Source organism: Alphaproteobacteria bacterium PA2 (assembly GCA_002256425.1).
Classification (GTDB): Bacteria; Pseudomonadota; Alphaproteobacteria; order Caulobacterales; family Caulobacteraceae; genus Phenylobacterium.
Window position 1 is genome coordinate 170,589 of record NKIZ01000001.1, and the last position, 111,330, is coordinate 281,918.

The 111,330-nt window shown below is 66.0% G+C and carries 116 protein-coding genes and 3 tRNA genes (1 of these 119 cut by a window edge); 62 read left to right on the forward strand and 57 right to left on the reverse strand.

Annotation, left to right across the window (positions count from 1 at the left end; translation table 11 throughout):
• Window positions 1-27: 27 nt before the first annotated feature.
• The 9 genes from lnt to CFE28_00825 are packed head-to-tail and all read right to left on the reverse strand — an operon-like array spanning window position 28 to window position 7,481.
• Complete coding sequence (lnt, locus tag CFE28_00785; GenBank protein ID OYU71480.1) at window positions 28-1,647, reverse strand: apolipoprotein N-acyltransferase; 1,620 nt, start codon at window positions 1,645-1,647, stop codon at window positions 28-30.
• A 2-nt stretch (window positions 1,648-1,649) separates the two neighbouring features.
• The gene (locus CFE28_00790) at window positions 1,650-2,531 is read right to left on the reverse strand and encodes a magnesium/cobalt efflux protein (GenBank protein ID OYU71481.1); all 882 of its coding nucleotides are present in this window, start codon (window positions 2,529-2,531) and stop codon (window positions 1,650-1,652) included.
• Between the two features lie 7 nt (window positions 2,532-2,538).
• The gene (ybeY, locus tag CFE28_00795; protein OYU68665.1) at window positions 2,539-2,991 is read right to left on the reverse strand and encodes an rRNA maturation RNase YbeY; all 453 of its coding nucleotides are present in this window, start codon (window positions 2,989-2,991) and stop codon (window positions 2,539-2,541) included.
• Entirely contained in the window at window positions 2,988-3,941 is a 954-nt protein-coding gene (locus CFE28_00800; protein OYU68666.1) for a phosphate starvation-inducible protein PhoH, read from the reverse strand. Before CFE28_00800 ends, ybeY begins: the two co-directional genes overlap by 4 nt.
• Window positions 3,938-5,284 carry a tRNA (N6-isopentenyl adenosine(37)-C2)-methylthiotransferase MiaB gene (locus tag CFE28_00805; GenBank protein OYU68667.1) on the reverse strand — a complete coding sequence of 449 codons (1,347 nt, stop codon included), beginning with the start codon at window positions 5,282-5,284 and terminating at the stop codon, window positions 3,938-3,940. Before CFE28_00805 ends, CFE28_00800 begins: the two co-directional genes overlap by 4 nt.
• A 42-nt stretch (window positions 5,285-5,326) precedes the next feature.
• Entirely contained in the window at window positions 5,327-5,734 is a 408-nt protein-coding gene (locus CFE28_00810) for a transcriptional repressor (protein OYU71482.1), read from the reverse strand.
• 38 nt (window positions 5,735-5,772) lie between these two features.
• Entirely contained in the window at window positions 5,773-6,228 is a 456-nt protein-coding gene (locus tag CFE28_00815) for a ribosomal-protein-alanine acetyltransferase (GenBank protein OYU68668.1), read from the reverse strand.
• The gene (gene tsaB, locus CFE28_00820; GenBank protein ID OYU71483.1) at window positions 6,225-6,872 is read right to left on the reverse strand and encodes a tRNA (adenosine(37)-N6)-threonylcarbamoyltransferase complex dimerization subunit type 1 TsaB; all 648 of its coding nucleotides are present in this window, start codon (window positions 6,870-6,872) and stop codon (window positions 6,225-6,227) included. Before tsaB ends, CFE28_00815 begins: the two co-directional genes overlap by 4 nt.
• A 36-nt stretch (window positions 6,873-6,908) precedes the next feature.
• Complete coding sequence (locus CFE28_00825) at window positions 6,909-7,481, reverse strand: NifU family protein (GenBank protein OYU68669.1); 573 nt, start codon at window positions 7,479-7,481, stop codon at window positions 6,909-6,911.
• Window positions 7,482-7,628: 147 nt separating this feature from the next.
• On the opposite strand from CFE28_00825, the gene trkD reads away from it, so the two are divergent.
• The 5 genes from trkD (at window position 7,629) to CFE28_00850 (ending at window position 12,715) form a co-directional block, all read left to right on the forward strand.
• Window positions 7,629-9,548 (forward strand): potassium transporter Kup, encoded by a 1,920-nt coding sequence (gene trkD / locus CFE28_00830; protein OYU68670.1) that lies wholly within the window; start codon window positions 7,629-7,631, stop codon window positions 9,546-9,548.
• 128 nt (window positions 9,549-9,676) lie between these two features.
• A complete protein-coding gene (locus CFE28_00835) occupies window positions 9,677-10,900 on the forward strand; it encodes an argininosuccinate synthase (protein OYU68671.1) in 1,224 nt (407 codons plus the stop codon).
• A gap of 98 nt (window positions 10,901-10,998) precedes the next feature.
• The gene (locus CFE28_00840) at window positions 10,999-11,406 is read left to right on the forward strand and encodes a hypothetical protein (protein OYU68672.1); all 408 of its coding nucleotides are present in this window, start codon (window positions 10,999-11,001) and stop codon (window positions 11,404-11,406) included.
• 71 nt (window positions 11,407-11,477) lie between these two features.
• Window positions 11,478-12,110 (forward strand): lysine transporter LysE, encoded by a 633-nt coding sequence (locus CFE28_00845; protein ID OYU68673.1) that lies wholly within the window; start codon window positions 11,478-11,480, stop codon window positions 12,108-12,110.
• A 53-nt stretch (window positions 12,111-12,163) separates the two neighbouring features.
• Window positions 12,164-12,715, forward strand: coding sequence for a hypothetical protein (locus tag CFE28_00850; GenBank protein ID OYU68674.1), 552 nt, complete (start codon window positions 12,164-12,166; stop codon window positions 12,713-12,715).
• Window positions 12,716-12,737: 22 nt separating this feature from the next.
• Here CFE28_00850 and CFE28_00855 read toward each other — a convergent pair whose 3' ends face one another.
• Window positions 12,738-13,895, reverse strand: a complete 1,158-nt coding sequence (locus tag CFE28_00855; protein OYU68675.1) for a saccharopine dehydrogenase — start codon at window positions 13,893-13,895, stop codon at window positions 12,738-12,740.
• A gap of 91 nt (window positions 13,896-13,986) precedes the next feature.
• On the opposite strand from CFE28_00855, the gene CFE28_00860 reads away from it, so the two are divergent.
• Together CFE28_00860 and CFE28_00865 are read left to right on the forward strand one after the other, a co-directional pair.
• Window positions 13,987-15,420, forward strand: a complete 1,434-nt coding sequence (locus CFE28_00860) for a hypothetical protein (GenBank protein OYU68676.1) — start codon at window positions 13,987-13,989, stop codon at window positions 15,418-15,420.
• A gap of 106 nt (window positions 15,421-15,526) precedes the next feature.
• Window positions 15,527-16,798: a (p)ppGpp synthetase gene (locus CFE28_00865; GenBank protein OYU68677.1), complete on the forward strand. Its 1,272-nt coding sequence runs from the start codon at window positions 15,527-15,529 to the stop codon at window positions 16,796-16,798.
• A gap of 186 nt (window positions 16,799-16,984) precedes the next feature.
• Here the strand turns inward: CFE28_00865 and CFE28_00870 are convergent.
• A tRNA-Gly gene (locus CFE28_00870) sits at window positions 16,985-17,059 on the reverse strand.
• 113 nt (window positions 17,060-17,172) lie between these two features.
• A complete protein-coding gene (locus CFE28_00875; GenBank protein OYU68678.1) occupies window positions 17,173-17,916 on the reverse strand; it encodes a hypothetical protein in 744 nt (247 codons plus the stop codon).
• A gap of 255 nt (window positions 17,917-18,171) precedes the next feature.
• Between CFE28_00875 and CFE28_00880 the strand changes: the two genes are divergently transcribed.
• The gene (locus CFE28_00880) at window positions 18,172-19,872 is read left to right on the forward strand and encodes a hypothetical protein (protein OYU68679.1); all 1,701 of its coding nucleotides are present in this window, start codon (window positions 18,172-18,174) and stop codon (window positions 19,870-19,872) included.
• Here CFE28_00880 and CFE28_00885 read toward each other — a convergent pair.
• Both CFE28_00885 and CFE28_00890 read right to left on the reverse strand, forming a co-directional pair.
• Entirely contained in the window at window positions 19,869-20,432 is a 564-nt protein-coding gene (locus CFE28_00885; protein OYU68680.1) for a hypothetical protein, read from the reverse strand. The genes CFE28_00880 and CFE28_00885 overlap by 4 nt on opposite strands.
• A gap of 5 nt (window positions 20,433-20,437) precedes the next feature.
• Window positions 20,438-21,271, reverse strand: a complete 834-nt coding sequence (locus CFE28_00890; protein ID OYU68681.1) for a fatty acid hydroxylase — start codon at window positions 21,269-21,271, stop codon at window positions 20,438-20,440.
• 87 nt (window positions 21,272-21,358) lie between these two features.
• Between CFE28_00890 and CFE28_00895 the strand changes: the two genes are divergently transcribed.
• Entirely contained in the window at window positions 21,359-22,846 is a 1,488-nt protein-coding gene (locus CFE28_00895; protein ID OYU68682.1) for a hypothetical protein, read from the forward strand.
• A gap of 12 nt (window positions 22,847-22,858) precedes the next feature.
• On the opposite strand, the gene CFE28_00900 is transcribed toward CFE28_00895, so the two are convergent.
• On the reverse strand, window positions 22,859-24,859 hold the full coding sequence (locus CFE28_00900) for a hypothetical protein (GenBank protein ID OYU68683.1): 2,001 nt from the start codon (window positions 24,857-24,859) through the stop codon (window positions 22,859-22,861).
• A 35-nt stretch (window positions 24,860-24,894) separates the two neighbouring features.
• Here CFE28_00900 and CFE28_00905 point away from each other — a divergent pair, with 35 nt between their 5' ends.
• A complete protein-coding gene (locus CFE28_00905; protein ID OYU68684.1) occupies window positions 24,895-25,647 on the forward strand; it encodes an alpha/beta hydrolase in 753 nt (250 codons plus the stop codon).
• A 129-nt stretch (window positions 25,648-25,776) separates the two neighbouring features.
• Entirely contained in the window at window positions 25,777-26,004 is a 228-nt protein-coding gene (locus tag CFE28_00910) for a hypothetical protein (protein ID OYU68685.1), read from the forward strand.
• A 706-nt stretch (window positions 26,005-26,710) separates the two neighbouring features.
• On the opposite strand, the gene CFE28_00915 is transcribed toward CFE28_00910, so the two are convergent.
• From CFE28_00915 to CFE28_00925, 3 genes are all read right to left on the reverse strand, one after another.
• A tRNA-Arg gene (locus tag CFE28_00915) sits at window positions 26,711-26,787 on the reverse strand.
• A gap of 115 nt (window positions 26,788-26,902) precedes the next feature.
• Window positions 26,903-28,222, reverse strand: a complete 1,320-nt coding sequence (locus tag CFE28_00920) for a guanine permease (protein ID OYU68686.1) — start codon at window positions 28,220-28,222, stop codon at window positions 26,903-26,905.
• Between the two features lie 8 nt (window positions 28,223-28,230).
• Entirely contained in the window at window positions 28,231-29,259 is a 1,029-nt protein-coding gene (locus tag CFE28_00925; protein OYU68687.1) for a purine nucleoside permease, read from the reverse strand.
• A 99-nt stretch (window positions 29,260-29,358) separates the two neighbouring features.
• On the opposite strand from CFE28_00925, the gene CFE28_00930 reads away from it, so the two are divergent.
• Entirely contained in the window at window positions 29,359-30,294 is a 936-nt protein-coding gene (locus CFE28_00930; protein OYU68688.1) for a phosphorylase, read from the forward strand.
• Here CFE28_00930 and CFE28_00935 read toward each other — a convergent pair.
• On the reverse strand, window positions 30,255-31,217 hold the full coding sequence (locus CFE28_00935; protein OYU68689.1) for a multidrug ABC transporter ATP-binding protein: 963 nt from the start codon (window positions 31,215-31,217) through the stop codon (window positions 30,255-30,257). The two genes, CFE28_00930 and CFE28_00935, sit on opposite strands and share 40 nt — an antisense overlap.
• Before the next feature lie 116 nt (window positions 31,218-31,333).
• Here CFE28_00935 and CFE28_00940 point away from each other — a divergent pair, with 116 nt between their 5' ends.
• From CFE28_00940 to CFE28_00950, 3 genes are all read left to right on the forward strand, one after another.
• Window positions 31,334-31,591, forward strand: a complete 258-nt coding sequence (locus CFE28_00940; protein OYU68690.1) for a hypothetical protein — start codon at window positions 31,334-31,336, stop codon at window positions 31,589-31,591.
• Between the two features lie 171 nt (window positions 31,592-31,762).
• Window positions 31,763-33,106, forward strand: coding sequence for a cytochrome P450 (locus CFE28_00945; protein ID OYU68691.1), 1,344 nt, complete (start codon window positions 31,763-31,765; stop codon window positions 33,104-33,106).
• Window positions 33,107-33,155: 49 nt separating this feature from the next.
• Complete coding sequence (locus CFE28_00950; GenBank protein ID OYU68692.1) at window positions 33,156-35,990, forward strand: DNA polymerase I; 2,835 nt, start codon at window positions 33,156-33,158, stop codon at window positions 35,988-35,990.
• Window positions 35,991-35,993: 3 nt separating this feature from the next.
• Here CFE28_00950 and CFE28_00955 read toward each other — a convergent pair whose 3' ends face one another.
• Entirely contained in the window at window positions 35,994-37,037 is a 1,044-nt protein-coding gene (locus CFE28_00955; GenBank protein OYU68693.1) for a hypothetical protein, read from the reverse strand.
• 149 nt (window positions 37,038-37,186) lie between these two features.
• Here CFE28_00955 and CFE28_00960 point away from each other — a divergent pair, with 149 nt between their 5' ends.
• From CFE28_00960 to CFE28_00985, 6 genes are read left to right on the forward strand one after another with little or no spacing between them, the layout of a single operon-like run.
• Window positions 37,187-38,200, forward strand: coding sequence for a MerR family transcriptional regulator (locus tag CFE28_00960; GenBank protein OYU68694.1), 1,014 nt, complete (start codon window positions 37,187-37,189; stop codon window positions 38,198-38,200).
• 48 nt (window positions 38,201-38,248) lie between these two features.
• The gene (locus CFE28_00965; protein OYU71484.1) at window positions 38,249-38,770 is read left to right on the forward strand and encodes a DNA-binding protein; all 522 of its coding nucleotides are present in this window, start codon (window positions 38,249-38,251) and stop codon (window positions 38,768-38,770) included.
• 54 nt (window positions 38,771-38,824) lie between these two features.
• Complete coding sequence (locus tag CFE28_00970; protein ID OYU68695.1) at window positions 38,825-39,721, forward strand: co-chaperone YbbN; 897 nt, start codon at window positions 38,825-38,827, stop codon at window positions 39,719-39,721.
• A 1-nt stretch (window position 39,722) separates the two neighbouring features.
• Window positions 39,723-40,373: a peptidase S16 gene (locus CFE28_00975; protein ID OYU68696.1), complete on the forward strand. Its 651-nt coding sequence runs from the start codon at window positions 39,723-39,725 to the stop codon at window positions 40,371-40,373.
• Between the two features lie 10 nt (window positions 40,374-40,383).
• Window positions 40,384-40,587, forward strand: a complete 204-nt coding sequence (locus CFE28_00980) for a hypothetical protein (protein OYU68697.1) — start codon at window positions 40,384-40,386, stop codon at window positions 40,585-40,587.
• 12 nt (window positions 40,588-40,599) lie between these two features.
• Complete coding sequence (locus CFE28_00985) at window positions 40,600-41,373, forward strand: SAM-dependent methyltransferase (GenBank protein OYU68698.1); 774 nt, start codon at window positions 40,600-40,602, stop codon at window positions 41,371-41,373.
• A gap of 43 nt (window positions 41,374-41,416) precedes the next feature.
• Here CFE28_00985 and CFE28_00990 read toward each other — a convergent pair whose 3' ends face one another.
• The 5 genes from CFE28_00990 to CFE28_01010 are packed head-to-tail and all read right to left on the reverse strand — an operon-like array spanning window position 41,417 to window position 45,895.
• Window positions 41,417-42,697, reverse strand: coding sequence for a 2-octaprenyl-6-methoxyphenyl hydroxylase (locus tag CFE28_00990; protein ID OYU68699.1), 1,281 nt, complete (start codon window positions 42,695-42,697; stop codon window positions 41,417-41,419).
• Entirely contained in the window at window positions 42,681-43,493 is an 813-nt protein-coding gene (locus CFE28_00995; GenBank protein OYU68700.1) for an enoyl-ACP reductase, read from the reverse strand. Before CFE28_00995 ends, CFE28_00990 begins: the two co-directional genes overlap by 17 nt.
• Before the next feature lie 38 nt (window positions 43,494-43,531).
• Entirely contained in the window at window positions 43,532-44,743 is a 1,212-nt protein-coding gene (locus CFE28_01000; GenBank protein ID OYU68701.1) for a beta-ketoacyl-[acyl-carrier-protein] synthase I, read from the reverse strand.
• A gap of 38 nt (window positions 44,744-44,781) precedes the next feature.
• A complete protein-coding gene (fabA, locus tag CFE28_01005; protein ID OYU68702.1) occupies window positions 44,782-45,315 on the reverse strand; it encodes a 3-hydroxyacyl-[acyl-carrier-protein] dehydratase FabA in 534 nt (177 codons plus the stop codon).
• A 52-nt stretch (window positions 45,316-45,367) separates the two neighbouring features.
• Window positions 45,368-45,895, reverse strand: a complete 528-nt coding sequence (locus CFE28_01010) for a hypothetical protein (GenBank protein ID OYU68703.1) — start codon at window positions 45,893-45,895, stop codon at window positions 45,368-45,370.
• Between the two features lie 173 nt (window positions 45,896-46,068).
• On the opposite strand from CFE28_01010, the gene CFE28_01015 reads away from it, so the two are divergent.
• Window positions 46,069-47,055: a D-glycerate dehydrogenase gene (locus CFE28_01015; protein OYU68704.1), complete on the forward strand. Its 987-nt coding sequence runs from the start codon at window positions 46,069-46,071 to the stop codon at window positions 47,053-47,055.
• 55 nt (window positions 47,056-47,110) lie between these two features.
• Here the strand turns inward: CFE28_01015 and CFE28_01020 are convergent, their stop codons facing one another.
• Complete coding sequence (locus CFE28_01020; GenBank protein OYU68705.1) at window positions 47,111-47,848, reverse strand: molybdopterin biosynthesis protein MoeB; 738 nt, start codon at window positions 47,846-47,848, stop codon at window positions 47,111-47,113.
• Between the two features lie 2 nt (window positions 47,849-47,850).
• The gene (locus tag CFE28_01025) at window positions 47,851-48,330 is read right to left on the reverse strand and encodes a hypothetical protein (GenBank protein OYU68706.1); all 480 of its coding nucleotides are present in this window, start codon (window positions 48,328-48,330) and stop codon (window positions 47,851-47,853) included.
• Between the two features lie 91 nt (window positions 48,331-48,421).
• Here CFE28_01025 and nth point away from each other — a divergent pair, with 91 nt between their 5' ends.
• The gene (gene nth / locus CFE28_01030; GenBank protein OYU68707.1) at window positions 48,422-49,096 is read left to right on the forward strand and encodes an endonuclease III; all 675 of its coding nucleotides are present in this window, start codon (window positions 48,422-48,424) and stop codon (window positions 49,094-49,096) included.
• On the opposite strand, the gene CFE28_01035 is transcribed toward nth, so the two are convergent.
• Window positions 49,093-49,923 (reverse strand): peptidylprolyl isomerase, encoded by an 831-nt coding sequence (locus CFE28_01035; protein OYU68708.1) that lies wholly within the window; start codon window positions 49,921-49,923, stop codon window positions 49,093-49,095. The genes nth and CFE28_01035 overlap by 4 nt on opposite strands.
• Window positions 49,924-50,048: 125 nt before the next feature.
• Here CFE28_01035 and CFE28_01040 point away from each other — a divergent pair, with 125 nt between their 5' ends.
• Genes CFE28_01040 through CFE28_01065 form a run of 6 tightly spaced genes read left to right on the forward strand, consistent with a single transcriptional unit; the run spans window position 50,049 to window position 54,100 of the window.
• A complete protein-coding gene (locus CFE28_01040; GenBank protein ID OYU68709.1) occupies window positions 50,049-51,038 on the forward strand; it encodes an adenosine kinase in 990 nt (329 codons plus the stop codon).
• 2 nt (window positions 51,039-51,040) lie between these two features.
• Window positions 51,041-51,631 carry an imidazoleglycerol-phosphate dehydratase gene (locus CFE28_01045; GenBank protein OYU68710.1) on the forward strand — a complete coding sequence of 197 codons (591 nt, stop codon included), beginning with the start codon at window positions 51,041-51,043 and terminating at the stop codon, window positions 51,629-51,631.
• Window positions 51,632-51,637: 6 nt separating this feature from the next.
• Window positions 51,638-52,270 carry an imidazole glycerol phosphate synthase subunit HisH gene (gene hisH, locus CFE28_01050; protein OYU68711.1) on the forward strand — a complete coding sequence of 211 codons (633 nt, stop codon included), beginning with the start codon at window positions 51,638-51,640 and terminating at the stop codon, window positions 52,268-52,270.
• Window positions 52,258-52,989 carry a 1-(5-phosphoribosyl)-5-[(5-phosphoribosylamino)methylideneamino]imidazole-4-carboxamide isomerase gene (gene hisA, locus CFE28_01055; protein OYU68712.1) on the forward strand — a complete coding sequence of 244 codons (732 nt, stop codon included), beginning with the start codon at window positions 52,258-52,260 and terminating at the stop codon, window positions 52,987-52,989. The genes hisH and hisA overlap by 13 nt, the downstream gene beginning before the upstream one ends.
• Window positions 52,989-53,777, forward strand: coding sequence for an imidazole glycerol phosphate synthase subunit HisF (locus tag CFE28_01060; protein OYU68713.1), 789 nt, complete (start codon window positions 52,989-52,991; stop codon window positions 53,775-53,777). Before hisA ends, CFE28_01060 begins: the two co-directional genes overlap by 1 nt.
• Window positions 53,774-54,100 carry a phosphoribosyl-ATP diphosphatase gene (locus tag CFE28_01065; GenBank protein ID OYU68714.1) on the forward strand — a complete coding sequence of 109 codons (327 nt, stop codon included), beginning with the start codon at window positions 53,774-53,776 and terminating at the stop codon, window positions 54,098-54,100. Before CFE28_01060 ends, CFE28_01065 begins: the two co-directional genes overlap by 4 nt.
• A 2-nt stretch (window positions 54,101-54,102) precedes the next feature.
• Here CFE28_01065 and CFE28_01070 read toward each other — a convergent pair whose 3' ends face one another.
• On the reverse strand, window positions 54,103-54,714 hold the full coding sequence (locus CFE28_01070; GenBank protein ID OYU68715.1) for a hypothetical protein: 612 nt from the start codon (window positions 54,712-54,714) through the stop codon (window positions 54,103-54,105).
• A gap of 114 nt (window positions 54,715-54,828) precedes the next feature.
• On the opposite strand from CFE28_01070, the gene CFE28_01075 reads away from it, so the two are divergent.
• On the forward strand, window positions 54,829-56,079 hold the full coding sequence (locus tag CFE28_01075) for a dicarboxylate/amino acid:cation symporter (GenBank protein ID OYU68716.1): 1,251 nt from the start codon (window positions 54,829-54,831) through the stop codon (window positions 56,077-56,079).
• Here the strand turns inward: CFE28_01075 and CFE28_01080 are convergent.
• The 3 genes from CFE28_01080 to CFE28_01090 are packed head-to-tail and all read right to left on the reverse strand — an operon-like array spanning window position 56,076 to window position 58,361.
• Window positions 56,076-56,576: a DNA mismatch repair protein MutS gene (locus CFE28_01080; protein ID OYU68717.1), complete on the reverse strand. Its 501-nt coding sequence runs from the start codon at window positions 56,574-56,576 to the stop codon at window positions 56,076-56,078. The genes CFE28_01075 and CFE28_01080 overlap by 4 nt on opposite strands.
• Window positions 56,577-56,614: 38 nt before the next feature.
• Window positions 56,615-57,763, reverse strand: coding sequence for a transglycosylase (locus tag CFE28_01085; protein ID OYU71485.1), 1,149 nt, complete (start codon window positions 57,761-57,763; stop codon window positions 56,615-56,617).
• Window positions 57,750-58,361: a preprotein translocase subunit Tim44 gene (locus CFE28_01090; protein OYU68718.1), complete on the reverse strand. Its 612-nt coding sequence runs from the start codon at window positions 58,359-58,361 to the stop codon at window positions 57,750-57,752. Before CFE28_01090 ends, CFE28_01085 begins: the two co-directional genes overlap by 14 nt.
• A 156-nt stretch (window positions 58,362-58,517) precedes the next feature.
• Here CFE28_01090 and CFE28_01095 point away from each other — a divergent pair, with 156 nt between their 5' ends.
• Window positions 58,518-59,015 carry a protein-export chaperone SecB gene (locus tag CFE28_01095; GenBank protein OYU68719.1) on the forward strand — a complete coding sequence of 166 codons (498 nt, stop codon included), beginning with the start codon at window positions 58,518-58,520 and terminating at the stop codon, window positions 59,013-59,015.
• 34 nt (window positions 59,016-59,049) lie between these two features.
• Here the strand turns inward: CFE28_01095 and dnaQ are convergent, their stop codons facing one another.
• The 9 genes from dnaQ to CFE28_01140 form a co-directional block, all read right to left on the reverse strand.
• Window positions 59,050-59,751 carry a DNA polymerase III subunit epsilon gene (gene dnaQ, locus CFE28_01100; protein ID OYU68720.1) on the reverse strand — a complete coding sequence of 234 codons (702 nt, stop codon included), beginning with the start codon at window positions 59,749-59,751 and terminating at the stop codon, window positions 59,050-59,052.
• A gap of 80 nt (window positions 59,752-59,831) precedes the next feature.
• Window positions 59,832-60,458: a dephospho-CoA kinase gene (locus CFE28_01105; GenBank protein ID OYU68721.1), complete on the reverse strand. Its 627-nt coding sequence runs from the start codon at window positions 60,456-60,458 to the stop codon at window positions 59,832-59,834.
• Complete coding sequence (gene aroE / locus CFE28_01110) at window positions 60,455-61,306, reverse strand: shikimate dehydrogenase (GenBank protein ID OYU68722.1); 852 nt, start codon at window positions 61,304-61,306, stop codon at window positions 60,455-60,457. Before aroE ends, CFE28_01105 begins: the two co-directional genes overlap by 4 nt.
• Window positions 61,303-61,899 (reverse strand): septum formation protein Maf, encoded by a 597-nt coding sequence (locus CFE28_01115; protein ID OYU68723.1) that lies wholly within the window; start codon window positions 61,897-61,899, stop codon window positions 61,303-61,305. The genes aroE and CFE28_01115 overlap by 4 nt, the downstream gene beginning before the upstream one ends.
• On the reverse strand, window positions 61,900-62,742 hold the full coding sequence (locus CFE28_01120; protein ID OYU68724.1) for a phosphoenolpyruvate synthase regulatory protein: 843 nt from the start codon (window positions 62,740-62,742) through the stop codon (window positions 61,900-61,902). It abuts the gene before it with no gap.
• A gap of 90 nt (window positions 62,743-62,832) precedes the next feature.
• Entirely contained in the window at window positions 62,833-64,299 is a 1,467-nt protein-coding gene (locus tag CFE28_01125; protein ID OYU68725.1) for a monooxygenase, read from the reverse strand.
• Window positions 64,300-64,302: 3 nt separating this feature from the next.
• Window positions 64,303-65,142: a 5-carboxymethyl-2-hydroxymuconate isomerase gene (locus CFE28_01130; GenBank protein OYU68726.1), complete on the reverse strand. Its 840-nt coding sequence runs from the start codon at window positions 65,140-65,142 to the stop codon at window positions 64,303-64,305.
• 2 nt (window positions 65,143-65,144) lie between these two features.
• On the reverse strand, window positions 65,145-66,092 hold the full coding sequence (locus CFE28_01135) for a glyoxalase (GenBank protein ID OYU68727.1): 948 nt from the start codon (window positions 66,090-66,092) through the stop codon (window positions 65,145-65,147).
• Window positions 66,093-66,154: 62 nt separating this feature from the next.
• Entirely contained in the window at window positions 66,155-66,967 is an 813-nt protein-coding gene (locus CFE28_01140) for a hypothetical protein (protein OYU68728.1), read from the reverse strand.
• Between the two features lie 455 nt (window positions 66,968-67,422).
• Here CFE28_01140 and CFE28_01145 point away from each other — a divergent pair, with 455 nt between their 5' ends.
• The 3 genes from CFE28_01145 to CFE28_01155 are packed head-to-tail and all read left to right on the forward strand — an operon-like array spanning window position 67,423 to window position 69,961.
• Window positions 67,423-68,469: a uroporphyrinogen decarboxylase gene (locus tag CFE28_01145; GenBank protein OYU71486.1), complete on the forward strand. Its 1,047-nt coding sequence runs from the start codon at window positions 67,423-67,425 to the stop codon at window positions 68,467-68,469.
• Window positions 68,466-69,506 (forward strand): ferrochelatase, encoded by a 1,041-nt coding sequence (gene hemH, locus CFE28_01150; GenBank protein OYU68729.1) that lies wholly within the window; start codon window positions 68,466-68,468, stop codon window positions 69,504-69,506. The genes CFE28_01145 and hemH overlap by 4 nt, the downstream gene beginning before the upstream one ends.
• Before the next feature lie 2 nt (window positions 69,507-69,508).
• Window positions 69,509-69,961: a hypothetical protein gene (locus CFE28_01155; GenBank protein OYU71487.1), complete on the forward strand. Its 453-nt coding sequence runs from the start codon at window positions 69,509-69,511 to the stop codon at window positions 69,959-69,961.
• Between the two features lie 119 nt (window positions 69,962-70,080).
• Here the strand turns inward: CFE28_01155 and CFE28_01160 are convergent, their stop codons facing one another.
• Window positions 70,081-70,275 (reverse strand): hypothetical protein, encoded by a 195-nt coding sequence (locus CFE28_01160; protein OYU68730.1) that lies wholly within the window; start codon window positions 70,273-70,275, stop codon window positions 70,081-70,083.
• 332 nt (window positions 70,276-70,607) lie between these two features.
• On the opposite strand from CFE28_01160, the gene CFE28_01165 reads away from it, so the two are divergent.
• Window positions 70,608-72,008 (forward strand): transcription termination factor Rho, encoded by a 1,401-nt coding sequence (locus CFE28_01165; GenBank protein ID OYU71488.1) that lies wholly within the window; start codon window positions 70,608-70,610, stop codon window positions 72,006-72,008.
• A gap of 43 nt (window positions 72,009-72,051) precedes the next feature.
• Here CFE28_01165 and CFE28_01170 read toward each other — a convergent pair whose 3' ends face one another.
• The gene (locus CFE28_01170) at window positions 72,052-73,023 is read right to left on the reverse strand and encodes a quinone oxidoreductase (GenBank protein ID OYU68731.1); all 972 of its coding nucleotides are present in this window, start codon (window positions 73,021-73,023) and stop codon (window positions 72,052-72,054) included.
• Window positions 73,024-73,122: 99 nt separating this feature from the next.
• On the opposite strand from CFE28_01170, the gene CFE28_01175 reads away from it, so the two are divergent.
• The 9 genes from CFE28_01175 (at window position 73,123) to CFE28_01215 (ending at window position 81,830) form a co-directional block, all read left to right on the forward strand.
• A complete protein-coding gene (locus tag CFE28_01175) occupies window positions 73,123-73,374 on the forward strand; it encodes a hypothetical protein (GenBank protein ID OYU68732.1) in 252 nt (83 codons plus the stop codon).
• Window positions 73,371-74,708, forward strand: a complete 1,338-nt coding sequence (locus CFE28_01180) for a tRNA uridine-5-carboxymethylaminomethyl(34) synthesis GTPase MnmE (protein OYU68733.1) — start codon at window positions 73,371-73,373, stop codon at window positions 74,706-74,708. Before CFE28_01175 ends, CFE28_01180 begins: the two co-directional genes overlap by 4 nt.
• Before the next feature lie 50 nt (window positions 74,709-74,758).
• The gene (locus tag CFE28_01185) at window positions 74,759-76,651 is read left to right on the forward strand and encodes a tRNA uridine-5-carboxymethylaminomethyl(34) synthesis enzyme MnmG (protein OYU68734.1); all 1,893 of its coding nucleotides are present in this window, start codon (window positions 74,759-74,761) and stop codon (window positions 76,649-76,651) included.
• 1 nt (window position 76,652) lies between these two features.
• Window positions 76,653-77,306: a 16S rRNA (guanine(527)-N(7))-methyltransferase RsmG gene (rsmG, locus tag CFE28_01190; protein ID OYU71490.1), complete on the forward strand. Its 654-nt coding sequence runs from the start codon at window positions 76,653-76,655 to the stop codon at window positions 77,304-77,306.
• A gap of 16 nt (window positions 77,307-77,322) precedes the next feature.
• Window positions 77,323-78,114, forward strand: a complete 792-nt coding sequence (locus CFE28_01195; GenBank protein OYU71489.1) for a chromosome partitioning protein ParA — start codon at window positions 77,323-77,325, stop codon at window positions 78,112-78,114.
• 14 nt (window positions 78,115-78,128) lie between these two features.
• Window positions 78,129-79,025 (forward strand): chromosome partitioning protein ParB, encoded by an 897-nt coding sequence (locus CFE28_01200; protein OYU68735.1) that lies wholly within the window; start codon window positions 78,129-78,131, stop codon window positions 79,023-79,025.
• A 95-nt stretch (window positions 79,026-79,120) separates the two neighbouring features.
• Window positions 79,121-79,393, forward strand: coding sequence for a hypothetical protein (locus CFE28_01205; protein OYU68736.1), 273 nt, complete (start codon window positions 79,121-79,123; stop codon window positions 79,391-79,393).
• A gap of 81 nt (window positions 79,394-79,474) precedes the next feature.
• Complete coding sequence (locus CFE28_01210) at window positions 79,475-80,113, forward strand: hypothetical protein (protein ID OYU68737.1); 639 nt, start codon at window positions 79,475-79,477, stop codon at window positions 80,111-80,113.
• Window positions 80,114-80,585: 472 nt separating this feature from the next.
• Window positions 80,586-81,830 carry an aspartate aminotransferase family protein gene (locus CFE28_01215; GenBank protein OYU68738.1) on the forward strand — a complete coding sequence of 415 codons (1,245 nt, stop codon included), beginning with the start codon at window positions 80,586-80,588 and terminating at the stop codon, window positions 81,828-81,830.
• Here the strand turns inward: CFE28_01215 and CFE28_01220 are convergent.
• Window positions 81,827-82,489: an alpha/beta hydrolase gene (locus CFE28_01220; GenBank protein ID OYU71491.1), complete on the reverse strand. Its 663-nt coding sequence runs from the start codon at window positions 82,487-82,489 to the stop codon at window positions 81,827-81,829. The two genes, CFE28_01215 and CFE28_01220, sit on opposite strands and share 4 nt — an antisense overlap.
• 168 nt (window positions 82,490-82,657) lie before the next feature.
• Here CFE28_01220 and CFE28_01225 point away from each other — a divergent pair, with 168 nt between their 5' ends.
• The 3 genes from CFE28_01225 to CFE28_01235 are packed head-to-tail and all read left to right on the forward strand — an operon-like array spanning window position 82,658 to window position 84,372.
• Window positions 82,658-83,143 (forward strand): GNAT family N-acetyltransferase, encoded by a 486-nt coding sequence (locus CFE28_01225; protein OYU68739.1) that lies wholly within the window; start codon window positions 82,658-82,660, stop codon window positions 83,141-83,143.
• Window positions 83,144-83,190: 47 nt separating this feature from the next.
• A complete protein-coding gene (gene xth, locus CFE28_01230; protein ID OYU68740.1) occupies window positions 83,191-83,997 on the forward strand; it encodes an exodeoxyribonuclease III in 807 nt (268 codons plus the stop codon).
• Window positions 83,998-84,009: 12 nt separating this feature from the next.
• Window positions 84,010-84,372 (forward strand): hypothetical protein, encoded by a 363-nt coding sequence (locus CFE28_01235; protein OYU68741.1) that lies wholly within the window; start codon window positions 84,010-84,012, stop codon window positions 84,370-84,372.
• A 153-nt stretch (window positions 84,373-84,525) separates the two neighbouring features.
• Here CFE28_01235 and CFE28_01240 read toward each other — a convergent pair whose 3' ends face one another.
• Window positions 84,526-85,212 (reverse strand): DNA-binding response regulator, encoded by a 687-nt coding sequence (locus CFE28_01240; protein ID OYU71492.1) that lies wholly within the window; start codon window positions 85,210-85,212, stop codon window positions 84,526-84,528.
• Window positions 85,213-85,324: 112 nt separating this feature from the next.
• On the opposite strand from CFE28_01240, the gene CFE28_01245 reads away from it, so the two are divergent.
• On the forward strand, window positions 85,325-85,834 hold the full coding sequence (locus CFE28_01245) for a hypothetical protein (protein ID OYU68742.1): 510 nt from the start codon (window positions 85,325-85,327) through the stop codon (window positions 85,832-85,834).
• A 59-nt stretch (window positions 85,835-85,893) separates the two neighbouring features.
• On the opposite strand, the gene CFE28_01250 is transcribed toward CFE28_01245, so the two are convergent.
• Window positions 85,894-86,541 carry a YggS family pyridoxal phosphate-dependent enzyme gene (locus CFE28_01250; protein OYU68743.1) on the reverse strand — a complete coding sequence of 216 codons (648 nt, stop codon included), beginning with the start codon at window positions 86,539-86,541 and terminating at the stop codon, window positions 85,894-85,896.
• Between the two features lie 10 nt (window positions 86,542-86,551).
• Here CFE28_01250 and CFE28_01255 point away from each other — a divergent pair, with 10 nt between their 5' ends.
• Entirely contained in the window at window positions 86,552-87,130 is a 579-nt protein-coding gene (locus tag CFE28_01255; protein OYU68744.1) for a thiamine monophosphate synthase, read from the forward strand.
• Here CFE28_01255 and CFE28_01260 read toward each other — a convergent pair.
• Entirely contained in the window at window positions 87,120-87,461 is a 342-nt protein-coding gene (locus CFE28_01260) for a hypothetical protein (GenBank protein ID OYU71493.1), read from the reverse strand. The two genes, CFE28_01255 and CFE28_01260, sit on opposite strands and share 11 nt — an antisense overlap.
• 300 nt (window positions 87,462-87,761) lie before the next feature.
• Here CFE28_01260 and CFE28_01265 point away from each other — a divergent pair, with 300 nt between their 5' ends.
• From CFE28_01265 to CFE28_01280, 4 genes are all read left to right on the forward strand, one after another.
• The gene (locus CFE28_01265; protein OYU71494.1) at window positions 87,762-88,268 is read left to right on the forward strand and encodes a hypothetical protein; all 507 of its coding nucleotides are present in this window, start codon (window positions 87,762-87,764) and stop codon (window positions 88,266-88,268) included.
• Between the two features lie 121 nt (window positions 88,269-88,389).
• Entirely contained in the window at window positions 88,390-90,975 is a 2,586-nt protein-coding gene (locus CFE28_01270; protein ID OYU68745.1) for a leucine--tRNA ligase, read from the forward strand.
• On the forward strand, window positions 90,975-91,463 hold the full coding sequence (locus tag CFE28_01275) for a hypothetical protein (protein ID OYU68746.1): 489 nt from the start codon (window positions 90,975-90,977) through the stop codon (window positions 91,461-91,463). The genes CFE28_01270 and CFE28_01275 overlap by 1 nt, the downstream gene beginning before the upstream one ends.
• Before the next feature lie 4 nt (window positions 91,464-91,467).
• Entirely contained in the window at window positions 91,468-92,520 is a 1,053-nt protein-coding gene (locus tag CFE28_01280) for a DNA polymerase III subunit delta (GenBank protein OYU68747.1), read from the forward strand.
• Here CFE28_01280 and CFE28_01285 read toward each other — a convergent pair.
• Together CFE28_01285 and CFE28_01290 are read right to left on the reverse strand one after the other, a co-directional pair.
• Window positions 92,517-94,655, reverse strand: a complete 2,139-nt coding sequence (locus tag CFE28_01285) for a hybrid sensor histidine kinase/response regulator (GenBank protein ID OYU68748.1) — start codon at window positions 94,653-94,655, stop codon at window positions 92,517-92,519. The two genes, CFE28_01280 and CFE28_01285, sit on opposite strands and share 4 nt — an antisense overlap.
• 65 nt (window positions 94,656-94,720) lie before the next feature.
• On the reverse strand, window positions 94,721-97,099 hold the full coding sequence (locus CFE28_01290; protein ID OYU68749.1) for a cell division protein FtsK: 2,379 nt from the start codon (window positions 97,097-97,099) through the stop codon (window positions 94,721-94,723).
• Between the two features lie 151 nt (window positions 97,100-97,250).
• On the opposite strand from CFE28_01290, the gene CFE28_01295 reads away from it, so the two are divergent.
• Window positions 97,251-97,646, forward strand: coding sequence for a hypothetical protein (locus CFE28_01295; protein OYU68750.1), 396 nt, complete (start codon window positions 97,251-97,253; stop codon window positions 97,644-97,646).
• A 6-nt stretch (window positions 97,647-97,652) separates the two neighbouring features.
• Here CFE28_01295 and CFE28_01300 read toward each other — a convergent pair whose 3' ends face one another.
• The gene (locus CFE28_01300; GenBank protein ID OYU68751.1) at window positions 97,653-98,654 is read right to left on the reverse strand and encodes an SAM-dependent methyltransferase; all 1,002 of its coding nucleotides are present in this window, start codon (window positions 98,652-98,654) and stop codon (window positions 97,653-97,655) included.
• Window positions 98,655-98,665: 11 nt separating this feature from the next.
• Window positions 98,666-100,603, reverse strand: a complete 1,938-nt coding sequence (gene acs / locus CFE28_01305; GenBank protein ID OYU71495.1) for an acetate--CoA ligase — start codon at window positions 100,601-100,603, stop codon at window positions 98,666-98,668.
• A 164-nt stretch (window positions 100,604-100,767) separates the two neighbouring features.
• On the opposite strand from acs, the gene CFE28_01310 reads away from it, so the two are divergent.
• On the forward strand, window positions 100,768-101,520 hold the full coding sequence (locus tag CFE28_01310) for an amidase (protein OYU68752.1): 753 nt from the start codon (window positions 100,768-100,770) through the stop codon (window positions 101,518-101,520).
• Here CFE28_01310 and CFE28_01315 read toward each other — a convergent pair.
• Genes CFE28_01315 through tsaD form a run of 4 tightly spaced genes read right to left on the reverse strand, consistent with a single transcriptional unit; the run spans window position 101,517 to window position 104,260 of the window.
• A complete protein-coding gene (locus tag CFE28_01315) occupies window positions 101,517-101,885 on the reverse strand; it encodes a 2Fe-2S ferredoxin (protein ID OYU68753.1) in 369 nt (122 codons plus the stop codon). The genes CFE28_01310 and CFE28_01315 overlap by 4 nt on opposite strands.
• On the reverse strand, window positions 101,882-102,169 hold the full coding sequence (locus CFE28_01320; GenBank protein OYU68754.1) for a hypothetical protein: 288 nt from the start codon (window positions 102,167-102,169) through the stop codon (window positions 101,882-101,884). Before CFE28_01320 ends, CFE28_01315 begins: the two co-directional genes overlap by 4 nt.
• Window positions 102,170-102,179: 10 nt before the next feature.
• Window positions 102,180-103,175, reverse strand: coding sequence for a glycerol-3-phosphate dehydrogenase (locus CFE28_01325; GenBank protein ID OYU68755.1), 996 nt, complete (start codon window positions 103,173-103,175; stop codon window positions 102,180-102,182).
• Window positions 103,172-104,260: a tRNA (adenosine(37)-N6)-threonylcarbamoyltransferase complex transferase subunit TsaD gene (gene tsaD / locus CFE28_01330; GenBank protein ID OYU68756.1), complete on the reverse strand. Its 1,089-nt coding sequence runs from the start codon at window positions 104,258-104,260 to the stop codon at window positions 103,172-103,174. Before tsaD ends, CFE28_01325 begins: the two co-directional genes overlap by 4 nt.
• Window positions 104,261-104,329: 69 nt before the next feature.
• On the opposite strand from tsaD, the gene CFE28_01335 reads away from it, so the two are divergent.
• From CFE28_01335 to CFE28_01355, 5 genes are all read left to right on the forward strand, one after another.
• On the forward strand, window positions 104,330-105,283 hold the full coding sequence (locus tag CFE28_01335; protein ID OYU68757.1) for a hydroxymethylbilane synthase: 954 nt from the start codon (window positions 104,330-104,332) through the stop codon (window positions 105,281-105,283).
• A gap of 156 nt (window positions 105,284-105,439) precedes the next feature.
• Window positions 105,440-106,144 carry a uroporphyrinogen III synthase gene (locus CFE28_01340; GenBank protein OYU68758.1) on the forward strand — a complete coding sequence of 235 codons (705 nt, stop codon included), beginning with the start codon at window positions 105,440-105,442 and terminating at the stop codon, window positions 106,142-106,144.
• A gap of 95 nt (window positions 106,145-106,239) precedes the next feature.
• Window positions 106,240-106,974 carry a hypothetical protein gene (locus CFE28_01345; protein ID OYU68759.1) on the forward strand — a complete coding sequence of 245 codons (735 nt, stop codon included), beginning with the start codon at window positions 106,240-106,242 and terminating at the stop codon, window positions 106,972-106,974.
• A complete protein-coding gene (locus CFE28_01350) occupies window positions 106,971-108,497 on the forward strand; it encodes a heme biosynthesis protein HemY (protein ID OYU68760.1) in 1,527 nt (508 codons plus the stop codon). Before CFE28_01345 ends, CFE28_01350 begins: the two co-directional genes overlap by 4 nt.
• 34 nt (window positions 108,498-108,531) lie before the next feature.
• Window positions 108,532-108,607 (forward strand) — tRNA-Thr (locus CFE28_01355).
• Between the two features lie 55 nt (window positions 108,608-108,662).
• Here the strand turns inward: CFE28_01355 and CFE28_01360 are convergent.
• Together CFE28_01360 and CFE28_01365 are read right to left on the reverse strand one after the other, a co-directional pair.
• Window positions 108,663-108,992, reverse strand: coding sequence for a hypothetical protein (locus CFE28_01360; protein ID OYU68761.1), 330 nt, complete (start codon window positions 108,990-108,992; stop codon window positions 108,663-108,665).
• Window positions 108,993-109,055: 63 nt separating this feature from the next.
• A complete protein-coding gene (locus tag CFE28_01365; protein ID OYU68762.1) occupies window positions 109,056-109,796 on the reverse strand; it encodes an NAD-dependent deacetylase in 741 nt (246 codons plus the stop codon).
• A gap of 157 nt (window positions 109,797-109,953) precedes the next feature.
• On the opposite strand from CFE28_01365, the gene CFE28_01370 reads away from it, so the two are divergent.
• Window positions 109,954-110,409 (forward strand): chemotaxis protein CheW, encoded by a 456-nt coding sequence (locus CFE28_01370; GenBank protein OYU71496.1) that lies wholly within the window; start codon window positions 109,954-109,956, stop codon window positions 110,407-110,409.
• 156 nt (window positions 110,410-110,565) lie between these two features.
• A protein-coding gene (locus CFE28_01375) for an ammonia channel protein (protein ID OYU68763.1) crosses the window boundary here: on the forward strand, window positions 110,566-111,330 show its 5' portion. Its footprint extends 528 nt past the window's final position; the window shows 765 of its 1,293 coding nt (coding positions 1-765); the start codon lies at window positions 110,566-110,568; its stop codon lies beyond the right edge, outside the window.

Below are 111,330 nucleotides of genomic sequence, written 5' to 3' on the forward strand. Positions count from 1 at the left end.
GCGATCCCGTTTGTGCTAGGGGTAAACCTATAAAGAAGTCCTTATATCCGATCCGGCGGCGGGGGAAATCGGCTTTTCGCTATCGGTGGGCCCAGATTTTCCCCGCAGACGGGCTACAATCTCTGCAAGGGCGCTGGCCAGGATCATGAGGGCCAGGAAGAGATCGCCCCACTTCGCATAGGGAGTCTTTGGCAGGGCGGGCGGCAGGACAGCATCAATCACCCCCATGCGGCCAAGGCCCAGGCTGGGTCCCGGACGGCCAAAGGCGTCGATCATGGTGGTGACCCCGGTGGGTGTGGACCGGGCGATGGGCAGGCCGGCCTCGATGGCCCTATAGCCGGCAATATTCAGGTGCTGCCAGGGGCCGCTTGTGGCGCCGAACCAGGCGTCATTGGAAATGTTCAGCAACCAGGCGGGCCGGGATCCGACCTTGCCGGACAGGCCAGGGAACAGGGCTTCATAACAGATCAGTGGCTGGACCGGCGGCACGCCGAGGGGCGTTATCGGCGCGGGAGTCGGGCCCGGCGTGAAATCCTCGGGCATGTGGACCAGAATGCGCAGGCCAAGGCGGGTGGCCAGGGGCGACAGGGGCAGGAACTCACCGAAGGGGACGAGACGGTTCTTGTCATAGACCCCGGTCAGCCTGAAGCCGTCCATGGGGGCGGACGGGTCCCGTCGCAGGGCGATCAGGCTGTTGTAATAGATATAGCCGCCCTCGAGTTTGGGGCTGACCCGGTTGGTCCCCATCATCAGGGTCTGGCCGGGCCTGAGGGCCTTGCCCAGGCCCTCGAGAAAGGGACTGTCGGGATAGATCAGATCGTCAATGACCGCCGGCAGGGCGCCCTCCGGCCAGACAATGACATCGGGGCGGCGGGCGCCCGGACTGGCTGACAGGGTCAGATAGGTTTTGAGGATGGCCTGCAGGTTTTCCGGCCGCCACTTTTCCTTCTGGTCGATATCGGCCTGGACCAGACGGATCATGGGCGCGTCGGCGCCGGCCTTGGGCGCAGCGGCCAGCCGGGCCTCGCCCCAGCCATAGAGCCCGGCCAGGACAAGGCAGCAGGCGGCCACAAGAGCGCCCCTGGCCTTCACGCCCTTCAGATCGGGCCAGAGACCGGGGGCGGCGCCCAGGGCTATGGTGACATAGGACAGACCATAGGCGCCGATGACCGAGGCCAGCTGGGATGGGGCCGAACCTGTCGCCCAGGTCTCGCCCGGCAGGTTCCAGGGAAACCCGGACAGGACGTGACCCCTCAGCCATTCGCAGCCTGACAGCAGGGCGGCGAAGATGAAGATCCGGGACCATCCGCCACGGGACACCACCGCAAATCCGGCCGCAGCCAGTCCCCAGAACAGGGCCAGCCCACCCGCCAGAAACACCAGGGCGAAGGGCGCCATCCATCCGTGGATTTCGGCTTCCACCAGGAAGGCTTCGGTCACCCACCAGACGCCGACGGCGAAATAGCCGAGCCCGGCCAGCCAGCCATAGAGAAACGCACGGCGCGGACGGAGGTCAGGCTCGCGGCCCAGAAGCCAGAGCAGCAGGCCATAGCCGGCGATACCCGGCAGAATCCCGAAGGGCGGAAAGGCCAGCGCCGCAAGCAGGCCGGCCGCCAGGGCCAGGCCACGGATCTGCCAGGGGGTCAGGCTCACGGCTGGGCGGCGCGCTCGGGCGTCTTGCGCCAGCGGACCCGCTTCACCCGCCGGGGATCGGCGTCGAGGATCTGGATTTCAAAGCCGTCGGGATGGGGAATGACCTCGCCGCGCTGGGGGACGCGTCCGGCAAGGGCAGTGACGAGGCCTCCGACCGTATCGATGTCCTCTTCAAGATCGGCAGGCGCCAGATCGCGGCCCACGGCGGCTTCAAGCTCTTCCAGGGGCGCCCGGGCGTCGGCCTCGAAGATTTCCCCGGGCCTGGCGACAACCCCCGCCACCTGGGCCTCGTCATGCTCGTCGTCAATCTCGCCGACCACGGCTTCCACGAGGTCTTCAAGGGTCACCAGACCATCGGTTCCGCCGAACTCGTCAATGACCAGGGCCATGTGGGTGCGGGATCCCTGCATGCGCAGCATGAGGTCGGCGGCGCGCATTGAGGCGGGAACATAGAGGGCGTCCCGCCTCAGCTTCTGCAGGATCTGGTCCTCTGGTTCCGGCTTCTTGGACTTGCCCTTGGCCGGGCCGGCCATCAGCTTGAAGACGTCCTTGACGTGGACCACCCCCACCGGATCATCCAGGGTGTCCCGGTAGATCGGCATGCGGGAATGCTCGGCCTCGATGAACCTCTGGACCAGGCCGGAAAACGGCGTGTCCAGCTCGACCGCGACAATGTCAGCCCTCGGCGTCATCACGTCCTCGACCCGGAGGGTCTGGAAAGCCTGGGCCTGGTCCACCAGACGCCCGCCGATGGATTCCGCCAGGGCCTCAGCCTCGGTGGCGGGTTCCGGTTCCGGCGCGCCCATCCACCGCCGGATCAGGCCTACGAGGCCTTTCCGTGCGGGACCGGGACGCTCTGACTCGTCGTGACTGGCCATCGTCTCCTCAATCGGCCTCATAGGGGTCTGGAACCCCCAGGTCGGCCAGGATCATACGTTCGAGGCCTTCCATCTCGCGGGCCTCGTCTTCCTGCTCGTGATCATACCCCACAAGGTGCAGGACGCCATGGGCCACAAGGTGCTGCAGGTGGTGGGCCAGGGGCTTGCCCTGGGCATGGGCTTCCCGCGCACAGACGCCGAAGGCCAGGGCCACATCACCAAGATGGGTTTCCGGGTTCAGCGGGGCGGGAAAGGACAGGACATTGGTCGGCTTGGCCTGCTGGCGGAACCTCAGATTGAGGTCGAAGATTTCCTCGTCATTGGTCAGCAGAACCACGACCTTGCCGTCAAAGTCGGCATGGGAGAGGGCCATCTGGGCTGCAGCCCGGCTGAGGGGCTCGGCGTCCGGCAGGGCGCTGAGCCAGGCTTCGTCCTCGACCTCTATGTCGATGTCGTTCAATCGGGCCGCCCGCGTTTGGCGGCGTCGGCCTCATAGGCCCGGACGATCCGCTCGACCATGGGGTGACGCACCACATCGCCGGCTGTGAACCTGCTGACCCCGACCCCTTCAACTCCGTCCAGCAGACCCACGGCGTGGGCCAGGCCGGAGTCGTCAATCCGGGGCAGGTCGACCTGGCTGGGATCGCCGGTCACCACCATGCGGGCGCCTTCGCCCAGACGGGTCAGGACCATCTTCATCTGCAGGCGGGAACAGTTCTGGGCCTCGTCGACAATGACAAAGGCGTGGGCCAGGGTGCGGCCGCGCATGAAGGCGATGGGCGCCAGCTCGATCTCGCCCTTCTCCCGGCGGCGGCGGAACTGGTCCACCCCAAGAATGTCGGTCAGGGCCTCCCAGACGGGCGCCATATAGGGATCGACCTTTTCCGACAGGTCGCCGGGCAGGAAGCCCAGACGCTCGCCCGCCTCCACCGCCGGACGACTGACGATCAGGCGGTCGACCTCGCCCCGCAGCAGCATGCCGGCGCCATGGGCCACGGCCAGAAAGGTCTTGCCCGTACCCGCAGGGCCAAGGCCGAAGACCAGTTCACACCGGCTCATGGAGTCCAGATAGCGCGCCTGGGCCGTGGTCTTGGGGGCCACCTGGCCGCGGCGGCTGGACGGCAGGGCGCCAGGCGCCGAGCCCCGTCCGACCCTGACCTGACCAATGGCGACCCGCACATCGGCCTCGGTGACCTCATGGCCCTTGTCAGCCCGCTCGGCCAGGGACTGGACCACCCGCTTGGCTGACCCACGACCCTTGGAGTCGCCGTCAATGGACACGCCGCCGCCGGGGGTTTCGATCAGGACGTCAAAGGCGTCTTCCATCAAGGCGGCGTGGCGGTTGGCGGTTCCCGCCACAGCCCGCGCGGCGGCGTCCGAGAGCGGGATGAATTCCGAGGACTTGCTCATGCCGACGCCGTGACGGCGGCCAGGGATCCTGCCAGGGCGCCCGAAAGGCTCATCTTGGCTGCGCCGGTAATGCTGACCGGGGCGATCTGGCCGATCAGCTCGGCCGGGCCGTCGCAGTGGACAGCCTGCAGATAGGGACTGCGGCCTGAAAGCTGGCCGGAATGGCGGCCGGGCTTTTCGAACAGTACGGGCAGGACCTTGCCGACCTGGGCGGCGTTGAAGGCCTTCTGCTGTTCGTCCAGCAGGGCGTTGAGCCGCGCCAGACGCTCGTCCTTGACCGCCTCGGCCACCTGGCCGGGCATGGCGGCGGCGGGGGTTCCGGGGCGCGGCGAATACTTGAAACTGAAGGCCGAGGCGTGACCGACCGTCCGCACCAGATCCAGTGTGGCTTCGAAATCCGACTCCCGCTCGCCGGGGAAGCCGACAATGAAGTCGCCGGAAATGGCGATGTCGGGCCGGGCCGCGCGGACCCTCTCCAGGGTCTTGAGGTAGCTGTCGGCGGTATGGGCCCGGTTCATGGCCCGCAGGATCTTGTCCGACCCCGACTGCACGGGCAGGTGCAGATAGGGCATGAGCTCGGCCACCTCGCCGTGGGCGGCGATCAGGTCCTCATCCATGTCCTTGGGGTGACTGGTGGTGTAGCGGATCCTGTCCAGGCCCTCGATCTTCGCCAGGGCGCGGACCAGATTGGCGAGGCCGCCGGTATAGGCGTTGACGTTCTGCCCCAGCAGGGTGACTTCCCGCACGCCCTGGGCGGCCAGGGACCGGGCCTCGGCCAGGACGGTGTCCATGGGCCGGGACCATTCAGCGCCGCGGGTATAGGGCACGACGCAGAAGGTGCAGAACTTGTCGCAGCCCTCCTGCACGGTCAGGAAGGCCGTGACGCCGGTGGGGTTCCGGTCCGGGGACAGGGCGTCGAACTTTTCGTCGGCGGCGAAGTCGGCGGCCAGGCTTTCGCCCCGTGACCGGTGGGTGCGGGCGATCAGTTCGGGCAGCTGATGATAGGCCTGGGGCCCGACCACCAGGTCGACGGCAGGCTGGCGGCGCATGATTTCAGCGCCCTCGGCCTGGGCGACGCAGCCGGCCACCACCACGGTCATGGCATCGCCGGTCAGGGCCTTTTCCTGCTTCATTTCCTTGATCAGGCCGAGCTCGGAATAGACCTTTTCCGTGGCCTTTTCCCGGATATGGCAGGTGTTCAGCACCACCAGATCAGCGCCGATCGGACTGTTGGTCATGCCATAGCCAAGGGGCGTCAGGACGTCGGCCATACGCTCGCTGTCATAGACATTCATCTGACAGCCGTAGGTCTTGATGTAGAGGCGCTTCAAAGGGGCGGACATTTTTCAGGTTATGCGGCGCGCAGGCCCGGGGCGCAACCGCCCTTACTCTTCAACGGGAACCCCGTAGAGCTCGAGCCTGTGATCTACCAGCCGGTAGCCCAGCTTGCGGGCAATGGCCTCCTGCAGGGCCTCGATCTCGGCGTCGACAAACTCGATGACCTTGCCGGTCTTCAGGTCGATCAGGTGGTCGTGATGGCTTTCCCGGGCCTCTTCATAACGCGAACGGCCATCGCGGAAGTCATGCCGGGCGACAATGCCGGCTTCCTCGAACAGGCGGACGGTCCGGTAGACTGTCGCGATCGAGATATGGGGGTCCACGGCATGGGACCGGCGGAACAGCTCTTCCACATCGGGATGGTCTGCAGCCTCCGACAGCACACGGGCGATCACCCGGCGCTGCTCGGTCATGCGCATGCCCTTTTCGATGCAGAGGTTCTCGATACGGTCCACCCGGGCCCCCAACCTTGAAGTCTGGAGCTAGAATAGGGTCAGTTGGCCCCGGTGTTAAGATCGCGTCGCATAATCACGGCGTCGACGGGGGTTTCGTAGCCGACTGTGTAATAGCCGCGGCGGAGACCGACCCGCTCAAACCCTGTGGCGGCATAGAGCGCCAGGGCCGCCAGGTTCTCGACGGACACCTCCAGGAACATTTCCCGGGCCCCATCCCGGGCGGCCTGAACCATGGCCGCCTCCACCAGACCACGGCCGACGCCCCGCTGGCGGGCCGCAGGATCGACGGCGATGGTATAGATCTCGGCCTCGCCCACGGCGGTCCGGCAAAGGATCATGCCGCAGGGGTCCGGGCCCTCGGCGATCAGGGCGAAGCCGCCCGGACCTGATCCCAGGTCGGCGATTTCCTCGGCGTCCCAGCTGGGGGTGAAGGCCAGGGCGTGCAGACGCGCCAGGGTCTCCAGATCCGCCTCGGTGGCAGACCGCACGATCACGGGTCGATCCCGCCCGGCAGCTTGGCGTCAGGCGCCCGCAGATAGAGCGGTCTGGGCGGGGTCGGCGCGCGGGCCGCCGCCAGCCTGGCCACGCAGCCCGGGTCGACCTGGTCAGACTTCACGACGCGGGCCGAGGGTGTCAGGGCCGACAGGTGATCGGTTCCCGATCCGACCAGGGTGACCGCCCCTGTCCGCGAGAGCTCCACCAGCAGGGCGCCGGCGGCGTCGATATTGAGTCCGGCCGGCGCCGTCAGGGCCTGGCCCTTCTCGAAGGCCTGGAAATAGACCTGGCCGCGCTTGGCCTCCAGAACGACGGCGACGAGGCCCGGCTCGCCCGCCAGAGGGGCGCCCATGGCCTCAAGGGTTCCGATGCCGATGACGGGAAGGCCCAGGGCCGCACCCAGGCCCTTGGCGAAGGCCAGGCCAACCCTAAGCCCGGTAAAGGAGCCCGGCCCCACTGTCACGGCGATGCGACCAAGATCACTGAAGGCGACGCCGGCCTCAGCCAGGACCTCGGAAACCAGACCTGCGAGCCGTTCCTGATGGCCCCGCATCATGACCTCGACACGGCTGGACAGCAGGTCCCCGTCCCGCAGCACTGCAGCGGAACAGGCGGAAAGACAGGTGTCGAGGGCCAAGGTGATCATGACGGACCGCCCCTAGCCCATTCTCAGCCCCGCTTAAAGCGCCTGCTCCACCCGGGTCACTTCGGGGACATAGTGTTTGAGCATGTTTTCGACCCCGGACTTGAGTGTGGCCGAAGACGAAGGACAGCCTGAACAGGCGCCGCGCATGTGAAGCCAGACCACGCCGGTGTCCGGCTCGAAGCGGTTGAACAGGATGTCGCCGCCATCCTGGGCCACGGCGGGCCGGATGCGGGTGTCGAGCAGGTCCTTGATCTCGGCGACAACCTGGGCCGTTTCGCCCTCATAGACGTCGTCGTCGTGACCGCCACTGTCCTGACCATTGTCATCGAACAGGGCCTTGCCTGAGGTGAAGTGATCCATGATGGCCGCCAGGATCGGGGCCTTCACATGGGACCAGTCGACCTCGGGGTCCTTGCCGACCGTGACAAAGTCTCCGCCAAAGAAAACGCGAACGACGCCATCGACCTGGAAAAGCTCGGCCGCAAGGGGCGAAACCGAGGCGTCTTCGGCCGACCGGAAATCCCGGCTGCCTTCAGCGAGAACCTCGCGTCCGGGCAGGAATTTCAGAACTTCGGGATTGGGTGTGGCTTCTGTCTGGATGAACATGGACAAGATGTGGCGCGGCTGCGACGCAAGTGCAAGTCGCGCGATGAAGGCAGAAGATTGAACAGGCCTCAGAAAGGGTGTAACGCGCCGCGCTCATGACGGCATTGGGCCGCCTGTGGGAACCCCATCCGTTCCCGGAGACGTTAGATGACCGGTCCGGCAAGCGACGCCCACGAGGTCGGCGAGGATTCGCCTCATCACCCCAAGTCGGAAAGCTTCGCCGCCCTCGCCCTGGGCGCCATGGGCGTGGTGTTCGGCGACATCGGCACCAGCCCGCTCTATGCCATGCGCGAGGCTCTGGCCCACACCAGCCACAATGTCAGCACCGAGATCGCGGTCCTGGGCGTCGTCTCCCTGGTCACCTGGGCTCTGATCCTGATCGTCACCGTCAAGTACGTCTTCTTCCTGATGCGGGCGGACAACAAGGGCGAGGGCGGCACCCTGGCCCTCATGGCCCTGGCCCAGCGCTCCCTGGGAAAGCGGTCGACCTCGGTCTTCTTCCTGGGGGTGATCGGCGCCGCCCTCTTTTACGGCGATGGCATCATCACCCCGGCCGTTTCCGTTCTGGGCGCCCTTGAGGGCATGCGCGACGCTCCGGGCCTGGGTCAGGCCCTGGCGCCCTATGTCCTGCCCGCCTCGGCGGTCATCCTGGTGGTCCTGTTCCTGGTCCAGTCCCGGGGCACAGCCAGCATGGCGCGCTATTTCGGGCCGATCACCCTGGCCTGGTTCGTGGTCCTGGGCTTCCTGGGCGCCATCCACATTTCAGACGACCCCTCCATCCTGCGGGGCCTGTCCCCCCACTATGGCGTCATGTTCCTGATCAACAGCGGCTGGGTCGGCTTTGTCATTCTCGGCAGTGTCTTCCTGGCGGTGACCGGCGCGGAGGCCCTCTATGCCGACATGGGCCACTTCGGAAAGCGTCCCATCCAGGCGGCGTGGCTGTTCTTTGTCCTGCCCGCCCTGCTGCTGAACTATTTCGGCCAGGGCGCCCTGGTCCTCGCCCATCCCGAGGCGCGGGCCAATCCCTTCTTCCAGATGATCCCGCACGCCATGTACTGGCCCGTCCTCCTGCTGGCCACGGCCGCTACGGTCATCGCCAGCCAGGCAGTGATCACCGGCGCCTTTTCAATGACCCAGCAGGCGGTGCAGCTTGGCCTCTTCCCGCGGATCGATATCCGCCGGACCTCCGAGACCCAGGCCGGCCAGATCTATGTGCCGCAGATCAACACCTTCCTGATGATCGGCGTTCTGATCCTGCTCTTCACCTTCAAGTCCTCGCACAACCTGTCTGCGGCCTATGGCATCGCCGTCACCGGTTCCATGTTCGTCGACACCCTGCTGTTCTTCGTCATCATCAAGTCCATGTGGAAACGGCCCACCTGGCAGGCGGCCCTGGCGGTCGTCGGATTCGGCCTGCTGGACCTGGTCTTCATCTCGTCCAACCTGATGAAGATCCCCCAGGGGGCCTGGCTGCCCCTGGTCCTTGGAGGCGTCATGGTGGTGGTCATGTGGACCTGGACCCGCGGGGCCCAGATCCTGTCGGACAAGACCCGGCGGGACAGCCTGCCCCTTTCGGAACTCTCCGGTATCCTCAAGGCGCGGCCGCCTCACAGGGCGCCGGGCACGGCCATCTTCCTGACCTCCGACCCGGACATGGCGCCCGTCGCCCTCATGCACAACCTCAAGCACAACAAGGTCCTGCACGAGAAGAACATCATACTGACCGTCATCACCGCCGAGACGCCGCGGGTGAAGGAGGACGACCGGGTCCGGATCGAGCCCATCAATGACGACTTCAAGAAGGTGGTCATTTCCTACGGCTTCATGGAAAGCCCGAACCTGCCCAAGGCCCTTGGCCTCTGCCGCAAGCTGGGTCTGAAGTTCGACATCATGGCCACCAGCTTCTTCCTCGGGCGACGATCCGTGGTGGCCTCGGCCCAGTCGGGCATGCCGCTCTGGCAGGACAAGCTCTTCATCTTCCTGATGCGCAACGCCGCCAACCCCACGGACTTCTTCAAGATCCCGCCGGGACGCGTTGTGGAGCTGGGCACCCAGGTCACCGTCTAAGCCAAGCAACCTCAAAGGGGGTTCGCCCCCGCCAAATGGCTTGAAGCCTGAGGCCCTTGCCTCCTATAGGCCCCAGCCGAGTCACCATCGCGCCCACGCGGCGCCATTGATTTGAAGGACGTGCGCCCATGGCCGCCCCCATCAAGAAAGTCGTCCTCGCCTATTCCGGCGGTCTGGACACCTCCATCATCCTGAAATGGCTCCAGACCGAGTATGGCGCGGAAGTGGTCACCTTCACCGCCGACCTTGGTCAGGGCGAGGAAATCGAGCCGGCCCGGGCCAAGGCCCTGGCGGCAGGCGTCAAGCCCGAGAACATCTTCATCGAGGATGTCCGCGAGGAATTCGTCCGCGACTTCGTCTTCCCGATGTTCCGCGCGAATACGGTCTATGAGGGCCAGTACCTGCTGGGCACCTCCATCGCCCGGCCGCTGATCGCCAAGCGCCAGATCGAGATCGCCCGCATGACCGGCGCCGACGCCGTCAGCCATGGCGCCACCGGCAAGGGCAATGACCAGGTACGGTTCGAGCTGGGCTACTACGCCCTGGAGCCCGACATCCACGTCATCGCCCCCTGGCGGGAATGGGACTTCAAGAGCCGCGAGGCCCTGCTGGACTTCGCCGAAAAGCACCAGATCCAGATCACCAAGGACAAGCGCGGCGAGGCGCCCTTCAGCGTCGACGCCAACCTCCTGCACTCATCCTCCGAGGGTAAGGTGCTGGAAGATCCGGCGGTGGAGGCCCCCGAGTTCGTGCACATGCGGACGATCGCTCCCGAGGACGCCCCGGACAAGCCCACCGTCTTCACCATGGACTTCGAAAAGGGCGATCCCGTCGCCATTGACGGGGTCAGGATGTCGCCGGCCACCCTGCTGACCAAGCTGAACCAGCTGGGCCATGACAATGGCGTCGGACGTCTGGACCTGGTGGAAAACCGCTTCGTCGGCATGAAGTCCCGGGGGGTCTATGAGACCCCCGGCGGAACCATCCTGCTGGCCGCCCACAGGGGCATTGAGAGCATCACCCTCGACCGGGGCTCCATGCACCTGAAGGACGAGCTGATGCCCCGCTATGCGTCCCTGATCTATAACGGCTTCTGGTTCGCGCCGGAGCGGGAAATGCTGCAGACCGCCATCGACTACAGCCAGGCCCATGTGACCGGCCAGGTCCGGGTTAAGCTCTACAAGGGCAATGTCTCGGTCATCGGCCGCACCAGCCCCTATTCGCTCTACGATCAGGACCTGGTGACCTTTGAAGAGGGCAAGGTGGCCTATGACCACCGGGACGCCGCGGGCTTCATCAAGCTCAATGCGCTTCGCCTGCGGGTCGCCGCCAAGCGCGATCGTCGAGGCTGATCGGTTCCCCTGTCGGCTGCAGGCCGTTGCGCTTGCAGCCGATTGCCCCAATATCGGCGTCAGGGCGTTCCTGAAGCGCCGATCATTGGGGTATTCGCATGCAATCTCATTCACTGGTGGCCATTGTCACCCTCCTGGCGGTTCTGACCTATCTCTGGATGGGCCTTGCGGTCGGCGGCGCCCGCCGCAAATCCGGCATTTCCGCCCCGGCCATGACCGGCGATCCCCTGCTGGAGCGCACCATCCGGGCCCACTACAACACCCTGGAAGCCATGCCGATCTTCCTGCCAGCCCTGTGGATCTTCGCCTTTGTCTGGAGCGACATGGTTGCGGCGGGTCTGGGTCTGGTCTGGATCGTCGGCCGGGTGCTCTATGCCCGCGGCTATGCAGAGGCGGCTGAAAAGCGCGAACTGGGCTTCATGATCCAGATCCTGGCCACGGCCGTTCTGGTGTTCGGCGCCCTTGGAAAGCTCGTCTGGGGCCTGGTTCAGGGCGGCGCAGCCTGATTTACGGGAAAATCGGGCGCGGCGCTGTTTCGACCTTCGCCGCGCCCTGATCCTTCGCCTATAGGGGGGCGATGAGCGTTCTCCCCGTCGACCCCGCCCGTTATGTGACCTTTCTTGGCGTCATGGGCGTCATGGCCATTGCGCCGGGTCCCGCCAATGTCTTCGCCATCGCCACCGGCGCCCAGAGGGGCAAGGCGGCCGCCCTGATGGGCATGGTGGGCATGAACACCGCCTCCCTGGTCTGGTTCGCCGGCGCAGCCCTCGGCCTCGGCGCCCTGGTCATGGCCTTTCCCCACACCTTCCACCTGATCGCCCTGGCGGGCGCGGCCTATGTGGCCTGGCTTGGAATCAAGTCCATCATCTCCAGCTTCAAGCCGGCGGACCCGCAGGCCCTCGTCCGCGCACCGACCGGACGCTCGGCCTTCGCCGACGGTTTCGCGGTGCAGATCTCCAATCCCAAGGCGGTGCTCTTTTTCACCGCCGTCCTGCCGCCCTTCCTCGACCCGAACCGACCCCTGCCCGGCCAGCTGATCGCCTTCGCCATAGCCACCATAGCCTTCGACGCCATTTCCATGAGCGCCTATGGCTTGGGCGGCGCAGCCCTGGCGGCGCGAATGAACGAGCCGAGGTTCCGCAAGGGGTTCCAGATCGCCGTTGGCCTGCTGCTGATCGGGGCTGCAGCCCTCATGGCGCTTCGCCATTGACGCCGCAACTTCGCCAAGGTCTCGTGTGTTTGATCAGGATGAGGAGATCCATCATGAAGCTCACCACACCCGTCGCAGCCCTCGTCCTTGCCGCCGCCCTCGCCGGGTGCGCCACCACGACGGCCTATCAGCCCCGGACGCCCCAATCGGCCCAGGGCTTTGCTGACACCCGACTGGAGGACAACCGGTTCCGGGTGAGCTTCGCCGGCAATACCGTCACCTCCCGGGACACTGTCGAGACCTATCTGCTCTATCGCGCCGCCGAACTGACCCTGGCCCAGGGCTTCGACACCTTCCTGGTGGTGGACCGGCGCACGGACACCAAGACGCGCACCCTGGAAACCGACCCCTGGCGCGGCCCCTATGGCGGCTGGCGCCCGGACTGGAACTTCTATTACGGGTTCGGCTTCGGCTGGGACCCCTACTGGCCGCAGTCGCCCTTCGGCTTCAACCGCCACCGGGACACCATGACGGTGGAGAAATTCAAGGCCGAGGCGGAAATCCTGCTGCTCAAGGGCCCCAAGGACGCCAGTGACCCCAAGGCCTTCGACGCCCGCAGCGTCCTGGCCAATCTGGGGCCGAAGGTCGTGCGGCCCAAGCCTTAGGCCGCACGACAGACTTCGGACGTCAGACCGTCTCTTCGGTAAAGGTCAGGCCGGCCCGGGCGTTGAGCCGGTCGATCAGCCTCTGGCCCATGGCCGCGCCGGGCACCCAGATGCCGCCGGCCACTTCGGGGCAGTCCTTGACCAGGCAGATGGCCGACTCGGCGATGATCTTCGAGGTCGAGCCGTATCCCGGGTCCTTGTCCCCATAGACCGCCCCGCGCACCTGGCCGCCGTCAGCGTCCACGCCGATGAAGATCAGGTCATAGAAGCCGTTCTCGCGCTCTTCCTTGCTGGGGCCCTCGCCCGGCTGGGGGCCGCCGGCCCCGCCCAGATCGGTGAATTCGGTCGAGGAGCCGGGAGCCGTGACGCTCATCTCGTCATAGACAAAGTCCGTCCCGTAGGCGTGACCCTGCAGCAGGTTGGAGCGATGGACGTTCTTGGTGTTGATCACCGCCATCATGAAGGGGCCGACCTCGAGGCCCAGATCCGGATCGACCTCCTTCTGGGTTCCCGTGGGCTGGGCGGGCCCCTGGAAGCCGGGGGTCAGGGCGAAGGGGCTCATCATCACCCCCATCAGGCTGGGATCCTTCTGCATGGCCGCCATGGTGGCCTTGCCGCTGGCCGCCGTGCCGCCCGACAGACCGCCGCGCATATTGCGGACCCGGCCCTTCACCCGCGACACCGGATGGCCGAACTTCGCCTTCGCCAGACCCTGCGTATAGAGGACGCCCAGTTCGAAGGGGATGGAGTCAAAGCCGCAGGAGAAGACGATCCGCGCCCCGCTGGCCCTGGCCGCCGCCTCATGGGCGCCGATCATGGCGTGCATCCAGGTGGGCTCGCCCGACAGGTCCAGATAGTCGGTCCCCGCCGCCGCGCAGGCCGCCACCAGGTCCGAGCCATAAAGCTGATAGGGGCCGACTGTGGTCAGGACCGCCTTGGTGCGTTCCACCATCGACTTGACCGAAGCGGCGTCGCCCGCGTCGGCGACGATCAGCGGCGTGTTGGCAGGGGCGCCGATCTCGTCGCGCACCGCGGCCAGCTTGTCAGCCGAGCGGCCGGCCATGGCCCACTTGATCTCGCCATCGACCCCATAGGTCGCCGCCAGATATTCCGCCACCAGCCGGCCGGTAAAGCCGGTCGCGCCGTAAACGATGATGTCGAATTCCGCCTTGGGGTTCATGGGGGAGCCTCTGATGATGTCGAGCGTGTTCCGATAAGTGGATAGCGGCTATCGGATAGAGACACGCTCAGGTTTTGAACTGGCCTCCGTTTTGGCAGAGGCCCGCGCCTCTGACCAGAGGCGCCGCGCCCACTGCAGGGTGGCGCTGGAGCCCGATTCAGAGCCCAATGGGCCCATGCCCCTCACCGCCCGATTGCAGACAGGCCTGAACCTTCACCGGGAAGGCCGGCTGGATGAGGCCCAGGCGGTCTATGAGGCCATACTCACCCAGAACCCGGCCCATGTGGACGCCCTGCACCTGATCGGCGTCATCGCCCTGCAGAGGGGCTGGCATCCCATAGCCCTGGCCTTCATCGACCAGGCCCTGATCCACGACCCCGACTTCGCCGACGCCCACCTGAACCGGGCCAATGTGCTCAAGGCCCTGAACCAGCCGCGCGACGCCCTGACCGCCCTCGAGCGGGTGGTGGAGCTTGAGCCCGCCTATGCGGAGGCCTGGTCCAACCGGGGCAATCTGCTGAAGGACATGGGCCGGCTGGACGAGGCCCTGGCCAGCTATGACCGGGCCCTGGCCCTCGACCCCGTCCATCCCGACGCCAGCTGGAACAAGGCCTGGGCCCTGCTGCTCACCGGCGATCTGGCGGCCGGCTGGCCCCTGCACGAATTCCGCTGGCAGGCGTCGGGCCGCGCACGCCCGGTCCACGACCAGCCCCAGTGGCGGGGCGAGACCGACCTCGCGGGCAAGACCCTCCTGCTGGAGAGCGAGCAGGGGTTTGGCGATGTCCTGCAGTTCTGCCGCTATGTTCCCCTGCTGGCGGCCCGGGGCGCCCGGGTGCTGCTGGAGGTCGAAACCCCCTTGCGTGACCTGATGGCCAGCCTTGAGGGCGTGGGCGCCCTGATCACAAAGGGCGAGCCCCGGCCGGACTATGACCTCCATTGCCCCCTGCTCAGCCTGCCCCTGGCCTTCGGCACGACCCTGGAGACCCTTCCGGGTCAGACCCCCTATCTCGCCGCCGACCCTGCCCGGGTAGAGGCCCTCGCCGCCCGCCATCCCCGGCGGGAGGGACGAGCGCGGATCGGCTTGGTCTGGAGCGGCGGCTTCACCCATCTGGGCGATGAACGTCAGGACCCCCGCAGCCTGCCCCTGGCCGACCTGCTGGCCGTCCTGCCCGGGGACGCCGACCTCTTCTGCCTGAACACCAACTTCCGCCCCGCCGACCTCGCCCTGCTGGCGACCCGGCCGGACATCACCATCCCGACCCTGAACGACTTCGCCGACACGGCCGCCCTGATCGGGACCCTGGACCAGGTCATCACCATAGACACCGCCGTCGCCCACCTGGCCGGCGCAATGGCCAGGCCCACAACCCTCCTCCTCCACGCCAACGCCGACTGGCGCTGGCTGCAGGGGCGCAACGACAGCCCCTGGTACCCGACGGTGCGGATTTTCCGGCAGGAGGTGGCGGGGGATTGGATTGGGGTGTTGGGGGCTGTAACTTGGGAATTGTCAGATGTGCCTCGCTGACGCACGTTGTCAATGAAAACACTCACCTCAAAGAGCCTCTCGCTACTGCTGTATATGAATTGACGACTTCGCCGACTTTCGACTCAGTTATGATTGGGGTCTAGACTTGCCACCACTATCCAAGTCCAAAATTGACCGAGCCGGCCGGCTAATTGCAGCTAATGGAGAGCTCACAGAGGAGCTAATCGAGCTCGAAGAAGCGTTTGATCAATACAGAGCAGCGCACTTAGATCCGCTTTCGAGAACAACACTGGAGCTCCAAGCGTGGCTTCAGGATTATGGTGGAAAATATTATATAGCTCAGAGACTAAAGAGAAAGCCTCAAATAGTCCGAAAATTACGCCGACTCAGTGGAAGGCTTACTCAACTTCAGGACATTGGTGGAAATAGAATAATTGTTGATAGAAACGCTGATGTGGATCGTCTGATTGATTTTATCTCATCACATATACAAAATGGATCTACAATTTCACTAAAGAGAGTCACTGACTATCGTGAACGCGGACGAGATGAAACTGGCTATCGGGGAGCTCACTTAATACTATCGAGGGATGGATATACGATTGAACTACAGCTCAGAAGTCGAATTCAGCACTATTGGGCAGAATCTATTGAAAGAAGCTCGGTTATATATGGCTATCATCTGAAAGAACAAGAAGGCGATATTCGAGTAATATCTTACTTTAAATCCCTTTCAGACATATTTTACGAAATAGAAAGCGGGAGAAATCCAGATGAGCGCCGAAAGATTAATCTGGATATGGAGCGAGAGGAAGCTCAAGAGATAATATATGCTTCAGACAGACATCGCATTTTTGATAGTTATGTAAATGAAGATGTAGTTCGTACATTGAAATCTGTGAAGTCTGGTGGCGGTGGGTTGGAAAATTGGATTATTGTATTCAATTGGAACACGGGCGCCTTCGTTACATGGGATGCGGTTGGACGAAATGCCGACGAAGCCAATAGAAAATATGTTGAGTATGAAAGGCAATTTCCAGCCGAACAAAATTTTGAAGTCGTTATGATCGGCTCATCGGATATAGCAACAGTTCGTCAAACACATAGTCACTATTTTGGAATTGAGAAATTCGAAAATATACTTGAAAATTTTGATCAATCGATTGCGGGACTTAAGTCAAGAATGGATATAGACGTAGGATCTAGACAAATTCTTTCTCTCTTGAAGAGAAAAAAATACTGGGGAACCAAGTCCATTTCGATCGATACGCTTAGAAATCACTTCGCAAGAGGCGTGGTAACTTTTGATTCTTCGCTGCAAACTCTGCGTGAGTTGGAACTGATCTCAGTAGAAGGGGCTCAAGGCCCGGTTTCCCTTAGCCTGAAACGAAAGGCAGAGATTGAGGCGTATCTTTAAATCCCAGGGATCTCCTACGGAGATAAACCCGGGCGGGGCGTCATCTTGAGACAGACGCCCAATGGGGCCTAGACTTTGTATTTGTGTGGATGGCGCCTATGTCGGCGCGGAAGAGAACCATTCACGGCCGGTACGCTAGGGAGCCGACCAGCTCCCCAATTGTCTAGGTTTTCCGCTTCCAGAATCTGGAGCGGGCGAAGAGATTCGAACTCTCGACCCCAACCTTGGCAAGGTTGTGCTCTACCACTGAGCTACGCCCGCGCTCCTCAAGGCAATCCGGAAGGACCGGCGGCCTCGAAATTCGAGAGCGGGCTTATGGCAGAGGGCTTCAAGCTTGGCAAGGCTTCCTCTGACGCCTTGTTGCAAGTTTCGGCTCAGCCCCGGAAACGGGGGACTTTCAGGCGGCGTTTGTTGACGTGGTCCTTGGGGGCCTCGCCGGCGCCTTCGGGGATTTCGCCCTTGAAGTAATAGCGCTGCCAGGCGGCCTTGGTGGCCTCTGGGTCCAGGCGGAATATGGCCTTGTTGAACTCGGTGCGGTGCTTTTCCCAGACGTCGTACTGGTCGCGCAGGTCGGGATTGGAATCCATCCGCTTGATCACCGGCTGGACGGTCTCGAGCGCCTTGTCCTGCATCAGGGTGATGAAACAGAAGGGCTCGCCCTTCTCAAAGCGCACCCGGCCCGGGCGGGTGAAGATCCAGTTCATGGTGAAGGTGAAGGGCAGCCAGTCGGTCTCCACCAGGCCGGCCAGGGGCTGGATGCCGTCCTTCACATGGTTGGGCGGGCCCTGGGTCAGGATCGACCAGCCGGGGGGCGTGCGGAACAGATAGCCCGGATGCATGGTGATCACCCCGTGGGTGAAGTGGCTTTTGACGAACTCGTGGAAGTCCGAATGGGGCCGGTCGGGGGTCAGCTTGATGTCGTGGGCCTCGGGCCCGCCATTCCACTCGGCCGTGAAGGACATGGGGCAGAGCATTTCCCAGCCGCTGGTATTGGCCATGGTCAGGGGCAGGCAGCGATAGGGATGGCGGGAGGGGAAGGCGTCCATCCAGGCGCGCTCGGGCCGGCCAGGGACGAGCTCGGGCGGCCGGGCCGCTGTGGGATAGCACTCGAGCTCCATGGGTTTCTCCTCCGTCTGGCGCTGTTGATTACCCGGCGGGGGTCGGGGCTGTCGACTCCCCTCCGGTCACTCCGGCGAAGGCCGGAGTCCAGTTCATAGGTCACGGCCTCTCGGGAAAAGCTGCTCTTCGGATCCTGGCCACAGTCACAACCCTACGAACTGGATCCCGGCCTCCGCCGGGATGACCGGGAAGGTCTGGCGCGAGGGGGAAGTCTGGCGTCTAATCGGGGCCAAGGGAATTTCGGGGGAAACATCATGACCAGGTTCAAGTCGGCCCTTCTGGCGGCCAGCCTATTTCTGACGCCCGTCGTCATGGGCGGCGGCCAGGCTCTGGCCCAGACCCAGACCGGCGCCCCGGCTTCGGCCAGCTATCAGCCGCCCCCCGGTTCGGTGGAGGAATACGCCACCTTGAGGGACGGAACCCGGCTGGCGGCCAATGTCTTCAAGCCTGCGGGAACGGGCCCCTGGCCGGTGGTGGTCTCGCGGACCCCTTACCTCAAGGACGGTCGCGGCAGCCCCGAAGCCCTGGCCGCCCAGGGCAGACACTATACCGAGGCCGGCTTTGTCTTCGTCCTGCAGGATGTGCGGGGCAAGGGCCGCAGCCAGGGCTTCTACGCCGCCTATGTCAACGACATCGAGGACGGCTACGACACGGTGGAGTGGGCCGCCAGACAGCCCTGGTCCAATGGCAAGGTGGGCGTAACCGGCGCCTCGGCCCTGGGAGTGACCTCCAACGCTGCGGGTATGGCGGCGCCGCCGCACCTGAAGGCCGCCTATGTGGTGGTGGCCCCCTTTGACCGGTCCCGGTCCAGCTTCATGGGCGGGGTGATCAAGGAGAAGGACACCATAGGCTGGCTGAAGGGCCAGGGGGTGTCCCAGGCTGAGATCGACGACCTGCGGGCCCGGGCGGCGGACGACGTGGTCTGGAACCGCTTCGCCATGAGCACCAACCGGAAGTACATCAAGGTTCCGACCTATAATGTCGGCGGCTGGTACGACATCTTCAACGAGGGCAATACCTCGAACTTCACCTACCTGCAGAACCAAGGGGCGAAGGGGGCAAAGGGAAACCAGAAGCTGATGATGGGACCCTTTGGCCATGGCCCCCTGTCCGGGGATCTGGCCTATCCCGGGGAAGACACCCTGCCCGGCGCCTTCCGCCACGAGATCCGCTGGTTCGATTACTGGCTGAAGGGCATCGACAACGGGATCATGGATGAGCCGCCGGTCAGCTTCTACATGATGGCCGGAGCCCGGAAGGGCGCCCTGTCGCCGAAGAACCGCTGGATGACCTCGGCCAACTGGCCCCCGGCCAATCGCGAGGTCCGTTATTACCTGACCCCCGACAGGACCCTGACGCAGGTCCCGCCCTCCGCGGAGGGGGCGAAGCTCAGCTATAAATTCGACCCGGCCAGACCCGTGGCGACCTTCGGCGGCGCCAACCTGACCTTTGAACGGGGGCCTGAGGACCAGAGGCAGGTGGGGACCCGGGAGGACTATCTGCGCTTCCAGACTCCGGTCCTGACGAAGGATGTTTCGATCGCCGGACCGGTCAAGGTCGAGCTCTATGGCGCCACGGACGGCCCGGACACCGACTTCATGGCCAAGCTGGTGGACGTCTATCCTGACGGCTATGAGGCCCTGGTCCTGGATGCGCCCGTCCGCACCCGCTACCGCAATGGCCGCATGCCCGACGATGTGAAGATGATGACCCCCAATGCGCCGGAGGCCCTGACCATCGAGCTGTGGTCGACGGCCATCACCTTTGAAAAGGGGCACAGGATCGCCCTGCACGTCACCTCGTCCAACAGCCCGCGGTTCGAGGTCAATCCCAATACCGGCGATCCGGACGGCGTGCGGCTGCAGAAGCCCCGGGTGGCGGTGAACTCGGTCCACATGGACGCCAGCCATCCCTCGGCCGTGGTCCTGCCGGTGATCTATCCCGACGCGCCTTAGGCGGCTTTGCGCACCTTCAGCGTGATCTGGATTTCCTTGACCACGTTGAGGCGCGATCCGACATATTCGACGATCTGGTCCACGGTCAGGGCGCCGGACTGGTACTGCTCGAGATAGGTTTCCTCGATGACGTTCTGGACATTGACCGTCTCGAAATCGACGCCGGTATAGTGGGCCAGGGGGGAGTTGGCGGCGCCGATCTCCTTCCACTTGTCGTTCAGGGACCGGTCGAACAGGGCCATCATTTCCGCCGTCACCGGCCGGACATGGGTGGGGTCGTTCATGAAGTCGTCGTGGCGGGGATGCGGCACATTGATCTGCACCACGCCATCAGGCTTCGAGACCCGGTAGATCTCCTTCATGATCCCCAGAAAGATCTTGGGATCACCGCCCATGTGCTCGAGGGAATGGTTGAAAACCATCTCATCGGCGGTGTTGTCCGCCCAGGGCCAGGGCAGGGATTCCAGGTCAACCACCTGATCGGGACCGCCCTCGGAAAAGGCGTCGACATTCACATAGCCGGGCTTCTTGTTGTGGCCGCAGCCCATGTTGAACTTCATCGGGGTCAGGCGACTTTCTGTTGGGATTCAACCGGGCGGGCGCGGGGGCCGAACCAGGCCTGAAGGGGATAGAGGTACTGGCCAAGGGCCCCGGGGGCCATGGTCGCCTCGACCCCCAGGGGCACATTGCAGGGGCCCGGGCAGTAGAAGGTGCCGAAAGCGCGGTCAAAGACCGAGAAGACCGTGGCGAAGTTCTTGCCCGAGATTTTCTCATCCCGGGCGTGGTGCCAGCGGTGCATGGCCGGAGCGTTGAAGACCCAGTTCAGCCGCCCAAGGGTCCAGGGCAGGTCGGCGTGGATGAAGGCGCCATAATAGTGCCGGACCATGACCGCCAGGGCGACGGCCCAGATCGGAAAACCAAGGAGGCTCAGGCCGACCAGGTCCAGCATGGTGCCCAGTCGGTCGACCGGATGCATGCGCATCAGGCTGAACCAGGTCAGCTGGGTATCGCTGTGATGGACCGCGTGGCCGGGCCAGAGCAGGGAAGTGTGCTGCAGGCGATGGCGCCAGTAGCCCAGGAAGTCCGCAAGGAAGATGGCGATCACCGCAGTCGCCGGTCCGCCCAGACTTGCCCACAGGGCGGCGCCAGGGGCGTCCCAGCCCAGGGCATGGATGGCCTGGCCAATGGCGCCGGCGATCAGCACGATGACCGGGGCTACCAGGAAGTGGTCGACCACAAACAGTATGCCGTTGATCCGCGTTTCCTCGGCGGCGGCCCGGGCGTCGGACCAGGCCTTGGCGCCCTTCACCAGCAGGGCCAGGGCGGCGAAGAAGATCGCCATGAGGCCAAGGTCAATCGCCTGGTCAAAGGCGTCTTTTGCAAATGCGGGCAGGGTCATGACCCACCATCCTCTGAAGCTTGAGGCGGGAAACCTGCGCCCTTGACCCTAAGCCTTGTTTAACCATCGTCGGGGGAAGGGTATTTTATGTCGGAATCATTGCCCAAATCCCCGCAAGAGAGCCTTCTGCTGGATCGCCGCCTGGCGGCCCTGGCCCTTTGCCTGTGCCTTGTCATGGGGGCCGCCCGGCTCTTCTATGCCTGGACCGAACCCCTCTGGTTTGATGAGGCTTTCACCCTGGCGGTGATTTCGCCGACGGGCTTTGCGACCTTCTGGCGGGAGGTCTGGCTGGATTCCAACGCCCCCGGTTTCTACCTGCTCAGCCGCCTCTGGACCGACATTGCCGGTCGGTCGGATTTCGCCCTCCGGATCCCGGGACTGACGGCGGTGGCGATCGCAGCCGTCCTGCCCCTGCTCTATCGCCCGTCGGGCCTGTCGCGGAATGCGGCCCTGACCTGGGGCGGCCTGATCTTCCTCTGGTGGGGGGTCGGCATGTATCTGGACGGCCGCTGCTATCCGGTGCTGCTGGCGCTCTCGACCCTGCAGGTCCTGGCCTTTGTCCGCGTCCTGCAGAAGCCCGGGCGAGCTGCGGCCTGGCTCTGGACCACCGTGTCGGCCCTGGCCATACTTACCCACTATTACGCAGGCTTCGTCGTCCTGGCCCAGGGCCTGACCTATCTGGCGTCAGCCAGGATGGCGGCGGTGAAAACCTGGCCTGCAGCCCTGGCCTTCGTCCCTGTCGCCGGGTGGATCGTCTACCACGCCCCGCGCCTGGCCGCCTATTCCCAACCCGACGTGGCCTGGCATCCCCGCCTGACCCTGGACAGCGCCCTGGACCAGGTGATCGCCCTGGTGACCAATGGCCCGGCGGCGGGGCTTGTCTGCATCGCCGTCCTCCTGGCGATCAGCCTGCTGCTCAGCCGGCGGGAGGAGCCGGCCCCGGGGCCTGACCGCGCCCTGGTGCTGGCGGCGATTGCCGGCCTGGCAGGTCTCGCGATCATACTGGCCACCGGCCTGCTCAAGCCCACCCTGACAAGCCGCTATCTGATCCCCACCGTTCCATCGGTTCTGCTGTGCCTGATCCTGGCCATCCGCGGCGGCAAATGGCGCAACCACCTCTATGGGGCCCTGCTGATCCTCTATGCCCTGATCCAGGTCCCCCACGCCCTTGAAAGGCTGGCCAGAACCCCGGACCGGCCCAGCTATGAGTTCGAGACCGTGTCAGAGGCCCTGGCCGGCGCCGGCGTCACCGATCTGGTCTTTGTCTGGGATCACGAGCTGGCGCCGATGATGGACCGGGGCTCCCTGGCCCGGGTCGGCGGCGTCTTTGTTGAACGGCTGCGCAAGGGCGTCCACGTGACGCCCCTGGTGGTGGACCGCGAGCATGATCCGAACCTGGCCATACTGGCGGCGGCAAAGGGCGAGAAGCCCGGGATCATCTGGCTCTACAACCGGGAGGGCCGTACGGCCTCGGCGGTGTTCGCCCCCGCCATCCCCGCGAAGGACAGCCGCTGGACCTGTGTGAGGTCTGGCGATGGGGTGGTCGGCTCTGTCGGATGCCACCTCAAGCCCTGACATGTCACACCGTCAGAATAGCCCGGGCTCCGCCGCCTTTAGCCTGGCGCCCAGACGTCTTGACCCCTCCAGGGTCAGATGGCCCGCGTCGAAATAGAGATAGCGGCCATCCCCCGTCAGGATATCGCACCTCTGGGGCTGGCCGCACTGAAGGTCAATCAGGCTGACATAGCGCACCCCGGGAACGCCGCCGGCCGCGAAGTGGCGCTTCAGGGCCTGATCCCTGGCCACCTTCCGGGGATCATAATAGGCGCGGGCGAAGGTGTTGATGTCCCGGGCCGTCACATAGCGCCGTGACTGGGCGAGTTTGGAAATGGCCAGCACGTCTTCGGTCAGGGTCATTTTCGGGCCGAAGACCACGATCGGCGCGGCGGTTCTGGCGCGAAGCTCCGTCAGGGCCCGATCCAGCTGGTCGTCGTCAAAGGCGCCCCAGTTGTCGTGCAGATAGACCGCCGTGGCGGCCTGGAGCGGCGCTCCATTCACCAGCTCCCGCCAGCGGAGGGCGCATTCGACCTCGGCCGCCGGCAGGATCGGGTCATGGCCGAAATTGAAGCAGCGGTTGGAGGTCTCATGCAGCTTGATCTTGCCCCCATAGTCGGCCTCGGTCAGGGCCCAGGCCAGGTCATAGGCATGGGAATCCCCGGCCAGCAGCAGGCGCTTTCCCTTGTCTTCCAGGGTGAGTGAGGCGCTGCTGGCGGGCAGTTCGCTCCAGTAGCGGGACCGCTCGGCCATCAGCTGGTCCTGGGTCAGCAGGGCGAAGGGGAACCGCCCGGGCAGACCGGCCAGCAGCAGGATCAGGGCGGCCAATCCGGTCAGGCCCAGGGTCCAGACCGCTCCGAGGATCAGGGCCGGGCGGGATCCGGCCTCCAGCCTGGCGCGGTAATCCCTCTCCAGCAGACGCCAGCTGGCCGCCCCCAGAGCCAGGGACAGGATCAGGACCCCCAGACCAATGAGGGGCGTGATGGTCACCCGCGACAGGTGCAGGAAGCTGACCAGGGGCCAGTGCCAGAGATAGACGGAATATGAAATGCGGCCGATCTCCACCAGTACGGGGGTGGAGAGGATCTGCCCTGCGATCCCGGGGCCAAGGCGCGGGGCGGCCAGGATCATGGCGGCGCCCAGGCAGGGCGCCAGGGCCCAGAGGCCGGGAAACACCGAGGTCTCGTCCAGCAGGACCGCGCTGGCCAGGATCACCCCCAGACCGGCCAGGCCGAGGATGGAAGCGGCGAGGGCGTTAGGTCGGGTCGCAGGCGCCCCGGGCTTGAGGACCAGCAGGGCGCCGATCAGGAATTCCCCGGCCCGGGCCGGCAGCAGGAAATAGGCGCCATGGGAGCCCCGCACCGCCCCGTACTGGGCCCAAGCGAAGGACAGCACTGTCAGGACCAGGGCGATGATCAGCCCCCGCCTGCCCCGGCCAAGGGCCAGGGCCAGGACCGGCCAGACCAGATAGAACTGCTCTTCCAGGGACAGGGACCAGACGTGCAGCAGGGGAAAGGCGCTGGCCCCCGCCGAGAAGTACCCGCCCGTGGTCTTCCAGAAGAAGATGTTCGAGGACAGGCCCAGCCCCGACAGGACCGACCCCCCCAGCTGGCTGTAGTCGCTGGGGATCAGCAGGACATAGCCGGCGCCGAGGGTCACAGCCATCATCACAAAGAGGGCCGGCAGCAGGCGCCGGGCCCGGCGGGCATAGAAGTCGCCAAACCGGAAGCCCTGCCCCGCCTCCCGGTCCAGGATCAGGCCGGTGATCAGAAAGCCCGAGATCACGAAGAAGACGTCGACGCCGACAAAGCCCCCCGGCATCCAGGCCATGCCCACATGATTGAGCACCACCATCAGGACCGCCAGGGCCCGCAAGCCATCAATGTCGGGGCGATAGGTCCGGACGCCCGAGGCCGGGATCGTCTGCGACATGGTCAAATCCCCCCTCCTCAGCCTGCCCGGATTGTCCGTCCTGAGATTAGCACGGGGCGTGTCGGGCGAAAGCCGCCGGTTGCCGATCCGGCCCGGGGGCATGCTAGGCTGCAGACCAGACCCCGCAAGGAGCCCCCATGATCCTCTTCGTTCACGGCGTGCCTGACACCCCGGCCCTCTGGACCCCCCTGATCGCGGCCCTGGACCTCAAGCCCGGCGACCATGCCGCCCCGGCCCTGCCGGGGTTTGGCTGCCCGGTCCCCAGGGGCTTTGACCGGACCAAGGACGGATACGCCAACTGGCTGGTCGGCCAGATGGAGACAGCGGGCAAGCCGGTGCATCTGGTGGGCCATGACTGGGGCGCTCTCCTGGTCCTGAGGGCTGCATCCCTGAGGCCCGATCTGGTCGCCAGCTGGTGCGTCACCAACGCCGTCATTGACGGTCAGTATCAGGGCCACCAGACCGCCCGGGCCTGGGCGACCCCGGTTCTGGGCGAACTGGTCATGATGGGCATGCGGGATACCGGACGGCTGAAGACCGGCCTGATCTCCGGCGGCATGCCCCCAGAACTGGCCGAAGAAGAAGCGCCCAAGGTCGACCTGACCATGCGCCAGTCCATCCTTGGTCTCTACCGCTCCGCCAACGGCCTGAGGTTCAAGGGCCCCTGGGTGGACGACCTGAAGACCCTGCCCAAGCGGGGCCAGCTCTTCTGGGGCGAAAACGACCCCTATGTCGACCTCACCGTCGCCCAGCGCTTCGCCAGCGAGCGGGGGTGTCCCCTGCATGTGGAGGCTGGGGCGGGGCATTGGGCTTGCAATGAGCGGGCGGAGGCGTTTGCGGGGGTTCTTAGGGGGCTTTGGGGGGAGGTAGGTGGAGTGCCTATCGGATAGGCCGATCAGTCTATTTCAGGCCCCGCTACCGTATTTCCGTCACTACCTACGGCCCTTGAAAATACGGGCGAAGCATGTGTACTTCATTTCTCCCACGTCGCGATGACGTCGGCTTTCTGGAGACAGACAATGATGAGCTATAGAGAAAATTTGCGAGCATATTTCTTGTATCGCATTGAAAAGTTGCAGCGACAAATCGAGATGATTGACGCTGGAGTCATCAAGACTTTTGAGCAGAAAACGTCCCAGCCCAGGCGGACAGATACTACGGAACAGTCGCGTCTGATCGCAGTTGATGGCGTCACAAAGTATTCAGCGCTGGTCAAGCTCAACAGTTTAACGGCTAAGATCTTCTAAAGACAAATTCTCTCGAATATTATGTCGGCGGACTCCCACGGGCGTTCGTCGTCATGGTATGTATATATTGAGCCTAAGTAAGGGCCTATCGATGATGAACGCTCTTTGAGATCTCTGCCTGCATCCCAGTAGATCGCACCGCATGTCCCGCCTGGTCTAGAAACCGCCTTAAGGTAGGCGCGCGCTATCGCACTATCCTCCCCCACGCTTCTGGCCCACTCGCGAACAATCGGCCATGCAGCTGCTCCCTCTACGAGGGTAAATCCTTTCGCGACACTTGTTGAAATCTTGTCGTAGGCTCCATTTCTGACAACTAACTCTCCCCAAGGAAGGTCAGGCGTTTGATCAGATTTTGGAAGAAGCTCATCCAACTCGATGGTTAAACCTGTGAACCGCCGCCGTATCTGACCGAGAATGGTAGACTTCCCGGCTCCTGGTAGACCCTCAATGACAGCGATGTTTGCGCCGCTATCTTGAACTTCAATCAGCCACTTGAGTACTTCATCAGCAATTTCAATGCCATAAGCGGTGACTAGAGGAATCATGCTGATGCCGATTGGGCTTGATTGGGAGTGATGTGGAAACTCAGCGCTTCATAGAATTGGGGCTGCCTGGTGTGGCGCACCTACTTGACAACTTTGTGGTGTAGATAAACTGCGGTGGCGGCCTAGCCTTAACAAGGACCGCGAAATTCATCTCAAGAGATTGGCGCACCCGACACGATTCGAACGTGTGACCTTTGCCTTCGGAGGGCAACGCTCTATCCAGCTGAGCTACGGGTGCTCGCTAAAGCGGAACGCGCTTCTAGCTTAAAGGTCCGCCCGGCGCAAACGTCCTTGCACTTGGCGCGCCCTTTGATCCGATAACCGGCGCCCACTTATCGGAGCGGGCGCCCGCCTTAAGCCGCCGCCGCCCAGGCAAACCTTGCGATGAACAGGGCCGCCAGGACGTAGAGGGCGATGTCGGCGCGCCTGAAGCCGCTCTTCATCACCTTCAGCGCCGCATAGCTGACAATGCCGAAGGCCAGGCCGTTGGCGATTGAGAAGGTCAGCGGGATGATGGTCAGGGTGAGGAAGGCCGGGATGGCCACAACCGGGTCGCCCCAGTCGGTCTCGGCCAGGGGCGCCATCATCATGCCGCCCACCAGGATCAGGGCGGGCGCCGTGGCCGCGGCCGGGATCAGCTGGACATAGGGCGCCACGAAGAGGGTGATCAGGAAGAGGACGCCGGTGACCACGGCGGTCAGGCCTGTGCGGCCCCCGGCGGCGACCCCGGTGGCGCTCTCGATATAGCTGACCGTGGTGCTGGTGCCGGCCGTGGCGCCGACGATTGTGGCCACGGAGTCTGCCAGGAGGATGCGGTTCAGGCGGGGGATGTTTCCGTCCGGCCCCTGCAGGCCAGCCCGCTTGGTCACGGCCACCAGGGTGCCCAGATTGTCGAAGAAGTCGACGAACAGGAAGACGAAGATGATTTCCAGAATGGCGGTCGACAGGCCGCCGGCGCCCAGACCCAGGGCCGCCGGCAGGTCCGCCTTGAAGGCCGTGGTGGTCAGGGCCGAGAGGTCATAGGCGCCCGGCTTGAACGGGGCCAGGTGCAGGACAAAGGCCGTCAGGGTGACGCCCAGCACGCCGATCAGGACAGCGGCCCGCACCCGCCAGGCCATGAGGACGCCGGTCAGGACCAGCCCCCCCAGGGACAACAGGGTCATGGGGGACTTCAGGTCGCCCAGGGTCACCGTGGTGGCGGGATTGGCCACGACAATGCCGGCGCCCTTGAGGCCGATGAAGGCGATGAACAGGCCGATGCCGGCGGCTATGGCGGCGAACAGGGGCCGGGGCACGGCCTCGACAATGATCTTGCGCACCCCCGCCAGGGTCAGGGCCAGGAAGACCAGTCCGGAAATCAGCACGCAGCCCAGGGCGGTTTCCCAGGGAACACCCATGCCCTTGACCACCGTATAGGTGAAATAGGCGTTGAGCCCCATGCCGGGCGCAAGGGCTATGGGATAATTGGCTACCAGGCCCATGAGGATGGAGCCAATGCCGGCGGCGACGCAGGTGGCGGCGGCCACCCCGGCTATGGGCAGGCCCGCCTCTGACAGGATCAGCGGATTGACCAGGACGATATAGGCCATGGTCATGAAGGTGGTGACGCCGGCCAGGACCTCGGTCCGGACATTGGTCCCCTGGGCGGAGAGGCCGAAATACTTCTCGAGCATGGTGTGTCTCAGCTTCCTGGCAGGGTTGTCTTGTATCTGGGCCAGCCGGCGACGATGGCGCGGACCACCGGGGCGCCGGCGTCAAAGGCGGCCTGGAAGGCTGCGGCTGCGCCGCCGGGGGTGAACTCCTTCAGCACCGGTTGGGCGCCGTCGGGCTGGCGGGTATAGTTGCTGGCGGTGCGCAGGACGAGGACCCGGCGAGGGTCGACCCTGCCCTGCTTGCCATAGATGGTCAGCACATCGAGGACGCCCTGGTCCTCGCAGTCGCTCATGACGAAGAGGCCATCGCCATCGGACCACAGGGAGACCCAGTTGCGAGCCCACTGGGTGCGCAGGTCTCCGTGCCAGAAGCGCACAGCGCCCAGGGCGTCGCCCAGCATGACGTGGGGCGACTTCTGGGCCTCGGGCTCAGAGGGATAGAGGCCGCGGGCAGTCTTCAGATTGTCATTGTCCGCCAGGAGCACGTCTTTCGTCAGGCCATAGGCCCAGTTCACCAGACCGGGATCCAGTTTCCAGGCCATGCCGCTGGAACCCTCGGCCGAGCCCTTGATCCGGGGGGCCTGGGTTCCCAGGGAATAGAGGCCCCATGCCCAGTCGGCGGGGATTTCCCGCTCATCCATTTCATAGAGGGGGTCGCCATCCACCACCCAGCGGGCCCAGGCCGCCGAGCCTATGGCGCCGGACCGGGGATCGACCCCGGCGATTCCGGCGACAATCCAGTAGGCGTGGGAAACGTCGAACTGATCGCCCGAGATCAGGGCCGCCACCGCCTCGCGCGGTCGGGCGCGCATGCCGGTGACCACCCCCAGGACGCCATCGTCGGTATAGCGGACCGGCCGTTCAATGCCCGGAACCACCACGGACTTTTTCAGGGGATAGTTCTCGGCCCAGTGCTGGAATTCACCGGGGGCGTCGCCGGTATCGGCCCCGCGCTCGAAGGTGGTCAGGATCACCACCTTGATCGGGATCTTGGCCGCAAGGGCCGGGGCGGAGGAAACCGCCCAGATCAGGATCACCGCCGCCCAAAATCGTCTCATGAATCGCCCCATGGCCTATGGACACGTACAGGGGCCCAAAGCGCAAGGGCCCGGCGCATGGCCGCGGGCGGAAACCTTGTCTAGGGTGCGATTCTGCCCATGGAGATTACCTTGCGCCCGAAATTCCTGCTGCCCCTGCTGACCGCCCTGAGCCTGTCATTCAACGCCAGCGCCGAGCCGGCCCGGCTGGCGGTGATGTCGGCCTTCGGACCCGAGCTGGAGGCCCTCAAGGCGGCTTCGACCGACACGACCACCCAGCGCATCAACGGAACCGACTTCACCCTGGGAAATCTGGACGGCAAGCCGGTCATACTGGTCCTGTCAGGAGTCTCCATGGTCAATGCGGCCATGACCACCCAGCTCATGCTGGACCGTTTCAAGGTGGACCGGATCGTGTTTTCCGGGGTCGGCGGCGGGGTGGATCCGGGGCTGGACGTGGGCGATGTGATCGTCGCCGAGCGCTGGGGCGAGTATCAGGAAAACCGCTTTGGCCGGCAAACGCCCGAGGGCTTCCAGGGCGCCGGGGACAGCAGTGGCCTTCAGGCCTTCGGCATGATGATCCCCCGGGGGGTCACTGTGCCCGGACCAAAGGGCGGGGTGGAACGCAAGACCTGGTTCGAGGTGGATCCCGCCATGCTGGCCGTGGCCAGGGCCAAGGCCGATCAGACCGCGCTGGCCCGCTGCGCCGGAACGGCCTGCCTCGACAAGACCCCCAAGGTGGTGGTCGGCGGCAATGGGGTGTCAGGCCCGACCTTTGTGGATAATGCGGCCTATCGGGAATATGTCTTCCGCGCCTTCCAGGCCCGGGTTCTGGACATGGAAACCGCCGCCGTCGCCCATGTGGCCTATGTGAACCGCACGCCCTTCATCGCCTTCCGCGCCCTGTCGGACCTGGCCGGGGGCGATCCGGCCGGCAACCAGTTCCCGATCTTCATCCGGCTGGCGGCGGACAATTCGGCCCGGGTGGTGCGCGACTTCCTGAAGGCCCTGCCGGCTCAGGTCCCCGTGGGCGACTCGGCATTGGGATCCCCATAGGTCAGGGACAGGAAGACGTCCTCCAGGGACGGGTCCTCGGTGGCCAGGTCCTTGATGCCGACGCCGGCGGCCCGGACAGCGGCCAGAACCTGCTCCACCCCGGTCTCGCCGGTCTTGAAGGCCACAGCCAGACTGCCGTCCTTGCGAAGCCTGCCCTCAAAGCCCTTGAGCTTGGGAACCTCGGTCAGGGGCGCCTGTGAGGTGATGACCACGGTGCGGGTGTCCAGGCGCTTGAGGAGGTCGCCGGTGGGCTCGCAGGCCACCACCTGACCGCGGTTGACGATGGCGATGGTGTCGCAGAGCTCCTGGGCCTCTTCGAGATAGTGGGTGGTGAGCACAATGGTCACCCCCTTCTGGTTCAGGTCGAGCACGAAGTTCCACAGCTGGCGGCGCAGCTCCACATCCACCCCGGCGGTGGGTTCATCCAGGATCAGGACCGGCGGATTGTGGGTCATGGCCTTGGCCACCATCAGGCGGCGCTTCATGCCCCCTGACAGCTGGCGGACATAGGCCTGGGCCTTGTCACCGAGACCGAGCGCGTTGAGCAGCTCCATGGTCCGGCGCTCCTTGGGCGGCACGCCATACATGCCGGCCTGGACCTCAAGGGACTCATAGGGGGTGAAGAAGGGATCGGCGGAAATCTCCTGGGGCACCACGCCAATGGCGGCCCGGGCGTCCCGGGGCCGCAGGTCGATATCGCGATCCCAGATGGTCACGGTTCCGGAGGTCTTCTTGGTCAGCCCGGCCAGAATGTTGATGAAGGTCGACTTGCCCGCGCCATTGGGTCCCAGCAGGCCGAAGATCGAGCCCCGGGGGATCTGCAGGTCTATACCCTTCAGAGCCTGCATCTCGGCGGTGGTCTTGGTGGCCGGATAGGTCTTGACCAGGTTTTTGGCTTCGATGGCGAAATCGGGCAGGGACATGGGACTCTTTAACCGAAACGGGCAGGAATGAAGGCGGCGCGATTGACGCGGAAAGCTATGGTCGCATACCTAAGCCTGCGCGGGCGCGTCGCCAAGCTCCCCGCAGGAGAGAATGCATGGCCCGTAAAGCCCCAGCCAAGTCCAGCCCCGCTTCCGCCACCACCGCCCCTGTCGGTCCGGCGCCCGAGATCGTCAATGTGACTTCCCATCGGGTAGCCTGCGACGGCGTCGGCGGCGCCCTTGGTCATCCCAAGGTCTTTCTGGAACTGGGAACCGACGGCCAGGTGGACTGCCCCTATTGCGACCGCCGCTTTGTCCTGACGGCGAAATCCTCCCACGCCCCCGGCGTCTATGAGGACTCCCACGGGCACTAGGGTCTGAGGGCGCGGAACAGGGCCCGAACAAAATACCAGACCTTGTAGAAGGCCTCTCCCCCGGCGCCATTTCCAGCGGTTGGCGATTCGTTCGCCCCGATCGACGCACGGGGCTTGCCTTGCCTTGGGTCAGCCCCATTATCCCTGAGCAAAGCACCGGGAGAAGACGCCATGAAACTGATCAGTGATACTGTCGAAGTCGGGGGAGCCAAGGGCCCGGCCAACAAGCCCATCTATCCGGTATCCACCGTCGAGCTCTGGAACCCGGCGGCCTTCATCAAGGGTCCGCCCATGGAGGAATTCGCCCGGCTGCGCGCCACCTCGCCCGTGGCCTGGAATGACGAGCCCGAAGATCGCCCCGGCTTCTGGTCGGTGACCGGCTATGACGACGTCATGAAGGTCAATGCCGACTACGAGACCTTCTCCTCCCAGAGGGGCGGCATTCTCATGGGGACCCAGCGCTCGGAAATGCAGCTGGCCAGGGCCTCCATGGACGCCATGATCAATATGGACGCCCCTTTCCACATGCAGCTCCGCATGGAGCACATGCCCTATTTCACCCCGTCCTATCTGCGGGCCCTGACCCAGAAGGTCGAGGTTGAAACCACCCGCCTGCTGGACGCCATGGCCGCCCAGGGTCGCTGTGATCTGGTGGCTGCCCTGTCTTCCCAGCTGCCCCTCTTCACCCTGTGTGAAATCCTCGGCGTGCCCGTGGAGGACCGTCCGAAGTTCCTCACCTGGATGCACTTCCTGGAAATGGCCAATTCCTTCGCCGCTGAGCGCAGCGGGTCCTCAGGGGGCATGGAGGGCGCCGCGGCAGACCTGCCGCCTGAAGCCAAAATGTTCCTCGACGCCTTCCAGGCCGCCATTTCCGAAATGTTCGAATACGGCCGCCACATGCTGCACAAGCGCCGGCTGGATCCGCAACAGGACCTGATGAGCGCCATCGCCCGGGCCCAGGTGGACGGGGCCCTGCTGGCCGATGAATACCTTGACGGCTCCTGGCTGCTGATCGTTTTCGCTGGCAATGACACCACCCGCAACACCATTTCCGGCGCCATGGAGCTGCTGACCCAGTTCCCGGACCAGAAGGCCAGGCTGATCGAGAGGCCCGAGCTCATGCCCGGCGCGGTCAATGAGATCATCCGCATGGTCAGCCCGGTGATCTACATGCGCCGCACCGCCACCCGCGACACCGAGGTCGGCGGCCAGAAGATCGCCCAGGGCGAAAAGGTCATCATGTATTACGGCGCCGCCAACCGGGACCCGGCGGTCTTCGCCAATCCCGACCAGTTCGACATCGAGCGGGCCAATGCCGACAAGCACATCGCCTTCGGCTATGGCCCCCACACCTGCATCGGCAAACAGGTGGCCAAGCTGCAGCTCGAGGCGGTCTACCGCCAGATGCTGGCCCGGTTCCCTGACATCCGCCAGTCGGGCCCCAAGGACGTGGCGGCCAACAACTTCGTCTACGCCATCCGCTCCATGCCGGTGGAATTCACGGCGGTAAAATAAGGCGTCGAAACAGGGGACAGGCGGGCTGAGGGCGGGCTATCCTGCCTTCATGACCGACACGCCCGCTTCAGAAGCCGCCCCGATCCGCCTCTATCTGGTGGACGGGTCGGCCTTCATCTTCCGCGCCTTCCACGCCCTGCCGCCCCTGACCCGCAAGACCGACGGCCTGCCCATCGGCGCCGTTTCGGGCTTCTGCAACATGCTGTGGAAGCTGCTGGTGGACATGAAGGCCCAGACCGACGCCCCGACCCATCTGGCAGTGGTCTTCGACTATTCCGGAACCACCTTCCGCAACGAGCTCTACCCCCTCTACAAGGCCCACCGCCCCCCGGCGCCCGAAGACCTGATCCCGCAGTTTCCCCTGGTCCGGGACGCCACCCGGGCCTTCGGCGTCCATGCCATCGAACTGCCCGGCTATGAGGCCGATGACCTGATCGCCGCCTATGCGGTCAAGGTGCGCGACATGGGCGGCGAGGTGATGATCGTCTCGTCGGACAAGGACCTGATGCAGCTGGTGGGCGACCGGGTCTCCATGCTCGACACCATGAAGAATGTGAAGATCGGCCCCGAGCAGGTCTTCGAGAAGTTCGGCGTGGCGCCGGACAAGGTGGTGGAGGTCCAGGCCCTCTGCGGGGATTCCGCCGACAATGTGCCCGGCGCCCCGGGCATTGGCGTCAAGACCGCCGCCCTGCTGATCAACGAATATGGCGATCTGGAAACCCTCCTGGCCCGGGCCTCGGAGATCAAGCAGGACAAGCGCCGCGAGACCCTGATCAACTTCGCCGACCAGATCCGCCTGTCCCGCCAGCTGGTCCAGCTGGACCTGGACACCCCCCTCCCCGCCGCCCTGGACGAACTGATCGTCGCCGATCCCGATCCGGTGGTCCTGGGAGACTTCCTCAATGAGATGGAATTGCGGTCCCTGAGCCGCCGGGTAGCCGGGGGCGGAACCCCCAGCCCCATCGCCCACACCATAGCCGGCGCCCACGGAGGCAAGTCGACGACGGAAGCCCAGCCGACCCCGGACCAGGTTCCCATCGACACCAGCGCCTATGCCTGTGTCCGCGACCTCGAGGCCCTGGACACCTGGATCGCCCGGGCCAAGGCCGCCGGAATCATCGCCTTCGATACCGAGACCGACGCCCTGTCTTCAGCCAATGCCGGCCTCTGCGGGGTGTCGCTCGCCGTCGGGCCCAGCCAGGCCTGCTACATCCCCCTGGGCCACGAACCCGAAGGGGGCCTGGCCTTCGACGCCCCGGCCGACCTGACCCAGATCCCGATCGCCGACGCCATGGCGCGGCTGAAGCCCCTGCTGGAGGATCCCTCCGTCCTCAAGGTGGCCCAGAACGCCAAGTACGACCTGGCCGTCCTGTCGCGCTACGGGATCGAGGTCTCGCCCATCGAAGACACCATGCTGATCAGCTATGTGCTGGAGGCGGGCCTGCACAATCACGGCATGGACGAGCTGTCGAAGATCTGGCTGGGCCACGAGCCCATCAGTTTCAAGACCGTGGCCGGGACCGGCAAGGCCCAGAAGAGCTTCAAGCATGTGGCCCTGGACGCGGCCACCACCTATGCCGCCGAAGACGCCGATGTGACCTTGCGGCTCTATCACGTCCTGCGGCCCCGCCTGCAGCCCCAGGGTCTGGTCACCGTCTATGAAACCCTGGAACGCCCCCTGCCCGCGGTCCTGGCCCAGATGGAAAACGCCGGCATCCGCGTCGACCCCGACCGCCTGCGCCAGCTGTCCCATGAGTTTTCCATGCGGATGACCGAGCTGGAGGCCCAGGCCCACGAACTGGCCGGCCACCCCTTCAACCTGGGCAGCCCCAAACAGGTGGGCGACGTCCTTTATGGCGAGATGGGCCTGAAGTCCAAGCGGACCACCGCCACAGGCGCTCAAGGGACAGACGCCTCAGTGCTGGAAGACCTGGCCGCCGAGGGCCACGCCCTGCCCCGGGTCCTGCTGGACTGGCGCCAGCTGTCAAAGCTGAAGGGCACCTATACCGACAATCTGGTGGCCGCCATCGCCCCCCGCACCGGCCGGATCCACACCTCCTACGCCATGGCCTCCACCACCACCGGGCGCCTGTCCTCCACCGATCCCAACCTGCAGAACATTCCGGTCCGCACCGAAGAGGGCCGCAAGATCCGCAAGGCCTTTGTGGCCGAGCCCGGCAAGGTGCTGATCAGCGCCGACTACAGCCAGATCGAGCTGCGCCTGCTGGCCCATATTGGCGACATCCCACAGCTGAAGAGCGCCTTCGCCCAGGGGCTGGACATCCACGCCTCGACGGCCTCGGAAATGTTCGGAGTTCCCGTCGAGGGCATGCCCGCCGAGACGCGGCGCCGGGCCAAGGCCATCAATTTCGGCATTGTTTACGGCATTTCCGCCTTCGGTCTGGCCAACCAGCTGTCCATCCCGCAGGACGAGGCCGGGGCCTATATCAAGACCTATTTCGAACGCTTCCCCGGCATCCGGGCCTATATGGACGAGATCAAGGCCCAGGCCCGGACCCACGGCTATGTGACCACCATATTCGGCCGCAAGGTCCACATTCCGGCGGTCAATTCCAAGAGCCAGGCCGAGCGGGCATTTGGCGACCGGGCCGCCATCAACGCCCCCATCCAGGGCGCGGCCGCCGATGTGATCCGCCGGGCCATGATCCGCATGCCCGCCGCCCTCAAGGCCGCCGGTCTGTCAGCGCAGATGCTGCTGCAGGTCCACGACGAACTGGTCTTCGAAGCGCCGGAAGCCGAGGCCGAGGCCTTGATCAAGGTGGCCAGGCGGGTCATGGAGGGCGCCGCCGAACCGGCCGTGGCCCTGAGCGTGCCCCTGGTGGTGGAAGCCCGGGCTGCGGGGAACTGGGATGACGCCCACTAGGACCTAGCTGCAGGCATGCCCTGACGCGAGGATCTGGTGCACAGACCCGAAGGCCGTGGCCTGCGCCTTTGCGGGCGGAAGGAGGCGATAGGTCTGGTAGTACTTGGCCAGTTCCGTCGTCGCTGCGGCAATAGCGTCGGGAGCAACGCCCTTCAGGCGCGGCGCAGGCCTGGTTCGAACCTTGCCTGACCCATCGGCCAGGCGGGCGGCTTCCACCTCGGCGTCAAAGGTCCGATATGCCGCAAACCGGATGGTGCCCTCACATTCCGGCCAGCCCTTGTAGATCTGCATGACCAGGGCCTCGAACTTCGGCAGGGGCGGCAGGGCGGCGACGCAATCCGTTCGCGGGATGAAATTGTCCAGGGTGCTGCCGAAGATCGGCTGGACGGTTTCCAGCAGGCCCGGACGGTTCAGGACTGCCTCGCAGGGCAGGGTCAACGGCCCGTCCAGATAGGCGCTGAGGATTTTCAGACCCATGGCGAACCGGTGATCGGATCCCAGCATGTCCTGCGCCTTGAGGATCTTCTCGTCAGCCAGAATGCCCTGCCCATAACCCTGGGCTTCATCAGAGGCCATGCGATCGAAATAGGGCTTGAGCAGGCGAGTCAGATAGGCCGTTTCCGACGGCGTCCGCACATAGGTCCGGATGGCGCGATAGAGGGGGGCGGCCTTCGGGTCCAGCCTGTCCAGCACATCAAGCCCTGTGGGCGGATCAGACAGGACTGTGGCCACGGCCAACTCGCGATTGCGGGCCTCATAGCGCGACCTCAGACAGTCCCGCACGGCTTTGGCGGCGACCTTTTCCGGGGTCAGGCAATCCTGCCTTTCCCTCGCCCAGGTCCGCTGGAAGCCCAGCTGGTTGGACGGCCCGCTGCGGAAGGCGCTGGTCTTCGCCTGAAAATAGAGCCGGCCCATCAGGCTGTCGGCCTCCGACAGCACCGGATCCCTGCAGATCTCGACCTCGATGGCCGCCCTGGCCAGGGCGCAGTCAAAGCTGGCGGCCTGGGCGCCCACGGCTTGAAGCAGCAGAAAGGCGAGGACGGCCATGAGGCGAAGTTTCATCGGGTGGGGTCTCCGCAGCGGGAATTCCGGACTAGCACAGGGATCACCTACGGATCACCCGTGATTTGCCCCTTGACCCGGCCCCTGGGTCCGCCCCGATAGGTATGACGGTCCGCAGATCAGAGGAGGCGTCCATGTCCGCCAAATTCCTTCGTCCGTCCCAGGCCGCCCGGCGCCACGGGATTTCGCCCAAGGCCCTGAAGCTCTATGAGGCGCAGGGTCTGGTGACCCCGGGGCGAACCCCCGCCGGCTGGCGGGCCTATGGGCCTGATGACCTGGCGCGGGTCGCGGAAATCGCCGGTCTTCGGGGACTTGGCCTGAGCCTGCGACAGGTCGCCAGCGTCCTGGCCGGCGATCTGCGCGACCTTGAGGCCGCCCTGGCTGACCAGCAGACCAGACTTGAGGGCCAATCCAGAGTCCTGTCGGGACAGATCGCCCGGCTGGGCGAGATGCGGGCGGGTCTGGCCAGGGGGCAGGCGCCCTCCGTCCAGAGCCTGACAGATCTCGCAGGAAACAGCCGCGGCCCATCCCTGAAGGTCACCCTCACCCTGCCCTGGCCGTGGGACGGCGAGCGGTTTGACCTGACCGATATCCGGGCCCTGAACTTCATCATCGGCCCCCTTGGCAGCGGCAAGACCCGGCTGGCCCAGGCCCTGGCCAGGGCCATTCCCGGCGCCGTCTTTCTGGATCCTGACCGCACATCGCCCGGCGAAGCCGCCCTGGCCGCTGACCCCGCCTGGGCCATGGGGATCAAGGCCGGACTGGACTGGCTGGCAGAGGACGGCGCAAGGCCATCAGACGCCCTCACCGCCCTGATCGCGGGCCTGGAAAACGTGGAAGCTTCGGCCATAGTCGTGGACATGGTGGAGCAGGGTCTGGATCACGCCAGCCAGGAGGCGGTGATCGCCTGGCTGAGACGGCGGGGCCCTGGCGCAACGCCCCTGTTCCTGATGACCCGGTCGAGCGCCATACTGGACCTGGCGGCCATGGGGCCCGACGAGACCCTGATCTACTGCCCGCCAAATCACAGCCCGCCCTTCCCGGTGACGCCCGTTCCCGGCGCCCATGGCTATGAGAGCGTCGCCGCCTGTCTGGGATCTCCGGCGGTGCGGGCGCGAACGGCGAACCGGCCGCCCATAGCGCCGTAGGCCTCCTCGCCATCGACGGACCGCAGACTTGGCGTTATGTCCCGGCCCATGAAGACCCGTGACGACATACTGTCCTTCCTGACCGGCCTGGGCGCCGCCCCTGTGACCACCGACCATGAGGCGGTCTTCCATGTGGGCGAGGGCGAAGGGATCAAGGACGACATTCCCGGCGCCCACACCAAGAACCTGTTCCTGAAGGACGCCAAGGGCCGGATCTGGCTGATCTCGGCGAAAGACGACACGGTCATTGACCTGAAGCGACTGCACACGGTGATCGGCTCGGCCCGCCTGTCCTTCGGGTCGGCTGACCTGATGGTCGAGGTGCTGGGGGTGACCCCCGGCTCGGTCACCGCCCTGGCCCTGATTAATGACGCCGACCGGCGGGTGACCTTTGTCCTGGACCAGGCCCTGGCCCTGGCGGATCAGGTGAATTTCCATCCCCTGACCAATACGGCCACCACCACCCTGACCCGGGAAGACTTCCGCAAATTCCTCGACGCCCTGCAGATTACCCCCCTCGTAGTGGATTTTCCGGGCATGAAGCTGGATGAGGCCGCCTTCCAGCGTTGAAGATCGGATCAATAGGGCCCATTTTGGCCTCAAGGATTTTCTGGAAGACCACTTATGACCCTGATTGGTGAAACCTCCCCCAGCGCCGCCGCCGACCTGATAAAGGACGGCACGGACCAGGGCTTCATGGCCGATGTCATCGAGACCTCGAAGACCACCCCGGTCATTGTCGACTTCTGGGCGCCCTGGTGCGGCCCCTGCAAGCAGCTGGGCCCCGCCATTGAGCGCGCGGTCCAGGCCGCCAAGGGGAAGGTCAAGCTGGTCAAGATCGACATTGACCAGCACCCCCAGTTCGCCGGCCAGCTGCGGGTCCAATCCATCCCCGCCGTCTTCGCCTTTGTGGGCGGCCGTCCGGTGGACGCCTTCAATGGCGCCCTGCCCGAGAGCCAGGTGAAGGCCTTTGTGGAAAAGCTGGCGGCCATGGCCCCGGCCGATGCGGTGGACGAGCTGCTGACCCTGGGCAAGGAGAGCCTGGATCAGGGCGATCTTGGCGGCGCAGCCCAGGCCTTCGCCCAGGTCCTGCAGGGTGATCCGGAAAACGTGAAGGCCCTGGGCGGCATGGCCCGGGTCTATCTGGAAAACGGCGACCCGGAACGGGCCCGGGAAATCGCCGACATGGCCCCGGCCGGCGCGAAGAACGCCGACCTGGACAGCGTGCGCGCAGCCCTGGCCCTGGCGGCCGAGGCCCCCTCGGATACCGCCGCCTTCGAGCAGAAGCTGGCGGCCGATCCCACAGACATGGAGGCCCGGTTCGAACTGGCCAAGGCCCTGGCCGGGCGCGGCCAGTGGCAGGGCGCCGCCGACCACCTGCTGACCCTGATCGAGCAGGACCGCACCTGGAATGACGAGGCGGCGCGCAAGCAGCTCCTCACCGTGTTTGAAGCCGCGGGGCCGGCCTCGGAAGTCGCGCGGGCCGGCCGTCGCCGCCTCTCCTCCATCCTGTTTTCCTGAGATGGGCGAGCGCGCAGTCGATCTGCCCCAGGTCATTCCCGTCTTCCCCCTGGACGGCGCCGTTCTGTTGCCCGGGGGCGAACTGCCCCTGCGGATATTCGAGCCGCGCTATCTCAACATGATTGACGACGCCATGGCCGGCGACCGGATCATCGGCATGGTCCAGACCGCCGGCGGGGAAAAATCCCGGCCGAACCTGGCCCATGTGGGCTGCGCCGGAAAGATCACCAGCTTCAATGAGGCCTCGGACGGCACCTATCTGATAACCCTCACCGGCCTCTGCCGCTTCGCCCTGGACGGCGAGCTGGCCGTACGCACCCCCTATCGCCAGGTCCGGGCCGCCTTCAGCCCCTTCGCCGTCGATCTGTCCGACGAGGACGATGGCGGCGAGGTCTTCGAGGACAGCCGTTTCGCCCGGGCCCTGAAGACCTATCTCCACCGCCAGAACCTCTCCATCGACTGGCAGAGCGCGGCGGTCGCACCCCTGGAGTCCCTGGTCAACAGTCTCGCCATGGGCCTGCCCTTTTCCCCTGCCGAAAAGCAGGCCCTGCTGGAGGCGGCCGACCTGACGGAACGCACGGAAATCCTCACCACCCTGCTCGAGATCGACGCCCAGAACTGGGATGACGACTCGCCGACCACCTTGCAGTAGACTTGACCCCATGACCGATGACGCCCTGCCCGACATGATGATGGACGAGATCGACCCCCGCCTGCTGGAGGTGCTGGTCTGTCCCGTGACCCACGGCCCCCTGGACTATGACCGGGCCCGCAGCGAGCTGGTCAGTAAGAAGGCCAAGCTGGCCTATCCCATCCGCGACGGCGTGCCGATCATGCTGCCGGAAGAGGCCCGCGACCTTTCCTGACAGGAACCGCCCATGACGCAGACCCTGAACCGATATGGCCGGATCTGCGCCGAGATCTATGATCTCGACAAGCCCGTGGGCTCCCTGTTTGACGGCCCCTATTATCAGGCCCGGCTGAAGGGCCTGGAGGGCCCCATACTCGAGGCCGCCGTGGGAACCGGTCGGCTGATGGTGTCCCTGCTGGACGCCGGTCTGGATGTGGGTGGCTTTGACCACTCGCAGGACATGCTCGACCTTTGTACGGCCAATGCTGCGGACCACGGCCATGCACCCAAACTCTTCCGGGCGCGGTTTACGGACTTCGACGCCCCAGGCCAGGCCGCCATCATCGTGCCGGCCAGCTCCTTCACCCTGATTGACGACTTCGATGAAGCCATGGCGGTCCTGGCCCGCTTCCATGACCAGCTGGCCCCCGGCGGCCTGTTGCTGGCGGACCTGCCGCCCCTGAGCTTCCTCGACGCCCCCAGCGGCCTGAGGTCCTGGACCGCGGCCAATGGCGACCTCCTGACCCTGGACAGCAGGATGGTCCGCAAGGACGTCGTGGCCCAGAAGCGGCTCAACCATGACCGCTATGAGCGCTGGCGGGACGGCCGCCTGCTGGAAACCGAGCTTGAGCTCTTCGCCTATCGGGTCTGGGGGGTGAAGGAGTTTGAAATGGCCCTGGCCCGGGTCGGCTTCACCGACATCGAGGTCTGCGGCAACTACCGCGTGGGCAAGCCGCCAAAGGCCGGGGACGGGATTTTCAACTTTTCTGCAAGAAGGCCCGCCTGGAGCACACCGCGATAAGTGGGAACCGGTTATCGCGAAAAGCGTGCTCCAAACCTTTGAACTAGAGCGCCTCACCTCGCAACAGCCGGGGCAGATCGCCCACCGCGCCGCCAGCTTCATGCATGAAGAGCCGTCTGGCCGGGCCGATCCTGTTGACCACCGCCATGCCGACCCCCCGGGCGAACCGCAGCAGGGGATTGTCGTTGGAAAACACCCGGACAAAGAGGTCGAAGGCCGCCGCCAGCATGACATTGTCGAACTGCCGCCAGGCGGAATAGCGCTGGAGCACCAGTTCTGAACCTATGTCCTCGCCGATCCGGGCAGCCTCGGTCAGGACCTGGGCCAGGGCGGCCGCATCCTTCAGGCCAAGATTCAGGCCCTGGCCGGCAATGGGATGGACCCCGTGGGCGGCGTCGCCCAGCAGGACGGCCCGCGGCGCGGTCAACCGGTCAGCCAGCTGCAGGGACAGGGGATAGATGAAGACCTGACCCTCCACCTGGACATCCCCCAGGAATTCGCCGAACCGGCGCATGAGATGGGCGTGGAAGACTTCCGGCCGGGCGGCTTTCAGGGCCTTGGCGTGGGGGGTGGTCTCGGTCCAGACCAGGCTGGCCCGGTTTTCGGTCAGGGGCAGTATGGCGAAGGGGCCGCCGGGCAGGAAGTATTCGTGGGCCACGCCCTCATGGGGCTGTTCCAGGCGCACGGTCGCCACCACGCCCATCTGGCCATAGTCCCAGCCGGTGACGCCAATTCCAGCCGCCTCACGGATCACGGAACCGCGGCCTTCGGCGCCGACCACCAGGGGCGCCCGCAGGACGCGGCCATCCTCCAGGCGGACTTCGGCGGCGTCATCCTTCAGTTCAACCCCGGCCACCCGGGCCGGTGCAAGGACGGGTATGTCCTGACGCAGGACCTCGGCCGCCAGGGCGGCGCGGGTCCGGCGGTTTTCCAGTAGATAGCCCAGGGGCTCGCCCTCCGACCGGTCGGCGATCTCGGCGGAATCAAAGCGCAGATAAAAGGGCGAGTGCGGGCCGACCGAGGCGCCCGGGCGACGGCCGTCTGTCACCAGGATCTGCTCGATCCTCTGGGCGTGGGGCTCGAGATCGGCCGCCAGGCCCAGGGTCCGCCATTGGCGGAAGCTGGCATAGGCGATGGCCGCCGAACGGCCGTCAAAGGTCTCTTCCAGCTGGGCGTCGAACACCACAGGATCGATCAACAGGGGCCTTAAGCCCCCATGCTTCAGGGCCAGGGCCAGGGTGGCGCCCGCCATGCCGGCGCCGGCGATGATCACATCGGCGTCGAAACTGTCGGGGGCCGGCTGGTTCTTACTCTTCCCCGCCATCGGGCAACCCCATCATATGGAATCCGGCGTCCACGTGGACGATTTCCCCGGTGGTCGAGCGACCAAGGTCGGACAGCAGCCAGAGGGCCGCGCCGGCCACGCCTTCCATGGAGGTGTCCTCCTTCAGGGCCGACAGGGCCCGGCCCTGGGCCAGCATGCCCCGGCCGCCGGAAATCCCGGCCAGGGACAGTGTCTTCATGGCGCCGGCCGAAATCGCATTGCAGCGGATTCCCTTGGGGCCCAGGTCCCGGGCGATATAGCGGGTGGCCGCTTCCAGGGCCGCCTTGGCGACGCCCATGGTGTTGTAGTTGGGAATGGCCCGCTCCGACCCCAGATAGGTCATGGAGATCAGGGAGCCGCCGTCGGGCATGATCTTCGCCGAACGCCGGGCGCAGTCCACAAAGCTGTAGGCGGAAATGTCCATGGCCTGGAGGAAGCCCTCCCGGGTGGCGTTGTCCACGAAGGAGCCCTTGATCTGGTCGCGGGGGGCGAAGGCCAGGCAGTGGACGAAGAAGTCGATCTTGCCGAAGGCCTTTTCCACCGTGTCGAAGGCGGCGTCCATTGAGGCGTCGTCTGTGACATCCGCTGGCGCCAGGACCTTGATGCCCGCCTCTGCGGCCAGGGCCAGAACCCGGCGTTCCATGGCGGGAAGATAGAGCAGGGCCACTTCAGCGCCCTGGGCCACCAGCTGCAGGGTGATGCCCCAGGCGATGGACTGGTGGTTGGCCACCCCGGTCACAATCCCCTTCTTGCCCTTCATCAGCTCGCCCTTGAGCATCTGATATTCGTCGGCCATGAGGCGTCTCCTGCAGAAGTTTTACGTCGGACCCGGGATCAGACCCGGGCCATCACCAGGCAGCCATTGGTGCCGCCAAAGCCGAAGCTGTTGGACATGACCGTCTCGACCTGCCGGTCCTCCCGCTTGCGCAGGATGGGCAGGCCCTCAAAGATCGGGTCGAGGTTTTCGATGTGCGCGCTCTCGGCCAGGAAGCCGTTATTGAGCATGAGCAGGCTGTAGATCGCCTCCTGCACCCCGGCGGCGCCCAGGCTGTGGCCGGTCAGGGACTTGGTGGACGAGATGAAGGGGGCGGCGTCGCCGAACACTTCCCGGACCGCGCCCATTTCCTTTTCATCCCCCACCGGCGTCGAGGTGCCGTGCGGGTTCAGATAATCGATCTTGCGGCCGCCAGCGCCGGCCCAGGCCATGCGCATGCAGCGCACAGCGCCTTCGCCGGAAGGGGCGACCATGTCATGTCCGTCAGAATTGGCGGCGTAGCCCACCACTTCACCATAGATCTTGGCCCCGCGAGCCTTGGCGCGCTCGTATTCCTCCAGCACCAGAATGCCGGCGCCGCCGGCGATGACGAAGCCGTCGCGGGCCGCGTCATAGGCGCGGCTGGCCACGGCGGGGGTGTCGTTGAAGTTGGAGCTCATGGCGCCCATGGCGTCGAACAGGACCGACAGGGACCAGTCCAGCTCCTCGGTTCCACCGGCAAAGACCACGTCCTGCTTGCCCATGGCGATCTGCTCATAGCCGACGCCGATGCAGTGGGTGGAGGTGGCGCAGGCCGAGGAGATCGAGAAGTTGAGGCCGCGGATCTTGAACCAGGTGGACAGGGTCGCCGAGGCGCCCGAGCTCATGGCCTTGGGCACGGCGAACGGGCCGATGCGCTTGGGGCCGCGTTCTTTGGCCGTTGCCGCCGCCTCGATGATCGCCCGGGTGGACGGGCCGCCCGAACCGACGATCAGGCCGGTCATGTCGTTGGAGACCTCGTCGGGCCCCAGGCCGGAATCAGCGATGGCCTGTTCCATGGCGATATGGCCATAGCCCGTGCCCTGGGACAGGAACCGGGCCGCCCTGCGGTCGACCATGGCCTCCCAGTCGATCTGCGGCGCAGCGTGCACCTGACTGCGGAAGCCGATTTCGGCGTATTCCGGCGCCGCAATGATCCCGGACTTCGCCTCGCGCAGGGAAGCCAGGACTTCGTTGGAATTGTTGCCGATGGACGAGACAATGCCCATCCCGGTGACGACGACGCGACGCATGTTTCCTGCCCCCTGTGGCAAAGGCCGAAGGTCCCTGATCAGGGCCTCTGGTAAAGTCCGACCCGCAGGTCTTGAGCCCAATAGATAGGTACGCCATCGGCTTCCAGCACGCCGTCGCCAATGCCCATTACGAGGCGGCGATTGATGACGCGCTTCATTTCGATCTTGTAGGTGACAAGCTTGATGTCCGGGGTGACTTCCCCGCCGAACTTGACCTCGCCACAGCCGAGCGCACGGCCGCGACCCTTGCCGCCGATCCAGCCCAGATAGAAGCCGACCAGCTGCCAGAGGGCGTCAAGACCCAGGCTGCCAGGCATGACGGGGTCGCCAAGGAAGTGGCAGTCGAAAAACCAGTGGCTCGGATCAATGTCGAACTCGGCGTGGATGATGCCCTTGCCATGCTCGCCGCCGACATCGTCGATCTGGATGATGCGGTCGAAGAGCAGCATGGGAGGCGCCGGAAGCTGGGCGTTGCCCGGTCCGAACATGTCGCCCCGGGCGCAGGCCAGGAGCTCTTCCTTGCTGTATTGGGCTTGAGCCTTGGGGCCCGCATATTGGTTTTCAGTGGTCACGTGGCGTTTTCTTTCGATTGGCGGCAAGGGCTATCAGAGCCGGGCGGCTTGCTCAATGTCCGGAATTGGATGTCAGGTCGGGCCGCAGGGCGGCGCCGCATTGGGGACTTGCGTCCAGACCCCACACCTGCGGGCTTGGAATCCAGCCGGTGACTCCATCAACCTTGATCTTGCACCAGCCTCTTTCATCACATTTGGTCAGGCCGGCTATGGCCCGGGGCCGCAGATAGGCCACGACCCGGGCGCTTTCCTTGCCGCTGCTGTGGACGGCCAGGGGGCGCATCTGGGTGCGGATCACCGTCCGCGGCGCATCCGTCGTCCGCTTGTGAACCCAGGCCAGTCCGCCGTCCGGATCACAGATCCGGCGCCATTCCGTATTCTCGGCCACCACCTGAACCGGCAGGCCCCTGGCGTGGTAGACCCAGAGAAGCCGGTGGTCGTCCCCGGGACCGCCCCGGGCGTTCACCGTCTGGAATTTCAGCGAGACATAGCGCGGCACGGGAAAACCAGAGGGCGTATTCGCCTCCGGGGCCGCCCATGCAGCGGCAGAGGCGGCGCTGGCTGCCGCCAGAATTGTCATCAACCTGCGCCCATTGGCTCTGGGAGGGCGAGGCTTGCCTTGGCCGTTCATGCCCCCTTTGCTAGAGGTTTGGACGCAAACGCGCTAGACCCTTAAGGTCTGACGTGAAACCACGAGAGGCCGGGGCGCTCCCAGGCGCCCGTCTCTCGATTACTTTTTGAAGTCTGCCCGCCATGCCCACGCGAAAGCCGCACGTCATCGTCACCCGACGGCTCCCTGATTCCGTCGAAACGCGCATGCGCGAGCTGTTCGACACCCGGCTGAACCTGGAAGACCGGCCCTTTTCCCGGCAGGAACTGATCGACGCCGTGGGCAGTTGCGACGCCCTTGTCGCCACCATCACCGACAAGATCGACGCCGAAGTCCTCGCCCATGCTGGCGAGCGCCTGAAACTGATCGCCAATTTCGGGGCCGGGGTCGATCACATTGACGTGGCCGCCGCCCATGCGAAGGGCATTCTGGTCACCAACACCCCCGGCGTCCTGACCGAAGACACCGCCGACCTGACCCTGGCCCTGATGATGGCTGTCTCCCGGCGGATCGTCGAAGGCGCCAATGTGGCCCAGGCCGGAGACTTCACCGGCTGGGCGCCAACCTGGATGATGGGCCGGCGGATTTCGGGCAAGCGGCTTGGAATCATCGGCATGGGCCGGATCGGTCAGGCGGTCGCCCGCCGGGCCCGGGCCTTCGGCATGCAGATCCACTATCACAACCGCAAGCCGGTCAGCCCCCGGATCGCCGAGGAACTGGAGGCCACCTACTGGGAGAGCCTGGACCAGATGCTGGCGCGGATGGACATCATCTCGGTCAACTGCCCGCACACGCCCGCCACCTATCACCTGCTTTCGGCCCGCCGCCTCAAACTGATGTCGCCCCACGCCGTTCTGGTGAACACCGCCCGGGGTGAAATCATCGACGAGAGCGCCCTGGCCGACATCCTCGCAGCCGGCGGCATAGCTGGCGCGGGACTGGACGTCTTCGAGTTCGAACCGGCCATCAATCCCAAACTGCTGGACCTGCCCAACGCCGTCCTCCTGCCGCACCTGGGTTCGGCCACGGTGGAGGCCCGCACGGAAATGGGCGAGAAGGTCATCATCAACCTCAAGACCTGGATGGACGGTCACCGACCGCCGGACCGGGTCCTGTCGTCAATGCTGTAGGTTTTTTGTTTTCGCGCATTTTGTCCGAAAACCGGTTCCCACTTTTCGGAATGCGCTAGCCGCCGCACACGGTGCAGCCAGGATCCGCGCCGATCCTCACCGTCCGGGTCTGGGCCGACAGGGCGTCATAGATCAGCAGTCGCCCGGTGAGGGCCTCTCCCGCACCGGTGATCACCTTGATCGCCTCCAGGGCCATCATCGAGCCGATCACCCCGGCCAGGGCGCCGATCACCCCCACGGCCGAGCAGGTCTCGGCGTCGGGCGGGATTTCAGGAACCAGGCAGCGATAGCAGGGCCTGGCGCCAAATACCCCGACCTGACCGGTCCAGCGACCAATGGCCCCCGAAACCAGGGGCAGGCCCAGCTGGACGCAGGCGCCATTGACCGCAAACCGGGTGGCGAAATCATCCGTGCCGTCCAGGACCAGGTCATGACCGCTCAGCAGGTCCACAGCGGTTTCAGCTGTCAGGGCCGCCCGGAGGCCGTTGATCTTCACATGATGGTTGAGGGCGGCCAGGCGCTCTGCAGCCGCCTCAACCTTTGGCCGCCCCAGATCGCCATCGGCATACAGCACCTGACGCTGCAGATTGCTGAGGTCGACAATGTCTGGATCAATGAGGGTCAGGGATCCCACCCCGGCGGCGGCCAGATAGAGGCTGACCGGAGCGCCAAGACCCCCTGCACCGACCACCGCGACCTTCGCCGCCTTCAGGGCCTGCTGGCCAGGGCCGCCCACCTCACGCAGGACCAGATGCCGGGCATAGCGCTCGACCTCGTCATCGCTGAAGCTCATGCCTAGACCACGTAACGGGCGCGGCGCGCCCTGTGGATGGCGCCTTCCAGGGCGTCGGCGAACTGGGCCTTTTCGGTGGGTCCCAGGGCCCGGGCCACCTGGGCCTCCTTGCCGGACAGGGCGACCCGCAGGTCCTGCAACTGGTCGTCATCGGCATAGAGATTGACCCGGGTGAAGGCGGTCGGGCTTTCCCAGACCAGCCGCACGGCCTTGGGGGTCTCATGGGTGATGCGAACGCTGCGGTCGGTCACCAGGACCCGCTCGATCTGACGGGCCGCCGCATAGCTGGCCAGGAAAGCCACCAGGATCGCCAGAACGTCCAGGCCCAGGAAGAAGGGGACGAAATAGGCCCCCATGGCCAGGAAGACGGCGGCGCATATGCAGTTCACCACCGTCACCACGGTGATCAGTATGATGAACCCCTTTTCCGACAGGGACCTGTGCGGCCGGATTTCGGCATCCATGAAGACGAGATCGTCCAAAGCCTCAAGCCTCGCGAAAATCGGACATGGCCCTAGAACTACGCCTGACGGGGCCTTGGCGAAAGGGGGGCGATCGCGTCATGGTCGGGGAATGGCCACCTCCCCCAGATCGACGCCCGCACGACGGCTTTCCACAGCCGAGCGGGCCCGCATTGCCGAGATCTTCGCCCGGTTCGAGACCGTGTCCGAGGACCCCCGCACCGAGCTGGACTATACCAGCCCCTACACCCTGGTGACCGCGGTCGCCCTGTCGGCCCAGGCCACGGACGTGCAGGTCAACAAGGCGACCGCGAAACTGTTCGCGGCGGCCGATACGCCCCAGGCCATGCTGGCCCTGGGCGAAGAGGGCCTGATCCCCCTCATCTCCTCCATCGGCCTCTTCCGGACCAAGGCGAAGAATGTCCTGGCGGCGGCGAAGATCATTGTCGAACAGCATGGCGGCGAGGTTCCCCTGAACCGCCAGGACCTCCAGGCCCTGCCTGGTGTCGGCCGCAAGACCGCCAGCGTGGTGCTGAATGAACTGGGCATTGAGCCCGCCATAGCCGTCGACACCCATGTCTTCCGGGTCTCGCACAGGTTGGGCCTGGCCCGGGGCAAGACCCCCGATCAGGTGGAGGCCGAGCTCATGGCCATTGTCCCGGACGCCGCCAAGGTCAGGGCCCACCATTGGCTGATCCTGCATGGACGCTATGTCTGCCTGGCCCGGCGACCGAAATGCGAAGAGTGCGTCCTGGCCGATCTCTGCCCTTCTAAGGGCAAGGCCTAGGGAATCAGCCGGGCGGGAAGGTCCAGGTCGCAGACGGTGAAGTCAGCGCCCCTTGCCTGGCGCGCCCTTGAAGCCAGCTTGCGGAAAGCTGCCGACCTGGCGTCCATAACCTCGACCCGGGGCCGCTCGCCGGGCGCCAGATCAGACGCCACCGTCACCTTCAGCATCTTGTCGGGCGCTGTCGGGGGCTCGCCCACGGCCATGGCCCGCACCACCTCCAGACCCAAAACCACCTTGCCCCAGACCGTGTAGTCCCGGTCGAGGCGCCGGCTGGACTCCCGCATGAAGAAGATCTCGGAATTGGCGCTGCCCGGATCGGCCTGGCGGCCCATGCCGGCGACGCCCGGGCAATAGGCCCCCCAGAGCCGCACCTTGCCTTCTGCGGAACGGGAAGCTTCCGCCAACGAGACCGCCTCAACGGGAACAGGGCCGACAAATCCCTGCTGGCTGTCGGTGGCTGACCGGACCGGGGAGAACGAACCAGGCGCCAGACGGGCGATGAATTCCGGCGCCAGGTCCGGATGACTCGAAACCCCGCCATCGCGGTTGTTGGGGTTTCCGGTCTGGTCGACAAAGCCCTCGATCACCCGGTGGAACTGAAGGCCGTCATAGACATGCTCCCGGGCCAGCAGCCGGATCCGCTCGACCGCCCTGGGCGCCAGATCTGGCGCCATGGCCACAAGTATGCGGCCCTTTGTCGTGTCGATGACCAGCAGGTTTTCAGGATCCACCGGCGTCCAGCCAGAAGACCTGGCCGGTGCCGCCCCGGCGGCGGATGCGGCCAGCAGGGCCGCTGTCAGGGCGGCGAAAAGCGGTATTCGAGCCATGATCCAGAACGCCTTCTTAAAATTCCCGGACTATAGAGGCTGCAGGCGCCTGCGCCTGCGTTGCCCCAGCCCGGCTTTACCTGTAGTCAGCCGCCCAAGTCGACCTTGCCGAAAGTTCCTGCCCCATGACGCTGCTTTATGACGTCGCCGCCATCGGCAATGCCATTGTCGATGTGATCGCGCCAGCGGAAGACGCCTTCCTCACAGCCGAGGGCCTGGACAAGGGCGCCATGATGCTGGTGGACGAGGCCCGCAGCACAGACCTCTATTCCCGCATGGCCGCCGGGGTTGAGACCTCGGGCGGGTCGGCCGGCAACACCATTGCCGGCGTCGCCAGCTTCGGCGGACGCGCCGCCTATCTGGGCAAGGTCGCCAAGGACCAGCTTGGGGATGTCTTCGCCCACGACATGCGGGCCATAGGCGCCCATTTCGACACCCCGCCCCTGATCGGCGGCCCGGCCACCGCCCGCAGCCTGATCAATGTGACCCCGGACGGCGAGCGCACCATGTGCACCTTCCTGGGCGCCTCCACTGAATTCACCGCTGAGGATGTCGACGCAAAGGTCATCGAGGCCGCGAAGATCGTCTATCTGGAAGGCTATCTGTTCGACGCCGAGTCCGCCCGCCGGGCCTTCGCCAAGGCCGCAGGCCTGGCCAGGGCCAGCGGCCGGATGATCGCCCTGACCCTGTCCGATGGCTTCGTGGCCGAGCGTCATCGCGAAGGTCTGCTGGCCTTCCTGGAAACCCAGGTGGATCTGGTCTTCGCCAACCACACCGAAGTCTGCACCCTGTTCGAGACCGACAACTTCCTGGAAGCCCTCAGCCGCCTGCGGACCAAGGTGAAGCTGGCGGCCGTGACCCGCGGGGCCGATGGCTCGGTCATCCTGCGCGGAACCGAAACCGTCGAAGTCGGCGCCTATCCCGTGGACAAGGTGATCGACACCACCGGCGCGGGCGATCAGTACGCCGCCGGCTTCATGTTCGGCCTGGCGGCCGACCGGCCCCTGCAGGTCTGTGGCCAGCTGGGGTCTCTGGCGGCGGCGGAAGTCATCTCGCACTATGGCCCCCGGCCCCAGGTTCGCCTGGCCGATCTGGCCGCGCAGAAGGGACTGTGACCATGGCGCGCACTGCCGAGGTTGTTCGCAATACCAGGGAAACCCAGATCGAGATCAGCCTTGATCTCGACGGAACCGGCGTGGCCGACGTCGCCACCGGTATCGGCTTCCTCGATCACATGCTGGACAGCTTTGCCCGTCATGGCGGCTTTGACCTGAAGGTCCGCACCAAGGGCGACCTGCACATCGACCAGCACCACACGGTGGAAGACACCGGCATTGTCCTGGGTCTGGCCTTCAACAAGGCCCTGGACGGCTTCAAGGGCGTCCGGCGTTTCGGCCACGCCTATATCCCCATGGACGAAACCCTGACCCGGTGCGCCCTGGACCTGTCCAACCGCCCCTATCTGATCTGGAAGGTGGCGTACAAGACCCCCAAGGTCGGCGACATGGACACCGAGCTGTTCAAGGAATTCCACCACGCCTTCGCCATGAACTGCGGCGCCTGTGTGCATCTGGAAACCCTCTATGGGGACAACAGCCACCACATAGCCGAGAGCGGCTTCAAGGCCCTGGCCCGCGCCCTGCGCGACGCCGTCGAGCTGGACCCCAAGACCCTGGGTCAGGCGCCTTCCACCAAGGGCGTACTCTGAAGCCCCATGAACAAGGTCGCCCTGATCGACTATGGCTCGGGCAATCTGCGCTCGGCCGAAAAGGCGCTCATCCGCGCCGCTGACGGCGGGGCGGAGATCGTCGTCACCTGCGCGCCGCAGGAGATCCTGGCCGCCGACCGCATAGTCCTTCCCGGGGTGGGCGCCTTCGCCGCCTGCATCCGCGCCTTCCAGGCCAGACCAGGTCTCGAGGATGCGCTCAATGAAGCGGTCCGCCACAAGGGCCGGCCCTTTCTGGGCATATGTGTCGGCATGCAGCTCATGGCCAGCCGCGGCCTGGAGTTCGGCGAGACTGCGGGCCTGGGCTGGATCGCCGGGGATGTGAAGCGCATCACCCCCAACAGCCCCGAGGCCAAGGTGCCCCACATGGGCTGGAACAGCCTGATTGATCCGCAGGGGCCGCCTCTGATCGCCCGGATCGGCGACGATCCCATGTATTTCACCCACTCCTTCGCATTCTTTCCGGACGACCCCGCCCATGTGGCGGCATATGTCGATCACGGCGGACCTTTCCCCGCCGCCGTCGCCCGGGACAATTTCGCGGGCGTGCAGTTTCACCCTGAAAAGTCACAGAGCGCCGGTCTGGCCCTGCTGGCGCGGTTCCTGGAGTGGCGACCTTGATTCTTTATCCGGCCATCGATCTGAAAGACGGCCAGTGCGTGCGCGTCCTGCATGGCGACCTCAATACGGCGACGGTGTTCAACGCCTCGCCCTCCGACCAGGCCAGGACCTGGGCCGACGCCGGTTTCCACTGGCTGCACGTGGTGGACCTGAACGGCGCTGTTGAAGGCCGGGCGATCAATGAGAAGGCCGTCGAGGCCATTCTCGAATCCGTCTCGGTGCCGGTCCAGCTGGGCGGCGGCATCCGCTCCCTCAAGGACATTGAACGGTGGATCGAGGCCGGGGTCTCCCGGGTGATCCTCGGCACCATCGCCGTGACCCTGCCGCACATTGTCAATGAAGCCTCCTTCCTCTGGCCCGAGCAGATCGCGGTCAGCGTCGACATCCGCGGCGGCAAGGTGGCCACCCAGGGCTGGACCGAAAGCACCGATCTTGACGCGGTCACCGTGGCCAAGCGGTTCGAAGACGGCGGGGTTGGCGCCCTGATCATCACCGACATCGACCGGGACGGCACGGTCATGGGCTTCAATGTCGAGGCCTTTGGCGCAATCGCCGACGCCGTCTCCATTCCGGTCATCGCCGCCGGGGGCCTGGCCACTGTGGACGACATTGTCCGTCTGCAGGCCTATAAGGGCACGCCCATCGCCGGGGCCGTTCTTGGTCGCGCCCTCTATAACGGCGCCATCAACCCGGCCGAGGCCCTGAAAGTCGCCCTCTGATGCTCAAGGTTCGCGTCATACCCTGTCTGGACGTCAAGGATGGCCGGGTGGTCAAGGGCGTGAACTTTGTCTCCCTGCGCGACGCCGGCGATCCGGTGGAACAGGCCAGCGCCTATGACGCAGCCGGCGCGGATGAGCTGATGTTCCTGGACATCACCGCCAGCCATGAGGGGCGCGGCGCCATTCTCGATGTCATCGCCCGGACCGCTGATGTCTGCTTCATGCCCCTGTCGGTGGGCGGCGGAATCCGCAAGGTCGAGGACGCCCGGCGTCTGTTGCTGGCCGGCGCCGACAAGATCAGCGTCAATACGGCGGCGGTGGAGAACCGGGCCCTTATCAGCGACTGCGCCGACGCCTTCGGATCCCAGGCCGTTGTGGTCGCCATTGACGCCAAGCGCACCCCGGACGGGGACTGGCGGGTTTTCACCTATGGCGGACGGACCGACACCGGCCTGGACGTGGTGGACTATGCCGTCGACGCCGTGAAGCGCGGCGCGGGCGAGATCCTGCTGACCTCCATGGACCGGGACGGCGCCAAGACCGGCTATGACCTCGACCTGCTGAAAGCCGTCACCTCGGCGGTCAATGTGCCGGTGATCGCCTCAGGCGGCGCCGGAAACGCCCGGCACATGGTGGACGCCGTCCTGACCGGCGGCGCGGATGCTGTTCTCGCTGCATCGATTTTCCACTTTGGCGAAGTTTCCATATCCCAGGTCAAGGCGGCCATGGCCGCAGCGCGCATACCTGTTCGCCAATTACCTGATCACCTGTCGGAGAAATTCGCATGAGCCGGTTTTCAGACGCCCTGGATCGCCTGTCAGCGACCATCGAGGCCCGCAAGGGCGCCGATCCCGCCAGCTCCTATACCGCCCAGCTCCTATCCCAGGGGGTGGAGCGCACCGCCAAGAAGTTCGGCGAGGAAGCGGTCGAGGTCGTGATTTCCGCGGTTCAGCGGGACAAGGACGGCCTGGCCGCCGAGAGCGCGGATCTGGTCTATCACTTCCTGGTCCTGCTGGCGGCCTCCGGGGTCACCCTGGACGACATCGCCTCCTGGCTGGAGAGCCGCGAAGGCCGGTCAGGCCTGGAAGAAAAGGCCTGGCGCAAGCAATAGATTCACCCGGCTCTGGCCTGGAAGGGCCACCAGCTGCGGATCCAGGTCACGAACCGGTCCCACAGGCTTGGCGGCGCCGCTGGTTTGGCGGGCACGAACCAGGACGGCGCGGCCGGCGGGGCGCAGTTCATCCGCATGCCGGTCCCCTTCAGGAAACCCCGGCGGATCTCTCCGGCGCGAATGGCGGCCTTGACCTTCCTGTCATGGGCCGCAGCGCCGCTGAGTTTACGCACCCAGCCGCGAAACGGCAGGACCGAGCGGGTCTTGTCGCGCACTTCGGCCAGACCAGCCCCCTTCACTTCATCGGCGATCTTCGCGGCCCGACTTCTGGTGTCCGGAGGCGGCGCCTCATCCAGATCGGGGCCGAGGGCCGCGTCCAGACGGCCGATTTCAGCCGCAATGGGTTCACATCGATCAAGCCCCGTCAGGGCATAGGGATCGGACCTGGCCCGGGACAGGACCTCCGGAATCGGCGTTTCCTTCAGGTTGAGGTCTTCCAGGGGCGCCAGGACCGCATCCCTTACGGTTTCCCGTGGGTGCACGCTGCCCTGGTCGGCGGCGGCGGCCGGACTGGCGAGACCCAGGGCGAGCAGGAGGGGCAGGACGTGGCGCATGGCCTGCGAGCCTAGACCCAATCGCGCTTGTTTTGCAGGCGCCTTGCTGGCGGCGGCTCCCTCCGCTGAGATTTGGGGCTGGTCAGATGCACCGCTTGCGGCAATCCTGCACCCATGGCGCTCAACTCCCTCACCACCCGCATTCTCGCCGGCCTGATTCTGGGCCTGGTCCTTGGCGCCCTGTCGCCGCACCTGGCGCCGCCCCTGGCTGCGCAGCTGGTCTCCACCAGTGAGGCCCTTGGCGGCATATGGCTCGACGCCTTGCGCATGACCATCATTCCCCTGGTCTTTTCCCTGCTGGTGGTGGGCGTCGCCCAGGCCGCTGGCGCCATGAAGAGCGGCGGCCTGCCCGGCCAGAGCCTGCTGGCCTTCGCTGTCATGTTGCTGGCTTCGACCACCATCGCGGCCTTCGCCACCCCTGCCCTGCTGGAAATCTGGCCCGCGGCCGGGCCTGCGGCCGAGGCCCTGCGCGCCTCAGCCCAGGGTCTGGGATCCCAGGTCCCGGCTTCGCCGCCCATCACGGAAATGCTGAAGTCCTTCATTCCCGCCAACCCGGTCAAGGCGGCGGCAGAAGGCGCCATGGCCTCCATTGTCTTCTTCGGTCTGGTGTTTGGTCTGGCCGCGACCCGTCTGGAAGCCGGTCGTCGCGACACCCTGTTTGGTCTGTTCGACGCCATCCAGGCCACCATGATGGTGATCGTCGACTGGGTGCTGAAGATCGCCCCCGTGGGGGTCTTCCTCCTGGCCTTTGTGGTCGGCGCCCGGACCGGCTTCGGCGCTGTGGGCATACTCAGCCAGTATGTGGTCATTGTCTCGATCATGTGCCTGCTGGCCGGGGTGCTTGGCCTGCTCATGGCGATCTTTGGCGGCCGGGTTCCCGTGGGCAAGCTGTTCACGGCCCTGATTCCGGTGGAGGCCATGGCCATCTCGACCCAGTCCTCCCTCGCCTCCCTGCCGGTCATGCTGGAAGCCACCGAAAAGCTGGGCGTCCCCCAGGGCGTGCGGGGTCTGGTCCTGCCCATGGCCGTGGCCCTGTTCCGCATCACCAGTCCGGCCGGCAATCTGGCTGTGGCCATCTATGTGGCGCACATTTACGGGGTGCATCTGGGCCCGGCCCAGCTGGCGGTGGGCGTCGTGGTCGCCTGCATCGTCAGCCTGGCGGCCGTTGGCGTCGCCAGTTCCGTGACCTTCTTCACAACCCTGGTGCCGATCTGCGGGGCCATGGGTGTTCCCATGGAACTCCTGCCCCTGCTTCTGGCCGTGGAAACCTTCCCTGACTTTTCCCGGACCATAGGCAATGTCACGGGCGATGTGGGCATCACCGCCTGGGCGGCGCGCTGGGGCAAGGGCAAGGCGGAGTCCTAGGTCCGCGGGTGACGTTTGAGGGCCACATAGAGGGCTCCTTCCCCTCCGTGTCGCCGCTGCGCCTCTGAAATTCCGGCCACCACATCGCGAAGTCTGGCGTCGGCCAGCCATTCCGGGGTCATGCGCCGCAGGATTCCATCGCCGCGCACCCCCTTGCCGGTAATCACCAGAACCGCCCGCATGCCCTCATTCCAGCTGCGGAAGATGAAGGCCTCCAGCACGATCCGCGCCCGGGCCTGATCCATGCCGTGCAGGTCGATATGGGCGCCGATCGGGTCGCGTTCCTTTGCAATGCGATGACGACGCCCGGGCTCAATGGTTTTGGATGGCGGCGGCGGCGCCATGCGGGGCCCTGTGGGAACCGGCCCGGGGATCAGTCCGCCTATTCCCGGCTTCTGCGGCGAGAGGGCGTCGCCCAGGGGCTGGGGATCGCCCGAGGCCTGCGGCCTTTCCGGGTGGCTGCGTCCCGGCAGAGGGTGGACCGTCGAGGCCACCATGGACCAGAGCCTCTGTTCCTCCGGGCGGACCGGTCGTTTCACGGCCTGGGAACCAGGTGATGCATGCGCAGGACATGCCGGACCCGGCCGGCCTCCAGACCTGCGGCGGCGCCCTGACCCAGATAGAGGTCGGCGCGGATCTCGCCCTTGATGGCGCCCCCGGTGTCCAGGGCGCTCACCAGCCGGCGATAGGCCGGGAAGGCGCCAGACAGGTTGGGGGCGTCGGCGTCGATCCAGATGAGTTCGCCATAACTGTGATGCCGTGGGTCCACGGCGATCGCCCGACCGGTCGGCAGGGGCAGGCCCGCCGCCCCCAGGGGCGCGACGCCGTCATCCGGGGCGGTGCGGAAGAAGGCGTAGCGGGGATTGAGCTGCATGACCGTCTGGGCTTCGGGACCCCTGTGGGCGGCCAGCCAGCTGCGGATCGCCTCGCCCGAGGTTCCGTTTTCCGGCAGCAGGCCCTGGCGACGCATGGGCGTGGCGATCCCGACAAAGGGCAGACCATTATTGCCTGCATAGAGCACCTTCTCCCGGCGACCATCCTCATAGGTCAGGACTCCGGATCCCTGGATCTGCAGGAAGAACAGGTCTTCCGGTCGCATCCAGGCCAGGGCGTCGGCGGTGGGCTGGGCCTCGATGGCGGCGCGATCGGGATAGGGGGTGAGGACGCCCCGGGGCCCGGACTTCAGGATCTGGCCGTCCTTGACCACCATATCGGCAGGCCTTGGCCGGACCGGGGCGTTGAAGTCTTCGTCGGGCGCTGTCCGGGCTTCGTATTCCGGGGCGAAATAGGCGGTGAGAATCCCCTCACCTGTCAGGCGCTCGGGGCGGAAATTGTCTTCGAAAAACGCCCGGGCGTGGGCCTGGTCAGGGTCGACCATGGTCTGGGCGCGGCGGCAGACCACGCCCATGTCCCGGTCCCGGGCGGCATGACAGGTCTGGCGAAAGGCCCGGAAGGCTGCGGCGTGATCTTCCTTTTCCCAACCGGGCAGGTCTGAAAACCGCTCCCGCACGGCGGCGGGTCTGGGCGGCGGCGGGGCTGGAGCCGGCTCTGAAACCGGAGGCCTCGCCACAGGAGTCGGTCGCGGGGTGGGCGCGGGCTTTGGCGCGCTGGCGCAGGCGCTGAGGATCAGCAGGGCCGCAACGGCCACCAGCCTGCCCGCCCGCAAGACCCTAGGCTTCCGCAGCGCCGACCTGGACCAGAATCCAGTTGGGATTTCGGCTGTCCAGCGACCGTTCAAATGTCCAGAGTTCGGCCGTACGACGATCCTCGACCCCTTCGCCTTCCGGTCCCTTGGTGCGGCTGCGCAACTCACCGAGGAAACGGACAGTCAGGCGGGCCTTGTCGCCCTCGACCAGAGCCTTTTCGAGATCAGCCCGGGGAATCTGGAGAAATTCGACAGCTTCCGTCCGGCCTTCGGTTTCACGCCGGGTGATTTCACCTTCAAAGGCGGCCATGACCGGCGGCGACAGGAGATCCTTCAGGGTTTCCCGGTCGCCCGCCGCGAAGGCTTCCACGATTTTCTGATAGGCCGTCCGGGCGCCATTGAGGAAGCTGAGCAGCTCAAAACTGCTGTCCCGGGCCTTGAGGGCGGCCAGACCACCGCCGGCGACCTCATCGGAGACTGGCGTCTCGAGGACCGGCGCCGGATCTCCGGCGGTCGGACTCACGGCGGCGGGTGACGCATTGTCTTCGGGCTGCCGGCCGACCCTGCGGCCCAGCACGGAATAGAGCTGGAACAGGACCACGGCGGCCAGGGCGGCAAAGAGGATCATCTGGAGCACTTAGGGTTCGTGCCTCACCTGGGTTACGGAAGTCTTCATATAGGGTGTTCTTCCCGCCGCGTCAGGGCTGTCATTGCATCAGCCCCAACCTCATGTTAGCAGCCCCGGCCTTGAAAGGGATGTAAACGGACATCCCGATCCCGACGGGAACATGCCATGAGCGATACAGATCAGTCCGCAGCGCCAGAAGTAAACGGCCAGTCTGCTGAGCCCGGCATCCGGATCATGACCCAGTTCATCCGCGATCTCAGCTTCGAGAACCCCCTGGCGCCGGACGTCCTGCGCTCGGGCGGCCCCCAGCCGCAGATCGACATGGGCGTGGAAATGAACGCCCGCGGTCGCGACGATGGTCTCTATGAAGTCGACCTCAAGCTCTCGGCCCGGGCCATGCGCGAGGACGGCCCCCTGTTCGTGGTCGAGCTGCTTTATGGCGGCCTGTTCGCCATTGAGGGCGTTTCGGCCGAGGACATGGAAATGGTCCTGCTGGTGGAATGCCCCCGCTTCCTCTTCCCCTATGCCCGGCGGATCATCGGCGACGTCACCACGGACGGCGGCTTCCCCCCCTTCCTGCTCGATCCCATCGACTTCGCCGGCGTCTATGCCGCGCGCAAGGCCCAGGCCGAAGGTGAGGGCGTGGTGGTCGGCAACGCCTAGAGGCTGTTTCGATCCGATAATTGGGAAGCCGGTGCTAGACCCCGTGCTTCTTCCACATCTCGCTCTTGAGATGGCCCAGGACGAAGGCGGCGTGCGCCGCGCGCTCGGCTTCGCTTGACCGGGGCGCCAGGGGCCTCGATCTCGGGCCATAGGCGTTTTCGCGCAGGGTCCCGAAGGCCGCGGTCTGCGTCTCGGCCACCAGTTCAAGGGTGCGCTCCCGGCCGCCCTTGAGTTCCAGATAGACCGCCGCCAGCAGGCGGGCGTCGATCAGGGCGCCGTGTTTTTCCCGTTCGGACAGGGAAATCTTGAAGCGCTTGCACAGGGCGTCGAGGGAATTGTGCATGCCGGGAAACCGCAGGCGGGCCAGGGCCAGGGTGTCGACCCACCGCGCTTCGGGCAGGGGCGCCATGCCGATGGTGTTCAGCTCCCAGTTCACGAAGGCCCGGTCAAAGCCGGCATTGTGCGCCACCAGGGGCGCATCTCCGACAAAGTCGAGGAAGGCCAGGGCGACTTCAGGGTCCGCGAATTTCGGCTTGCCCCGCAGGAAATCGGCCGACAGGCCGTGAACCTTCTCGGCCTCGGGGGGCATGTCCCGTTCAGGATCGATATAGATGTGGAAACTGCGCCCCGTCGGGATGAAGTCTTCGATTTCCAGGGCGGCGAGCTCCACCAGCCGGTGGCCCAGATGGGGCTCGAATCCGGTGGTTTCAGTATCGAGGACAATCTCGCGGGCCATGATGTTTCATGGCGCGTTTCGCGGGCCCGGGCAACTTGGCTTGGGGCATGTTCCCACAGGCGGGAGCTCGCGCCTGTGGATCAGGACTCCCGGCGGGACTTCAGGGTTCCGGCCGCCGCCCGGGCCCGTATATCGGCGATGACCGTGGTCACCTGTTCCTGGGCTGCTTCGAGACCCCTGCCGGTGTCGATCACATAGTCAGCCCGGGCGCGCTTTTCCGCATCCGGCGTCTGGCGCGACAGGATGGCGTCCAGGCGCTCCGGCGTCATGCCTTCCCGGGCCAGGACCCGCTCGCGCTGCATTTCCGCCGGCGCCGAGACCACCGCTACCGCGTCCATGTTCCGCTCGCCGCCGGTTTCAAACAGCAGGGGAATGTCCAGGACCACCAGATCGGCCTTGGCCGCGACGGCCTTCTCAAAGAAGGCCACCCGGTCCTTGCCCAGCAGGGGATGAACCACGGAATTCAGTCTGGCCATGGCTTCGTCATTGCCCAGCACCCTCTGGCGCAGGGCCTCGCGGTCCACGGCGCCGTCCCGGGTCACCCCTGGAAAAGCCGCCTCGAGGGGCGCCACAGCCGCTCCGCCCTTCAGATAGATTTCCGCCACCGCGGCGTCGGCGTCATAGACCGGGATCCCGGCCTCCCGGAACATGGCGGCCGTGGTGGATTTTCCCATGCCGATGGAGCCGGTCAGTCCCAGGGTGATCATGAATTGGCCTCCAGGGCGTCCAGGGCCAGACGCCGGACATCGACACTGTCAGGGGGTTCCTGACCGAAAAAGGCTGCGAATGACGGCCGCGCCTGGCCGATCAGCATTTCAAGACCATCCACGGTCCGCCGCCCAAGGCCCAGGGCCTGGGTGAGCAAGGGGGTGATCAGGGGCTTGTAGGTCATGTCCATGATCACAGCCTCGGGGGGCGTGGCGTCCAGGGGAAGATCAAGGGCGCCGCCCAGCAGGCCGGCCGATGTGGCGTTGACCACGGCGATCACGTCCTCCAGCCCCTGACGGGCGTCGGCCAGGCTCCAGGCTTCTGCGCCCGCCCCCAGCTTTTCCGCCACGCGCTCGGCCTTTTCCAGGGTCCGGTTCAGGATGCGCACCCGGGGACAGCCAGCCTCGAGAAAGGCCGCCGCCGCACCCTGGGCGCCGCCGCCCGCCCCGATGATGGCCACGGTTCCGGCCTGGGGATCAAAGCCCGGCGCCTGGCTGGCGAAGGCCCAGATAAGGCCCGCGCCGTCGGTATTGTCAGCGAAGATGGTTCCGTCATCGCGGAAGACCAGGACATTGGCCGCCTGGGCCAGACGCGCCCTGTGGCTCGCCTCGTCCGCCGCAGCCAGGGCGCGGATCTTGAACGGCAGGGTGACATTCAGGCCCCGGACCCCGCCGCCCCTCAGACCCTCGATGAAGGCGTCGAACTTCGGCTCGGCGATGGCGAAGGGCACATAGACCCCGTCCAGATCCGCCGCCTTCAGCCAGGCGTTGTGCAGGATGGGGCTGAGGGAATGGGCGATGGGCTGACCCGCCACCCCGGCCAGTCGGGTTTTTCCGGAAATGGTCATGGGGTCAGAACCTCATGGGCGCGCAGGCGCTCCAGCAGCCCCATCAGGGGCAGGCCAAGAATGGTGAAATAGTCGCCATCAATGGCGGAAAACAGCTGGACCCCCAGGCTTTCCAGCCGATAGCAGCCCACCGAACCCAGGGCCGCAGATCCCTCTTCGTCCAGATAGGCCTCCAGGAAGGCGTCGGAGAAGTCGCGCATGGTCAGGGTGGCCGTCACGGTTTCCCGCCAGACCACGTCCTCGCCCCGGGCCAGGACCACAGCCGAATGCAGTTGATGGGGTTGGCCGCGCAGCAGTTTCAGCCTGTCCCGCGCGGCCTCTAGGCTGGCGACCTTGTCATAGAGTCCGCCCTGGAATTCCAGGGTCTGGTCGGCGCCGATCACCAGACCGGGACGCGAGGCCGCAACGGCCAGGGCCTTTTCCTCCGCCAGGGCCATGGCGATCTCCCGGGGCGAGGCCGACCTCGCCAGCAGGGCTGACTTGGTCACGTCCTCGTCCACCCGGGAATCAGCCGTCTCGAAGTTCAGACCCGCCCCGCGCAGGACCGCCGTGCGGGCTGCGCTCTTGGACGCAAGCGTCAGGGAGTCAGGCATCTAGACCTCAACATGTCCGCCGCCGCTGTTCAGTATGTTCAGCACGGCTGCGGCGGTTTCTTCAACACTGCGGCGGGTGACGTCAATCACCGGCCAGCCGTGCTTTTCATAAAGCCGCCGGGCCTGGACGATTTCATCGCGAACCGCGTCCACATCCGTATAGGTCGACTCCCGGTTTTCCTTGAGGGACAGCAACCGGTTGCGGCGGATCTGGATCAGCCGGTCAGGTGACGCCGTCAGGGCGACGATCACGGCGCGCCGGGCCACCAGCAGTTTTTCAGGAATGGGCTGGCCGGGCACCAGGGGCACATTGGCCGCCCGCACCCCGCGGTGGGCCAGATAGATGCAGGTCGGGGTCTTTGAGGTCCGCGACACCCCCACCAGAATGACATCAGCCTGGTCCAGATCCTGGCCCCCCTGGCCGTCATCATGGCCCATGGCGTAGTTCAGGGCGTCCATCCGGTTGAAATAGTCATTGTCCAGGGTGTGCTGCACCCCGACCCGGCGGCTGAGTGAAGCGCCCAGATAGCGGGACATGGCCGAGACCAGGGGATCGAGAGCGGCGATGCAGGTCATGTCCAGCCGCCGGCAGCCTTCTTCCAGGGCCGAGCGAAGCTCGTCATCGACAATCGTATGCATCACCACCCCCGGGGCGGCCTCGATATCGGTGAGGGCCCGCTCCAGCTGTCGGGGGGACCGCACCAGGGCGTAGATGTGCTCGATCGGCAGGACGTTCTCGAACCGGGCGCAAACCGCCCGGGCCATGGCGTTCAGGGTCTCGCCGGTGGAGTCCGACACCAGGTGGACATGGAAATAGGTCGAGATGCGCGGCGGCGTGGTCATGGTCTCGGCAGTTCTCACCCAGAGGTCCAGCGATTGTCCTAGATAGGACCTGAGGCGGGATCGGTCGAGACGTGCAAGGTTTTGTCCGGGTCAGGACAGGGCCGATGTCCACGCCTTGACCAGTTGCGCCGCAGGCCCGGTCCCGAAAACATGACGGTCTGGCCGCACCAGCACCGAGTCCGCCCCACGCTTTCCCAGCCAGGTGGAGAAATCCCCGGCAAAGGCCGCCAGCCCGGGATCACCCAGGCGAAAGACCGAGATCCCCGGCGCAGGGTCCACGGTCTCGCGGGTGATCAACCAGGCGCCGTCCCCGGCGACATCATCCCACTTCTGGTCTGCGCTCCACGGCTGGATGAACAGTTCCCCGGCCCCCGGACTGCCGGCCAGGACAGCCGGGCCGCCCAGCGGCGTCATGGGATTTCCCTGTCCGGGCGCGTCTGGCGGCGCGGCGGCGCGCTGGGCCAGCATGGCGGCGTCCCTCTGGGCGGCGGCGGCCGGATCCAGGATGCAGACCGTCCGCCCCATCATCAGGGCCAGGTCTATGACCGACCGGACATGGGGCCGCCTTTCGGTTTCATAGGTGTCCAGCAGGGCCTCGCCCGCCTGGCCCTTCAGGACCGCCGCCAGCTTCCAGGCCAGGTTTGCGGCGTCCCGGATCCCGGCGCACATGCCCTGACCGGCGAAGGGCGGGGTCTGGTGGGCCGCATCCCCGGCCAGGAAGACCCCTCCGGCCCGCCAGGTCTCGGCGATCAGGGCGTGGAAACGATAGACCGCCTTGCGCTCCAGGGTCACCGCGCCCTCCACATTCCAGGGCGCCAGCAGCCCGGCGATGACCTCGTCGTCCAGCATGGTGTCCAGGCTCTCGCCCGGCCGGATCATGAATTCCCAGCGGTGGCGGCCCGAACCCATCATGACGCAGGTGGTCGGTCGCGCCGGATCGCAGATCTGCAGGTTGATGTCGGGCAGGCGCGCAGGGTCGTGGACCACCGTGTCGATCACCAGCCAGGGCTCGTCGAACTTCAGGTCTTCCACTTTTGCGCCGATCAGGGTCCGGACCCGGGATGAGGCGCCATCGGCGCCAACCAGATACCTGGCCCTGATCTTCTTCTCACCCTCGGGGGTTTCGAACCGGGCGGTCACCCCGTCTGCAGCGTCCTCGAGATCCAGCAGGTTCCATTCCAGGCGCATTTCAAGCGGGGTCAGGTCTTCGATGCGCCGACGGATCGCCGCTTCCACCGAGGGCTGATGGATCATGTTGGCCGCCGGCCATCCCGAAGGCGAGCCCCTGGTCAGGAACCGCAGCAGGACCTGACGGTCGGCGGTGAGGAAGTCGTACTGCTCGGCCGGGCGGCTGACGGCCATGACCTCTTCGGCGACCCCCAGCTGTTGCAGGATCCTGACGATTTCGTGGTCAATATGGGCGGCCCTGGGCAGGGGGTAGACATTCGGAGCCCGGTCAACGAGCACGGTCTTCACCCCCGCCTGTCCCAACAGGGCGGCCAGCACGGCGCCGGTCGGACCGGCCCCGATGATCAGCACATCGCAGGCGTCAACCAAGGTTCAGGCCTCCGGCGCCAAGGTGTTTTCGATATGGCCCAGGCCATCGATCTCACATCGCACCACATCCCCGGCCTTCAGGAACTGCCGCGGGATCATGGCCGCGCCGATCCCGCCGGGGGTGCCGGTGAAGATCACGTCCCCGGGCTCCAGGGTCATGGCCTGGGACAGGTGTTCGATCTGCTGGAAGATGTCGAACACCAGATGGCGGGTATTCGAGTTCTGCCGCTCCTGCCCATTGACCAGGCACCGGATCCCCAAAGCGTGGACATCAGCCACGGCGTCGGTGGTGGTGATCCAGGGGCCAAAGGGGGCGTGGGTGTCGAAGGACTTGCCCAGGGACCATTGGGCGGTGCGGTGCTGCCAGAACCTTTCGGTGACATCATTGCCCACGGCGTATCCGAAGATGTGCTCGGCGGCTTTTTCGGCCGGTATGTGCTTTCCGCCCTTGCCGATCACCGCCACCAGTTCAGCCTCATAGTCCACAAAGGCGCTGACCTTCGGGATCTGCACCGGGGCGTAGGGGCCTGTGACGCTGGTCACCGCCTTGGTGAACCAGACCTGGTGTTCCGGAGTCTCCATCCGGCTCTCTTCGATATGGTCGGCATAGTTGAGGCCAATGGCGAAGACCTTGCCGGGACGGGGAACCGGCGCCAGCAGCTGGACCTGCCCCAGGGGTTTTCCCGAACCTGCGGCCACGGCGGCTTCGATCCGGCCCCGGACCTGGGGCCACTGGCTGATCAGATCGATCATGGAGCCGTCAAACCCGGCGTCGATCACCTGGCCGTTGGCGACAACGCCGACCCGGGGCCCCTGGTCGGCCAGATAGGTGCAGATCTGCATGGTCAGTTTCCTTGGGACATCATGGGATGGTTGGGGCCCCACTGGACGCTGAGCAGGTCCTGGAGCGTCGCCTTGTTCGACCCGTCGCCCGCCGTGAACAGGTCGCCATCAGTCCAGTGCTCCAGCTCATTGCCGAAGGGGTCTTTCCAGTAGTCGAAGATCTGGCTGCCCAGAATGTGGCGGCCAATCCCCCAGGCCGGGGTGCGGCCGTCCCGGGCCAGGTGATCATGGCCCAGTCGCAGGTCGTCGCTATTGGCCACCTCAAAGGCCGCATGGTTCAGGGCCGGGGCCCGGGGCGATTGCAGGAGGAAGAGGGTATGGTGGTCCGTCGGCGTATCCCCCCGGTCGCAGCGCAGGAAGGCGCCAATGGCCATGCCCGGCGCGGCCTCGATCTCATCAGAAGTCACCAGGCCGAAGCGGTCCTTGTACCAGGCTTCCGAGCGGCGGAAGTCCGAGATTTCCAGCACGGCATGGCCCAGCCGGATGACGGTGGACGGCCCGGGGGTCAGGCGCAGGGCCTTTCCCTGGCGGGGCCGGACAGAGGCCGTATTGCGGGGCGCGTCCCGGGGAATGGGTGAGGTTTGTTGGGGGGTCTGGCCGGCGACCACTTCCACCCCATGGCCATCAGGGTCGGTGAGGCGGACAACCTTTCCACCCCCGGGCCAGGCCTGGCCGCCGCTGGCCAGATCCTCGACCGCCACCCCTTCGGCCGCAGCCAGTTTTTCCAGGTCCGCCAGGCTCTCGGCCCGGAAGCCCACAGCCACAAACCGGGCCTCGCCCGTCTCGGTCACATGCAGGACCGGCGAGGATCCGGCCCCGGCTGCAAACAACAGGTCGGGCGAGCGGCGGTCCGGCTTCAGGCCGAAGGCGATGATGAACCGCTCCATTTCATCCAGGTCCGGCGCCGCGAACCTGACATGGGCGATGTCCTCGATCCTGATCAGACTCAAAGCGACCTCCCCGGAATATTATATGACTATTTAGTCAAATAGAGCCCAGGGCGGGGTTCGGGTCAAGCCGGAAGGCGGACGCCGTCGTCGGGCAGGATCTGGGCCGCTGTGGCTTCCAGCAGGGCGCCGGCCTCTGCAGGGGTAACCCCCAGACCCCGGAAGGCGAAGGTGAGGACCGAGGTGAACAGGAGCCGGGCCTGGTCGGGCCGCGGCTGATCGAAGAGGATCTTGCCGATCAGCAGGTTGGTGACGCCGATCAGGGTCAGCATGGCGGCGTCGATATCGGGACAGTCAAACCGGCCGGACTGGAGGCCCAGCTGCAGGTCGGCCCGAAGCCCTGCATTGAGGGCGTGTCTCGGATCGGCGGACCGCCAGTCCGAATTGAGCACGACAGCGGCCTTGTCCGGTTCCTGCAGGGCGAAAAGCATGAACTGGCCAATGCCCCTGGCCACCCGCAGGGCCGGGTCGGTGACGCCGGCATTGACCTGATCAATGGTGGCTTCCACATCCACCCTCACCTGGGCGGCGATTTCCCGGGCGAAACTCTTCTTGTCGGCGAAGTGGTAGAAGAAGCTGCCCTTGGCCACCCCGGCCGCCTCGACGATTTCATCAATGGTCAGGCTGTCCACGGGCCGCACCGCCAGTAGTTTGAGTCCCGCCAGCATCAGGGCAGGCCGTGCCCTGGCTCGCCGGCGCTTCTGGAAGGGCGGAGCGGTGTCCTGTCCTGACATTGCGGGGGCTGGCGAGGTCATGGGCCTTTCTATGCTGGGCTTTCGGGACTTCGCCAAGCCATGCCTTGGGGGGCGGGCGTCCCGCAGGCGTCCGGCGGCCCTGAAGTGATCCCCCGGTGCGATCGGTTTCCTGGGGAAAAGCATGTCGACATCTCCGGCACGGCCTGGGTCCCGATTGGGGAGAAGCCGCGGACCCCGGCCTCATGGCTTGATAGCGGGGATGGAAGGTCTGTTCAGCCGGGCCCCGGCCCCCGCGCAATTGTCGGATCGGACCCTGTTCATAGTGGTTAAGAAAGACTTAACTTCGGGTCTGGCCTGTCCCCCGGCGCCGGGCGGCAAGGGGTTAATGAAAGATTAATGACACAAGCCACTTGAAGGTCTGTCCCCGAAATTCACAGGTCGGGACAGGCTCTGTGGAAACCGAAGGGCGCCGTGGGTGCAATGAGGTTCTGACATACCGCTTTGCGCAGAGTTTTCCCCGTTATCGACAGCCCATACGCTGCCCCTACAATCCAATTTCAAAATCTATCTGTTTGAAGATTGGCCGCCGGGCAGGCGAGGGCCTTGAGTGCGGGGCGGGAAGGCGGTTTAAGGGCGTCATGTCCCAAGATCAGAATTCCGCTGCGTCCCGACCCAGGTTCCTGGCCGCCCTGGCCGGCGAGGTTTTCGAGCGGCCCCCGGTCTGGTTCATGCGTCAGGCGGGACGGTCCCTGCCGGAATATCGCGAGCTGCGAACCCGGGCCAAGGACTTCATCGCCTTCTGCTTCAATCCGGAGATGGCCGCCGAGGCGACGCTCCAGCCCATGCGGCGGTTCCCCCTGGACGCCGCCATTGTCTTTGCCGATATCCTGCTGATCCCCCAGGCCCTGGGCCAGGAGGTCTGGTTCGAAGCCGGGGAGGGGCCAAGGCTGGGCGAGCTTCCCGACCTTGGTTTCATGCGCGACCGGATCGAGTCCTCCACAGCCCACCTGGCCAATATCGGCGAGACCCTCAGCCGGGTTCGGGCGGAGCTTGAGCCTGAGCGGGCCCTTATCGGGTTCGCCGGCGCCCCCTGGACCGTGGCCACCTACATGATCGAGGGCAGGGGGTCTGACCGGTCCGGCGCCCGGACCTATGCCTACCAGAACCCGGAAAAGCTCGACGAGCTTCTGGAGATCCTGGTGGACTCCACCGCCCGCTATCTGGTCATGCAGGCCAGGTCTGGCGCCCAGGCCCTCAAGCTGTTCGAAAGCTGGGCGGAAGGTCTGGCTGAAGACGTCTTCGAGCGGATCGTGATCAAACCCCACAAGGCCATCATCGAGCGGGTCCGTGCGGCCGGGGTCGACGCCCCCTTCATCGGCTTCCCCCGGGGGGCAGGCGCCCTTGTGGCCAATTACGCGGCCCAGGTTCCTGTTCAGGCTGTCGCCCTGGACACCCAGGCGCCCATCGCCCTTGGCAAGTCCATCCAGGCGGGGGGCAAGGCGATCCAGGGCGCCCTGGACAACCTGCTCCTGCGATCCGGCGGTCCTGCCCTTGATGCAAGGGTGGACGCCCTGATCGAGGCCTGGTCTGACGGTCCCTATATTTTCAACCTCGGCCACGGGGTCTTGCCTGACACCCCCATCGAGCATCTTGAGCGGACCATTCGCCGGGTGACAGGACGATGAGCCGTCTGGCCGTTGTCCTGTTCAACCTGGGCGGACCGGATGGCCCCAAGGCTGTTCGTCCGTTTTTGTATAATCTTTTCAAGGACCCGGCCATTATCGGTGCGCCGTTCTTTGTTCGCTATCCCCTGGCGGCCCTGATCTCCACCACCCGGGAGAAAAGCGCCCAGGCCAATTATGACCGCATGGGTGGAGGCTCGCCCATCCTGCCCCAGACCCAGGCCCAGGCCGACGCCCTCAAGGCCAGCCTGTCGGCCCTGAGGCCGCAGGACGAGGTCCGGGTTTTCATCGCCATGCGTTACTGGAAGCCGTTTACGAAGGAGACGGCGGCTGAGGTCGCGGCCTTCGCCCCGGATGAGATCGTCCTCTTGCCGCTCTATCCCCAGTTCTCCACCACCACCTCTGGATCCTCCCTCAAGGCGTGGAACGAGACCTATAAGGGATCTGGCCGCACCCGGACCATCTGCTGCTATCCGGTTTCAGACGGGGTGATCACGGCCCACGTCAACCGCATCACCTCGACCTGGGAAGCCGCGGGCAAGCCGGGCAATGTCCGGCTGCTGTTCTCGGCCCATGGCCTTCCGGAGAAGATCATCGAGGCGGGCGATCCCTACCAGGTCCAGATCGAGGCCACAGCTGCGGCCATCGCAGCGAGGGTTCCCGAGCTGACCGACTGGCGGGTGTCCTATCAGAGCCGGGTTGGCCCGCTGAAATGGATCGGCCCCTCCACGGACGCTGAGATCCGCCGCGCCGGGGAGGAGGGAATCGGCCTTCTGGTGGTGCCCATCGCCTTTGTCTCGGAACACATCGAGACCCTGGTGGAGCTGGACCACGAATATGGCGAGCTGGCCCATGAGGTCGGTTGCACCCCCTATCTGCGGGCGCCGGCGCTCGGGACCGAGCCCGCCTTCATAGACGCCCTGGCCCAGGCGACCGGGACATGTCTGGAGCAGGAAAAGGGCGTGTCGGCTGACGGGGGATGGACCTGCCCGGCCGGCAAGAAGAACTGCGCCGTCAGGTGCGCGGCCAAGGAGGCCTGACCATGAATTACGACCTGATGCGCGGCCTGCACATCATTGCGGTCATCGCCTGGATGGCGGGGATCATGTACCTGCCCAGGCTGTTCGCCTACCACACCGAGGTGGCGGCGGGCTCGGAGATGGACAAGACCTTCCAGACCATGGAGCTCAAGCTCTACCGGATCATCATGGGTCCGGCCATGGTCCTGGCCCTGGTCTTTGGCCTGGCCCTGATGTGGATTGACGCCACCCAGATCCGTGGCGGCTGGGGCTATCTGGCCAAGCCCTGGATGATCACAAAGCTCTGCGGTGTGGTCTTCCTGATCGGCTGGCACCACTTCCTGGGGGCTGCCCGCAAGAAGTTCGTGGCCGGAACCAATACCCGCAGCTCGAAATTCTGGCGGGCCACCAACGAACTGCCCTTCATCGCCGCCATCATCATGGTCCTGGCCGTGACTACGGAATTCGGGGGCTAGCCCTCCGGGTTTGCCGGAACGAAAAAAAGGCCCTGGGTCCTTGGGAGCCAGAGCCTTTTCAGATCACCGGGCCAGCCGGACTTGGGGGACGAGTCGGCCGGTTGCGGTGGTGGGGTTCTTCAGACGCTGATGTCCAGATTGTTTCCCAGCGCCGGGTCCGAAGACACCGGAGCCTGGGCGGGGTCGACCGAACCGACCTCTTCCGGAGCGACCTCGGCCGCGACCTTGGCGTTCTGCGCCAGGATTTCATCGACCGTGGGGGTCAGGCTCGGCGCGCCATAGGAGGGGCCTGCAGCAGATAGGCTCATGGACATGGGGTGCTCCTCTCTGGTTCCTTTGATCGGCCCCGTATAGCCCTGCTGCCTTAAGGCGCTGTTAGGACTTAGGGCTAAAGCCCGTTCACCATGCCGCCGGGTCCTGACGTGGGAAGCTTGACGCAAGGGCCGGCATATGGTTTCGCATGATCCATACGTCGCCCTGCGGCGTACCCCGCCTCTTTTCCGGACCGCGCGCTCAAGACCGAGCCAGCTGCAGTCCGGCCCCAGAACACCCGGACGCCACACTGATTGTCGTCCAAGACCGTTTCAATCGTCCCGCCACGAGGATTCGCCTCGTGCTTGCGGGCCTGTATCCAAGAGAAAATATGATGGAAGACGAAAACGCCGGCGAAGTCGTGGAAACGATGATTGAGCCTGCGATCGAAAATCAGGTGGATGACGCCGCCATGGAAGGGGACGACGACGAACCCTCCGAGGTCTCGGCCGCCATCGCCGCCATGGGCCTGACCCGGATGTCCCTGCAGGAACTGAAGGACAAGTCGCCCGCCGACCTGCTGGCCTTCGCCGAGACCCTGGAAATCGAAAACGCCAACTCCATGCGCAAGCAGGACATGATGTTTGCGATCCTCAAGGTCCTGGCCGAAGAGGGCGTGGAAATCTCGGGCTCAGGCACACTGGAAGTGGTGCAGGACGGCTTCGGCTTCCTGCGCTCGCCGGAAGCCAACTACCTGCCCGGCCCCGACGACATCTATGTCAGCCCCTCACAGATCCGGAAGTTCGGCCTGCGCACCGGCGACACCGTGGACGGCGCCGTCCGCGCCCCCCGGGAAGGCGAGCGCTATTTCGCCCTGGTCAAGGTGGACCTGACCAATTTCGAGAACCCGGAAAATGTCCGGCACAAGGTCCTCTTCGACAACCTGACCCCGCTCTATCCCGATGAGCGGCTGAAGATGGAAATCGATGATCCGACCCTGAAGGACCGCTCGGGCCGGGTGATCGACATTGTCGCCCCCCTCGGCAAGGGCCAGCGCTGCCTGATCACCGCGCCGCCGCGGGTCGGCAAGACGGTCATGCTGCAGAACATCGCCAAGTCCATCGAGACCAACCACCCGGAAATCTATCTGATCGTCCTGCTGATCGATGAGCGTCCGGAAGAAGTGACCGACATGCGCCGCACCGTGCGGGGCGAGGTGGTCTCCTCGACCTTCGACGAGCCGGCGACCCGCCACGTCCAGGTGGCTGAAATGGTCATCGAAAAGGCCAAGCGCCTGGTTGAGCACAAGCGCGACGTGGTCATCCTGCTGGACTCCGTCACCCGTCTGGGTCGGGCCTACAACACCGTGGTGCCTTCCTCGGGCAAGGTCCTGACCGGCGGTGTTGACGCCAACGCCCTGCAGCGCCCCAAGCGCTTCTTCGGCGCCGCGCGTAACATCGAGGAAGGCGGGTCCCTGACCATCATCGCCACCGCCCTGATCGACACCGGCAGCCGGATGGACGAAGTCATCTTCGAAGAGTTCAAGGGCACGGGTAACTCGGAAATCATCCTGGACCGCAAGGTCGCCGACAAGCGGGTCTATCCCGCCATCGACGTCATCAAGTCGGGCACCCGGAAGGAAGAGCTCATCACGCCGAAGGAACACCTGCAGAAGACCTATATCCTGCGGCGGATCCTTGGCCCCATGGGCGCCCAGGACGCTATCGAGTTCCTGCTCGACAAGCTGAAGTCCTCGAAGAACAATGACGAGTTCTTCCAGTCGATGAATACCTAAGTCTTTGAAAGCAGGGGTGTTTCACGTGAAACACCCCCCCTTTCTACGGGATCAGCAGGCTGGCGCCGGTGGTCCTGCGGGATTCCAGGGCCTCATGGGCCTTCTGGGCGTCCGCCAGGCTGAAGGTCTGGCCGATATCGATCTTCACCTTCCCCGATCCGATCATCTCGAACAGGGCGCCGGCGCTTTCGTCCAGGTCGGCTGTGGTGGCCACATAGTCAAACAGGGTCGGGCGTGTCAGGTAGAGCGACCCCATCCGCGACAGGCGACCGGGTTCCACTGCAGGCGCCGGTCCTGAGGCGTTTCCATAGCTGACGAACAGGCCGCGCGGGGCCAGGCTGCCAAGGGTGCCCTCGAAGGTCGAGGCGCCCACCGAGTCATAGGCCACCGGGACACCGACCCCGCCTGTGATCTTCCGGACCTCGGCGGCGACGTCCTGGGTGTCATAGAGGATGACATGGTCGGCCCCCAGGGACCTGGCGATGTCGGCCTTGGCTTCGGAGCCCACCGTCGCGATGACCTCAGCGCCAATGGCCTTGGCCCACTGGACCATGATCTGGCCGACGCCTCCGGCGGCCGCATGGATCAGGGCGAATTGTCCGGCCTTCAGGGGATAGCAGCGGCGCAGGAGGAATTCTGCGGTCATGCCCTTCAGCAGGGCAGCGGCTGCGGTGGTCAGTTCGACACCGGCCGGAACCGCCACGGCCCGCTCGGCCGAAACCACGTGAAACTCGGAATAGGCGCCGATGGGCCCCGAGGCATAGGCCACCCGGTCGCCGGCCTTGAACCGGGTCACGCCCTCGCCGATGGCCTCGACCGTGCCGGCGCCTTCCATGCCGAGGCCCGAGGGCAGCTTGATCGGATAGAGGCCTGTACGGTGATAGGTGTCGATGAAATTGACCCCTATGGCCGCCTGGGCCACCAGGATCTCACCGGGTCTGGGGGAGGGCTTGGGCAGGTCGACGAGCTTCAGGACGTCGGGGCCGCCCATGGTTTCGATCTGAATGGCGCGCATGGTGTTCGTCCTCCTAAAATTCCTGTGGCGGAGAATAGGGTCTAGCCTAGGTCCGCCAACCCCCGTCATAACGGAATCGGGATTACAGGGAACGCCGCCATGAAGATGACGATCGAAATCGACTGTACGCCGGAAGAGGCCCGGACCTTTCTGGGCCTGCCGGATGTCTCTGGTCTCAATGAGAAGATGGTCGATGAGATGCAGGCCCGGATGACCGAGAACATGGCCCGGCTGTCCCCCGACGAACTGATCAAGAGCTGGAGCGCATTCGGCGCCGGCGCCCAGGAGCAGTTCCGCAAGCTGATGACCCAGGCGGTCGACATCGGGATGAGCGCGACCCGTCCCAAATGACCCCGACGATTTTTGCCCTGGCCACCGCTCCCGGGCGGGGGGCTGTGGCGGTGGTCCGGGTCTCGGGCCCTGACGCCCACAGGGCTTTGACGGCTCTGGCGGGTAGCTGTCCCAAGCCAAGGCGGGCCTCGGTGAGGACCCTCAAAGACCCCAAGGGCGCTGAGATCGACAGCGCCCTGGTGCTCTGGCTGCCTGGCCCGGCCAGCTATACCGGCGAGGATAGCGCAGAGTTTCACGTGCATGGCGGTGTCGCTGTGGTCGACGCCCTGGCCCAGGCCCTACTGGACCTGGGTCTGGAGCCTGCCGAGCCGGGCGCCTTCACCCGCCGGGCCTTTGAGAACGGCAAGCTGGACCTGGCCCAGGCCGAGGCCGTAGCCGATTTGATCGACGCCGAAACCGAAGGCCAGAGGCGTCAGGCCCTGTCCCAGCTGGGGGGCGCCCTTGGCCGGGTTCACCTGCAATGGCGGGAAGAGCTGGTGGAGATCCTGGCCCAGCTTGAAGCTGCGGTGGATTTCCCCGACGAGGAGGTGCCAGCTGACGTGGCCGATCGGTCCCGACCGGGCCTCGAACGGCTGGTGGAGCAGGTAGGCCACGCCCTGGTCGACGCCCGGCGGGGGGTGGCGGTCCGCGAGGGTTATCGCATCGCCCTGATCGGCGCGCCCAATGCCGGCAAGAGTACGCTTCTGAACGCCCTGGCGGGTCGTGACGCCGCCATCGTCACAGCGACGCCGGGGACAACCCGGGACATCATCGAGGTCCAGCTGGTCCTTGGCGGCTACAAGGTGGTGGTGGCCGACACGGCGGGGCTTCGTGATACCCTCGATGAGATTGAGGCCGAAGGTGTGCGCCGGGCCAGGGCCTGGGCGGCTGACGCCGATCTGCGGATCTGGGTGGTTGACGGGTCCCTGGAGCATGGACTGCCGGCCCCTGATGGGGTGAGGGCAGGGGACATCTGTCTGATCAACAAGGCTGACCTGCCGGCGGGGGGGCAGACAGGCGCCGCCCTGCAGGAGGCCCAGGCCTTTGCGCTGGAGGTCCATCGGGTCAGTGCGCACCGGGCTGAGGATCTCGGTGTGTTGATGGAGGCTCTTACCGGCCGGGTGGTGGAGCAGCTGGGCTCTGGCAGCCCGCCCACGGCGACCCGGTTACGTCATTCGCTCCTGCTGCAGGACGCCCACGACCGGTTGATCAGCGCCCTGGAACAGACCGAGGCGCCGGAGCTGGCGGCCGAGGATGTCCGTCTGGCGGCCAGGGCCCTGGACCGTATTACCGGCGCAATCCACCCGGAGGATGTCCTGGATCGGGTGTTTTCCAGCTTCTGCATCGGAAAATAGACGCCGTCCCGACGGGGCGACTGCATGTTTCACGTGAAACACCCCCCCAGCTGCGCTATAGCCACCGCCCCCGGAAGACTCAGGACAACTCCGTGACCAGTTGGGATGTCATCATCATCGGCGGCGGCCATGCGGGCTGCGAAGCGGCTGCGGCGTCAGCCCGCTTTGGCGCGCGCACCCTGCTGCTGACCCACAAGCTGGAAACCATCGGCGAGATGAGCTGCAACCCGGCCATTGGCGGCCTGGGCAAGGGCCATCTGGTGCGGGAAATCGACGCCCTGGATGGGGTCATGGGCCGCCTGGCTGACCAGTCCGGCATCCAGTTCCGCATGCTGAACCGCTCCAAGGGCGCGGCGGTGCGCGGTCCCCGGTCACAGATTGACCGCAAGCTCTATCGCCAGGCCATGCAGGCCGAACTGGCCGCAACCCCAAACCTGACCATCATTGCCGATGCGGTGGAGGATCTGGTGGTGACCGATGGCGTCCTTCAGGGCGTGGTCGGCGCCAGGGGCGACGTCTATTCGACGGGCCGGGTGGTCCTGACCACGGGCACCTTCCTCAAAGGCATCATCCATCTGGGGGAGGAGCGGATCCCCGCCGGTCGTGTGGGCGAGGCGCCCGCCATCGGCCTTTCAGACCGTCTTTACAGCCTGGGCCTCTCCATGGGGAGACTGAAGACCGGCACCCCGGCCCGGCTGGACGGCAGGACCATTGCCTGGGACCGGCTGGAAATGCAGGCGGCGGACGCCGAGCCCATCCCGTTTTCCTTCCTGACCCCCAGCATCACCGTGCCGCAGATCGCCTGCGGCATTACCCACACCACGGCCGAAACCCACGCCATCATCGCCGCCCGGCTGACGGAGTCTGCGGTCTATGGGGGCCGGATCAGCGGTCGGGGGCCCCGCTATTGCCCGTCCATCGAGGACAAGGTGGTCCGGTTCGCCGACAAGAGCAGCCACCAGATCTTTCTGGAGCCGGAAGGTCTGGACGACGACACGGTCTATCCCAACGGGGTTTCCACCTCGGTTTCGGCCGAAACCCAGGACCTTTTCCTGCGGACCATTCCCGGCCTGGAGGCTGTGCAGGTCCGGAAATACGGCTACGCCATCGAATACGATTATGTGGACCCCCGGGAGCTGGACCCCACCCTGGAGGTCAAGCGCCTGCGCGGCCTCTATCTGGCCGGCCAGATCAACGGCACCACGGGCTATGAGGAGGCGGCGGCCCAGGGTCTGGCGGCCGGCCTCAATGCCGCACGGGCGGCGGCCGGCTCAGCGCCTGCAGTGTTTGGCCGGGATCAGGCCTATATCGGCGTGATGATTGACGACCTGGTGACCCGGGGGGTGACCGAGCCCTATCGGATGTTCACCAGCCGGGCCGAGTTCCGCCTCAGCCTGCGGGCCGACAATGCCGATCAGCGCCTGACCGACCTGGGTCTGGCGCTTGGCTGTGTGCGTGTTTCACGTGAAACATCCCACCGGGCCAAGTCCGACGCCCTGGCTGGGGCCCGCGCCGAGGCGGCGGCCCTGACCCTGACCCCCAATGAGGCGGAAAAGGCCGGTCTGCCGGTTCGGGCTGACGGCCAGCGCCGCAACCTGACCCAGCTCCTGGCCTATCCTACCATCAGTTTTGAGGATCTGGCGCGGATCTGGCCGCAGATCGGCGCCTGGCGGGCGGATGTCCGCGAGCAGGTGGAGATCGACGCGGCCTATAGCGGCTATATGGACCGCCAGGCGGTGGACGCCGCGGCCTTCCGCAAGGACGAGAACCTGCGCCTGCCCGCCGACCTGGACTATGGGGCCATTGGCGCCCTCTCCAACGAGGTCCGGGAAAAGCTTAGTACGGTCATGCCGACCACCCTGGGCCAGGCTGCCCGGATCGAGGGTGTGACCCCCGGCGCCCTGACGGCCCTACTGGCTCATGTTCGCCGTCATGCCGCCTGAAATGACTGACGAAACCCCGCCCGACCTGATGTTTCACGTGGACGACGCGGAAAGCTTCGCCCGGGCCACTGGCGCAAGCCCTACCGAGATCGCCGATCTGGAGCGCTACCGGTCATACCTGGCCGACTGGAATCAGCGGATGAACCTGGTGGGACCCAAGACCCTCGAGGTTTTCTGGAACCGTCACGCCTGGGACAGCGCCCAGATCCTGCGTTTCGCCCCCGACGCCCTGACCTGGGCCGACCTCGGAACCGGTGCAGGATTGCCGGGCATCGTACTGGCGATCCTCGGAAAAAGCCGTCCAGGTTATCACGTGCATCTGGTGGAAAGCCTGACCAAACGCTGCCGGTTCCTGACCGAGGTGGTCACCGCCCTGGACCTGCCGGCGACGGTTCACAATTCTCGTGCGGAAGACTTGTCCTTGGCTGTGGATATCGTCACTGCCCGGGCTTGCGCGCCCCTGTCCAGGTTGCTTGGGTATTCCCGGCCCTACTTTCAGAGGGGGGCCACGGCGCTTTTCCTCAAGGGACAAGATGTTGCGTCTGATCTGACGGAAGCATCTAGATCTTGGGATTTCGACGCTGAAGTCCTGAAAAGTCTGAGCGACGATCGTGGTCGCATCGTGTGTGTGAAAAGGCTGGGTCGTGGTCGTTAGTACGAAGTCTCGGGCGCTGAGGGTTCTGGTTGTCGCCAACCAGAAGGGCGGGGTGGGCAAGACCACCACGGCCATCAACCTGGGCACAGCCCTGGCGGCGGTGGGCGAGAAGGTCCTGCTGATCGATTCCGACCCCCAGGGCAATGCGTCCACGGGGCTGGGCGTCGGCCATGCCCAGCGCAAGGTCACCCTCTATGACGTGCTGATGGGCGACACTCCGATCACGGATGCGGTCATACCCACCACATTGCCGGGTCTGGACCTGATCGCCGCCGACCCTGATCTTTCGGGCGTCGAGCTGGAGCTGGGTCAGGATTCCCGCCGGTCCTACAAGCTTAAGGACGCCATCAACCCCCTAAGGAGTTCAGCCGGTTACAGCTATGTGCTGATCGACTGCCCGCCCTCCCTGAACCTGCTGACGGTCAATGCCATGGCGGCGGCCGATGCGGTCCTGGTGCCCCTGCAGTGCGAGTTCTTCGCCCTGGAGGGCCTGAGCCAGCTGATGCGGACTGTGGACCTGGTGCGGGGCAGCCTCAATCCCGACCTGGAGATCCAGGGCATTGTCCTGACCATGTATGATCGCCGCAACCGGCTGTCCGAGCAGGTGTCGGGGGATGTGCGGACCCATTTCGGCGAGACCGTCTACAAGACCGTCATTCCGCGCAATGTGCGGGTGTCCGAGGCGCCGTCCTTCGGCATGCCGGCTCTGGTCTACGACATGCACTGCGCGGGCAGTCAGGCCTACATCAAACTCGCCAAGGAAGTCGTGAGCCGCGAACGGGATCGTCGCGCCAGGGCCCTGGCCTAGGGAATTTCAGGAAAATGGCTGAAAAACGCGGACTTGGCCGGGGACTCTCGGCCCTTCTGGGCGACTCTGAAGAGGCCCCGGCTCAGGCATTGGCCCAGGGCGGCCCTGCGCCGGCGGGCCTGCGGGAAATCCCCATCGAACTGATCCACCGCAAGGATGACCAGCCCCGGTTCCGCTTCGACGAGGCCGAACTGGAAGAACTGGCGGCCTCCCTGCGCAGGACCGGCGTGCTGCAGCCCATTCTGGTGCGGCCCCTCAAGGACATGGACGGCCATTTCCAGATCGTCGCTGGGGAGCGCCGCTGGCGGGCGGCCCAGAAGGCCGGGCTCCATGTCCTGCCGGCCATTGTCCGGGATCTGGGCGATGTGGAGGTCATGGAAGTGGCCATTGTCGAGAACGTCCAGCGTTCCGACCTCAACGCCATCGAAGAAGCCATGGCCTATCACCAGCTGATCGACGGCCTGGGCCGCACCCACGGCGAGGTGGCCGAGGCTGTGGGCAAGAGCCGGGTCCATGTGGCCAACGCCGTGCGCCTGATCAACCTGCCCGGCGAGGTGCGTGAGCACATACTGGCCGGCCGCCTCAGCGCCGGTCACGGCCGGGCCCTGCTGGGCGCCCACGATTTCACCAAGATCTCCGCCCTCTCCGAACAGGTCCTGGCCCAGGGACTGTCGGTCCGGGCCACCGAGGCCCTGGTCCGCAAGACCGAGATGCCGTCCATCGTCAAACCGGGCAAGACCAGGGCCGCGCCCGGGGCTTCGGCCGACATCACCGCTCTGGAAAACGATCTGTCCGACGTGCTGGGTCTTGATGTCAGCGTCCTCGACCGTGAGGGCGCTGGAGAGGTGAGGATCAGCTACCAGACCCTGGAACAGCTTGACGAAATCTGCCGCCGGCTGAACCGGCCCTGAGCCCGGTCATCCCCGGTTCATCGGAGCTTTTCTATCTGTGGTTGGTCAGGGAGCAAGCCCGCTCGCTGATCCCTCCCCGAAAGGAAACCCAGCCCATGACCCTGCCCCGGACGTTTTCCACCCTCGCCATCGCCCTGACCGCTGCCGCCCTGAGTGCCTGCGCCGGTTACGCGGTCGCGGAGATTGACCAGCCACACATGCGGACCGCCCTTGCTGACCTGCAGAATGTGCGGGCCGAGCTGGCCATGGCGACCACCAACAAGGGCGGCCATCGCGTTCTCGCCCTGAAGCATGTGGATGAAGCCATTCGCGAAGTTCGCCTTGGTATCGCCAATGCTGACGGTTACGTGACCCCCAAGCCGCGCTAGAAATGACCCGCCCCCCGCGCCAGAGACGCAAGTCGACGGTCAAGGGGGGCGCCAGGCGTCCCCGGTCTGAGAAGGAAAGCCATGCTGACCCGTCGATCCCTTGCCCTGGCCCTGGCCGTGACGCCGTTTCTGGCGTCTTCAGTCCATGCCGCCCGCGCCGCCGTGCTTACCGCAGAGGACCAGGCCTTTGTGGACAAGGCGGCGGCCTATCTGCAGGGGTTGAAGGAGGCCAGCGGCCGGTTCGTCCAGACTGACGCCCGGGGCAATATGACCCGGGGCGATGTCTATCTGAAGCGCCCGGGCCGGGCCCGGTTCGCCTATGACCCGCCATCCGGCATGCTGGTGGTGGCCGACGGGGCCAATGTCTCGGTGGCCAACGCCCAGCTGAAGACCTTTGACAGCTATCCCCTGATGGCTACGCCCCTGTCCCTGTTCCTGGCCCGACAGATCCGCCTGGACCGGGGGATCCTGATCACCGAGGTGCGCCGGGCGGCCGACAGCTTCACCATCACCGCCAGGGATGGCGGCCGGACGGCGGAGGGCAGTATCAGCCTGACCTTTTCCAGCGAGCCCGTCGCCCTGATCGGCTGGACTGTGGCCGACGCCCAGGGCCAGACCACCCATATCCAGCTTTCGGGTTTTTCCCCGACCTCGGGTCTGGCGCCGGGCCTCTTCGTCCTGAAAAACCCCCGCGCCGTGCGGCCGGGACAGGCGCGCTAGGGTTCACCCTCGCCGGAATGTGACAATTGCGTCACACGCAAGATCATAACGCTTTTCCATTGACATTTTTGGGCGTCGTGGCATTAATACAACGTATGACGTCTGCGAGAGCGGATGGATACCCGGCCGGACTTGATCCCCTCCCGGCCGTGGCATGAGAGCTGACTTTGCGCCCGGACATTCTCCAGTGTCCGGGCGTTTTTTCGTTGGGGTTGGCGGTTTCCAGGGCCGGTCATCCCGGCGGAGGCGGGATCCAGTTTCATCCATTGTGGCGGCCGGAAAGGCAGCGCCTCGGGCCTCCCGGAGGCGTCGTGACCTGGGAACTGGACCCCGGCCTCCGCCGGGGTGACCAGGGCAGGGTGTCAATTGCGCTGTTACTCAAACTCCACCAGCCAGATCAGCTCCCCCGGCATGAGCGGGTCCCGAAGGGGCATGGTGAAGCTTCCTTGACGGGGGTCAGACGGGCGTTGATATCGCCCTCTCCACAAGCCAACAGGCCAGTCCCGTGACCGATCCCGCATTTTCGGCTGATCCCGCCCTTCTGGCCCAGGCCCTGGCGGCCCTGGAATCCCGGCGCGATCCCTCCGGCCGGTCCCTGCCGACCGCCATCCCGGACGCGCCCTGGGAGACGTCGGACATTCTTGGCCTGATGGCCGACCTCCTGCTGCATCAGGCGAGCGACCTCGGTCATGGCGCGGCCTTCGCCCACATGGATCCGCCGACGCCGGCGGTGAGCTGGGTGACCTCGCTGTGGGCGGCGTCGAGGAACCAGAACCTCCTGCATCCCGCCACGGCCCCGGCGGGAATCGACCTCGAGGCCCAGGTGATCGCCTGGCTGGCGCCAGCCTTCGGCATGGGCGGCGGGCACATGACTCCCGGGTCCACCCCCGCCAACATCACGGCCCTCTGGGCGGCGCGCAAGCTGAAGGGCGTCCGCCGGGTTCTGGCCAGCGCCGCGGCCCATGTTTCCATTCCCAAGGCCGCGGACCTTCTGGGGTTGGCCTTCGAACCCCTTCCTTGCGACCGTCTGGGCCGGATCCTGACCGACGCCCTGCCGCAGGATCTGTCAGACGCCGCCCTGGTCCTGACCGCAGGCCATACCTCCACCGGCGCCCTTGACGACCTGTCTCTGACGGGCCGGGCTGCCTGGACCCACGTGGATGCGGCCTGGGCTGGCCCCCTGAGGCTGACGAAACGTTGGGCCGGGGTGCTTGACGGCATTGAAGGTGCGGACTCCGTGGCGGTGTCGGCCCACAAATGGCTGTTCCAGCCCAAGGAATCGGCCCTGGTCCTGTTCCGGCAGGCGGAAAGGGCCCATGAGGCCCTGTCCTTTGGCGGCGCCTATCTGGCCCGGCCCAATGTGGGCCTGCTGGGGTCCCACGGGGTGACGGCGGCCGGAAACCTGGCGGCCAGCCTGCTGGCCTTCGGCAGGCAGGGGCTGGAAAGCCGCCTCGGGGACGCCATGGAAAAGGCCGGACGCTTCGCCGCAGCGGTGGAGGCCAATTCCGCCCTGGAACTGCTCTGCCAGCCGGTGACCGGCGTCGTCGTCTGGCGGCCGCGAAATCCCGACCGGTTTGAGGCCGTTGCGGATCAGCTCCCGGCGGGGATGTCTTCCCGGACGCGGATTGAGGGCGAACCCTGGTTCCGCAATGTCGCCGCCAACCCCAACCTCGAGATCGAGCCCCTGCTGGGCCTCATTTCAGGTCTGGAAGCCTAGACCCTGCCATTGACCAGAAACCCCGTCAGCGCCTCGGCGAAGGCGGCGGTTCCCACCAGACCTGCGTGATCGCCGGGCAGGCGCAGGGGGGTGCAGGCGGGCATGATGTCGGCCAGGCCCTCCACCGAGCCATTGTCGTGGTCGGCCAGGCCCAGAATGGCCAGGGTGGGGACGGGGATGGCGGCCAGCTCTTCGCGGGTGGTCGGTGCGAAGGCGGCCAGCACCCCCAGCAGGGCTTCGCGGTTGAGGTTCAGGGCGGCAACCCGCCTGGCTATGGCCTTGCCCATGACCGGATCGGTGGCGGCTTCCCCGTGGCGCAGGGCGTCTTCGAAGGCCGCAGCCCTGGGGCCGGCCTCCATGATCCCGAAATCCCCCATGCCGCCGATGACGCAGCGCCGGGGCCGGGCGCCCCGGACCATGACCCGGGCGGCGGTGCGGCCGCCCATGGAATAGCCGGCCAGGTCATAGTCGGTCAGGCCCAGATGGGCGATCAGGGCCAGGACATCGGCCGTCATGATGTCGGCGGGCCAGGCGGCGGGGTCTGTGGGGGCGTCGGAGGCGCCATGACCCCGGCAGTCGGGGGCGATGACCCGGAAACCGGCGTCTGCGAGGCGTCTGGCTATGCCCGGGGCGAACCAGTTGCCCTCGGCGCTGGACATGAAGCCATGCAGCAGGAGGACCGGGCGACCCTGGCCCAGCTCATGCCAGACCAGGCGGGCGCCGTCGGGGGCGGTGAAGGTGTGGGGCAAGCTGTTGTCTCCGGAGCCCGGGTTCGGCACAGATAAGGGCGTGGTCAAGGCTGGCTGCAATGAAAGGACAGGTCGCCCATGACGATAGCTCTTCGCTCCTATGACGAGAAGGACATGGCGGGCGTCCTTGATCTCTCCATCCGGGCCTGGGGTCCTGTCTTTCGCAAGCTCCAGGCCGCGGTGCCCGACTATGTCTATGCGGCCTTCTATCCCAGGGGCTGGGAGGACCGGCAGACCACCGACATCACCTCGATCCTTGTGGAGGAGAAGGAGAATGCCTGGGTCGCCTGTGAGGGCGAAACCCTGCTGGGCTGGGTGGGTATAAGGCTGCATCAGGTCGACCAGATGGGCGAGGTCTATATCCTGGCCGTCGATCCCGACCACCAGAGGCGGGGGGTTGCCCGTCTGCTGCTGGACAAGGCCTTCGACCTGATGCGGGCGGCGGACATGAAAATCGTCATGGTGGAAACCGGCGATGATCCCGGCCATGCCCCTTCCCGGGCGACCTACGAAAAGGCCGGGTTCGAGCGTTGGCCGGTGGCGAGGTATTTCCAGAAGCTCTAGAGCGCGCCGCCTTGCTCATCGCCTGACTTCCCGCTCTAAACGGGGGCATGCAGCTTCGACTCGCCACCTGGAACGTCAATTCTGTCCGCCTGCGGGCCGAGCAGGTTCAGAAATTCGTCGCGGAGAATGCCCCCGACGTTCTCTGCATGCAGGAGATCAAGTGCCAGGAGGGGGAGTTTCCCCGTCAGGCCTTTGTGGACGCCGGCCTGCCGCATTTGCGGATCGCCGGGCAGAAGGGCTCCCACGGGGTGGCCATAGCCTCGCGCCTGCCGATCAGCGATGCGCCGGTGCTTGGGGTCTGCCGGGAGGGGCATGCCCGGGTGGTGGGCGCCGTGGTCGAGGGCGTCGAGATCCAGAACTTCTACATTCCCGCCGGCGGGGATGTGCCCGACCGGGTGGAGAACGCGAAGTTCGACCACAAGCTGGACTTCTTCGAGAAACTGACCGCCGAAATGGCGCGGCGGGACCCCAAGGCCCCCCTGGCCATTGTCGGGGACCTGAATGTGGCGCCCGGCGAGTTCGATGTCTGGAGCCACAAACAGATGTCGAAGGTGGTCAGCCATACCCCCATCGAGATCGCCGCCATGGCGCAGCTGAAGGCGTCGCTCGGTTTCATCGACCTGGTACGGGAGGCCATTCCCGATCCGCAGAAGCTGTTTTCCTGGTGGAGCTATCGGGCCGCCGACTTCCGCGCCTCGAACCGGGGGTTGAGGCTGGACCATATCTGGATCAGCCCGGGCCTGAGGGATGCGGCCCAGCGCACCGGCAAGGCCCTTGCCCGGGTGCATGATGATGTGCGGGAATGGGAGCGGCCCAGCGACCACGCCCCGGTGAGCGCCGACTTCGGGCTCTAGGCGAAGGAAGAGATGAGCATGAAGACCTTCATGGCGATCCTCACCGGATCGGCTGACTCTGCCAAGCACGTCCCATGGGACGCCCTGTCCGATGAGGCCCGCAATGCCCGGGTGGGCGAGGGCATGGCGGCCTGGCAGGCCTGGATGGGCAAGCACGCTGACCAGGTGGCCGACACCGGCGGGCCCCTGGGGGCGACCCTGCGGGTGAACGAGGACGGGATCGCCGAGGCCACGAATTCCATCTCAGGCTATGTGATCGTCCAGGCCGAAAGCCGTGAGGCGGCGGCCAGGATGTTCATCGGCCATCCGCACTTTTCCATCTTCCCCGGAGACGGGGTGGACATCATGGAAATCGCGCCGATTCCGGGGGCTTGAGCCCCGGCGTATTCTTTTCACCACGAAGGACACCAAGGACACGCCCAGGCTGGTCTTTGTGACCTTTGTGGTGATTTTTCTTTCCTGCTCGTGGCGGCCAACAATCTCTCCGGTCATGCCGGCGGAGGCCGGGATGACCGGTGGGGCGGCCCACTACGGCGCGAGCTTGTAGCCGCCCAGTTCGGTGAGCAGGAGCTTGGCGTTGGCCGGGTCGCTCTCGATCTTCTGACGCAGGCGATAGACGTGGGTTTCCAGGGTGTGGGTGGTGACCCCGGCGTTATAGCCCCAGACCTCGGCCAGCAGTTCCTCGCGGGAGACCGGCTTTTCCCCGGCCCGGTAGAGGTACTTCAGTATGTTGGTTTCCTTCTCGGTCAGCCGGATCTTCTTCTGCTGGGCGTCGATCAGCAGCTTGGCCGAGGGGCGGAATTCATAGGCGCCCAGGTGGAAGACCGCGCCTTCGGAGTGTTCATGACTGCGCAGCTGGGCGCGGATGCGGGCCAGGAGGACCGCCAGCTTGAAGGGCTTGGTCACATAGTCATTGGCCCCGGCGTCCAGGCCTTGGACCGTATCCTCGTCGGTGTCCGCGGCGGTCAGCATGATGACCGGGCAGGCCACCTGCTGGGCGCGCATCTGGCGGCAGGCCTCCCGGCCATTGATATCGGGCAGATCCACATCCAGCAGGATCAGGTCGGGACGCAGGCGCACGGCCTCTTCCACGCCGGAAAGGCCGGTGGCGGCCTGGTGGACATTGAAGTCCTCGGTGGCGGCCAGCTGTTCGGCGATCTCGACGCGCAGATCGTCATTGTCATCGACGACCAGCAATGTCTTACGTTGAGCCATGGGACGATCCTTGCACCGTTCGGGCGCTGACTGGCGCCTGATTGAGGCCGATTTCCGCACCGAACCTGTGTTCGTGGCGTCGGAAAAGGCCCTTCGGGAGATATAGGCCAAAATGATCTTCACCGCGACGTCTGACGGCCGGTTTGACCTGGGCGACCGCACCTGCCCCTGCGCCCTGGGCAAGGGCGGGGTGGTCAGTGCGGAAAACAAGCGCGAAGGCGATGGCGGTTCGCCCATCGGAACCTGGCCGATCCGGGAAATCCTCTACCGCCCCGACCAGAGGTTTTCGAAATTCATGGGGATCGAGATCGCCCACGCCCCGATCGCCCCGGACGACGGCTGGTGCGATGCGCCGGGTGACCCCAACTATAACCGCAGGATCACCTTTCCCTTCGGGGCCAGCGCCGAGCACCTGTGGCGGGAAGACCGGGTCTACGACGTGGTGGTGGTTCTGGGGTACAATGACGACCCGCCGGTTCCCGGCAAGGGCTCGGCCATATTCCTGCACCTGGCCCGGCCTGGTTACACCCCAACAGAGGGCTGCGTGGCCCTGGGCGACGCCGACATGGAGGCCTTCCTGGCCCGGGTAAGGCCCGGTGATTCGGTTCGGATCGCGCTTTGATTTGAAAAGTCAGAGCCTGTTTGAGTCCGAAAACCGGTTCCCACTTTTCGGAACAGGCTCTAGGCCCGGGAGCCGAACAGGGCTGAGCCGACCCGCACGCTGGTGGCGCCGAAGCGGACGGCGGTCTCGAAGTCGCCGCTCATGCCCATGGAGAGCTTTTCCACACCATTGCGGGCGGCGATCCTGCCCAGCAGGGCGAAGTGGGGCCCCGCCGGCTCATCGGCCGGGGGAATGCACATGAGCCCCTCGATCCCGAAGGACCTGCGGGCCAGGGCGATGAAGGCGTCGGCCTCCTTCGGCATGACGCCCGCCTTCTGCGGCTCCTCGCCGGTATTGACCTGGACATAGAGGCGGGGCGCTTTGCCCTGTTTCTGGATCTCGTCGGCCAGGGCGGCGATCAGCTTTTCCCGGTCCAGGGTCTCGATCACATCGAAAAAGCCGACGGCTTCCCTGGCCTTGTTGGACTGCAGGGGACCGATCAGGCGAAGCTCGATCTCCGCCCGGCGTTCAGTCCAGCGGGTCATGGCCTCCTGGACGCGGTTTTCCCCATAGACCCGGTGGCCGCCCTCCCAGACCGGGGCGATGTCCTCCCAGGCCTGCATTTTCGACACGGCGACCAGAGTGGCGGCGCCTGCCGGGCGACCCGCCGCCTTTTCAGCGTCGGCGATCCGGGTCAGAACAGCATCGAGTTTCGGGGAGGTCGACATTTTCTGGACCGTGCAAAGAACGGCGGCCTGTCTAGGACGGCGCGGCGGCGGCGGAAAGAGGCTTCCGCCCCTTCTGGTCTTCACCGATCCGGCGCGGACACCGGATGTGGAGGCCCTGGCCGCCGGACTGGGACGGGGGACAGCCCTGGTCTACCGGGCCTTTGGAGCGCCGGATGCCGAAGCCGTGGCGCGGCGCTTGCTGAAAATGGCCCGGCGGCAGGGTTTCCTGCTGCTGATCGGCGCCGACTTCCGGCTGGCGGGGCGGATCGGCGCCCATGGGGTGCACCTGCCGGAACGGCTGGCCCATCTGGCGCCCGCCCTGCGGCGACCGGGCTTTCGGGTGACAGCGGCGGCTCATTCGGCCCGGGCCCTGCGGGCGAAGGGCGTCGACGCTGTGGTGCTTTCGGCGATCTTTCCGTCAGCCAGTCCATCGGCGGGACGGCCGATCGGCGCGCTCAAGCTGGCGCAGATGGTGAGGATCTCGGCCAGCCCGGTCTATGCCCTGGGCGGAATCAACGACAGCACCGCGCCAGCCCTGACCGGAACCGGCGTCGTCGGCATGGCCGGCGTGTCTTTTTCTAGAACTTGAAGGCGGTCTCGAGACGAACCCGGGGCGCGCTGTCCTGGGGTTGGGTCTTCTTGTAGACGGGCAGGGCGGGTTGATCACCCAGGCCGACGGCGCCGCCGATCCTCAAGGAGGGGGTCAGGCGGAAATAGGCTCCGGCCTGGACATCGTTCAGGACTGCGCCGCGATCCACCGACTGGTCCAGATTCAGGGTCATGCCCCAGCGACCGCGACGGGCGTCCCACTTGATGGACTGGCCACCATTGGCGCTGACCGCGGTGACATCGGCGCGGACCGTGAAGTTGGGCGTCTTGAAAGGCGTCTCGGCGTGGGCGGCCGTCGTCGCGCCGAGAATCGCAACGGCTGCAGACCAGCAAAGAACCGACTTACGAGACATGACTACCAATTGGTCCCAACACCTTTGATTTGCAAGACAGGCGCAAACCAGAACGCGATTAAGAGCCCCGATACCCGGAGGTCAACACCACAATAAGCCATAATCTGTCACCAATGTACGAATCCCTCTCACCCTGTGGCGACGAGGTCACGAGTTTCCTGTTTGGCGGATGTCCCGGCGTTGTTATAGAGGGCGTCGGCGCGGGGCGGCGCCGCGTCCTTCAACCGGCGCGTAGGAATTTTTTTGGAGCGGATGCAGATGCCGTTTGAGCGCGGAAATTGGATGCGGGGAATCACCGCCGGTGTCTTGGCCCTGAGCCTGACAGCCCTGGGCGCCTGTTCCAGCACGAAGGCTCCCGGGAACCAGGATGGCGGCAGGTTCAGCCTGAACCCCTTCGGTGGCGGCAAGTCCAGCAGCCCGGCGTCCAGCGACGCTCCGGCCATCGGCGTCAACGGCTTCCTGTGGCGGGCGACCCTGGACACCCTGTCCTTCATGCCCCTGGTTTCGGCCGACCCCTATGGCGGCGTGGTCATCACCGACTGGTACATCAATCCGGAAAAGACCGATGAGCGCTTCAAGTGCACGGTCTACATCCTGGATTCCCGCCTGCGGGCCGATGGCCTGAATGTTGCGGTCTTCAAGCAGGCCAAGGATCCGTCCGGTAACTGGGTGGATGTCGCCGCCGCGCCGCAGACCGAAACCGACATCGAGAACGCCATCCTGACCAAGGCCCGTCAGCTCCGACTATCCAACGTCCGGGGCTAGGGCCTCAGCGCCAGCAGGGCGCGAGCGCCAGTTCATCTGAAGTCACCCTGGGCGCGGGATCGGCGCCCAGAGTCCGCTCGCCATTTTCATTGCCTGTCAAACCACGCTAAAGCCTGACCTCATGGCCCGATACAATCCCAAAGAGACCGAACCCAAGTGGCGCGCCGCCTGGGACGCCGCCAAGGTTTTCGAAGCCGGCCCCCCCGCTCCCGGCAAGCCGAAATACTATGTCCTGGAAATGTTCCCCTATCCGTCGGGGCGGCTGCACATGGGCCATGTGCGCAACTACGCCCTGGGGGATGTCATTGCCCGGTTCAAGCGGGCGAGGGGCTTCAACGTCCTGCACCCCATGGGCTGGGACGCTTTTGGCCTGCCGGCCGAGAACGCCGCCATGGAGCGCGGGGTCGATCCCAAGGCCTGGACCTATGACAATATCGCCCGGATGCGGTCCGAGCTGAAGGAGCTGGGCCTGTCCATCGACTGGTCCCGGGAATTCGCCACCTGCGATCTGGCCTATTACGGCCAGCAGCAGGCCTGGTTCCTGGAGCTGTTCAAGACCGGCCTGGTCTATCGCAAGGAAGGGGTCGTCAACTGGGACCCGGTGGACCAGACCGTCCTGGCCAATGAGCAGGTGGTGGACGGCCGCGGCTGGCGCTCGGGCGCCGTGGTGGAAAAGCGCAAGCTGAACCAGTGGTTCCTGCGCATTACCGACTATGCCAATGACCTGGCCGACAGCCTGGCCACCCTGGACCGCTGGCCCGACAAGGTCCGGACCATGCAGGAGAACTGGATCGGCCGGTCAAAGGGCCTGCGCTTCAGCTTCAATTTCACCGACCCCGCGCCCGCCGGTTTCGCCGAGGGTCTGGAGGTCTACACCACCCGGCCCGACACCCTCTATGGCGCGAGCTTTGTCGGCGTTGCGCCTGACCATCCCCTGGCCGAGCAGATCGCCGCGCAGAATCCCGCGGCGGCGGCCTTCATCGCCGAATGCCGGAAGGGCGGCGCCTCCCAGGCTGAAATCGATACGGCCGAGAAGATCGGCTTCGACACCGGCCTGACCGTGGCCCATCCCTTTGACCCGGCCTGGCGCCTGCCGGTCTGGATCGCCAACTTCATCCTGATGGATTACGGCACGGGCGCCATCTTCGCCTGTCCGGCCCATGACCAGCGGGATCTGGACTTCGCCCGCAAATACGACCTGCCCGTCAAGGCGGTGGTCCTGCCCCCCGGCGAAAACCCAGACACCTTCACGGTCGGAGACGAGGCCTATACGGGCCCTGGCCTGATCTTCAATTCCCGCGATCTCGACGGGATGGATGTGGAGACGGCCAAGGCCGCCGCCATTGCGCAGATCGAGGCCCTGGCCCAGGGCAAGGGCGCCACCGTCTTCCGCCTGCGTGACTGGGGCGTCGCCCGCCAGCGGGGCTGGGGCTGTCCGATCCCGGTGGTCCATTGCGAGGCCTGCGGCGTGGTTCCCCTGCCGGCCAGCGCCCTGCCCGTGGCCCTGCCCGACGACCTGGAATTCGGCAAGCCGGGCAATGCCCTCGACCGCCACCCCACCTGGAAGCACACCAGCTGCCCGACCTGCGGCAAGGCGGCCCTGCGGGAAACCGACACCCTGGACACCTTTGTGGACTCGTCCTGGTATTTCGCCCGCTTCACCAATCCGGACTCGGCCTCGCCCATCGACAAGGCCGCGGCGGACTACTGGCTGCCGGTGGACCAGTATGTAGGCGGCATCGAGCATGCGGTCCTGCACCTGCTCTATGCCCGCTTCGTCACCAAGGCCCTGGCCGACCAGGGCATGCTGAGCGCAAGGGAGCCCTTCGCCGGCCTGTTCACCCAGGGCATGGTGACCCATGAGACCTATCGCCGGCAGTCCGGGGAATGGGTCGAGCCCCGGGATCTGGAAATCTACAATGAGGGCCAGACCCGTCGCGCCCGGCTGATCGAAACCGGTGAGCCCCTGGTGCTGGGCGATGTCGAGAAGATGTCCAAGTCCAAGAAGAATACCGTGGCGCCCGAGGAAATCTTCGAGGTCTATGGCGTGGACGCGGCGCGGCTCTTCGTCCTGTCGGACTCCCCGCCAGAGCGGGACACCCAGTGGTCCAATTCCGGGGTTGAGGGCGCCTGGCGGTTCGTCAACCGGGTCTGGGCCGAAGTTGAAAGCCAGCCCGCCGGACCCTTTGCCGCCGGATCTGATGATCCGGCCGCCGACGCCGTGCGCCGGGGCTCCCACAGGCTGATCAAGGCCATGACCGAGGCCATTGAAAGCTTCCGGTTCAATTCCGGCATCGCCCGTCTCTATGAGTTCCTGAACCTGATGAAGGAACACAAGGCCGAGGGCGCCAGCCCGGCCCTGCTGGCGGCCCGGGCCGAGTCCCTGTCGGCCTTCACCCGGCTGATCGCCCCCTTCACGCCTCACCTGGCCGAAGAGTGCTGGGTCCAGCTGGGCAAGACCGGCCTGGTGGTCGAGGCGCCCTGGCCCGAGTTTGATCCAGCCCTCACCCAGGATGCGGTGGTGACCCTGCCGGTCCAGGTCAATGGTAAGCGCCGGGGCGAAATCCAGGCGCCCGCCGGGGCCGAACCGGCCGAGGTGGAGAAAATGGTGCTTGACGATCCGGAGATCACAAGGCGCCTTGAGGGCCTGACCATTCGCAAGGTGATCGTCGTGAAGGATCGTATCGTCAACATCGTGGCCGCCTGATGCGCCGTCTGGTCCTTCCCGCCCTTCTGGCCCTGGGTCTGAGCGGTTGCGGCTTTGCGCCGCTCTATGGAACCCCCGGTGTCGCCTCCGGCCTGACCGCCATCCAGGTTTCAACCCCGGAAGGGCGGGTCGGCGCCCTGCTGCGGGAACATCTGGACGACGCCCTGGCCCGCAACAGCGCCGCGCCGCCAACCTGGCGCCTGACCACAGCCCTCGGTGAGCAGCGCTATCCCCGGGGCATCCGGATCGACAATGTCGCCACCCGTTATGAATACGTCCTGGTGGTGGACTACGCGCTGACCCCCGTCGCCGGCGCAGCAAAGCCCGCCAAGACCGGCAAGGTCCGGGTGGAAGTCACCTACGATTCCGCCGACCAGCCCTATGCTTCGATCGCCGCCCAGCAGGACGCCCAGGATCGCGCCGCCGGCGAAGCGGCCCGACGCATCCAGCTGGAACTCGCCACCTGGCTGGCCAAGCCCGGGGCCTAGATCGGTGATCCTCAGCCGCCGACCCGATATCGAGCGGTTCCTCGGCCGACCGGACGCCGAAATCCGGGTGGCCCTGATCTATGGTCGTGACACCGGCGTGGTCCGCGAGCGCGGCCAGCAGCTGGCGGCGAAGGTCACGGCCCGGCCAGACGACCCCTTTGACGTCGCCCTGCTCAATGACAGCGACATGGACGGCGAACCCGGTCGGCTGGAGGGCGAGCTGGCGGCCCAGTCCATGATGGGCGGAAGGCGACTGGTGCGCCTGAAACTGACCTCCGAGAAATCAGGGCCTGACAAGCTGGCCGCCGAAGCCGTAGCCCGACATGCGGCTGGTGAACTCAATTCCGAAGCCTTCTTCCTCATCGAAGCCGGGGCCCTTGGGCGGGATTCCGCCGTCCGCAAGATCTGCGAGAAGTCGCCCGCCTGCGCCGTCATCCCCTGTTACGAGGACGAGCCCGGGGACATAGCCCGACTGGTTCGCGACAGCCTGACCAGGGATGGGGTTGGCCTGACCTCTGACGCCCTGGCCCTGTTTGTCGCCCGCATGCCCAAGGAACGCGGCGTGGCCCGGCAGGAGATCGAGCGCCTGGCCCTGTTCCTGGGTCCCGGCTCGGGCATGACCGCCACCCCCAAGGATCTGGAGACCTTTCTGGGGGTCGAACCCGAAGCCTCCCTGTCCGACGCCGCCGCCGACGCCTTTGGCGGGCGCCTGGCCCAGGCCCAGCAGGGATTGCGCCGGGCCGCACAGGAGGGCGAGGCCGGACCTGCCGCTGTCCGCGCCATAGGCAATTATCTGGGACGTCTCCGCCGCACCCTGACCCTGGCCAAGAGCGGCGCGGGCCTGCAGGAAGCCGCCAAGGCCTCGGGCGTCTTCTGGAAGAGCGAGCGCGAATTCCTGCGTCAGGCCCGGGCCTGGACCCTGGCCGAGCTGGACCGCCTGCAGCCCGAAGTGCTGGCCGCAGACAAGGCCTGCAAGAGCACAGGCTCGCCAGACCACCTCATCGCCGAACGACTAGCCCTGCAGATCGCTGGTCGGGCCCGGCGGCTGGGGCTCTAACCCCGGGCCCTGAGGTCACTCTGGGCCAGCTCGCGACCCTCTGACCATCTGCCTATGGCCTGCAGCAGGGCCGCGGGGCTGATGGGCTTGCCGATATGGTCGTCCATCCCGGCCTCGAGGCACTTTTCCACCTGCTCGGGTAGGACATTGGCGGTCATGGCCACAATGGGGGTCATCCGGGCGGCGGTCGTGCCCAGGGCGCGGAAGGCGCGGGTTGCGCTGAGGCCATCCATCACCGGCATGTGCACGTCCATCAGGACCAGATCAAAACTGCGCGCTTCCAGGGCGTCCAGGGCCGCCTGACCATGGTCGGCCGTCTCGATCTCGATTTCGAAGGGCTGAAGCAGGGTCTGGATCAGCTCGCGGTTCACTGCGACATCCTCTACCAGAAGCAGGCGCACCGGCCGCTCGGGAGCTTCCGCCGATGGCGCAGGCGCAGCCTCAGCCAGGGCTTCGGCCCAGGGCAGGGTCAGCTCGAACCAGAAGGTAGAGCCCTTGTCCGGCTCGCTGAAGGCGCCGATTTCGCCGCCCATGAACTCAATGGTCCTGCGGCAGATGGCCAGGCCCAGGCCGGTGCCCCCGTATTCCCGGCTGACCGAGGCGTCGGCCTGGGTGAAGCGGTCAAACAGGTGCTCGATCTGGTTGGCTGGAATACCAATGCCTGTGTCAGCGACCTCGATCCGCAACCGGTCACGGATCTCGTCAATGGGCGACTGCACCACCCGCACGGTGACCCCGCCGGCGTGGGTGAATTTCAGGGCGTTGGACACCAGATTCAGCAGGACCTGACGGATCTTGCCGTCATCGCCTACCAGGGGGCGAATCTCACCCCGGGTCTCCAGACTGGTCCAGATATCCTTGGACTCGGCCTGACCGGCCAGAAGATCCAGGACGGCCCGCGGCGGGGCGGCGGGATCAAAGGTGTGGGCTTCCAGCTCGACGCCGCCGGCTTCCAGCTTGGAAAAGTCGAGAATGCTGGTGACCAGTTCCAGCAGGGCCAGGCTGGCGTCATGGACCAGGCTGACATGGCGCTTGTCTTCAGCCGCCAGCCGACTGGACCGCCGCAGCACCTCGGAAAAGCCGATAATGGCGTTGAGCGGGGTCCGCAGTTCATGGGTCATGTTGGCCAGGAATTCGGACTTGGCCGCCGCGGCGTCTTCGGCCCGGCGGCGGGCCTCCACCAGCTCGGTCTCCAGGGCCTTTCGGGCCTCGATGGGCCGGGAGACCGTGAGGATCTTGGTCAGGTCCCCTTCCTTTTCCGGGGCCACCAGGCTGAAGCTGGTCTCCATCCAGATATAGCGGCCATCCTTGTGCTGCACCCGGTACTGATGGGTCATTTCGCCGCCCGTCGAGGCGAATTCCCGGACGAGGGCCGGTAACCAGGTGGCATCTTCCGGATGGAGGCTCTGGTGCCGCTCGCCCGCAAACCATTCCTCGGGGGCATAGCCCAGGACCTTGGCCATGGACGGAGAGACATAGATCTTCGTTCCCGCGGTGTCGGTCATGGAAATGACGTCGGTCAGGTTATCTGCAAGGACCCGGTACTTGCCTTCGGAGGCGGACAGGAGGTCCTGGGCCTGGTTGAATTTCTGCCTGGCGGCAAGGGCCCGGAATACGCCGTCGCAGGCGAAGATCAGGGCCAGGGCCAGAAAACCGACGACAGGTACAAGGTTGAGGTGCAGGGGATTTGGCCCGACCAGAACCCAGCCCAGCATGCCTAGACCGGGCAGGGCGCCGCCGACCAGGAAGCCGATGGGAGACTGGTAGGCATTGGTCTGGGTGAAGAAGATGACAGACAGCCAGAGGGTGACCGCAATGGCCGCCCCCTCCGGCACGCCGGTGACCCAGAACAGGCCGCCGAGCACCATCCAGACCGAGCAACCGGACACGAGACTGACCAGATAGGCGGCCCGCAGCTGCCTGGAGGCGATTTCGCCACGCCCCTGGCGGCGCGACACCAGCCAGGAATAGCTCTCCTGGATGAGGCTTGCGCCGTACCAGATGAAACCTGCAGCCGGCGAAATCACCTGCATGGCGAGGGCGGAGACCAGAACAGCTATGACCAGGCGAATCTTGAGGCCATCAAACGACTTCGCCGCCAGCTCGTCTAAGCCATCGTCCAGATACTCGGCCAACGGATGTCCTTCCCGGGTTTCAACCGCAGACTAGGGCAAATCCGTTTCGGCCCCGTTACCGCAGGCTACTGCCCGGGCGGCGGAATGACGTCGCGCTTGCCGGCGTGGTTGGCCGGGCTGACGACGCCTTCATTTTCCATCCGCTCGATCAGGGAGGCGGCCCGGTTATAGCCGATCTGCAGCCGGCGCTGGACATAGGAGGTGGAGGCCTTGCGGTCGCGCAGGACCACGGCCACGGCGCGGTCATAGAGGTCGTCCCCCGAACCGCCCTCATCGCCAAAGCCGCCGCCGCCATCCTCGCCATCCTCATCGCCCCCGGCGGTGATTTCCTCGAGATATTGCGGCTGACCCTGATCGCGCAGGAACTTGGCCACGGCTTCGACTTCCTGGTCGGAGACGAAGGGGCCGTGCAGACGGGTGATGCGGCCGCCGCCGGCCATGTAGAGCATGTCGCCCTGGCCCAGCAGCTGCTCGGCGCCCTGTTCGCCCAGGATGGTGCGGCTGTCGATCTTGGAGGTGACCTGGAAGGAGATCCGGGTGGGGAAGTTGGCCTTGATGGTGCCGGTGATGACGTCCACTGACGGGCGCTGGGTGGCCATGACCAGGTGGATGCCGGCGGCCCGGGCCATCTGGGCCAGACGCTGGACAGCGCCTTCCACATCCTTGCCCGCCACCATCATCAGGTCGGCCACCTCGTCGATGACCACCACCAGATAGGGCATGGGCTTGGGATCGATCCGCTCGCTCTCATAGATGGGGCGGCCGGCGTCGTCGAAACCGGTCTGGACCGTGCGCTCGAAGTGCTCGCCCTTGGCGGCGGCTTCCTTGGCCCGTTCATTGTAGGAGGCCACGTTCCGGACGCCGATCTTCGACATCATCCGGTAGCGGTCTTCCATCTCCCGGACCGTCCACTTGAGGGCGACAATGGCCTTCTTGGGGTCGGTCACCACCGGGGTCAGCAGGTGGGGAATGCCGTCATAGACGCTGAGCTCCAGCATCTTGGGGTCGATCATGATGAACCGGCACTGCTCTGGGGACAGGCGGTAGAGGATCGACAGGATCATGGCGTTGACCCCCACCGACTTGCCCGAGCCGGTGGTGCCGGCGATCAGCAGGTGGGGCATTTTCGAAAGGTCGGCGATATAGGGCTCGCCGCCGATGTTTTCCCCAAGCGCCATGGGCAGGGCCTGGCTTGATTTCTCGTATTCGGCGCTGGCCAGCAGGTCCCGGAGATAGACGGTCTCGCGGCGGACATTGGGCAGCTCAATGCCGATGGCGTTGCGGCCGGCTACCACGGCGACACGGCAAGCGGCCACGCTCATGGAGCGGGCTATGTCGTCGGAAAGCGCGACAACCCTGGCCGATTTCACGCCGGGGGCGGGAACAAGTTCATAGAGGGTGACCACAGGGCCTGGGCGGATCTGGTCGATCTGGCCGCGGACACCGAACTCGGCCAGGACGCTTTCCAGCAACTGGGCGTTCTGGCGAAGGGCCCCTTCGTCGAACTGGGCGGCGCGGGGTTTGGGCTTGGCCAGCATGGCCAGTTCCGGCAGGGAGAATCCGCCCGGGCGCACAAAGTCAAAGGCGCCCTGGGCTTCCCTCTGCTCGCGGCCTGACTCCCTGGGGGGGGCCTTGGGTCCCTTGATGGCGACCGGAATGATTTCGCGATCCATAAGCTCCCCGGGGGCCGGGGGAATGTCCAGGACCGTGTCGGCGGGGCCGGCTTCCATGACCGGCTCCACCGCCCGGCGGACGGGGCGGGCGCGGGCAGGCGGCAGGGGGGCCTGGACCTCGGCGGCCAGGGGCTTGGGCTTTTGCGCCAGGGCCTCGACCAGTCGCTCGCCCAGGGCGAAGAGATTGCTGCGCTTGACCCCGAAGGCATATCCGACGCCCCAGGCGGCGACGCCGGCATAGATCAGGGCGGCGATGACCCGGGCGAAGGGCAGGTGGGCATAGGCCAGCAAATTCTCGGTGGCGACCAGCAGGCCATCTCCCCAGAAGCCGCCAAGGCCGCGGGCGAGGGGCCAGGACCTGGGCGCCGGGGGCGCCGCCAGAAACCCTGCCAGGGCCATGAGGCCAAGGGCGCCGATCAGGGCGCGCAGCCGTACCTGTCGGCGGGTCTCGTTGGGGTGGGGGGTCACGGCGCGATAGAGGCCAAGCAGGACCATGAGCAGGGCGGCGACGCCGGCCGACAGGCCCATGGACTGGATCCAGATGTCGGCCAGGGTGGCGCCCGGGGCGCCCAGGGCATTGCCCACAGGGTCTGGCGAAGCCGCGTTCAGGCTGGAATCCGCGACATTGTATGTGGCCAGGGCGATGGCCAGGAAGACGCCGCTGACCGCGACCACGCCGCCGCGCAGGCGCGCCGTCGTCGGGTGGCGCCATGCCAGGCTGGCGATATGGAGCATGAGCTCCAGCCCTGTTTTCCGCGCGGCTCGCGCCATACCCGTAAGACCCTCAAGCTTGTACCGGCTTGGTCTAAGGCTCAGAGGGTTAAAGGGCGTTTACCGTGACCCGGTGGCATTCGAGGGGATCGAGGGCCGCCCGCCGCAATCGGACTTCCCCTTTTCCTCTTCCCCCTCTAGATGTTTTGGCATGTGGAGCATGCCGCGCAGCATTTTGAAGGTCGTCGCCGTGATCATCGCCGCCTGTGCGGTGACAGGGCTGGTCCTGGGATTCCAGGGCGCGCCGCGCAAGGGCCGCCTGCCCGGCGAATCCGTCAAGGGCGAGAGCGCCGAAGCCCTGACCGCGACGGATGTCCAGCCCCTGATCGAGGACATTGCGCCGCCGCCTCCGCCGCCGGAAGACAAGAAGGCCGAGGAGGAAAAGCCTGAAGAGGCCGATCCGGCCCTGGCCACAACGCCTGAGACACCTGCGGCGCCAACGCCGACCCCGGCCAAGCCCGCACCGAAACCGGCGGGCCCCGAGGACAAGGTGGGCGACCTGCTGGACGGCGTCACCCCGCCGCCCCAGGAAGAACCGCCCCACTAGGACGCCCTATTCCGGGTCAGATCCCCAGAGATCGCCCCAGTCCAGCCGTCGGGCCCTGGCGTAATCCGCCTTGTCCCGGCGCAGGACCGTACGCGTCATGCTGTCCCCCAAGGGTGTGCAGACCTTGAACTCCAGGGCGATCTTGCTCTGCCTTGCCGGGGCCAGGATCCTCTCGCCGCCGGCGCGTCGCGCAATACTGCTGCGGCAGACCGCCAGATAGATGAACTTCTCGTCCTCGAAGGACCGGTCGGCCATCTTGGCCTGACGGTGGTCCCGGGACCTGGGCAGGCGCTGGACGAAGTGGCACCAGTCGGGCGCCGTGACCGGACAGGCGGCGGCGTGGGCGCAGGGGGCGATGATGGCGCCGCCCCGGGCGATCAGGGCGTCCCGCGCCAGCTTGATCCGGGCCCATCCCTCTGCAGAGCCAGGCTCCACCAGAACCAGAACCCCGGTGCAGGCCTCCCAGAGTCCCGCGACAACGGCCTCGATCCGGTCGGGCGCAATTTCCGCCAGGACATAGCTGGCCATGACCAGGTCGGCCTGCGGCCAGGGCTCGGTCGAGGCCTCGGGCCGGGTGAGGTCGACCAGCCGCCGATCAGACCTGGCCAGAACCTCAGGGCCTGACCGGGACAGGGTCGCTGCAAGGTCCAGGAAGACCCGGCTGGAATCCAGGAGCACGGCTGATTGCAGGCTGCTCCAGGTTTCGCAGGCCGCCCAGCCTGCGGCGCCCGGGCCTGACCCGGCGTCCAGCAGGGACCGGGGCTGGAAATCCACCAGCCGGTCGTCAGCTTCAGACAGGGCGCGGGCGACCGCAGCATAGGTGGCCGGCAGGCGCGCCGCTGCATAGGCCGCAGCATCCTCGACCGTCCGGATGACGACCCTGGAACCCTGGCCGGCGCGATAGCCCTCCGAGAGGGCGGTGGCGCGGGCGGCGAGGCCTGAGCGCCCGACCCCCTGCAACAGGCTGTCTACGCCCTGACGCAGGGTCGGCGGCAGGTCCGGGCTCAAGACATTGCGACCTAGAGGGCCCGGTTGCTGACCAGATCATCCACCACGGAAGGATCGGCCAGGGTGGTGGTGTCGCCCAGATTGGACAGGTCGTTCTCGGCGATCTTGCGCAGGATGCGGCGCATGATCTTGCCAGACCGGGTCTTGGGCAGACCGGGGGCGAACTGGACGATGTCCGGCGCCGCAAAGGGCCCGATTTCCCGGCGCACCCAGCCCTTGAGCTCGGCCTGCAATATGTCGGTGGGAACCACATCGGCCTTCAGGGTGACAAAACAGTAGATGCCCTGACCCTTCACATCATGGGGATAGCCGACCACAGCAGCCTCGGCCACGTTCTCATTGGAGACCAGGGCGCTCTCGATTTCCGCCGTGCCCAGCCGGTGGCCGGAGACATTGATCACGTCATCCACCCGGCCGGTGATCCAGTAATAGCCGTCCTCGTCCCGACGGCAGCCATCGCCGGTGAAGTACTTGCCGCCATAGGTGGAGAAGTAGGTGTTGAAGAAGCGCTCATGGTCCCCATAGACCGTGCGCATCTGGCCGGGCCAGGAATCGGTGATGACCAGGTTGCCGTTGGCGGCGCCGTGCAGGACCACGCCTTCGGCGTCCACCAGCTCGAACTTCACGCCGGGCAGGGGTTTGGCGCAGGAGCCGGGCTTCAGGGCCGTGGCGCCGGGCAGGGGCGAGGCCAGGCAGGCGCCGGTTTCGGTCTGCCAGTAGGTGTCGACGATCGGGCAGCGGCCCTCGCCCACCACCCGGTGATACCAGAGCCAGGCCTCGGGATTGATGGGCTCGCCCACCGTACCGATCAGCCGCAAGGATTGGCGGGAGGTTCTGGTCACGGGCTCGTCACCGTCGCGCATCAGGGCGCGGATGGCGGTGGGGGCGGTGTAGAAGATCTCGACCTGGTGCTTGTCGATCACCTCCCAGAAGCGGGAATTGGTGGGATAGTTGGGCACGCCCTCGAACATGACGCTGGTGGCGGCATTGGCCAGGGGGCCATAGACCACATAGCTGTGGCCGGTGACCCAGCCCACATCGGCCGTGCACCAGAAGACCTCGCCGGCCCGATAGTCAAAGACCAGCTCGTGGGTGTGGGCCGCCCAGGTCAGATAGCCGCCGGTGGTGTGCAGCACGCCCTTGGGCTTTCCGGTGGAGCCCGAGGTGTAGAGGATGAAGAGGGGATCCTCGGCGTTCATCGGCTCGGGATCACATTGGTCGCTGACCGTGGCCTTCAGGTCCGAATAGAAGGCGTCGCGGCCGGCGGTCATGGGCACGTCGGCCTTGGTCCGGCGCACGACAATGACGTCCTTCACATCAGGGCAGGAGGCCAGGGCCTCGTCCACATTGCGCTTGAGCGGCACAATCTTGCCGCCCCGCAGGCCTTCATCGGCGGTGATGACAATGCGGGAGTCGCAGTCCTGGATCCGGCCGGCGATGCTGTCGGGGGAGAAGCCGCCGAAGATCACCGAGTGCACGGCGCCGATCCGGGCGCAGGCCAGCATGGCCACGGCGGCCTGGGGGATCATGGGCAGGTAGATGGTGACCCGGTCGCCCTTCTTGACGCCCTTGGCCTTGAGCACATTGGCCATGCGGCAGACATCGGCGTGCAGCTGGCGATAGGTGATCTTGTCGGAAAGGTCGGGCTCGTCGCTCTCCCAGATGATCGCCACCTGGTCGCCCCGTTCGGCCAGGTGCCGGTCCAGGCAGTTGACCGAGACGTTCAGCACGCCGTCGGCATACCAGCGGATGTGAAAGGGATGCTTGTGGAAGGAGGTGTCCTTGATCTGGGTCGGGAAGGTCATCCAGTCCAGACGCCCGGCCACATCCCGCCAGTATCCTTCCGGATCGCTCTCCACCCGCGCCACGGCGGCGTCATAGGCCGCAGCGTTCATGATCGCCGTGTCGGCCAGGGCCTGCGGAACCGGGAAAACTTCACCTTCGCTCACGGCCAATACTCCCTAAATCAAGCTTCCCGGGGAGTTATGCGGAGTGGCCGGGTCGGCGCAACCGGGCAGACGGTTATTTTCGCACGCAAATGGGGTCTTGCGGCTTTCCTGGCGGGGCGCAGCGCCCTAGCCTTGTCCCTTCAATCGCCGATCAGGAGCCCGCCATGCTGCTTCACCTTTCCACCTGGGCCGAGGTCGAGGATTTCCTGACGCGATCCCAGACCGTGATCATCCCCATCGGTTCCAATGAGCAGCACGGTCCCACCGGCCTGCTGGGCACGGACTGGCTCTGCCCCGAGATCATTGCCCATGAGGCCCAGAAGTTCGGCGACATCATTGTCGGCCCGACCTTCAATGTGGGCATGGCCCAGCACCATCTGGGCTTTCCCGGTACGGTCAGCCTGCGCCCCACCACCTTCATCGCCGCCATCGGCGACTGGTGCCGGTCCCTGGCTGGGCACGGGTTCACGAAGATCTATTTCCTGAATGGCCATGGGGGCAATGTGGCCACGATCGAGGCGGCCTTTTCCGAGCTCTACGCCGAGGCCAGTTATTTCGGCCGGCCCCGGGGCTTTTCCCTCAAGCTGAAGAACTGGTGGGACCTGAAGGGCGTCATGCCGCTGGCCAACCGCCAGTTCCCCACCGGCCATGGCAGCCATGCCACGCCGTCAGAGATTGCCGTCACCCAGTGGGGGTATCCGGACTCCATCAAGACCGCCAACTACGCCCCGCAGATCGCCCCCACCGGTCCGATCCGTGAGGCCCTCGACTTCCGCGCCCGCTATCCCGACGGCCGTATGGGATCCGACCCCGGCCAGGCCACCCCTGAAAAGGGCGGTGAACTGGTGGCCAAGGCGGCGGAAAGCCTGCTGGAAGACGTGGCGGCGTTTTCGGCCGAGACAGCGCCGGGGGCCTAGGCTGTCAGCACCTCGCCGTCGTCGACCGTGACGACCCAGGGGGTCAGGCTTTCGCCCGCGCAGGGGCCGCCGACGCAGACCCCGTCATCCGGACGGAAGACAGCGCCGTGGGCTGCGCACAGGATGCGGTCCCCGCTTCGGGTCAGGTAGCGGTCATCAAGCACGGCCAGGGGCCACCCATTGTGCGGGCAGGAATCCACATAGCCCGAGACCTGGTCCCCCTGACGCACCAGAAAGCCGGCGAACAGGGCCTGGTCCTTGCGGAACCGGAAGCCCTTTGCCCCAGGATCACTGATGTCCTCGACCCGGCAGAGGCGGGTTCCGGGCTCAGGGCGTGCAGGATTGTCGGGTGAATTCCGGCTCACCCAAGGGTCCCCAGGCTGACCTTGAACGGGAAGACCTGAACATCGGCGAACAGGCCGGCCTTTGTGTAAGGGTCGCCCTTGTTGAAGGCCCAGGCGTCTTCCTGGGTCTCGAAGTCGAAGATCAGCATGGAGCCGGCCATGTCGCCTGCCTCATTGAGGATCGGTCCCGCCAGTTTCATCTTCTCCGCAAAGGTTCCGGCGTAGGCCAGATGCTCTGACCGGGTCGCCAGACGCAGGTCGAGACTGTCGGGCTTGTCGCGGCAGACAAGGACATAGAGGCCCATGGATCAGCTCCTAGTGTTCGGATTTCAAAGGTCGGGACAGCAGGCCGGAAATGGCCTGATCAATATCGGCCTCGCCGGCCAGTATGGCGGCGACGGCCTCGCAGATCGGGGTTTCCACCTTGAGCCTGCGGGCCAGTTGCCGCACGGCCGGGGCCGAGGCGACCCCCTCGGCCACTGACAGCTTGCCTGACAGGGCTTCCTGCAGGGACTGACCCTGCCCGAGGGCCAGGCCGACGCTCATATTCCGCGACTGGGGGCTGGAGCAGGTGAGGACCAGGTCCCCGAGTCCGCACAGGCCGGCGACGGTTTCAGCCCGGCCGCCGAGGGCCTCGGCCAGCCGGATCATTTCCGCAAAGCCCCGGGTGATCAGGGCGGCATGGGCGCTGCGGCCAAGGCCCCGGCCTTCGACAATCCCGCAGGCTATGGCCAGGACATTCTTCACCGAGCCGCCGATCTCGGCGCCGACCATGTCGCCGGCCACATAGGGCCGGAAGGTCGGGGTGGCGATGGCGGCGGCCAGCTGGCGGGCAAGGTCCTCATCGGCGCAGGCCAGGGTGACGGCGGTGGGCAGGCCCATAGCCACTTCCCGGGCGAAACTGGGTCCCGACAGGACGGCCGGTCGCGCGCCAGGCAGGGTCTCGGCCAGGACTTCCGTCATCAGTTTCAGGGACCCCTGCTCCACCCCCTTGGCGCAGAGAAGGACGGGGGTTCCCGCCCTCAGATGTGGAGCGAAGGCGGCGAGCCCCGAACGCAGATGCTGGGCCGGAACCACGCACAGGAGGATGTCGCTGGCGGCCAGATCGGCCATGTCGCCTGTGGCGACCACGCCCTCGCCAAGGTCGACGCCCGGCAGGAAGGGGGTGTTCTGGCCGGTCTGGGCGATAGCCTGGAGGGCGTCGGCCTCGCGGATCCAGAGATGGGTCCTCAGACCCGCCCGGGCGCAGACCAGGGCCAGGGCCGTGCCCCAGGCGCCGCCACCCAGGACCCCCGCTGAAGAAATACTCATGACTTGGCGCCCTTTCGGCCGGCGGGGTGACTGGGGCTGGCGGCGGCGGCGGCCATGTCGAGGGGCCACCGGGGACGTGCGGCGAAGCTCAAGGGGTCGGTGAGGCCCAGGGCCAGCCGCTCGGCGCCGGCCAGGGCGATCATGGCGGCGTTGTCCGTGCAATAGACCAGGGGCGGGGCGTCGAAGGAAAAGCCGTGATCCCGGGCCGTGCGGGTCAGGCGACTGCGGATGGCGCCATTGGCGGCGACCCCGCCCGCCACAACGAACCGCAGGGCCGCGCCCGGGTGGGCCAGTTTGTAGAGATCCATGGCCTGGGCGGTCCTGTCCGCCAGCTGCCAGGCGATGGCCTCCTGGGCGGCGGCGGCCAGATTGGCGGTCTGCCCTGCCGCGATTGCGGTTGCGGCATGGCGGGCTGCAGCGGTCTTGAGGCCTGAAAACGAGAAGTCCAGATTGCCCCGACCGAGCCTCACCCTTGGCAGGTCCCAGCCTTCGGGATTTCCATCCCGGGCGAGGGCTTCAAGGGCCGGGCCGCCGGGATAGGGCAGGCCCAGGCTTTTAGCGATCTTGTCAAAGGCCTCGCCGGCGGCGTCGTCCAGGGTGGCGCCCATGCGGCGGCACTGGCCGACGCCTTCCACCGACAGCAGCTGGCAATGGCCGCCGGACACCAGCAGCAGCAGGAAGGGATAGGGAATGTCGCTGGTCAGCCTGGCCGAGACCGCGTGACCCTCCAGGTGATTGACGGCGATCAGGGGCAGGTTCCGGGCCAGGGCCACCGCCTTGCCGAAAGCCAGGCCAACCATGACCCCGCCAATCAGGCCTGGTCCCGCCGTGGCGGCGACGCCCGAAAGATCCTCATAGCCAAGACCGGCGGCCTCCAGGGCCTGGGCGACAATCCCGTCAATGCTCTCCACATGGGCCCGGGCGGCGATTTCCGGCACCACCCCGCCAAAGGGGGCGTGCTCGGCGATCTGCGAGGCGATGATCGAGGACAGGATCTCCACCCGGCCGTCGGCATGGCGCCGCACCACGGCGGCGGCCGTTTCATCACAGCTGGTTTCAATCCCGAGCAGGGTCAAGGCGGTCATCAGGTTGCGACTTCGGGTCCGGTCCTGTAGCAGGCGAGGGCTTCAACTGATCGAGGTAGCTTTCCAGCCGTGCCCACGCAACCGCAAGTCCGGATCGGGGCCCGAGGCTCCAAACTTTCCCTGGCCCAGGCCGGGCACATGCAGAGGGCCATCGCCGCCGCCCTGGGCGCCGGTCCCGAGGATGTAGAGCGCGTCGCGCCCCTGATCGTCATCACCACCACGGGCGACCGCGTCCAGGATCGTCGCCTGCTGGAAATCGGCGGCAAGGGCCTGTTCACCAAGGAAATCGAAGAGGCCCTGCTGTCGGGCGAGATCGACTGCGCCATCCATTCCCTGAAGGACATGCCGGCCGAGTGCCCGCCGGGTCTGGTCATTGCCGCCATTCCCGAGCGGGAAGATCCCCGGGACGCCTTCCTGAGCCATATCGCTGACCGTCTGGAAGACCTGCCCGAGGGCGCCCGTCTGGGGACGGCCTCCCTGCGCAGGCAGGCCCAGAGCCTATATCGCCGCCCGGACCTGGACGTGCAGATGCTGCGGGGCAATGTGGACACCCGGCTGGCCAAGCTGGCGGCCGGTGATGCTGACGGCATCCTCCTGGCCCTTTCAGGCCTCAAGCGCCTGGGTCTTGGCCACCTGCCCAAAAGCCTGATCGACCCTGTAGAGGTTCCCCCGGCGCCGGGTCAGGGCGCCCTGGCCATCCAGACCCGGGTAGAGGATCAGGACGCCGACTGGGTCCTGGCCCTGCGCCATGAACCGACCGTGGTCGCCATTGCGGCGGAAAGGGGCGCGCTGAGCGCCCTGGAAGGGTCCTGCAAGACCCCCATCGGCGCCCACGCCCGGATCATGGGCGCAAGGATAGACCTGATCGTCGAGGCCCTGTCCCCAGACGGGAAGCACCGCTTCCGTCGCCAGGGCGAGGCAACGCTTGGGGCAGACCCGGAATCAGCCGCCCGGGCCCTGGGCCTCGAGCTTGGCGCGGCGCTGCTGGCGGACGGCGGGGACCTGATCGTCCTGCCGGACTGACCCCTGCCGCGTCACCGGCCTATGATTCCGGGCCAAAACCGTCCAAGGACACACCGCTGACGGATTTGGCGCAGACAGGTCTGTCGCCAGACTAAGATCAGCGTGGCGAACGAACAGAGCGGGCCGGCTTTCGGCTCCATTTCCTTGGGATCTCAGATGGCCGACCGGCGCAAGCGGATCTGGATCACGCGGACTCAGCCCGCCGCGGCGGGCACGGCCGTCCAGGTCCGGGAGCGGGGCCATGATCCCTGGGTCACGCCCCTCCTGGAGGTCCGCCCCCTGGTTGCGGAACCCCTCGACCTGACCGGGGTCGGCGCCCTGGCCTTTACAAGCAATAACGGGGTGCGGGCCTTCTGCGCCCTCAGCGCCGAGCGGCAGATCCGGGTCTTCGCCGTGGGCGCCGCCACGGCCAAGGCCGCGTGGGCGGCGGGCTTTCGTCGGGTCCTGTCTTCGGATCGGGATGTCTCGGTCCTGGCCCAGGGCATAATGGACCGCAGCCGGGAAATCACCGGTACAGTCCTGCATCCCGGCGCCCTGGAGCCCGCGGGGGATCTTGTGGCGGCCCTGGAATCCCACGGTATCGCCGCCCGGGGCGTGGCGGTCTACGACACCTGCCCCACAGAGATTTCGGAGGACCAGCTCGCCGAGATGGCGGAAATGGACGTCGCCCTGATCCACTCGGCCAAGGCCGCCCAGGTGCTGGCCGACCTGCTGCGCCAGCATGCCTTACCGGGGCTCGCCGTGGCGGGACTTTCAAGAGCCGCCATAAAGCCTCTGGCGCGGAGCGCTCTGGGCTGGAAAGCTGCGGCGACAAAGCCTCTCGAATCGGCCCTTCTGGATTTGATAGACCAAGCTCCATGAGTTCCACGCAAGATCCGATGGACCCGCCAAACCTCCCCCGCCGCCGCGCTGGCCCGGGTTTATGGAGTCTGGCCGCCTTCGGCGTCATCTGCGTTATGGCCGGGTTCGGTGTAGCAGAATTTGCACCCCGACTGGCGGTCGCGCCCTTCGGCCTCGGCGCCATCGCCCCCCCGAAAGCTGGTCCGGTTTCCAGCTCCCCGGGCATCGTCTCGCCTCCTGGCGATTCGCAGGTCTTCCGGGTTCAGCCCGGCAGTGTCGCCGGGCTCAGCGCCCGGCTGGAGTCCCTCGAGGCCCAGCAATCAGCCGCCCGACAGACGGCGGCGGCGGCCGTAGCCGCGGCGACCCTGCTGGACGCCGCCCAGTCGTCAAGGCCCTTCGTAGGGGAACTGGCCGCCCTCAGGGCTGTGGCCCCGCCGAGTGCGGACCTGGCGGCCCTCGAGAAACTGGCTGAGACAGGGGCTCCAAGCCGCGCGACCCTGGCGGTGGAGTTTCCGGCCTATGCCGCCAAGGCGGTTTCAGCCTCCCCGAAAACCGGGTCCAGGTTCTGGACGGCGGTCAACGCCATAGCCTCGCGATTCATCACCCTGCGACACCTTGAGGCGACAGGATCCGGGGTCGACGCCATTCTGGCCCGCGCCGAGCAGCAGATTAACAATGGCGAGGTCGACCAGGCCCTTCGTCTGGTGGACAGCCTGCCGCCGGCCTCCCGCGCCGCCATGGATCCCTGGCGCGCCCTGGCCCTGGACCGGGCCGAACTGGACAGGCGGGTCTCGGCCGTCCGGCTGGAAGCTGTTGAAAGCCTGGCCCGGCTTTCGGAGGGCGGAGCATGATCCGCGCTGTTCTGGTTTTTCTGGGGGTTACGGCCCTGGTGGTCGCCGTGCTGGCTTCGGCGGGCGAGGCGGGGCAGGCCTCTGTCGTCTGGCTCGGCTGGAGGGCTGACCTCAGCGCCAGCAGCCTGATCCTTATCCTGCTTTTCATCGCCCTGATCGCCATGCTGGTCTGGCGTCTGCTCCTCTGGGTGATCGAGGCGCCCGCCCGCGCCGCCCGCCGCCGACAGGAGACCCGACGCAAGCAGGCGATCGAGGTCCTGACCCGCGGCTTCCTGGCCACAGCGGCCGGAGATGGACCCGAGGCCCGCAGGCTGGCGGCCAAGGCGGCGGAACTGGCCAGCGACACCCCGGGTCTGGTCAGGGTTCTGGCCGCCCAGGCCGCAGAGGTCTCCGGCGACATCAACGCCGCCCACAGCGCCTATGGGGCCATGCTGGGCTTTCCGGAAATGCGGCTGGCGGGTCACAGGGGCCTGATGAATCTGGCCCTGGCCCGTGGCGATCGGGCCGAAGCGGTCCGTAACGCCGAGCAGGCCTACGCCCTGGGACGCACGTCCATGTGGGCCTGGCGCGCCCTGCTGGAAGCGCGGCTGGAGGAGGGAAACTGGCAGGCCGGTCGGGATCTGGTGAAGGGCGCCCTGGATCGCAAGCTGATCTCGCCCCTGGTGGCCGAGCGGGGCCGCGCCGCCCTGCTGGCGGCCTCAGCGGCCCAGATGGAAGCCTCTTCCGACAGCAAGGTCCGGGCCCAGGCGACGGACTTCGCCATGGAATCGGCCAAGCTTCAGCCAGGCTTCGCCCCGGGGGTCGTCATGGCCGCCCGGCTGCTGGCGGCGGGCGGCAAAGGCCCCCGCGCCGCACAGATGATCGAAGCGGCCTGGAAGTCGGCGCCCCATCCGGCCCTCTGGCTGGCCTTCCGCGACCTGCAGACCAGTGAGACCCCCAAGGCCCGCGCGGCGCGGCTGACGGCCCTGGCCGCCCTGAACGCCAGCGCCCGGGAAAGCCGGATCCTGTCCGTCGAGGCGTCCCTGATCGGCGGAGACGTCGCCGCCGCCCGCTCTGCCGCCAAGGCCCTGGAGGCTGAGTCCCTGACCGCGCGCCTGGCCGGCCTGTTCGCCCGCGCCGCCTTTGCCGCCGGCGCCCCGGATGAAGCGCGGATGTGGCTGGCCCGGGGGGCGGGCGCCCCCAGCGAATCAGACTGGGCCGATCTTGACCCCGAGGGCCGCGCCTTCGCCTATCTGCCGTCGGACTGGGCCCGGCTGGTGGTCAGCTTCGCCGAGACCGGCCAGCTGGTCCATCCCCGTCACGAGCGCCGCGAGCGGGGCATGTCAGAGCTTCCGGACCTGCCGATTTCCTATGCTGACCCGGCGGCCATAGAGGCCCAGGCCCATGACCCGTCGCCCTATCTGGTGGGCGAAGGTCTCTATGAAGACACTGATCCCGAGCCTCCGCCGCCGAGGGGTCCGCAAAATCCTGGAGGCCTTCCTGCGCGACGCCGCTTGGCGAGCGGGCGAAGAGAGTCTAAATAGCCCGCTCCGGGGGGCCAGAGCCCCTGCCCGAAGGGCCGCCTTAGCTCAGCCGGTAGAGCATCGCATTCGTAATGCGGGGGTCAGGTGTTCGAGTCACCTAGGCGGCACCATTCTTCCCAGATCTGAAAAGACAGACCGGGCTACGCCGTGGCGTGGCTCTCGGGCCTATTTCCGGCGCTGCTTGCGGGCGGCGTAGCGGGCGTCGCGGGCGGCCTTCTGGGCGGCGCGAAGGGCAAGCTCCCGGGCTTCGGCGTCGATGAGTTCTTCCTCATGACGGATGGCGGCGGCCTTCTCGTTCTCGATGCGGCGGACTTCGCGCTCCTTGCGGCGCTCTTCCCGCAGGATTTCCAGCTCGAGCTCACGCTCGGCCTTCCGCTGCTCGATATTGGGGTCGGTAACGGCGGGTTTCGGCTTGAGCTTCGCCAGAAGGGCTTTCTTGGCGGCGGCGGATGCGGCCTGACGGTCGCTGAAGGTCAAGTTCTTCGGATGGATCATGGCGCGGTCGTCTAATGGTTTTGCGCGAGATTGCGAAGCCCCCCAAAGGGTAAAAATCGCCCTTCAGAGGACAATTTCACGCAGGCAGGGGCCGATTTCATCGTTCAGGACCAGGTCTGCAGTGTGATCCAGGTCCGTAGGCTCGCGGTTGAGAATGACCAGCCGGGCCCCGTGACGTCTGGCCAGCAGGGGAATGGTTGCCGCCGGATAGACCACCAGGGAGGATCCCAGCACCAGGAAGAGGTCGCAATCCCTGGCGGCGGCTTCGGCCCGTCGCATGGGCTCGGCCGGCATGGACTGGCCAAAGGAGATGGTCGCGACCTTCACCACGCCGCCACAGGCCCGGCAGGAGGGCGGCGTCTCCGTGGCTTCAAAACCCGGTCTCAGGTCCTCGATCTCATGGCGGAGGCCACAGGACAGGCATGTGGCGTATCCGGCATTGCCGTGCAGTTCGATCACCGCTTCATCGGGCAGGCCCGAAGCCTGGTGCAGATTGTCGACATTCTGGGTGATGACACAGGTCAGCTTGCCCTGGTCCCAGAGGGTCCTGACGGCGCGATGTCCGTCATTGGGCGCCCGGCCGACCCAGCCGGCCCGGCCGGAAAATGTGCGGCGCCAGGCCTCAACCCGGCGCTCCGGATCGGTGACAAAGTCCTGGAAGGGGATGGGCTTGATCTGGCTCCAGACTCCGCCGGGAGACCGGAAATCAGGTATGCCCGACTCCGTCGAGATCCCGGCTCCCGTAAAGACCACCATGCGCCGGGCGGCGGCGATGAGTCGGGCTAGGTCCTGTCGCGTGGTCATGGGGGGATTTTGCCCGGCGCCCCATGATGGCGCCAGTGGGCGCGTCGCCGAAAAATTCCTGAAAACCGGCATTCCGGCGGCGGGCGTTAAGAAATTGGAGGGTGTTGCGGGGGTTAAGTAGTCGCAATTCTCACTCTTGAGGCGCTTCCCCATGGATATGTCACGGATTCCCCCGGCCGGCGCAGAGATGATCTCGGTCAGGATCGGCGATCAGTCCTATGCCATCGACATCATGGCGGTGCGGGAAATCCGGGGCTGGACGGCCTCTACGCCCCTGGTTCACGCTCCACCCCATGTGCTGGGCATGATGAACCTCCGCGGCGCGATCCTGCCGGTGATCGACCTCGGCGCCCGCCTTGGCCTGGGTCTGGCGACGCCCGGCCCTTCGTCCGTTGTGGTGGTGGCCCAGGTCGGCGATGTCCAGATGGGTCTGGTGGTCGACGCCGTGTCCGATATCCTGACCGTCACTGAAGGCCTGATCCAGGCGCCGCCGGATGTGGGCTCGGAGCAGTCCAACGCCTTTGTGGCCGGGGTCATGACCACCGAAGCCGGTATTGTCAGCCTGCTGTGCCTCGACCAGGTGCACACAACCGACATTCCCCTGGCCGCCTGACGAGCCAGGAAGATCTGGCCCCTGGCCGCCCAGGGGCCGAAACCGGTCAGGCTGATGAAAAATCAATCTGACCAAAGTAAATTTCGCCTACCAAATCAGCAAATCTGCTTGTAGCCATGCCGTGACACCCGGATCGGGGCAGGGAGGGCGTTTGGCATGACGGCGGGATCTTGGCGCTTGGCGACGGCTGCAGCCGTCATTTCGGCAATGGCGGGGCCCGCGGCGGCGCAGACGGTCGCTGTCAATTCCGGCGACACGGCCTGGCTCCTCAGCGCCACCGCCCTTGTCCTGTTCATGACCCTGCCTGGCCTCGCCCTCTTCTATGCGGGCCTGGTCCGCTCCAAGAACGTCCTGTCTGTGATGATGCACTGCGTGGCCATTGCCTGCCTGGCCTCGGTGCTCTGGCTGCTGGCCGGATACAGTCTGGCCTTTTCGGGAACCGGACCGGTGGTCGGCGACCTGATGAAGGCCGGCCTTGCGAACATGCCCCGGGGCGCCGTCACCGGGTCCGTGCCCGAAAGCGTCTTCTTCGCCTTCCAGATGGCCTTCGCCATCATCACCCCGGCCCTGATTGTCGGGGCCTTTGTCGAGCGCATCCGGTTTTCATCGGTCATGCTGTTCTCCGGTCTCTGGCTGCTGATCGTCTATGCGCCGGTCTGCCACTGGGTCTGGGGCGGCGGCTGGCTGCAGGCCATGCATGTCATGGACTATGCCGGCGGGCTGGTGGTGCATGCGACGGCGGGGGTCTCGGCCCTGCTGCTGGCCTGGCGGCTTGGCCCGCGCAACGGCTATCCCCGCGACCTGTCCCCGCCGCACAATCCCGGCATGACCATGATGGGCGCGGGCATGCTGTGGGTGGGCTGGTACGGTTTCAACGCCGGCAGCGCCCTGGCCGCCAATGCCGACGCCGGGGCAGCCCTG

Bases quoted from the DNA above. Each gene is read 5' to 3' on its own strand.
- CFE28_01075 (OYU68716.1), top strand. From the start codon at position 54,829: ATGGCGCTCAACTCCCTCACCACCCGCATTCTCGCCGGCCTGATTCTG.
- CFE28_00995 (OYU68700.1), bottom strand. From the start codon at position 43,493: ATGGCCGACGAATATCAGATGCTCAAGGGCGAGCTGATGAAGGGCAAG.
- CFE28_00885 (OYU68680.1), bottom strand. From the start codon at position 20,432: ATGAAGTTCAACATGGGCTGCGGCCACAACAAGAAGCCCGGCTATGTG.
- trkD (OYU68670.1), top strand. From the start codon at position 7,629: ATGACCGGTCCGGCAAGCGACGCCCACGAGGTCGGCGAGGATTCGCCT.
- CFE28_00985 (OYU68698.1), top strand. From the start codon at position 40,600: ATGACGCAGACCCTGAACCGATATGGCCGGATCTGCGCCGAGATCTAT.
- CFE28_01265 (OYU71494.1), top strand. From the start codon at position 87,762: ATGCCGTTTGAGCGCGGAAATTGGATGCGGGGAATCACCGCCGGTGTC.
- CFE28_00845 (OYU68673.1), top strand. From the start codon at position 11,478: ATGAGCGTTCTCCCCGTCGACCCCGCCCGTTATGTGACCTTTCTTGGC.
- CFE28_00890 (OYU68681.1), bottom strand. From the start codon at position 21,271: ATGACCCTGCCCGCATTTGCAAAAGACGCCTTTGACCAGGCGATTGAC.
- CFE28_01040 (OYU68709.1), top strand. From the start codon at position 50,049: ATGACGCTGCTTTATGACGTCGCCGCCATCGGCAATGCCATTGTCGAT.
- CFE28_00935 (OYU68689.1), bottom strand. From the start codon at position 31,217: ATGTCCCTGCCCGATTTCGCCATCGAAGCCAAAAACCTGGTCAAGACC.
- CFE28_00955 (OYU68693.1), bottom strand. From the start codon at position 37,037: ATGGCCGTCCTCGCCTTTCTGCTGCTTCAAGCCGTGGGCGCCCAGGCC.
- CFE28_01140 (OYU68728.1), bottom strand. From the start codon at position 66,967: ATGCTTTTCCCCAGGAAACCGATCGCACCGGGGGATCACTTCAGGGCC.
- CFE28_01340 (OYU68758.1), top strand. From the start codon at position 105,440: ATGGCCGACCGGCGCAAGCGGATCTGGATCACGCGGACTCAGCCCGCC.
- CFE28_01115 (OYU68723.1), bottom strand. From the start codon at position 61,899: ATGCCTGACTCCCTGACGCTTGCGTCCAAGAGCGCAGCCCGCACGGCG.
- hemH (OYU68729.1), top strand. From the start codon at position 68,466: ATGAGCCGTCTGGCCGTTGTCCTGTTCAACCTGGGCGGACCGGATGGC.
- CFE28_01235 (OYU68741.1), top strand. From the start codon at position 84,010: ATGAGCATGAAGACCTTCATGGCGATCCTCACCGGATCGGCTGACTCT.
- CFE28_01180 (OYU68733.1), top strand. From the start codon at position 73,371: ATGACCCCGACGATTTTTGCCCTGGCCACCGCTCCCGGGCGGGGGGCT.
- CFE28_01060 (OYU68713.1), top strand. From the start codon at position 52,989: ATGCTCAAGGTTCGCGTCATACCCTGTCTGGACGTCAAGGATGGCCGG.
- CFE28_00790 (OYU71481.1), bottom strand. From the start codon at position 2,531: ATGGCCAGTCACGACGAGTCAGAGCGTCCCGGTCCCGCACGGAAAGGC.
- CFE28_01070 (OYU68715.1), bottom strand. From the start codon at position 54,714: ATGCGCCACGTCCTGCCCCTCCTGCTCGCCCTGGGTCTCGCCAGTCCG.
- CFE28_00930 (OYU68688.1), top strand. From the start codon at position 29,359: ATGGAGATTACCTTGCGCCCGAAATTCCTGCTGCCCCTGCTGACCGCC.
- CFE28_01320 (OYU68754.1), bottom strand. From the start codon at position 102,169: ATGGGCCTCTATGTCCTTGTCTGCCGCGACAAGCCCGACAGTCTCGAC.
- CFE28_01035 (OYU68708.1), bottom strand. From the start codon at position 49,923: ATGGCTCGAATACCGCTTTTCGCCGCCCTGACAGCGGCCCTGCTGGCC.
- CFE28_01370 (OYU71496.1), top strand. From the start codon at position 109,954: ATGTCACGGATTCCCCCGGCCGGCGCAGAGATGATCTCGGTCAGGATC.
- CFE28_01045 (OYU68710.1), top strand. From the start codon at position 51,041: ATGGCGCGCACTGCCGAGGTTGTTCGCAATACCAGGGAAACCCAGATC.
- CFE28_01205 (OYU68736.1), top strand. From the start codon at position 79,121: ATGACCCTGCCCCGGACGTTTTCCACCCTCGCCATCGCCCTGACCGCT.
- CFE28_01225 (OYU68739.1), top strand. From the start codon at position 82,658: ATGACGATAGCTCTTCGCTCCTATGACGAGAAGGACATGGCGGGCGTC.
- CFE28_01295 (OYU68750.1), top strand. From the start codon at position 97,251: ATGTGGAGCATGCCGCGCAGCATTTTGAAGGTCGTCGCCGTGATCATC.
- CFE28_01245 (OYU68742.1), top strand. From the start codon at position 85,325: ATGATCTTCACCGCGACGTCTGACGGCCGGTTTGACCTGGGCGACCGC.
- rsmG (OYU71490.1), top strand. From the start codon at position 76,653: ATGACTGACGAAACCCCGCCCGACCTGATGTTTCACGTGGACGACGCG.
- CFE28_01220 (OYU71491.1), bottom strand. From the start codon at position 82,489: ATGTCCAGCGCCGAGGGCAACTGGTTCGCCCCGGGCATAGCCAGACGC.
- aroE (OYU68722.1), bottom strand. From the start codon at position 61,306: ATGACCATTTCCGGAAAAACCCGACTGGCCGGGGTGGCGGGTCAGCCC.
- CFE28_01270 (OYU68745.1), top strand. From the start codon at position 88,390: ATGGCCCGATACAATCCCAAAGAGACCGAACCCAAGTGGCGCGCCGCC.
- CFE28_00825 (OYU68669.1), bottom strand. From the start codon at position 7,481: ATGTTCATCCAGACAGAAGCCACACCCAATCCCGAAGTTCTGAAATTC.
- CFE28_00950 (OYU68692.1), top strand. From the start codon at position 33,156: ATGACCGACACGCCCGCTTCAGAAGCCGCCCCGATCCGCCTCTATCTG.
- CFE28_01015 (OYU68704.1), top strand. From the start codon at position 46,069: ATGCCCACGCGAAAGCCGCACGTCATCGTCACCCGACGGCTCCCTGAT.
- CFE28_00905 (OYU68684.1), top strand. From the start codon at position 24,895: ATGATCCTCTTCGTTCACGGCGTGCCTGACACCCCGGCCCTCTGGACC.
- CFE28_01095 (OYU68719.1), top strand. From the start codon at position 58,518: ATGAGCGATACAGATCAGTCCGCAGCGCCAGAAGTAAACGGCCAGTCT.
- CFE28_00900 (OYU68683.1), bottom strand. From the start codon at position 24,859: ATGCCCCCGGGCCGGATCGGCAACCGGCGGCTTTCGCCCGACACGCCC.
- CFE28_00910 (OYU68685.1), top strand. From the start codon at position 25,777: ATGATGAGCTATAGAGAAAATTTGCGAGCATATTTCTTGTATCGCATT.
- CFE28_01345 (OYU68759.1), top strand. From the start codon at position 106,240: ATGGCCGGGTTCGGTGTAGCAGAATTTGCACCCCGACTGGCGGTCGCG.
- CFE28_00975 (OYU68696.1), top strand. From the start codon at position 39,723: ATGGGCGAGCGCGCAGTCGATCTGCCCCAGGTCATTCCCGTCTTCCCC.
- CFE28_01200 (OYU68735.1), top strand. From the start codon at position 78,129: ATGGCTGAAAAACGCGGACTTGGCCGGGGACTCTCGGCCCTTCTGGGC.
- CFE28_00960 (OYU68694.1), top strand. From the start codon at position 37,187: ATGTCCGCCAAATTCCTTCGTCCGTCCCAGGCCGCCCGGCGCCACGGG.
- CFE28_01290 (OYU68749.1), bottom strand. From the start codon at position 97,099: ATGGCGCGAGCCGCGCGGAAAACAGGGCTGGAGCTCATGCTCCATATC.
- CFE28_01145 (OYU71486.1), top strand. From the start codon at position 67,423: ATGTCCCAAGATCAGAATTCCGCTGCGTCCCGACCCAGGTTCCTGGCC.
- CFE28_00925 (OYU68687.1), bottom strand. From the start codon at position 29,259: ATGAGACGATTTTGGGCGGCGGTGATCCTGATCTGGGCGGTTTCCTCC.
- CFE28_00920 (OYU68686.1), bottom strand. From the start codon at position 28,222: ATGCTCGAGAAGTATTTCGGCCTCTCCGCCCAGGGGACCAATGTCCGG.
- CFE28_01170 (OYU68731.1), bottom strand. From the start codon at position 73,023: ATGCGCGCCATTCAGATCGAAACCATGGGCGGCCCCGACGTCCTGAAG.
- CFE28_00970 (OYU68695.1), top strand. From the start codon at position 38,825: ATGACCCTGATTGGTGAAACCTCCCCCAGCGCCGCCGCCGACCTGATA.
- CFE28_01350 (OYU68760.1), top strand. From the start codon at position 106,971: ATGATCCGCGCTGTTCTGGTTTTTCTGGGGGTTACGGCCCTGGTGGTC.
- tsaD (OYU68756.1), bottom strand. From the start codon at position 104,260: ATGACCGCCTTGACCCTGCTCGGGATTGAAACCAGCTGTGATGAAACG.
- CFE28_00840 (OYU68672.1), top strand. From the start codon at position 10,999: ATGCAATCTCATTCACTGGTGGCCATTGTCACCCTCCTGGCGGTTCTG.
- CFE28_01165 (OYU71488.1), top strand. From the start codon at position 70,608: ATGGAAGACGAAAACGCCGGCGAAGTCGTGGAAACGATGATTGAGCCT.
- CFE28_00855 (OYU68675.1), bottom strand. From the start codon at position 13,895: ATGAACCCCAAGGCGGAATTCGACATCATCGTTTACGGCGCGACCGGC.
- CFE28_00875 (OYU68678.1), bottom strand. From the start codon at position 17,916: ATGGAGCTCGAGTGCTATCCCACAGCGGCCCGGCCGCCCGAGCTCGTC.
- CFE28_01275 (OYU68746.1), top strand. From the start codon at position 90,975: ATGCGCCGTCTGGTCCTTCCCGCCCTTCTGGCCCTGGGTCTGAGCGGT.
- CFE28_01160 (OYU68730.1), bottom strand. From the start codon at position 70,275: ATGTCCATGAGCCTATCTGCTGCAGGCCCCTCCTATGGCGCGCCGAGC.
- CFE28_01155 (OYU71487.1), top strand. From the start codon at position 69,509: ATGAATTACGACCTGATGCGCGGCCTGCACATCATTGCGGTCATCGCC.
- CFE28_00850 (OYU68674.1), top strand. From the start codon at position 12,164: ATGAAGCTCACCACACCCGTCGCAGCCCTCGTCCTTGCCGCCGCCCTC.
- CFE28_01000 (OYU68701.1), bottom strand. From the start codon at position 44,743: ATGCGTCGCGTCGTCGTCACCGGGATGGGCATTGTCTCGTCCATCGGC.
- CFE28_00980 (OYU68697.1), top strand. From the start codon at position 40,384: ATGACCGATGACGCCCTGCCCGACATGATGATGGACGAGATCGACCCC.
- CFE28_01310 (OYU68752.1), top strand. From the start codon at position 100,768: ATGCTGCTTCACCTTTCCACCTGGGCCGAGGTCGAGGATTTCCTGACG.
- CFE28_01325 (OYU68755.1), bottom strand. From the start codon at position 103,175: ATGAGTATTTCTTCAGCGGGGGTCCTGGGTGGCGGCGCCTGGGGCACG.
- CFE28_01020 (OYU68705.1), bottom strand. From the start codon at position 47,848: ATGAGCTTCAGCGATGACGAGGTCGAGCGCTATGCCCGGCATCTGGTC.
- CFE28_01065 (OYU68714.1), top strand. From the start codon at position 53,774: ATGAGCCGGTTTTCAGACGCCCTGGATCGCCTGTCAGCGACCATCGAG.
- CFE28_01240 (OYU71492.1), bottom strand. From the start codon at position 85,212: ATGGCTCAACGTAAGACATTGCTGGTCGTCGATGACAATGACGATCTG.
- CFE28_00805 (OYU68667.1), bottom strand. From the start codon at position 5,284: ATGTCCGCCCCTTTGAAGCGCCTCTACATCAAGACCTACGGCTGTCAG.
- CFE28_01120 (OYU68724.1), bottom strand. From the start codon at position 62,742: ATGACCACGCCGCCGCGCATCTCGACCTATTTCCATGTCCACCTGGTG.
- CFE28_00835 (OYU68671.1), top strand. From the start codon at position 9,677: ATGGCCGCCCCCATCAAGAAAGTCGTCCTCGCCTATTCCGGCGGTCTG.
- CFE28_01105 (OYU68721.1), bottom strand. From the start codon at position 60,458: ATGATCACCCTGGGACTGACCGGCTCCATCGGCATGGGAAAATCCACC.
- CFE28_00880 (OYU68679.1), top strand. From the start codon at position 18,172: ATGACCAGGTTCAAGTCGGCCCTTCTGGCGGCCAGCCTATTTCTGACG.
- CFE28_00945 (OYU68691.1), top strand. From the start codon at position 31,763: ATGAAACTGATCAGTGATACTGTCGAAGTCGGGGGAGCCAAGGGCCCG.
- CFE28_01250 (OYU68743.1), bottom strand. From the start codon at position 86,541: ATGTCGACCTCCCCGAAACTCGATGCTGTTCTGACCCGGATCGCCGAC.
- CFE28_00800 (OYU68666.1), bottom strand. From the start codon at position 3,941: ATGAGCAAGTCCTCGGAATTCATCCCGCTCTCGGACGCCGCCGCGCGG.
- CFE28_00965 (OYU71484.1), top strand. From the start codon at position 38,249: ATGAAGACCCGTGACGACATACTGTCCTTCCTGACCGGCCTGGGCGCC.
- CFE28_01080 (OYU68717.1), bottom strand. From the start codon at position 56,576: ATGGTGGCCTCGACGGTCCACCCTCTGCCGGGACGCAGCCACCCGGAA.
- xth (OYU68740.1), top strand. From the start codon at position 83,191: ATGCAGCTTCGACTCGCCACCTGGAACGTCAATTCTGTCCGCCTGCGG.
- dnaQ (OYU68720.1), bottom strand. From the start codon at position 59,751: ATGGCCCGCGAGATTGTCCTCGATACTGAAACCACCGGATTCGAGCCC.
- CFE28_00990 (OYU68699.1), bottom strand. From the start codon at position 42,697: ATGGCGGGGAAGAGTAAGAACCAGCCGGCCCCCGACAGTTTCGACGCC.
- CFE28_01365 (OYU68762.1), bottom strand. From the start codon at position 109,796: ATGACCACGCGACAGGACCTAGCCCGACTCATCGCCGCCGCCCGGCGC.
- CFE28_01360 (OYU68761.1), bottom strand. From the start codon at position 108,992: ATGATCCATCCGAAGAACTTGACCTTCAGCGACCGTCAGGCCGCATCC.
- CFE28_00940 (OYU68690.1), top strand. From the start codon at position 31,334: ATGGCCCGTAAAGCCCCAGCCAAGTCCAGCCCCGCTTCCGCCACCACC.
- hisH (OYU68711.1), top strand. From the start codon at position 51,638: ATGAACAAGGTCGCCCTGATCGACTATGGCTCGGGCAATCTGCGCTCG.
- CFE28_01175 (OYU68732.1), top strand. From the start codon at position 73,123: ATGAAGATGACGATCGAAATCGACTGTACGCCGGAAGAGGCCCGGACC.
- CFE28_00895 (OYU68682.1), top strand. From the start codon at position 21,359: ATGTCGGAATCATTGCCCAAATCCCCGCAAGAGAGCCTTCTGCTGGAT.
- CFE28_01130 (OYU68726.1), bottom strand. From the start codon at position 65,142: ATGCAGATCTGCACCTATCTGGCCGACCAGGGGCCCCGGGTCGGCGTT.
- nth (OYU68707.1), top strand. From the start codon at position 48,422: ATGGCCACCTCCCCCAGATCGACGCCCGCACGACGGCTTTCCACAGCC.
- CFE28_01210 (OYU68737.1), top strand. From the start codon at position 79,475: ATGCTGACCCGTCGATCCCTTGCCCTGGCCCTGGCCGTGACGCCGTTT.
- CFE28_01010 (OYU68703.1), bottom strand. From the start codon at position 45,895: ATGACAATTCTGGCGGCAGCCAGCGCCGCCTCTGCCGCTGCATGGGCG.